At 60.5% G+C, this 115,343-nt stretch carries 91 protein-coding genes (2 of these 91 cut by a window edge); 53 read left to right on the top strand and 38 right to left on the bottom strand.

Going from position 1 to position 115,343, the window contains the following annotated elements; genetic code table 11:
- Both ROSERS_RS08495 and ROSERS_RS08490 read right to left on the bottom strand, forming a co-directional pair.
- Positions 1 to 352: the 5' portion of an ABC transporter permease gene (locus ROSERS_RS08495; protein WP_011956383.1), read on the bottom strand. The gene continues 557 nt to the left of window position 1, outside the view; only the first 352 of its 909 coding nucleotides appear in the window; it begins with the start codon at positions 350 to 352; its stop codon lies beyond the left edge, outside the window.
- Between the two features lie 21 nt (positions 353 to 373).
- A complete protein-coding gene (locus ROSERS_RS08490; protein ID WP_041333350.1) occupies positions 374 to 1,474 on the bottom strand; it encodes an ABC transporter ATP-binding protein in 1,101 nt (366 codons plus the stop codon).
- 486 nt (positions 1,475 to 1,960) lie between these two features.
- Between ROSERS_RS08490 and ROSERS_RS08485 the strand changes: the two genes are divergently transcribed.
- From ROSERS_RS08485 to ROSERS_RS08420, 14 genes are all read left to right on the top strand, one after another.
- A complete protein-coding gene (locus ROSERS_RS08485) occupies positions 1,961 to 4,264 on the top strand; it encodes a choice-of-anchor Q domain-containing protein (RefSeq protein WP_011956381.1) in 2,304 nt (767 codons plus the stop codon).
- Positions 4,265 to 4,284: 20 nt separating this feature from the next.
- Positions 4,285 to 4,872: a carboxypeptidase regulatory-like domain-containing protein gene (locus ROSERS_RS08480; protein ID WP_011956380.1), complete on the top strand. Its 588-nt coding sequence runs from the start codon at positions 4,285 to 4,287 to the stop codon at positions 4,870 to 4,872.
- A 142-nt stretch (positions 4,873 to 5,014) separates the two neighbouring features.
- Complete coding sequence (locus tag ROSERS_RS08475; RefSeq protein WP_011956379.1) at positions 5,015 to 6,562, top strand: adenylate/guanylate cyclase domain-containing protein; 1,548 nt, start codon at positions 5,015 to 5,017, stop codon at positions 6,560 to 6,562.
- Positions 6,563 to 6,678: 116 nt separating this feature from the next.
- On the top strand, positions 6,679 to 7,899 hold the full coding sequence (locus tag ROSERS_RS08470) for a PSP1 domain-containing protein (RefSeq protein WP_011956378.1): 1,221 nt from the start codon (positions 6,679 to 6,681) through the stop codon (positions 7,897 to 7,899).
- 21 nt (positions 7,900 to 7,920) lie between these two features.
- Positions 7,921 to 8,946, top strand: a complete 1,026-nt coding sequence (locus ROSERS_RS08465; protein ID WP_011956377.1) for a Gfo/Idh/MocA family protein — start codon at positions 7,921 to 7,923, stop codon at positions 8,944 to 8,946.
- A 23-nt stretch (positions 8,947 to 8,969) separates the two neighbouring features.
- Positions 8,970 to 9,818, top strand: coding sequence for a polyphosphate kinase 2 family protein (locus ROSERS_RS08460; protein WP_011956376.1), 849 nt, complete (start codon positions 8,970 to 8,972; stop codon positions 9,816 to 9,818).
- Positions 9,815 to 10,537 carry a Maf family protein gene (locus ROSERS_RS08455; RefSeq protein WP_011956375.1) on the top strand — a complete coding sequence of 241 codons (723 nt, stop codon included), beginning with the start codon at positions 9,815 to 9,817 and terminating at the stop codon, positions 10,535 to 10,537. Before ROSERS_RS08460 ends, ROSERS_RS08455 begins: the two co-directional genes overlap by 4 nt.
- Complete coding sequence (locus ROSERS_RS08450) at positions 10,516 to 11,280, top strand: response regulator (protein ID WP_011956374.1); 765 nt, start codon at positions 10,516 to 10,518, stop codon at positions 11,278 to 11,280. Before ROSERS_RS08455 ends, ROSERS_RS08450 begins: the two co-directional genes overlap by 22 nt.
- Entirely contained in the window at positions 11,273 to 12,376 is a 1,104-nt protein-coding gene (locus tag ROSERS_RS08445; RefSeq protein WP_011956373.1) for a diacylglycerol/lipid kinase family protein, read from the top strand. The genes ROSERS_RS08450 and ROSERS_RS08445 overlap by 8 nt, the downstream gene beginning before the upstream one ends.
- Entirely contained in the window at positions 12,283 to 13,422 is a 1,140-nt protein-coding gene (locus tag ROSERS_RS08440) for a hypothetical protein (RefSeq protein WP_232282795.1), read from the top strand. The genes ROSERS_RS08445 and ROSERS_RS08440 overlap by 94 nt, the downstream gene beginning before the upstream one ends.
- Positions 13,422 to 14,678 (top strand): glycosyltransferase family 4 protein, encoded by a 1,257-nt coding sequence (locus tag ROSERS_RS08435; protein ID WP_011956371.1) that lies wholly within the window; start codon positions 13,422 to 13,424, stop codon positions 14,676 to 14,678. The genes ROSERS_RS08440 and ROSERS_RS08435 overlap by 1 nt, the downstream gene beginning before the upstream one ends.
- Positions 14,679 to 15,080: 402 nt before the next feature.
- The gene (locus ROSERS_RS08430; RefSeq protein ID WP_011956370.1) at positions 15,081 to 15,362 is read left to right on the top strand and encodes a DUF4212 domain-containing protein; all 282 of its coding nucleotides are present in this window, start codon (positions 15,081 to 15,083) and stop codon (positions 15,360 to 15,362) included.
- Between the two features lie 20 nt (positions 15,363 to 15,382).
- Entirely contained in the window at positions 15,383 to 17,551 is a 2,169-nt protein-coding gene (locus ROSERS_RS08425; protein ID WP_011956369.1) for a sodium:solute symporter family protein, read from the top strand.
- Between the two features lie 1,217 nt (positions 17,552 to 18,768).
- The gene (locus ROSERS_RS08420) at positions 18,769 to 19,731 is read left to right on the top strand and encodes an IS110-like element ISRfsp2 family transposase (protein WP_011956368.1); all 963 of its coding nucleotides are present in this window, start codon (positions 18,769 to 18,771) and stop codon (positions 19,729 to 19,731) included.
- Between the two features lie 553 nt (positions 19,732 to 20,284).
- Here the strand turns inward: ROSERS_RS08420 and ROSERS_RS08415 are convergent.
- From ROSERS_RS08415 to rarD, 13 genes are all read right to left on the bottom strand, one after another.
- The gene (locus tag ROSERS_RS08415; protein WP_157041013.1) at positions 20,285 to 21,457 is read right to left on the bottom strand and encodes a zinc-dependent metalloprotease; all 1,173 of its coding nucleotides are present in this window, start codon (positions 21,455 to 21,457) and stop codon (positions 20,285 to 20,287) included.
- An 11-nt stretch (positions 21,458 to 21,468) separates the two neighbouring features.
- Positions 21,469 to 21,732: a hypothetical protein gene (locus tag ROSERS_RS08410; protein ID WP_011956366.1), complete on the bottom strand. Its 264-nt coding sequence runs from the start codon at positions 21,730 to 21,732 to the stop codon at positions 21,469 to 21,471.
- Positions 21,729 to 21,992, bottom strand: a complete 264-nt coding sequence (locus ROSERS_RS08405; protein ID WP_011956365.1) for a hypothetical protein — start codon at positions 21,990 to 21,992, stop codon at positions 21,729 to 21,731. Before ROSERS_RS08405 ends, ROSERS_RS08410 begins: the two co-directional genes overlap by 4 nt.
- Positions 21,993 to 22,230: 238 nt before the next feature.
- Positions 22,231 to 24,825 (bottom strand): helicase, encoded by a 2,595-nt coding sequence (locus ROSERS_RS08400; protein WP_011956364.1) that lies wholly within the window; start codon positions 24,823 to 24,825, stop codon positions 22,231 to 22,233.
- A gap of 59 nt (positions 24,826 to 24,884) precedes the next feature.
- Positions 24,885 to 25,856: a hypothetical protein gene (locus ROSERS_RS08395; RefSeq protein WP_011956363.1), complete on the bottom strand. Its 972-nt coding sequence runs from the start codon at positions 25,854 to 25,856 to the stop codon at positions 24,885 to 24,887.
- A gap of 64 nt (positions 25,857 to 25,920) precedes the next feature.
- On the bottom strand, positions 25,921 to 26,613 hold the full coding sequence (locus tag ROSERS_RS08390) for a hypothetical protein (protein ID WP_011956362.1): 693 nt from the start codon (positions 26,611 to 26,613) through the stop codon (positions 25,921 to 25,923).
- A gap of 357 nt (positions 26,614 to 26,970) precedes the next feature.
- Positions 26,971 to 28,377: a DUF7507 domain-containing protein gene (locus tag ROSERS_RS25930; protein ID WP_157041012.1), complete on the bottom strand. Its 1,407-nt coding sequence runs from the start codon at positions 28,375 to 28,377 to the stop codon at positions 26,971 to 26,973.
- Positions 28,325 to 31,024 (bottom strand): ATP-binding protein, encoded by a 2,700-nt coding sequence (locus tag ROSERS_RS08380; protein ID WP_011956360.1) that lies wholly within the window; start codon positions 31,022 to 31,024, stop codon positions 28,325 to 28,327. Before ROSERS_RS08380 ends, ROSERS_RS25930 begins: the two co-directional genes overlap by 53 nt.
- A 146-nt stretch (positions 31,025 to 31,170) precedes the next feature.
- Positions 31,171 to 33,306: a sensor histidine kinase gene (locus ROSERS_RS08375; RefSeq protein WP_011956359.1), complete on the bottom strand. Its 2,136-nt coding sequence runs from the start codon at positions 33,304 to 33,306 to the stop codon at positions 31,171 to 31,173.
- Positions 33,307 to 33,446: 140 nt separating this feature from the next.
- Entirely contained in the window at positions 33,447 to 34,859 is a 1,413-nt protein-coding gene (locus ROSERS_RS08370; RefSeq protein ID WP_011956358.1) for a UDP-glucose dehydrogenase family protein, read from the bottom strand.
- A 27-nt stretch (positions 34,860 to 34,886) separates the two neighbouring features.
- Entirely contained in the window at positions 34,887 to 36,323 is a 1,437-nt protein-coding gene (locus tag ROSERS_RS27155) for a zinc ribbon domain-containing protein (RefSeq protein WP_011956357.1), read from the bottom strand.
- Positions 36,324 to 36,381: 58 nt separating this feature from the next.
- On the bottom strand, positions 36,382 to 38,682 hold the full coding sequence (locus ROSERS_RS08360) for a GAF domain-containing protein (RefSeq protein WP_011956356.1): 2,301 nt from the start codon (positions 38,680 to 38,682) through the stop codon (positions 36,382 to 36,384).
- 483 nt (positions 38,683 to 39,165) lie between these two features.
- Positions 39,166 to 40,083 (bottom strand): EamA family transporter RarD, encoded by a 918-nt coding sequence (rarD, locus tag ROSERS_RS08355; protein WP_041333341.1) that lies wholly within the window; start codon positions 40,081 to 40,083, stop codon positions 39,166 to 39,168.
- A gap of 237 nt (positions 40,084 to 40,320) precedes the next feature.
- Here rarD and ROSERS_RS08350 point away from each other — a divergent pair, with 237 nt between their 5' ends.
- Positions 40,321 to 40,749: an FKBP-type peptidyl-prolyl cis-trans isomerase gene (locus ROSERS_RS08350; RefSeq protein WP_011956354.1), complete on the top strand. Its 429-nt coding sequence runs from the start codon at positions 40,321 to 40,323 to the stop codon at positions 40,747 to 40,749.
- A gap of 257 nt (positions 40,750 to 41,006) precedes the next feature.
- Positions 41,007 to 43,679 (top strand): FAD-binding oxidoreductase, encoded by a 2,673-nt coding sequence (locus ROSERS_RS08345; protein WP_011956353.1) that lies wholly within the window; start codon positions 41,007 to 41,009, stop codon positions 43,677 to 43,679.
- 99 nt (positions 43,680 to 43,778) lie between these two features.
- Here the strand turns inward: ROSERS_RS08345 and rfbB are convergent, their stop codons facing one another.
- Positions 43,779 to 44,831, bottom strand: coding sequence for a dTDP-glucose 4,6-dehydratase (rfbB, locus tag ROSERS_RS08340; RefSeq protein ID WP_011956352.1), 1,053 nt, complete (start codon positions 44,829 to 44,831; stop codon positions 43,779 to 43,781).
- A 166-nt stretch (positions 44,832 to 44,997) separates the two neighbouring features.
- Positions 44,998 to 47,892 carry an N-acetylmuramoyl-L-alanine amidase gene (locus ROSERS_RS08335; RefSeq protein WP_011956351.1) on the bottom strand — a complete coding sequence of 965 codons (2,895 nt, stop codon included), beginning with the start codon at positions 47,890 to 47,892 and terminating at the stop codon, positions 44,998 to 45,000.
- 250 nt (positions 47,893 to 48,142) lie between these two features.
- Here ROSERS_RS08335 and ROSERS_RS08330 point away from each other — a divergent pair, with 250 nt between their 5' ends.
- Entirely contained in the window at positions 48,143 to 49,687 is a 1,545-nt protein-coding gene (locus ROSERS_RS08330; protein WP_157041010.1) for a ComEC/Rec2 family competence protein, read from the top strand.
- On the opposite strand, the gene ROSERS_RS08325 is transcribed toward ROSERS_RS08330, so the two are convergent.
- The 4 genes from ROSERS_RS08325 to ROSERS_RS08310 all read right to left on the bottom strand — a co-directional run bounded on the left by ROSERS_RS08325 (position 49,635) and on the right by ROSERS_RS08310 (position 53,057).
- On the bottom strand, positions 49,635 to 50,468 hold the full coding sequence (locus ROSERS_RS08325) for a PIG-L deacetylase family protein (RefSeq protein WP_011956349.1): 834 nt from the start codon (positions 50,466 to 50,468) through the stop codon (positions 49,635 to 49,637). The two genes, ROSERS_RS08330 and ROSERS_RS08325, sit on opposite strands and share 53 nt — an antisense overlap.
- An 11-nt stretch (positions 50,469 to 50,479) precedes the next feature.
- Positions 50,480 to 52,480, bottom strand: coding sequence for an immune inhibitor A domain-containing protein (locus ROSERS_RS08320; RefSeq protein WP_011956348.1), 2,001 nt, complete (start codon positions 52,478 to 52,480; stop codon positions 50,480 to 50,482).
- 33 nt (positions 52,481 to 52,513) lie between these two features.
- On the bottom strand, positions 52,514 to 52,696 hold the full coding sequence (locus tag ROSERS_RS08315; RefSeq protein WP_041333337.1) for a hypothetical protein: 183 nt from the start codon (positions 52,694 to 52,696) through the stop codon (positions 52,514 to 52,516).
- 103 nt (positions 52,697 to 52,799) lie between these two features.
- Positions 52,800 to 53,057 (bottom strand): hypothetical protein, encoded by a 258-nt coding sequence (locus tag ROSERS_RS08310; protein ID WP_011956347.1) that lies wholly within the window; start codon positions 53,055 to 53,057, stop codon positions 52,800 to 52,802.
- 523 nt (positions 53,058 to 53,580) lie between these two features.
- Here ROSERS_RS08310 and ROSERS_RS08305 point away from each other — a divergent pair.
- From ROSERS_RS08305 to ROSERS_RS08265, 8 genes are all read left to right on the top strand, one after another.
- A complete protein-coding gene (locus ROSERS_RS08305) occupies positions 53,581 to 56,088 on the top strand; it encodes an endopeptidase La (RefSeq protein WP_011956346.1) in 2,508 nt (835 codons plus the stop codon).
- Entirely contained in the window at positions 56,088 to 57,020 is a 933-nt protein-coding gene (locus tag ROSERS_RS08300) for an aminoglycoside phosphotransferase family protein (RefSeq protein ID WP_011956345.1), read from the top strand. The genes ROSERS_RS08305 and ROSERS_RS08300 overlap by 1 nt, the downstream gene beginning before the upstream one ends.
- Before the next feature lie 61 nt (positions 57,021 to 57,081).
- Positions 57,082 to 58,125: a CaiB/BaiF CoA transferase family protein gene (locus tag ROSERS_RS08295; protein WP_011956344.1), complete on the top strand. Its 1,044-nt coding sequence runs from the start codon at positions 57,082 to 57,084 to the stop codon at positions 58,123 to 58,125.
- An 18-nt stretch (positions 58,126 to 58,143) separates the two neighbouring features.
- Positions 58,144 to 59,004: an SEC-C domain-containing protein gene (locus tag ROSERS_RS08290; RefSeq protein ID WP_011956343.1), complete on the top strand. Its 861-nt coding sequence runs from the start codon at positions 58,144 to 58,146 to the stop codon at positions 59,002 to 59,004.
- 38 nt (positions 59,005 to 59,042) lie between these two features.
- Positions 59,043 to 60,956, top strand: a complete 1,914-nt coding sequence (locus ROSERS_RS08285; protein ID WP_083763361.1) for a hypothetical protein — start codon at positions 59,043 to 59,045, stop codon at positions 60,954 to 60,956.
- A 560-nt stretch (positions 60,957 to 61,516) separates the two neighbouring features.
- A complete protein-coding gene (locus ROSERS_RS08280) occupies positions 61,517 to 62,086 on the top strand; it encodes a ribbon-helix-helix protein, CopG family (protein WP_011956341.1) in 570 nt (189 codons plus the stop codon).
- Between the two features lie 346 nt (positions 62,087 to 62,432).
- A complete protein-coding gene (locus ROSERS_RS08275; protein ID WP_011956340.1) occupies positions 62,433 to 63,104 on the top strand; it encodes a histidine phosphatase family protein in 672 nt (223 codons plus the stop codon).
- A 448-nt stretch (positions 63,105 to 63,552) separates the two neighbouring features.
- On the top strand, positions 63,553 to 64,806 hold the full coding sequence (locus ROSERS_RS08265; RefSeq protein WP_011956339.1) for a hypothetical protein: 1,254 nt from the start codon (positions 63,553 to 63,555) through the stop codon (positions 64,804 to 64,806).
- A gap of 720 nt (positions 64,807 to 65,526) precedes the next feature.
- Here the strand turns inward: ROSERS_RS08265 and ROSERS_RS24060 are convergent.
- On the bottom strand, positions 65,527 to 67,335 hold the full coding sequence (locus ROSERS_RS24060) for a CAP domain-containing protein (RefSeq protein WP_011956338.1): 1,809 nt from the start codon (positions 67,333 to 67,335) through the stop codon (positions 65,527 to 65,529).
- 85 nt (positions 67,336 to 67,420) lie between these two features.
- Between ROSERS_RS24060 and ROSERS_RS08255 the strand changes: the two genes are divergently transcribed.
- The 12 genes from ROSERS_RS08255 (at position 67,421) to ROSERS_RS08200 (ending at position 77,906) form a co-directional block, all read left to right on the top strand.
- On the top strand, positions 67,421 to 68,185 hold the full coding sequence (locus ROSERS_RS08255) for an RDD family protein (protein ID WP_157041009.1): 765 nt from the start codon (positions 67,421 to 67,423) through the stop codon (positions 68,183 to 68,185).
- 260 nt (positions 68,186 to 68,445) lie between these two features.
- Positions 68,446 to 69,507: a phosphate/phosphite/phosphonate ABC transporter substrate-binding protein gene (locus ROSERS_RS08250; RefSeq protein WP_011956336.1), complete on the top strand. Its 1,062-nt coding sequence runs from the start codon at positions 68,446 to 68,448 to the stop codon at positions 69,505 to 69,507.
- Positions 69,508 to 69,574: 67 nt separating this feature from the next.
- Entirely contained in the window at positions 69,575 to 70,360 is a 786-nt protein-coding gene (phnC, locus tag ROSERS_RS08245) for a phosphonate ABC transporter ATP-binding protein (RefSeq protein WP_011956335.1), read from the top strand.
- Positions 70,350 to 71,138, top strand: a complete 789-nt coding sequence (phnE, locus tag ROSERS_RS08240) for a phosphonate ABC transporter, permease protein PhnE (RefSeq protein ID WP_011956334.1) — start codon at positions 70,350 to 70,352, stop codon at positions 71,136 to 71,138. The genes phnC and phnE overlap by 11 nt, the downstream gene beginning before the upstream one ends.
- A complete protein-coding gene (locus ROSERS_RS08235) occupies positions 71,138 to 71,968 on the top strand; it encodes a PhnE/PtxC family ABC transporter permease (RefSeq protein ID WP_011956333.1) in 831 nt (276 codons plus the stop codon). Before phnE ends, ROSERS_RS08235 begins: the two co-directional genes overlap by 1 nt.
- A 20-nt stretch (positions 71,969 to 71,988) precedes the next feature.
- A complete protein-coding gene (gene phnG, locus ROSERS_RS08230) occupies positions 71,989 to 72,408 on the top strand; it encodes a phosphonate C-P lyase system protein PhnG (RefSeq protein ID WP_011956332.1) in 420 nt (139 codons plus the stop codon).
- 3 nt (positions 72,409 to 72,411) lie between these two features.
- A complete protein-coding gene (phnH, locus tag ROSERS_RS08225; protein WP_011956331.1) occupies positions 72,412 to 73,044 on the top strand; it encodes a phosphonate C-P lyase system protein PhnH in 633 nt (210 codons plus the stop codon).
- Positions 73,045 to 73,056: 12 nt separating this feature from the next.
- The gene (locus ROSERS_RS08220) at positions 73,057 to 74,226 is read left to right on the top strand and encodes a carbon-phosphorus lyase complex subunit PhnI (RefSeq protein ID WP_011956330.1); all 1,170 of its coding nucleotides are present in this window, start codon (positions 73,057 to 73,059) and stop codon (positions 74,224 to 74,226) included.
- The gene (locus tag ROSERS_RS08215; protein WP_011956329.1) at positions 74,223 to 75,089 is read left to right on the top strand and encodes an alpha-D-ribose 1-methylphosphonate 5-phosphate C-P-lyase PhnJ; all 867 of its coding nucleotides are present in this window, start codon (positions 74,223 to 74,225) and stop codon (positions 75,087 to 75,089) included. The genes ROSERS_RS08220 and ROSERS_RS08215 overlap by 4 nt, the downstream gene beginning before the upstream one ends.
- Complete coding sequence (locus ROSERS_RS08210; protein ID WP_011956328.1) at positions 75,086 to 75,928, top strand: ATP-binding cassette domain-containing protein; 843 nt, start codon at positions 75,086 to 75,088, stop codon at positions 75,926 to 75,928. Before ROSERS_RS08215 ends, ROSERS_RS08210 begins: the two co-directional genes overlap by 4 nt.
- Positions 75,929 to 76,001: 73 nt before the next feature.
- Positions 76,002 to 76,694, top strand: coding sequence for a phosphonate C-P lyase system protein PhnL (locus tag ROSERS_RS08205; protein WP_011956327.1), 693 nt, complete (start codon positions 76,002 to 76,004; stop codon positions 76,692 to 76,694).
- A gap of 3 nt (positions 76,695 to 76,697) precedes the next feature.
- Positions 76,698 to 77,906, top strand: a complete 1,209-nt coding sequence (locus ROSERS_RS08200; protein WP_011956326.1) for an alpha-D-ribose 1-methylphosphonate 5-triphosphate diphosphatase — start codon at positions 76,698 to 76,700, stop codon at positions 77,904 to 77,906.
- A gap of 107 nt (positions 77,907 to 78,013) precedes the next feature.
- Here ROSERS_RS08200 and ROSERS_RS08195 read toward each other — a convergent pair whose 3' ends face one another.
- Genes ROSERS_RS08195 through ROSERS_RS08180 form a run of 4 tightly spaced genes read right to left on the bottom strand, consistent with a single transcriptional unit; the run spans position 78,014 to position 82,438 of the window.
- Positions 78,014 to 78,910, bottom strand: coding sequence for a histone deacetylase family protein (locus ROSERS_RS08195; protein ID WP_011956325.1), 897 nt, complete (start codon positions 78,908 to 78,910; stop codon positions 78,014 to 78,016).
- Positions 78,907 to 80,541, bottom strand: a complete 1,635-nt coding sequence (locus ROSERS_RS08190; RefSeq protein WP_041333326.1) for an ATP-dependent DNA ligase — start codon at positions 80,539 to 80,541, stop codon at positions 78,907 to 78,909. Before ROSERS_RS08190 ends, ROSERS_RS08195 begins: the two co-directional genes overlap by 4 nt.
- Before the next feature lie 42 nt (positions 80,542 to 80,583).
- Positions 80,584 to 81,582 carry a ligase-associated DNA damage response exonuclease gene (locus tag ROSERS_RS08185; protein WP_011956323.1) on the bottom strand — a complete coding sequence of 333 codons (999 nt, stop codon included), beginning with the start codon at positions 81,580 to 81,582 and terminating at the stop codon, positions 80,584 to 80,586.
- A 31-nt stretch (positions 81,583 to 81,613) separates the two neighbouring features.
- Positions 81,614 to 82,438 (bottom strand): class II aldolase/adducin family protein, encoded by an 825-nt coding sequence (locus ROSERS_RS08180; RefSeq protein ID WP_011956322.1) that lies wholly within the window; start codon positions 82,436 to 82,438, stop codon positions 81,614 to 81,616.
- 423 nt (positions 82,439 to 82,861) lie between these two features.
- On the opposite strand from ROSERS_RS08180, the gene ROSERS_RS08175 reads away from it, so the two are divergent.
- A complete protein-coding gene (locus ROSERS_RS08175; protein WP_011956321.1) occupies positions 82,862 to 83,791 on the top strand; it encodes a carbohydrate kinase family protein in 930 nt (309 codons plus the stop codon).
- Between the two features lie 117 nt (positions 83,792 to 83,908).
- On the top strand, positions 83,909 to 85,957 hold the full coding sequence (locus ROSERS_RS08170) for a S9 family peptidase (protein ID WP_011956320.1): 2,049 nt from the start codon (positions 83,909 to 83,911) through the stop codon (positions 85,955 to 85,957).
- Between the two features lie 114 nt (positions 85,958 to 86,071).
- On the opposite strand, the gene ROSERS_RS24055 is transcribed toward ROSERS_RS08170, so the two are convergent.
- A complete protein-coding gene (locus tag ROSERS_RS24055) occupies positions 86,072 to 86,794 on the bottom strand; it encodes a DUF4397 domain-containing protein (RefSeq protein WP_011956319.1) in 723 nt (240 codons plus the stop codon).
- Between the two features lie 182 nt (positions 86,795 to 86,976).
- On the opposite strand from ROSERS_RS24055, the gene ROSERS_RS08160 reads away from it, so the two are divergent.
- A complete protein-coding gene (locus tag ROSERS_RS08160; protein WP_011956318.1) occupies positions 86,977 to 87,387 on the top strand; it encodes a hypothetical protein in 411 nt (136 codons plus the stop codon).
- Positions 87,388 to 87,540: 153 nt separating this feature from the next.
- Positions 87,541 to 90,042 carry a beta-mannosidase gene (locus ROSERS_RS08155; protein ID WP_041333324.1) on the top strand — a complete coding sequence of 834 codons (2,502 nt, stop codon included), beginning with the start codon at positions 87,541 to 87,543 and terminating at the stop codon, positions 90,040 to 90,042.
- Between the two features lie 11 nt (positions 90,043 to 90,053).
- Here ROSERS_RS08155 and malQ read toward each other — a convergent pair whose 3' ends face one another.
- The gene (gene malQ / locus ROSERS_RS08150; protein ID WP_083763275.1) at positions 90,054 to 91,649 is read right to left on the bottom strand and encodes a 4-alpha-glucanotransferase; all 1,596 of its coding nucleotides are present in this window, start codon (positions 91,647 to 91,649) and stop codon (positions 90,054 to 90,056) included.
- Positions 91,650 to 91,951: 302 nt separating this feature from the next.
- Here malQ and ROSERS_RS08145 point away from each other — a divergent pair, with 302 nt between their 5' ends.
- Complete coding sequence (locus ROSERS_RS08145) at positions 91,952 to 93,019, top strand: hypothetical protein (RefSeq protein ID WP_011956315.1); 1,068 nt, start codon at positions 91,952 to 91,954, stop codon at positions 93,017 to 93,019.
- A 23-nt stretch (positions 93,020 to 93,042) separates the two neighbouring features.
- Here ROSERS_RS08145 and ROSERS_RS08140 read toward each other — a convergent pair whose 3' ends face one another.
- On the bottom strand, positions 93,043 to 93,474 hold the full coding sequence (locus tag ROSERS_RS08140) for a hypothetical protein (RefSeq protein WP_011956314.1): 432 nt from the start codon (positions 93,472 to 93,474) through the stop codon (positions 93,043 to 93,045).
- 72 nt (positions 93,475 to 93,546) lie between these two features.
- Complete coding sequence (locus ROSERS_RS08135) at positions 93,547 to 94,794, bottom strand: MFS transporter (RefSeq protein WP_011956313.1); 1,248 nt, start codon at positions 94,792 to 94,794, stop codon at positions 93,547 to 93,549.
- Positions 94,795 to 94,924: 130 nt separating this feature from the next.
- Between ROSERS_RS08135 and ROSERS_RS08130 the strand changes: the two genes are divergently transcribed.
- The 5 genes from ROSERS_RS08130 (at position 94,925) to ROSERS_RS24050 (ending at position 98,797) form a co-directional block, all read left to right on the top strand.
- Positions 94,925 to 95,236, top strand: coding sequence for a hypothetical protein (locus ROSERS_RS08130; protein WP_157041008.1), 312 nt, complete (start codon positions 94,925 to 94,927; stop codon positions 95,234 to 95,236).
- A 229-nt stretch (positions 95,237 to 95,465) separates the two neighbouring features.
- Positions 95,466 to 96,113 (top strand): hypothetical protein, encoded by a 648-nt coding sequence (locus ROSERS_RS08125; RefSeq protein WP_011956311.1) that lies wholly within the window; start codon positions 95,466 to 95,468, stop codon positions 96,111 to 96,113.
- Positions 96,114 to 96,188: 75 nt separating this feature from the next.
- A complete protein-coding gene (locus ROSERS_RS08120; RefSeq protein WP_011956310.1) occupies positions 96,189 to 97,250 on the top strand; it encodes a hypothetical protein in 1,062 nt (353 codons plus the stop codon).
- Complete coding sequence (locus ROSERS_RS08115; protein ID WP_011956309.1) at positions 97,247 to 97,486, top strand: hypothetical protein; 240 nt, start codon at positions 97,247 to 97,249, stop codon at positions 97,484 to 97,486. Before ROSERS_RS08120 ends, ROSERS_RS08115 begins: the two co-directional genes overlap by 4 nt.
- 15 nt (positions 97,487 to 97,501) lie before the next feature.
- Positions 97,502 to 98,797 (top strand): helix-hairpin-helix domain-containing protein, encoded by a 1,296-nt coding sequence (locus tag ROSERS_RS24050; RefSeq protein ID WP_011956308.1) that lies wholly within the window; start codon positions 97,502 to 97,504, stop codon positions 98,795 to 98,797.
- Between the two features lie 123 nt (positions 98,798 to 98,920).
- Here the strand turns inward: ROSERS_RS24050 and ROSERS_RS08105 are convergent, their stop codons facing one another.
- From ROSERS_RS08105 to coaBC, 6 genes are all read right to left on the bottom strand, one after another.
- Complete coding sequence (locus tag ROSERS_RS08105) at positions 98,921 to 102,496, bottom strand: S8 family serine peptidase (RefSeq protein WP_011956307.1); 3,576 nt, start codon at positions 102,494 to 102,496, stop codon at positions 98,921 to 98,923.
- A 119-nt stretch (positions 102,497 to 102,615) separates the two neighbouring features.
- The gene (locus ROSERS_RS08100; protein WP_011956306.1) at positions 102,616 to 103,380 is read right to left on the bottom strand and encodes a prepilin peptidase; all 765 of its coding nucleotides are present in this window, start codon (positions 103,378 to 103,380) and stop codon (positions 102,616 to 102,618) included.
- Between the two features lie 11 nt (positions 103,381 to 103,391).
- Positions 103,392 to 104,243 carry a shikimate dehydrogenase gene (gene aroE, locus ROSERS_RS08095; RefSeq protein ID WP_011956305.1) on the bottom strand — a complete coding sequence of 284 codons (852 nt, stop codon included), beginning with the start codon at positions 104,241 to 104,243 and terminating at the stop codon, positions 103,392 to 103,394.
- Positions 104,228 to 105,337: an endolytic transglycosylase MltG gene (gene mltG / locus ROSERS_RS08090; protein ID WP_011956304.1), complete on the bottom strand. Its 1,110-nt coding sequence runs from the start codon at positions 105,335 to 105,337 to the stop codon at positions 104,228 to 104,230. The genes aroE and mltG overlap by 16 nt, the downstream gene beginning before the upstream one ends.
- Before the next feature lie 21 nt (positions 105,338 to 105,358).
- Positions 105,359 to 106,471 carry a HEAT repeat domain-containing protein gene (locus ROSERS_RS08085; protein WP_011956303.1) on the bottom strand — a complete coding sequence of 371 codons (1,113 nt, stop codon included), beginning with the start codon at positions 106,469 to 106,471 and terminating at the stop codon, positions 105,359 to 105,361.
- 117 nt (positions 106,472 to 106,588) lie between these two features.
- The gene (gene coaBC, locus ROSERS_RS08080) at positions 106,589 to 107,824 is read right to left on the bottom strand and encodes a bifunctional phosphopantothenoylcysteine decarboxylase/phosphopantothenate--cysteine ligase CoaBC (protein WP_011956302.1); all 1,236 of its coding nucleotides are present in this window, start codon (positions 107,822 to 107,824) and stop codon (positions 106,589 to 106,591) included.
- A 98-nt stretch (positions 107,825 to 107,922) separates the two neighbouring features.
- Here coaBC and ROSERS_RS08075 point away from each other — a divergent pair, with 98 nt between their 5' ends.
- From ROSERS_RS08075 to ROSERS_RS08050, 5 genes are all read left to right on the top strand, one after another.
- Positions 107,923 to 109,080 (top strand): pyridoxal phosphate-dependent aminotransferase, encoded by a 1,158-nt coding sequence (locus ROSERS_RS08075; RefSeq protein ID WP_011956301.1) that lies wholly within the window; start codon positions 107,923 to 107,925, stop codon positions 109,078 to 109,080.
- Positions 109,081 to 109,296: 216 nt separating this feature from the next.
- Positions 109,297 to 109,956 (top strand): septum site-determining protein MinC, encoded by a 660-nt coding sequence (gene minC / locus ROSERS_RS08065; protein ID WP_011956300.1) that lies wholly within the window; start codon positions 109,297 to 109,299, stop codon positions 109,954 to 109,956.
- 60 nt (positions 109,957 to 110,016) lie between these two features.
- Positions 110,017 to 110,829: a septum site-determining protein MinD gene (minD, locus tag ROSERS_RS08060; protein ID WP_011956299.1), complete on the top strand. Its 813-nt coding sequence runs from the start codon at positions 110,017 to 110,019 to the stop codon at positions 110,827 to 110,829.
- 64 nt (positions 110,830 to 110,893) lie between these two features.
- Entirely contained in the window at positions 110,894 to 111,157 is a 264-nt protein-coding gene (gene minE, locus ROSERS_RS08055; protein WP_011956298.1) for a cell division topological specificity factor MinE, read from the top strand.
- A gap of 301 nt (positions 111,158 to 111,458) precedes the next feature.
- Positions 111,459 to 112,682 (top strand): AI-2E family transporter, encoded by a 1,224-nt coding sequence (locus ROSERS_RS08050; protein ID WP_011956297.1) that lies wholly within the window; start codon positions 111,459 to 111,461, stop codon positions 112,680 to 112,682.
- Here the strand turns inward: ROSERS_RS08050 and ROSERS_RS08045 are convergent.
- Positions 112,666 to 113,445 (bottom strand): enoyl-ACP reductase FabI, encoded by a 780-nt coding sequence (locus tag ROSERS_RS08045; RefSeq protein WP_011956296.1) that lies wholly within the window; start codon positions 113,443 to 113,445, stop codon positions 112,666 to 112,668. The two genes, ROSERS_RS08050 and ROSERS_RS08045, sit on opposite strands and share 17 nt — an antisense overlap.
- 476 nt (positions 113,446 to 113,921) lie before the next feature.
- On the opposite strand from ROSERS_RS08045, the gene ROSERS_RS08040 reads away from it, so the two are divergent.
- A complete protein-coding gene (locus ROSERS_RS08040; protein ID WP_011956295.1) occupies positions 113,922 to 115,001 on the top strand; it encodes an alpha/beta hydrolase in 1,080 nt (359 codons plus the stop codon).
- A gap of 2 nt (positions 115,002 to 115,003) precedes the next feature.
- Here ROSERS_RS08040 and ROSERS_RS08035 read toward each other — a convergent pair whose 3' ends face one another.
- Positions 115,004 to 115,343, bottom strand: the 3' portion of a protein-coding gene (locus ROSERS_RS08035; RefSeq protein ID WP_011956294.1) for a ClpP family protease. The gene runs 272 nt beyond the window's last position; 340 of the gene's 612 nt are visible here — the last part of the coding sequence; its start codon lies beyond the right edge, outside the window; it ends in the stop codon at positions 115,004 to 115,006.

The following is a 115,343-nucleotide window of genomic DNA, read 5'->3' as shown; positions in this document are numbered from 1 at the left end:
GCGGCGGGCTGCGGACGATGTAGTACGCAAGTGGATAGCCCAGAAGGAGACAGATAAGCGTCGTCCACACCCCCGCCCAGATCGAGCGCCAGTAGGCATTGACGTACAGGCTTTCCGTGAACAGGATGCGGTAATTCTCCAGTGTGAACGTCCACTCGATCCGCCCGCCAGGACCATTGACGGCGAAACTGTAGAACACCACCACAATGAGCGGCAGTGCGAAGAACATGACAAGCCAGAAGAGACCGGGGAACAGCAGCAGACCGAGTTGAAGTCGCTCGTTACGGCGCAGGATGGCGGCAATGCGCCCCTCGCGCGGTTGAGAGTCGGAAGCAAGCGTATCAGCAGCCATCGTCACCTCGCGCGGTCGTGGTCACTCGGTCAGAATAATCGCATTTTCGGCGGGCCACCAGAGATACCCTGTTTCGCCGGGTTGCCAGTAGGCGTCGCGGTCGAGCGTCGAGCGACTGTTCTGTTCCCAGAGATCGAACAATCGCGATCCCAAGCGCACATCGATGCGCGTATCACTCCCGATATACGCCACCCGTTCCACCCGCACCTGATAGCAGTTCGGCGTGCCGGGCGGCGGCGCCTGCACTGAAAGGAACGCCTTCTCTGGACGGATCGAGAGGGTGACGTGCGCTCCCGACGCAACCGGGCGGATGGTCTGCCCTCGCAGCGTCAACCCGTCATCGGAAAGGATGGAGGCGATTCCATCGCGCTCAACCGCTTCGACCTTTCCTTCGATGAAGTTGGTCTCGCCGATGAAATCGGCGACAAAACGGCAGACCGGGCGCTCATAGATTTCGGTCGGCGTGCCGATCTGCAACACCTTCCCGGCGCTCATCACTGCGATCCGGTCGCTCATCGTCAGCGCTTCTTCCTGATCGTGGGTGACATAGATGAAGGTTATGCCGACCCGTTCTTGCAGGCTTTTCAGTTCGAGTTGCATCTCTTTGCGCAGTTTCAGGTCGAGCGCACCGAGCGGCTCATCGAGCAGCAGCACTTCGGGATGGTTGACGAGCGCACGCGCCAGCGCCACTCGCTGCTGTTGACCGCCGGAGAGTTGACGGGGACGGCGGGCGGCAAAATCACCCAGGCGCACCATATCGAGCGCCTCGGTCACCCGCCGCGCAATTTCGGATTGCGGAACCTTCTTCATGCGCAAACCGAAGGCGACATTCTCCGCCACCGTCATATGCGGAAACAGCGCATACGACTGAAAGACGGTATTCACATTGCGCCGGAAGGGTGGCGTGGTTCCGACCGATCTGCCGTGGAGCAGGATATCGCCCGACGTGGGAAACTCGAAACCGGCAATCATCCGCAGGGTAGTGGTTTTGCCGCAACCGGAGGGACCGAGCATCGAGAAGAATTCACCGTCGCGGATCTGCATGGAGACGTGATCGACGGCGCAGACATCTGCGAATCGCTTGACGACATTGCGCAGATCAACTGCTATCCCTTGGTTCATAGCGCGTCCGGCTTGCATCGTTCAACAACAGCGCGTCACAAGACAGGAAAGGACAGCCTGTCATAAAGGTGCGGAACCGCTTCCGCTGCGCTGGCGCGCTCGCCGGTCGGCGTCACTGCGCGCATCTGGCGAAACGAACATTGGAGCGAACCGGCATCGGTGCAGCGGAGATGAAAGCGTCAATCGGATAATGTCATTAAGAATACGTTGCCAGAATTATAGCACAACGCCAGGAGTTTTATACTGGATCGTTGACGCATGCTTGACCCGCACCGCGAACATTGTATATAATGGCGCAGATTTCGCTACAATCCGCATCCAGCGACGCTCCTCAGGCGCATGCAGCGCACCGCTTCCGGTTGACGCATCGGCGCACACGCTCCTGGAGTGATCCAGGATGGACGATCCGAAGCGTCATGTGTCGCCAGTTATTGAGCATGATCCCCCGCCGACCGAACAATCAGACATTGCAGCCAGGAGTGCAACATGCGCCCATCCAGACGTTTTTCTCTCGTGGTGCTGCTCCTTGTGATGACCCTCGCCACCGGCTGGTTCCTCGCCATACCCGTCAGCCGCGCTGCAACGTTCACCATTCCGTGCAGCGACGTTTCGGCGCTCATCACAGCCATTAACACCGCTAACAGCAATAATCAGCCCGACACCATCGAACTTGCCGCCGGATGCACCTACTCGCTGGCGACGGTTGACAATACGTTTGGTGGATCAGCAAACGGATTGCCGGTCATTATTGTTGATAGCTCTTCGACAAACAGCCTGACAATCAACGGGAATGGCGCAACGATTGAGCGCGTGGCTGGAAGCCCGCCGTTTCGATTCCTGTATCTTCGCGATCAAACCTTCGTAAACACCGTTGTGGTGACGATCAATGACCTGACCTTCCGCAACGGCGATACAGACAACGACGAGGGGGGCGCAATTCTGGCGCGCAACGCCCGACTGACCCTCAACCGCGTCGCCTTCGAGAACAACCAGGCGACGTTTGACGGCGGCGCCGTCGTTGCGCGCAACTCTGAACTGACGCTCAACCGCGCCCTGTTCGAGAACAACCGCGCATTGACTGCTGGCAGCGCCGAAGGTGGAGCACTCTACACGGTTAATGCAACCACGACCATTACCGACAGCATCTTTCGCAACAACCGGTCGGAGCGGAGCGGTGGCGCTATCACGTTCCGTACTGATGGCTTCGTCGATCCCGCAACGGTGACCGGCACAACCTTCAGCGGCAACCAGACGACGGGCGAAGGCGGGGCAATCGCGGCATACCACGACGTTACTGTCAGCAACAGCACCTTCAGCGGCAATCAGGCTGGTGACAACGGCGGCGCGCTGTTTTCTGATATGGGAGCTCAACTTGAACATGTGACGATGACCGGGACGCAAACCGGCGGCAACGGCGCGCTGTACGGCACTGCCACGCTGCGCGGTTCTCTGATCGCCGGCAATGCCGACACGTCGCCGGGCGGGGGCGAGAACTATCCCGACATCGCTGGCTCTCTTTCCAGCAACGGATACAATCTCATCGGGAATGTCGGCAACTATGATTTCGCCGCGAACACCACTGGCGATCAGTACGGCGATCCTGTCGGAACCACTACACCGAACACCGGCGCAATTGAGTCGTCAACACCGATCAATCCGTTGCTTGCGCCGCTCGCCAGCAATGGCGGTCCGACGCCAACCCACGCGCTGACGGGAGGTTCGCCAGCTCTGGATCAGATTCCGGCGAGTGCATGCAGCGTGACGACCGATCAGCGCGGCGTTTCTCGACCACAGGGCAGCGCCTGCGATATTGGCGCATTTGAGGCGGTACCTGCGCCTGAAATCGCGGTGTACGACGGTCCTGACGCCAGCAGCCCGGAACTGACGAACAATCAGGCGACGGCGGTCTCCTTCGGAACGACCACCGTCGGCGCACCGGTCGCGCGCGTCTTCACCATCCGCAACGCCGGTACCGCGCCGCTGACCCTCGGCGCACTGACCCTTCCTGCCGGTTTTGTGGTCGTCGGCGCTTTTCCCGGAGGACCAGTCGCTCCCGGCGCGACGGTCACGTTTACGGTGCAACTGACGGCTGCGACTGCCGGAACCTTCAGCGGTACGCTCTCCTTCGTCAACGGCGACGCCGATGAGAGTCCGTTCCGGTTTCCGATCAGCGGCGTTGTTACGGCTGCGACTCCGTCGCTTCAGCAGGCATATCTGCCGTTGATCATGCGACCAGGGCAGCCTGACCTGATCATCGCCAGCATCGAGATCATTCCCAACCAGACAACGTTCGCTGCCGGGCAACTGGTCGAGATTCGGGTGACGGTGAAGAATGTCGGCACTGCGCCTGCCGGACCGTTCTGGGTCGATCTGTACCTCAACCCGGATCGTCCGCCACGGGTGAATGATCTCTGGCACGACCGCTGCGCACTGCAACCCTGTTTCGGCGTTGCATGGGGGGTCACGCAGGCATTGCAACCGGGTGAGCAGATCACCCTCAGCACGAGCGGCGGCTATGATGCGCTCCGCACATACTGGCTCGGCTGGCTGGCAAATGACACAACGACGATCTATGCCCTGGCGGATAGCTGGAACACGGTCGGCGTGAGCGGCGCGGTATTCGAGTCTGACGAAACGAACAATCGCGGCATACGCGACGGTCTGATCGTCAGCGGAACCAATCCGCCAGCGCCGCCATGGACGCCATCGTATCTTGCCGGACCAGCGCACTCGTCGCTCCTGCCGGATCGACCGGCGTATGCACGACCGGGCGGGAAGATTGAACGTTGATACATAAAGGTAAAACACATATGAACGCCAGGCAACTCATAACCGCCATATCGATGATTGCCGGAGGATGGTTGCTCCTGTGGAGCATCGGATCGATCGTCATCGCGTCGCGCCCAATGCAGGCGCAGGAATTGCCGCCCCGCCCGACGCTGACGCCGGTTGTCGCTTCGGAAGAGCCTCGTCGTGAACCGCGTCTGGGGCGGATCGTCGGAACCGTCATCGACCTGACGACCGGCGCACCTGTCGCGGGGATGACCGTGCGCATCAATGACCAGGAACTGCTGACCGACACAAACGGAAATTACGGGCGCGAGAACTTGATGCCGGGAACGTATGTCGTGGAACTGATCGTCCCTCCAGAGCGCGGAACATCCGTCCAGGGGGCGATCCCGATCACCCTGCCGGAAGGCGAGACTGCCCGACAGGACATGGCATTTCGCAGTCCGGCACGAGTGGCCGCGCCAGAACCATCAGGGGATGCTGCGCCTGTGCCGCCGCCTGCGACGCTTCCGGCTACCGGCGCATCGAACGAGGCGCCGTGGATGGCGGTGCTGGGCATGATCTTGCTGGCGGGTGGCGTTCTGATCGCGCGACGTGCGACACCGTAGGGGCGCAGCGGTGCTGCACCCCTACGCCTCATCATAATATAATATTTATTGCCGCACGCCATGGCGTCTGTTATACTAACAGGACAGGCGCGTACAGGGCAATGCTCGTTCCGGCGCTGTTCGGAACGCAGGAGACCGTACCATGGCGCTGATCACTCTCGACATCAACGGCGAGCACAAGACCTACCCGATCGAAGCGCGCGGGTTACGCATCGGGCGTGCGCTGGAGAACGATATTGTGCTCAACCACGCGATTGTGTCGCGCTACCATGCAGAAATCGTCGTGAATGGGCGCGATGTATGGGTGCGTGACACCAACAGTCGCAACGGCGTCTTCGTCAACCGGTTGCGGATCAAAGAAGAGCAACTGCGCGACGGCGACGTGGTTCAGATCGGTCCGTTCGAACTGCGCTTCGAGGAACGCGCAGCACAGAACGTCGTTCTCGATGATAGTCGCTACTTCCCGGTTGCATCTGAGGCAAGCGGCGTCGTCGTACCAGAACTGAACATCGACCTGCGCGAGTTCTTCCGCATCGCCAGGCGCCTCAACCTGATCATCGATATGGGCGAGTTGCTCGACGCAATAGTCGAAGAGGTGCTCCGTCTGATCCCGGCGCAGCGCGCCCTGCTGCTGCTGAAACGCGAGAATGAACTCGTGCCGCGGGTCATCTATCCGCCGTCGCGCCAGGAGGTGGTCATCAGTTCGACTATCGTTCGCAAAGCGCTCGAAGCTGGCGAAGTGGTGCTCACCCGCGACGCACGCCTCGAAATTGGCGGCACCGAAAGCATTATCAGTGCGAACATTCGCTCGGCGCTGTGCGCCCCCCTCCTGGTGGAACAGGGCGCAATCGGGCTGATCTACCTGGACTCCCCCGGACGCGACCGGTTCGGTTCACGTGAGCGCGACCTGCTGGCGGCAATCGCCAACCAGGCGGCGGTCACGATTGAGCGCGCCAGGCTGACGGAAGAACTGCGAAAACAGGAGGCCAGTCGCCAGTTGTTCGAGCGCTTCGTCTCCCCCAGCGTGGCGCGCGATGTTGCCAGTTACTTCTCCGAACACGGTCGCCTGCGTGAACCGCAGGAGTTGATCGTGAGCGTTCTCTTCGCCGATGTCAAGGGATTTTCATCCCTCTCCGAGCGCCTCTCGCCGCGCGAAGTGCAGGACCTGCTCAACGAGTACCTCCACGAAATGACCGAGGTTATCTTCCAGCACAACGGCACGCTCGATAAATATATCGGCGATGGGATTATGGCGATCTTTGGCGCGCCGCAGGTGAACGAATACCAGGATTATCACACCACCGCCATCCAGGCGGTCGATGCTGCGCTTGACATGATCGAAGCGCACCGTCGCCTGATCGAAAAACTCGATCCGTCCAAAGCATTCGACTTTCGCATTGGCATCAACACCGGTCCGGTCTACGCCGGCTTTTTCGGCACCCGTCAGCGCCTGGAGTACACGGTGATCGGTGATACCGTCAACACTGCGGCACGTCTTGAAAGTCGCGCCGATCTCAATTCGGTGCTGATCTCCGAAGCGACGCGCAACGCTATCGGGGATGCGTTCATTCTCCAGGAGATGGGCGATTACCAGTTGAAGGGCAAAGCGCAACTCGTTCACACGTATAAAGTGATCGGTCGCGCACCGGCGCGCCGATCCCGCGCGATCGGTTCGATGAACGCGCCGTGAGACGCGCTGATCCGGGTCGCTGGCAGTGGCGTATAATTGGGGCGGGAAAGAGGGTAAAATCAGCATCTCCAAAGCGCCATTGCACATGAGTTTAGCAGAAAGAACATGAGGTTGTTATGCCCGTTGTGGTCGGTATTCGTTTTAAGGACTCAGGAAAGACCTACTATTTCGATCCCAATGGCATTGAAGCATTATCCCAGGGCGACCACGTGATTGTCGAAACGGTACGCGGCCCGGAACTTGCAAAGGTCGCCTATCCACCGCGACTGGTCGATCCAGAAGAGATCGTCGGTGAACTGAAACCGGTCCTCCGCCGCGCAGAACCGATCGATTTCGAGCGTCTGCGCCAGTTGAACAGTCATCAGGACGAATTGCTCGCCCGCTGCGCCGAAAAAATCCAGGAACACGGACTGCCGATGCGCCTGGTCAAAGCCGAGTATTCGTTCGACGGCTCGCGATTGACCTTCTACTTCACCGCTGAAAAACGCGTCGATTTCCGCGCCCTGGTGCGCGATCTGGCGCGCGCGTTTCGCACCCGCATCGAACTCCGCCAGATCGGTCCGCGCGACGAGGCAAAACTCCTGGGCGGCATCGGTCCATGCGGTCGCCTGCTCTGCTGCGCCACATTCCTTCCCGACTACGCGCGCGTGTCGATTAAAATGGCGAAGGATCAGGACCTCCCGCTGAACCCGACGAAGATCAGCGGAGTGTGTGGACGCCTGCTCTGCTGCCTTTCCTACGAACATGATCAGTACGTGAGCGTCAAGAGCCGGATGCCGCGCAAAGGCACATGGGTGCAGACGCCGGACGGACCGGGTGAGGTAGTGGGGGTCAATGTGCTGCGTGAGACGGTGATCGTTGCGCTTGCCAGCACCGGGATGCAGGAAGAATTTTCACCGACGCAGATTCAGGAAGCTATCCGTCAGGTCGGCGAGATTGCGCGCAGTCGCAATGCCGAGGGGATCACGCCAGCTGCCAGATTGAACCGCTCAGAACGTCGCGCTGAACAGGAACGGCGGGGCGAAAAGCGGCTGTTGCGCGACTCGATCGATAATCCAGACGTGCTCGAGGCGCTGGCCTGGCTCGAAGAAGGCGCCGGTGATCCGCCGCTCGAACTGCTCGAAGAGGAAGACCTCGATATGCTGTCCGACGATCTGCCCATGGTTCCCCAACCATCGAAGCGTTCGGCTGCTCCGCCATCACCAAAGAAATCCGCCGGGCATCATCACGATTCCGGGACGCGCACCGACGAGAGGACGCCATCCGCGCCAGACACTGCATCGCAATCATCCACGTCGCAGCGGCAGCGTCGCCGTCGCCGACCTCGCAATTCTTGAGATCAGGGGAGCACCACAACAATGTATCGGGTTGGTATTATCGGCACCGGTAAACCCTGGCGTTCCGCTGGCGCAACCGGGTTCGGCATGGCGCATATGCACGCGCGAGGGTATCGCGCCGCTCCTGATGCGCACCTGGTAGCCCTGGCGGACCTGAACCTCGATCATGCACGGTCGTTTCAGGAGCAACACGGCGGCGATGCTGTGTATCAGAACTACCGTGAGATGCTGGCAAAGGAACGTCTCGATATTGTCAGCATCTGCACCTGGCCCCACCTCCATGCCGAAATGGTCATTGCCTGCGCAGAAGCTGGCGTGCGCGCCGTTCACTGCGAAAAACCAATGGCGCCATCGTTCGACGAAGCAAAGCGGATGGTCGCGGTATGCGAAGCCAGCGGCACACAGTTGACCTTCAACCACCAGCGACGTTTTGGCGCGCCATTTCGGGCAGCGCGCGATCTGCTGCGCGCCGGTGCGATCGGCACATTGCAGCGTATGGAAGCGACGTGCGACAATCTGTTCGACTGGGGAACGCACTGGTTCGATATGCTGTTCTTCTTCAATGATGAAACTCCGGTCGAATGGGTCATTGGTCAGATCGATACGCGCAAACCGCAAACCATTTTTGGTGTGACCGTCGAGAGTCAGGGGATCAGCCAATTCCGCTTTCGCAACGGGGTCACCGGCATGCTGCTGACAGGCGACAGTGCCATTCCTCCACTCATCATCCGGTTGTACGGCGATGAGGGACTGATCGAGATCGGGCAGAGCAACGATACACCGTTGCGCCTCTGGAATCGCAGCGCATCAGGATGGCAGAACATCGACGTGGGTGAAGGGTTGCACGACGAAGCCTGTCATACGCGCGCGATCCTGGATCTCATCGATGCGCTGAAGAGCGGGCGCGAGCCGGAAGTATCGGCGCGGCGCGCATTGCAGGCAACAGAGTTAATCTTCGCAACGTATGAGTCGAGCCGACGTCGCGGTCGCATCGATCTGCCCCTGACGACTGACGTGCCGCTGACGACGATTACAGCAACGGCGTGAGTAGCACGCAACGGGAGCGTCGTATGCACTATGCCCATACCGTCATTCCAGGCACGCAGGTGCGCCTGCGCGACATCGATCCCGATGCCAGCGGCGGGCTGACGAAGGACGAGGGGCGGGAGCGATTCGCCAGCTTCAACGCCACCCTTGACGCCATGCAGGAAGAACTGTACGCTGCTGGCGTCCACGCGCTGCTCCTCATTCTGCAGGGAATGGATACGGCTGGCAAGGATGGCGCTATTCGGAACGTTATGCACAACCTCAACCCACAGGGGTGTCGGGTCGAGTCGTTCAAGGTTCCTACTGAAGAAGAACTCGCCCACGATTTCCTGTGGCGCGTGCATAAAGTCGTGCCACGCAAAGGGATGGTCGGCGTCTTCAATCGTTCGCACTATGAAGATGTTCTGGTTGTGCGCGTCCATTCGCTCGTTCCCGAGCACGTCTGGCGCGCGCGCTACGATCAGATCAATGCGTTCGAACGCCTGTTGACCGACACCGGCACGATTATCGTCAAATGTTTTTTGCACATCAGCAAAGACGAGCAGGAAAAGCGGTTGCTGGCGCGGGAGCAGGACGTAACAAAAGCCTGGAAACTCTCGGCTGGCGACTGGCGTGAGCGGGAACGCTGGGACGAGTACATGGCGGCGTATGAAGAGGCGCTGACCCGCTGTAGTACGGAGTATGCGCCATGGTATATTATTCCGGCGAACCGGAAATGGTACCGCGACCTGGCGATCAGCGAGGTGCTGGTTGAAACCCTGCGACCTTACCGCGACGACTGGCAACGCGCCCTCGACGCGATGAGTCAGGCGCGACTCGCCGAATTGAAGGCGTTCCGTCACCAACAGACTGCCGGTGCAACCCGCCTATGACCACGACTGACGACACTCCATCATCGCCGCCGCTGGTCCTGGCATCCGCCTCGCCGCGCCGACGTGAGTTGCTCGCGTACCTGGGCGTGCCGTTCAGGATCATCGCCACGGATGCCGAGGAGCACGAACACGACCCGCCAGCGGAGATTGTCGCTGCGCTGCCGCCACTGGCGTTGCCGTTGTTCGACCATCCGACGTTGCGCGCCTGGCGCAAAGCCCATGCCGCTTGCGCATCAGCGCCCGATAGTGTTATCATCGGCGCTGATACGATTGTGGCGCTTGAAGGCACGGTGCTCAATAAACCGGTCGATCCTGATGACGCACGTCGCATGCTGCGCCGCCTTGCGGGAAAAACGCATACGGTCTATACCGGTCTGGCAGTCATTGATGCCCGGCGCGCAGACGCATCGCCGTTGCTCGATCTGGTCGCCAGTCAGGTGAGCATCGCTCCGCTGAGTGATGCCGACATCGATGCGTACGTCGCAACCGGCGAACCGCTCGATAAAGCCGGCGCCTACGGCATCCAGGGTTTGGGCGGTCAACTGGTGCACGCGGTGACCGGCAGTTATACCTGTGTCGTCGGTCTGCCGCTGGTCGAAACCTACCGCATCCTCAGCGCGGCTGGCATTCGCGGTTTGCGTGATCCAGTCGAAGGATATCGGCGCTGGTTGCGTGATCAGGGAAAGGAGACTCCGTCGTGTCCGTCAACCCTCCCGTAAAATTGCTGATCGTCGACGACCACCCGCTCTTCCGCCAGGGAGTGCGTGCGGCGCTCTCCACCTATCAGGACATTCTGGTTGTCGGAGAGGCATCTTCCGGCGAGGAGGCGCTGGCGTGGATGAATGCCGCCCCACCCAACCAGGAACCAAACACGGTGGTTGTTGATCTGAACCTGCCGGGGATGAACGGTCTGGAACTGACCCGTCAGTTGCGGCTCAATTACCCTGGTGTGGGCATCGTGGTCCTGAGCGTGTACGAAAGCGATGAGCAGGCGTTCAATGCCCTCCGCGCCGGTGCGTCGGCGTACCGCTCGAAGGATGTCAACCCCGCCGAACTTGCCCAGGTGCTACGGCGTGTGGCGCGCGGCGAGTATGTCATCAACGATGTGGTGCTCGACGATCCGAAAGTCGCCGGGCGGGTGCTGTCGCAGTTCCGTAATCTCCCGCAAGACCTGACGAATCTGCCGGAGGTTGAGTTTCCGCTCTTTACGCCGCTCAGCGATCGGGAGATCGAGGTGCTCGAACGCATCGCAGCCGGCGGCAGCAATCGCGAGATCGCCGAAGCACTCCACATCAGCACCCAGACGGTCAAGAACCATATTTCGTCGATCCTGCGCAAACTCTCGCTGAACGATCGGACGCAGGCAGTGCTCTACGCGCTGCGCCGCGGCTGGATCGAAGCGCCGGGCACGATCCGTAGCGGACCGCCATCCTCCGATACTGAGGATGATGAGGATGAGTAACCTGGATCGTTTCACTGCCCTGCATCAAGCAGCGCCGACCTCGCTCGACGGCAGCGATGGATTGCCGCGTGATGCGCGGGCGCTGATCGTTCTGAATCCGTATGCCGGACAGGCTTCCTCCCTGCGCCAGAATGTGGAAGAGGCGCGCAACGTCTGGCTGACGCATGGATGGACGGTCGATGTGGAAATGACGCACCAACCCGGCGATGGCATCCGCCTGGCGCGTGAAGCGGCGGAGCAGGGGTACGACGTCGTAGCGGCAGCCGGCGGTGACGGTACGATCAACGAGGTTATCAATGGTCTGGCAGGAACGCGCACCGCACTGGCGGCGTTGCCGATCGGCACAGTCAATGTCTGGGTGCGCGAACTCGGCTTCCCGCTCGAACCACGCGCCGCAGCAGCAGCGCTGCTGCACGCCCGTCGTCATCGCATCGATCTCGGGCGCGCGGGCGACCGATACTTTTTGCTGATGGCAGGCATCGGCTTCGATGCTGCGGTTGTCAACGAAGTGCGCAGCGACGAAAAGCGACGCCTGGGGGCGCTGGCATACGTGGTGCGCGCCTTCGACCTGGCGTTGCGCTATCGGGGGCGGCGCGCGCGCATCGCGCTCGATGGGCGCATCATTCGTGGGCGTGTGCTGCTGGTGGTGATCGGCAACAGTCAGTTGTACGGCGGCGTCTTCAAGATCACAGCGCGCGCCTGCATTGACGATGGACTGCTCGATGTGTGCATCATCAAAGGCGACAGCCTGGCGGAAGCGCCGTTGCGCCTCTTCTCCATCCTGCGTCAGCGGTACAACCTGGATCCGCGGATCGAGTACCACCGCGCGCGCGTCGTTCACATCGACACCCGCGGCGCGCTGCCGGTCCAGGTCGATGGCGATCAGTCCGGCTCGACTCCCATGACCTTCAGTGTCGCACCCGGCGCGTTGTATGCCCTGCTGCCGCAAACGCCGCCAGCCGACGACCTGCTGCGCGCCGCGCCGCCCCGCCGACGCCGCATGTGGCAACGCGTGATTGGCTGGTTCGCCCGCCGTATGGCATTCTCGGACGCTCCAGGGCGGCGCGGCGCGCCGGTCCCGCCGCATCAGGTATGACTATGCGCTTCCCGGTGATCTGTCTGGTGATCATGCTCTTGACTGCATGCGCATCGTCAGCGCCCAACCCCACACCCGCACCGGCGCTCCTGCCTGCCACCGCCCCGCTACCAGAACCCGGCGCACCCCAACCGACGGTTATCGCCGCTGGTGTGCGTCTCCCTGGACGGTTGCTCTTCGTTCGCGACGGTACGATCTGGATGTGGCAGGATCAGACCGGACGCCCGTTGATCGGGGACGATCAGGCGGTTCAGCCGGTCTGGGCGCCGGATGGGAGCGCCATTGCATATATTCAACGCGATCAGAGTTCGAGCGATCTGATGATCGCACCGCTAGATGGCGGCGGACCGCTGCGCCTGACCAACAACGGCTCGCGGCATCCTCCCGGCAGTTTCGAGCGTATCTCCGACAGCGTATGGGCATTCTATCCCTCATTCGCGCCCGACGGTCAAACTATTGCATATGCGTCGCAGTACGCGCCGCCTTCCGGTTCGCCAGCAGCGGAATATCACCTGGCATTGTTTACCATACCGGCGCAACCCGGCGGTGTGCGCCGCCTGATCTATGCCGATGATACCGGTCACGTCGGGCGGGTGACGCATACTCCCGACGGTTCAGCAATCGTGTTTACGCTCGAACCGGCGTATGCTGGCGGTTCATCGCAGATCATGCGCTACGACCGTACCACCGGCACGGTAGCGCCCCAACCCGATGTTCCTTCAGGCAGTTACGATCCGGCGTTTTCGCCCGATGGGCGCTGGCTGGCATTCGCCGGTCGCGATGGCGACCGCACCGACATCTTTGCCGTTCCGGCAGCGGGTGGAACCATTGTGCGTCTGACCGGTCTGGGAACCGCACGCGCACCCGCTTTCTCACCGGATGGAAGGCGGATTGCATTCCTGGCAGTCGCTCCAGGCGAGACCGGGTTCGATCTGTGGGTGGCAGACATCCGTATCATCGGCGACAGCATCCAGGCGTCTTCACCGCGACAGGTGAGCATGGGGCTGCGCGCTGACGCCGACTCCGGGTTGAGTTGGGGAAAGTAGTGCATTTCCTGCATGTCGTCCAGCTCTACCACCCGGTTGCCAGCGGCGCAGGGCGCTATTTTCGCGCGATTGGCGAGCGCCTGGCAGCCGAAGGGCATCGGGTGACCGTTCTTGCCACCGACGCCCACGATCTCGAACACATCTGGATGCCGGGACGCCGGCGGGTTGAAACCGCAACCGAATGGTTCAACGGCGTACAGATCGTGCGTTTGCCCATCGTTCGCCGACCAGGACCACCCCTGATCTACCCGGTGATACGCCGGTTGATGACAGAAATCTCGCGCCTGCCCAACACAACGCCGCTGCTGCAACGTCTTGCAACCTGGACGCCGCGCTGGCCCGGCGTTGAGACGTTCTTCGAGCAGTACGGACCCTTCGACCTGGTGCATGCAACGAACATTACGCTCGATTTCGCCCTTCTGCCGGTATTTGCCTGTGCACAGCGCCAGCGCATCCCGTTCCTCTGCACGCCGTTCATCCACCTGGGAGAGCCGGGGAGTCGCGCCATTGTGCGGTACTACAGCATGCGTCATCAGATCGACCTGCTTCGCAGAAGCGAACGGGTCATCACGATGACCGGACTGGAACGCGATTTTCTGGCGGCGCGCGGTGTGACGCATGAACGACTCCGGGTGGTGGGGGTTGGCGTGGCACCGGAAGACCTTCAGGGAGGCGACGGCGACCGTTTTCGCGCCGAACAGCGTATCGACGGACCGCTTGTGCTCTTCATCGGCGCGCTGGCATACGATAAAGGCGCCATCCACCTGATCAAAGCGATGCAGCGTTTGTGGCGCGCAGGGCATCCGGGAACGCTGGCGCTCATCGGTGCGCCGCTGGCGCACTTCGAAGCATTCTATGCACGCCTTCCCCAATCAGATCGCGCGCGCATCCGCTTCCTGCCCTACGCGCCCGAGGCGGTCAAGCGCGACGCACTGGCGGCGGCAGATGTGTTTGTCCTCCCATCCCGCACCGACTCATTCGGCATCGTCTTTCTCGAAGCGTGGTGTTACGGCGTGCCGGTGATCGGAGCGCGCGCCGGCGGCATTCCCGACGTCATCACCGATGGGGGTGACGGTCTGCTGGTGCGTTTCGGCGATGTCGCCGGGCTGGCGCAGGCGATCCGGGTGCTTCTCGACGACCGCGCGCTTGCCCGGCGGTTGGGCGCCGCCGGGCGCGAAAAGACGCTGCGCAGCCTGACATGGGATCACGTATACGCGCGAGTGCGCGCCGTGTATGCTGAGGTGTGCGGGTTGTAGATCACAACTATCGAACATCACATATTTTACAGAAACTTTACAGAAGATTTATCATACGCTGAAAAAGACTGCGTACTATAGTCGCACCATTCCTGATTACCGCCACTTAACCAAAGTCGAGGAAGCTCTCTCCGCGCAAACAATGTTTGTTTGCTGCAATCGTCTGTTGACCGCCGGGCGCCGCCCCGACTGCGGATGCCTTGTGCTACCTGTGTCATGACGCCTGGTAGTACAGCCCGGCTGTTCAACAGTGCGCTTCCTCACCACGAAAGGAGGTGGAAATCCCAGGGTTTGACTCTGAAGGAGGTGGAACTCCCAGGTTTGTCTCTGGTTGAACGCGAAGGCGACAAGCCATCGACCTCTTGAGCAACGACGCCTGAAACATGAGAGCAAGGAGGCGCTATGTCAGACATTGCCAACATGAGTCGTCAGGAACGGATCAACGCCTACTGGAAAGAGAACAACCGGTTGATTGCGATCCTGCTGATCATCTGGTTCTCGGTCGCCTACATTCCGCCGCTGTTCGTCAATCAGTTAAACCAGATCGTGATCGCTGGCTTCCCGCTTGGCTACTATTTCGGCAGCCAGTTCTCACTGGTCGTGTTCGTGATCTTGATCTTCTACTACGCATACGCCATGAACAAACTGGACGCGAAGTATCACCTGAAAGACCGGGATAAGTAACAGCGGAGGGAGCAACCACTATGGCGGTCAATGAAGCAGTCAAACTGCGCAACAATCGTCTGGCGCAGTACTATGGCATGTTCACCGTTGGTCTGATCGTTTTCGCCCTGATCATGGGTGCGCTGGAACTCGGCGCAGGCATGCCTAAAGCCTGGATCGGGTGGACGTTCCTGATGTTGACGATGGGGATGTACGCCTTTATCGGCATCATGAGCCGCACCAAGATCCTCGATGAGTACTACGTTGCCGGACGGAATGTACCAGCAGTCTTCAACGGCATGGCGACCGGCGCCGACTGGATGAGCGCAGCGTCGTTCATCTCGATGGCCGGTACGCTCTATGCGCTGGGGTATGACGGGCTGGCGTACATTATGGGATGGACGGGCGGCTATGTGCTGCTGGCGCTCCTGTTCGCACCCTACATTCGCAAGTTCGGTCAGTACACCATTCCCGACTTCGTCGGTACGCGCTATGGCGGGCGCTGGCCCCGCCTGGTGGCGGCGATCTGCGCCATCATCGTCAGCCTGACGTATGTAACGGCGCAGGTGGTCGGCGTTGGCATTATTATGTCGCGCTTCATCGGCGTGCCGTATGAATGGGGCGTGGTGATCGGTCTCTCCGGCGTGCTGGTCTGTTCGTTCCTGGGTGGCATGAAGGCGGTGACCTGGACCCAGGTGGCACAGTATATCATCCTGATCATCGCCTATATGATCCCGGTGACCTTCCTTTCGCTCAAACTGACCGGCTTCCCGATCCCGCAGTTGAGCTACGGTCAGGCGCTGCAGAATATCACCCGCCTGGAGAGTGAGCTCAAGATCGCTACGGAGTCGAAGGCGCGCGATGGTACCGGGCGCGTTATTCAGGGCGGATATGTGCCCGCATACAACGAGGGCCTGAGCAACGCAGCCGCTGTGACGGCGATCAATCAGATCAATACCTACTTCGGCGTCAACATTACGCCGCCGAAGGCGCAGTCGATCCCCGATACCAGCAAACCGGCCGAGGAAATCCAGCCCGACTGGCGCGGGACGCCGTGGAACTTCCTGGCGCTCACCTTCTGTCTGATGGTGGGCACTGCCGGTCTGCCGCACATCCTCATCCGTTTCTACACGGTGCCAAGTGTGCGTGAAAGCCGCCTGAGCGTCGGTTGGGCGCTGTTCTTCATCTTCCTGCTCTACTTCACAGCGCCTGCATATGCTGCATTCGCGCGCTGGGAAATCCTGCAAAACGTGGTCGGCAAGGAGATCAGTTCATTGCCGGAGTGGACGCAGAACTGGAGCCGCCTGGGTCTGATCACGCAGCGCGACTACATGACCCTCAACGGGCGCGACATTGATAAGCTGCCAGCCTGGGCTGCACCGCAGGTGAAGAGCGGCGCGCTGGTGATCACCGACGCCAACGGCAACGGCAAGATCGACCTGGCTGGCGCAACCTTTAGCGAGACCGAAGTCGATGGCAAGAAGATCGGCACCTTCGGCGAACTGTCGGGCACGGCGATCACCAAGACCAGCGTTGACGGCATCCTGCAGTTCAGCGAACTGAACATCGATCCGGATACAATCGTGCTGGCGACGCCGGAAATTGCTGGCCTGCCGTACACGGTCGCCGCGCTGATCGCTGCTGGAGGTATGGCGGCGGCGCTCTCCACCGCCGACGGTCTGCTGGTGGTCATTTCGTCCGCCATTGCGCACGACTTCTACTACCGCATCATCAATCCGAAAGCCAGCATGAACACCCGCATCTGGCTCGGCAAGACGATGCTCGTGGTGGCAGCCGTGATTGCGGCACTGCTCGCGCTGCCACGCCTGGCGCTGATCGCGCAGATGGTGGCGTGGGCGTTCTCGATGGCGGCATCGTCGTTCTTCCCGGTGGTGCTGCTTGGCATCTTCTGGAAACGCTGCAACGGTCCTGGCGCGATCGCCGGTATGGTCGGCGGTCTGTCGGTAACGCTCTTCTACATGTACAGCAACTATGTCGATCCGTCGTTCAACGTCCTGGGCATCACGCACCTGGCGGCTGGCATCTTTGGTATGCCGGTCAACTTCCTGCTCTGCTATATCGTGAGTAAACTGACGGCGGCGCCGTCGCAGGAGATCCAGGACCTGGTCGATCACCTGCGCAGCCCGGAACTCGATGATGAATTGATGACCAGCATCGCCAGCGGGAAGCAGGCGGCCGGCGCACGCTAGGCGTCCGATCATTGCGACGGAGCAATCTCCAGGCAGGAAGGTTGCTTCGTCGCAATGATACGAACTACCGTCGGACAGGATCCTGCGCTTTGCACGGAACGGTGAATGCCAGTCCGCCGGGGCTGGCATCGCTCCATGTCGCCTGACCCGGCAGACGTTTCACCGCACCAGAACTTCAGAGTGCAGTTCTAAGAAATGCTGTAAATCCGCTCTTGCCCGCGCGGCGGGCTTCGCCTTGCATAGCCGAGGGCTTATCATAGGCGATAGCCGATAGCCGATAGCCGACAGGGTCGCCGCTGGAGTTCGCGTTATGCGCAGGCGGGCTGTGCCCCGGAAGCGGGAAGAGAACACGGATCGGCACGGATCCGACGGATCAGCACGGATGACATTTTGTCTGGAATAGCCCGCGCAGGCGGGCTTCGCCTTGCATAGCCAGGGGCTTTAGCCCGACGGTACGAAGCGCATGTCGGATTATAGCAGTTCTCAGGTACGTTGAACCCTTGACTGGATTTCTGGAGTGTTCCCTCTTCGCCTCCGGCGGGCTGAAGCCCTGGCTGAGGTCGGGCAAGCCCTGCGGGCTGGATCAACCCCGGTCCCCCCCTCTCAAGTGTAGAGTTTTTGGGAGAGATGAGCGATGTTCTGCGTTCCCGCGCGCCTTTGCCCCTCATCCCCCCTGCCCCCTTCTCCCACAAGGGGAGAAGGGGGAGTTTGGGCGTCCTGATGGCTGAAACGGGAGATGGCACGCAGGGGCTTGCCAAAAAATCTACCCCTGTGAGGGTCCCCCCCCCCGCAATATGGCAAGGATCACCGAAATGCCAGCCCCGCAGGGGCTTCCACGCGCTCAGGGAGGGCTTGAGCCCACATGCGCTGCGGTCGTCCGAGGAGGTTCAACCTCTATGAGAACTGCTATAAATGCTCAATCTCCATCAGCCCCACGGCTCGCGCGGGATAGCGGAAATATAGCAGTTCTCACAAAGATTGGTCTTGTTGGGCAGGGTTGCACCCGCCATCGAAAGCAGACGCCTTGTGTGCCATCCCTTCGCGTGCTAGTATAATCTAACGGGACACGGTATACCGTTCTGCGCCAGGTTCACGAGATCGCCGCGGAGTGTTGGGTAGCCGTGTCCTTCAACGCGACCAAGCCGAACAGTTATCTGGGCCCTCAAACCCGCATATGCTAGCAAGGCTGGCGCCGTTTTCCTCAGGAGGTTCTGTGTATGGCTTCCCGTGAGTCGCTCTTTATCGGCATTGATGTCTCCAAACAGACGCTGGATGTGGCGTTTGGCGCCGACCCGCACGCGCCACGCGAGACGATACCGTCTACCGACGAAGGTGTCCAGCTCCTGGTCACGCGACTCCAGCGCCTGCAGCCGACCCTGATTGTGCTGGAGGCGACCGGCGGGCTGGAGCGCATGGTGTTCGCCCAACTGCTCCAGGCTGGCGTGCCGACGGCGCGGGTGCAGCCACGCCGCGTGCGCGCCCTGGCGCACGCGGAAGGACGCCAGGCGAAGACCGACCGCCTGGATGCCCGGTTGCTCGCCCGCTTTGCCGAACGGGTGCGCCCGCCGCACCACCAAGCGACGGACGAGCAGCGCGCATCCTTGCGCGACCTGCTGGTCCGGCGGGAGCAGGTGATTCAGATGCGGACGGCTGAGATCAATCGGTTGACGGCTGCCGCGCCGAACCTCCGCCCGGGCATCCAGAAGCATATTGATTGGCTGGATCAGGAGATCCGTGCGCTTGAGCAGGAACGCGACAACGAGGCGGAGCGCACCGACGAGGTGCGCCGGAAACGGGAGCTGCGCGAAAGCGTGCCCGGCATCGGCGCGATCACCGCACTGAACCTGCTGCTCCGCCTGCCCGAACTGGGGACCATCAAGCGCACGGAAGCGGCGGCCTTTGTGGGCGTTGCGCCGTATGCCAATCAGAGCGGCGCACAGCACAAACCCCGGCATATCTCCGGCGGCAGGAGGGATGTGCGCAGCGTGTTGTACATGGCGACCCTGGCGGCCACGCGGCGCCGTCTGGTCAGGCGCGCCTTCGATCAGCGCCTGTGTCAAGCTGGCAAGCCGCGCAAGGTCGCCATCGTCGCTGCGATGCGCAAGCTGCTGACTATTCTCGGCGCAATATTGCGTCAGCAAAAGCCCTGGGATCCGGCTGTGCATACGAGCGCCCCTTGACAAGCAACACAGTTACTCCGCGTCTCTGTGTGCATCAGACCGGCTCACGCGGAAGCGCGGAGGCGCGGAGAGCGCGCGCAGGTCTTGCAAGGTCTGTCAGACGGGGCTGCACCCGTCGCTGGAAACGAGCGCTTCACGTGCCACCTCGAGGCGGCGCCGTGGGGGGAACGGCATGCCGTGCCCCCACACCCGTCGCTGGAAGTGGGCGCCTCGCGCAACGCGGCAGACCCGGACGAGGGTCAACGTATTTGAGAACTGCTATAAATTCTCAATCTCCATTAGCCCGACGGCTAACGCGGTATAGCGGATTTATTTCTCAATCTCCATCAGCCCCGCGGCTGGCGCGGGATAGCGGAATATAGTAGTTCTCACAAAGATTGGTCTTGTTGGGCAGGGTTGCACCCGCCATCGAAAGCAGACGCCGTGTACGCCATCCCTCCGCGTGCTCCGCGTCTCTGTGTGCATCAGACCGGCTCACGCGGAGGTGCGGAGATGGGGAGCGAGCAAAAGCAGGCGCCTTGCGCGACACGGCGGATAGAAACAGCCGCCCGCGTCATCCGCCCATGCGCGCGATCCAGCGCTGCGGTGCGCGGATCTCCTCCATTGTCGGCAGATATTCCGGACCTTCCCAGATACGGTTGGCGAAGCGGGCGCCGCGCGCCGCCACGACTGCCTGGATGAACGCCTCGCCCTGCTGATACTGCGCCAGTTTCAGGTCCATACCGGTCAAACGATTGAACGCTTCCTCGATCAGCGGGCGACGCAACTGGCGCTGGCGTACCCGTGCTTCGATCTGCTGATAACTGGGGAGCAACTGCCCGCCGATGACGTTCATAATGTGGTTGGAATACCCTTCCACCACCGACATCAACGCCTGCATGCGGGTAAAGATCGCCTGTTGCTCAGGCGTCAGCATCAACTCGATCCAGTGTCGGTCGATCGGTTGACCCTGCAACAACCGTTCGATCAATCGCACGATACCGACGCTGAGCATCGCGGCCTGGTCGTTCACCCGACCGATAAATTGACGGAGCAGATCCTGAAAATAGTCGCGCACCCAGGGGAATGCTTCGAACTCAAAGACGTGCGTCGTTTCGTGGAGTGCGATCCACATGCGGAAGTCGTCGCCATCAAGACCGAGTTGGGCGCAGATGCGCGTGATGTTCGGCTCGACGAAGTAGAGCGCGCCGCGCAGATCCGGATCGGGCGAGAGCAGACCGAGATCGTACTGACCGAGCACGCGCCGCGCCAGGAACCCGATCAGCGCGCCCATCTGCATCCCCAGCAGTTGACTGTTGAGTTGCCCCATGAGCAACCCGACCACCCCCTGACGCGCGCTGATTTCATCGTACAACTCTTCGAGCGGCGCAAAAAGCGACTGAAAGGCGGAGAGGTTGGCTTCGATCCATTCCGCCCGGTCAAAAACGTAGATGCGTTCGACCGGGCGCGGCAGGCGCACCCCCATATACGCGGCGATCAACGGCTCGCTGCGCTGCACTAACTGACGATACTGATCCTGACGCGCAGCGCGATCGATCATCGGCGCAAGGTATGACTGTGAAACCGCGACGCCGACATTGCGCGCCTGCAACCAGTCGATCATTCGTGGACGCGGCATGCTGCCGGCAGCGCGGATCATCAAGTATCGCGCACCCGCACCGGCGACCACTGCCAGCAGTAATGCAGCGCCAAGGCGTCGTGACGTTCGGATAGTATGTCCAGGCAAGTTCGTTCCTCTCACTGAGTGAATGCTGGCGGCTTTTGACCGCGCCGTTCGGCAGCGGTGCGCACCATTTCTTTCAGATCATCATCGGTAATGAGAAATGTTTCGTAACTGGAAGCGCCGATGCCGCGTTGCTCACGCACGCGACCCTGCAATACCACCCCATCCTCGATCTCGATAATGCGCACATCGGTGTACCCATGCTCGTCAATAAACAGCCCGATGGCGCGCAGAACATCCTGATAGTCGGTTTTCGCCAGACCACGAAACAATTTCATCCCAGCCACCTTCCTTTACGCGGCGGCTCCGGTTTGCGCTGATCCCGCATCTGCTGAATAATGTGGCGAAGTTCTTCATGGGAAAGCACAAAATCCGCCGCCACCCGAATGAACCCCTGCGCTGTATTCTGATAGGTCACGCCGGAAATGATCCATCCCCGATCAAACTCAAGGATAGCGACCTCGTTGAGATGCTGTTGCTGGATAAATTGCCCAAGTGAACGGAGCAGTTCTGGATAATCGATGCGTTCATGCGGCATCGCGATGGTCACTCCTCATAGGCGCCCGCTTCCGAGGCGCACGACATCGCTGGTTGGCGCTGACCTGCAAACGGGCGAAGCTACGATGATGACGGATCATTCGGCTATCGGGCACAGTGCAGGGCGCGTGAGATGTGACTGGATTACGCAAAATTGTAACATGTCAATCCCCTGAGAGCAAGAGTTTACCCATGGAAGAGTGTTACGATGTGGTTAAGAGTTTGTGGGAATGATTTTCTCAGAGACCCTGCGACGTATCGATTTTGCGCACCAGGCTGAGCGCCGGATCGATGGTCAGTTCGCCATAATCCGGGAAACGAACGACCAGCACCTCTCGCCCCGCTTCGATACGGCTTTCCAGCACTTCACCGTCACCGAAGGGCAGGCAGAAAATACGCTCGCCGGTCGTAAAGCGCGGCTCGCTGTCGGTCTCAGGCGCCGGTTGCACGTGCATCTCGCGGTTTTTCGACCGTTCGCGCTGCTCCCGTTGACGGCGGAGCCGTTCGATTAACGCCGCCACATCAGCCGACGCTTCTTCAGAGGGCGTCGCCTGCGCTTGCGCTGGCGTTGCTGGCGTCTCCGGCGCGCTCTGGCGATCCGGCGGTTGCTGTGCCGACGCACGCTTTCCGGCAGACGATTGCGGCTTATCAACCGGCGGCGGAGCGGCAGGGATGCGCGCCTCTCGTCGCTCTCGCCGGGGTTGCGGATCAACCGCTGGCGACCCGGACGCCGCATTCGATTGCCGACGTTCATCAGGCGACGCAACCGGTGGGAGGTGAGTCGCCGGTTCGCTTCGACGCGGCGGTTCAACCGGCACCCGACCGAGCAGAGCGAGCAACCAGTCCTGATCGACCCGGCTCAACGGTTCGAGCAGCGGATCGGAGCGGCATGCCAGCGCAACATCGTAGGCGATGGGCAACACGTCCTCAGCATGCTGATAGAGCCACTGCGCCAGACCGTTTCCGCCGGGTTGTGCATCGACAAAGAACAACCGCCGCCGCTCATGGTCGTACAGCGGTACGAGATCGGTGAAGGACGCCAGAGCGCGCAATGTCACCGCCGCTGTCAGACACCAGCCGATAAACTGCCCCTGCACCTGAAGCGCAAGCGGCAGTTCGAACCAGCACGCTGGCGCAACCCAGCGGCTTTCGAGGGGCGCGTTGAGGGCAACATCGGCAGGCGGTGCGCCAGGGGTCGCCTCACGCCACCCATAGATGGTTTCCTGTGCAACCACTCTTCCCCACGCCACGCGCTGATCGCGCAACAATCCACGCTCATCGTGCACGTCGCGAATGGTCACGTTCCCGCGACGCAATGGATAGGTGCGCCTTCCACTGGTTTCCAGGCGGAGCGAAATGCTCCCCTCTTCTTCATCTCGCAGCACGACGCGCAACCCGCCGACACCGGGCGGCAGCGCCGCACCCGCATATGCCCATCGCTCGAAAAGGGTCGGATCCAGCCGTTCGCGGATGCGCGGTTGCTCAGAACGCGCCGTAATCGCGCCGCCGCTGGCTGCCAGGATGCTGAATTCGGCATAGGGATCGGCGTCACCAGACGGGATCCAGAGTGGTTCATCGTCGGGCAGTTCGACCAGTTGCCCGTTGGCTGACATCCGTTGCACAACCTCGGCGCATCCCCAGGCATCGACATCCGCAGCCGAGAGTGGGAGTTCACTCGCAGCGCATACCACGTGCTGCGCCAGCACATACGCATTCGCCGACGGCACGGGCCACATCGTCGGCGGACCTTCCAGTATCATCGACACCTGACGCACCAGCGCCTGTTCCTGCGGACGTTCGCCGATCACGACGATCACTGCCTGATGTCCGGCTGCCAGCAATCTTCTGCATGCGCTGATCGAACCCGGAAAACCAGCGCAGACCAGCACCTGCGCCGGTTCGATCTCCGGTCCAACCGTTATTTCACCAGCGTCGCCGATGGCAGGCGCCAGCGCTGCCCGCTCCAGCGCATCGCACAGTACGTGAACCCGATACGACTGCCGTCGCAGCACCGTTGCCAGTTCCGCCGTTTCGCGCAGCCACGCACCACCTCCCTGCCAGACCGCGACAACCGTGGCGGTGCGTGGACCGTCATCAGCATCGATCACGCGCCAGGATTTGCCGAGCAGCGCGTTCAGCGCAGGTGCGGGGTCATGCACATTGATCAACGATGCCAGAAAGCCGGGGGCAGCGCCATGCGCGACGGCAACCCGATGGGCGCGCATCAGCAGATCGGCAAGGTGGGCGCCAGCAACTCCTGTGTACCGATGCACATCAGGGATCAGGATCAAACTCAACCCGTTCCAGAGCATACCCCAGGCACGCGCGTGATACCGCAATACCCGACCGTGCAGCGCCTCCGGGGTTGCAATAACGATGCGCGCAAATGGGTCAACCTGCTGCGCACTTGTCGTTGTAACCGACGCCCGCAGGTGGGACGGCAACGATTGATTGGCAGATTCGAACGAAACATAGAGCGCGTGTGCGTGCTCGTCGTCGAACGCCAGCACGATGACAGTAGCGCGCGGCGACTCGGCAAGCGCCGCACGCGCCAGCAACTGGAGCGTCGCCGTGACATGGGGGGACGATGAACGTAACGCCGCCGGTTCACCTCGCCGGAGCGCCGCAAGCGCGTGCGCCTGGTGGGGACGGAACGGCTCACCGCTGTATGCCAGCCATGCCTGCGCCAGTTGCGGATCAACCGGCAGGTGACTGATACGCTCGCCGGACGCTTCGTCCAGCACGCGCAGCATGATCAGCGGCGTGTTCTCACCCCGTGTGCGTTGCCGCGCAATCGCCTGGATGATGTCACGTATGCTCTGCACGATGAACATCCGAAATCTGGAACACGCGATCGTACCATATCATCACATCATTCTAGCACACCACGCGGTCAGGAACCGCGCAACAGGCATTCCACCGCCGGATACGGATTCGAGTCGTACATGATAATCGGCGTTGGCACGGTGTCGCCGGTAATCTGACACCGGAGATCGCCAATCTCCGCCACCCCTGCTGCCATCAGGCGCACATCGCGGTCAGCAGCGACCTCGATGGTCGCCTGCCAGGGCAGGACGACGTCACTTCCAACGACCACTTCAGTATCGTCGATTTCGTAGGAGATTTCCGCCTGCGGTTGTGTTCCCTGGACGAAGAGCGTCAATCTGCGTGTCGTCGGCGTCGACGTTGGGGATGGCGAAGGGGTTGGGGCGTCTGGATCGGGCGTAAGCGTCACAGTCGCCGTTGATCGAGCGGGAGACGCTGTGGCGGTGAGTGTTGCGGTTGGTGAGCTTGCTGTCAGGGTCGGAACGACCGGCGTCGTGCCTGCCGTTGCCGGTACAGATGGGGAGCCTGCCACGGCGGTCGGAACGACCGGCGTCGTGCCTGCCGTTGCCGGTGCGGTTGGAACGGGCGGCGCAGCAGGCATCGTTGACGGCAGCGTGGCAGAGAGCGGGGTCAACGAAGGCGATGGAGATGACATCGGCGCGATCGTCGGCAGAACGATGGCGGGCGATGGCGTCAGCATTGCTGCGGGCGCAACCGTCGGTGACACCGTCACAGACGATGGCAGCGGTGTTGCGGAAGGGAATACTTCAGGAGACACGGTTGCCAGTATGGAGGGCGCTGGCGTCACGGGAGAAACGGTTGGCGCTGGAAACGGGGGTGCAGTCGGCGCTGTAACCGGCGCAGATTCGGTTGCGCGCCCAGCAGGCGCAGCGGTCATCGGCGGCAGCGTGGAGACTTCCACTTTCGGGGCTGGAAGAATTCCGCCGAAGCGCACAACCAGAATGATCACGCCGGTGAGAAATGCCAGTGCCGCCAGGATTAATTGCACACTCGGACGCCGTGGCGGGAGCGGGTCCATATGCTATCTTTCCAGTACTATCGGGCGTGGATTGTACCGCGCATCACGGACTGATGTCAACACGTTACGGCGAACGCACCGGGCGGCCCTGTTCGCAGAGCACGAACGATCCGCGCCTTCCAACGCGATAGTCGTAGTCGCGGTCGCCAATGCGCAACAGCACCCGGTATCCCTCGATCTGCACCTGTGGGTAGGCAACCCCTGGTTGCGGGCAACCGAGCGATCCGTCGTTCCAGATCACCGCCTCAGCGCCGACCAGACTGATCGCTGCTGGATCGCTGCTGCTCCGCAGCGCCAGGTCATCGATCAGGCGCGTCAGCAGATCGTTGGGCAACACCGCCTGTTCGCCAACCATCGCTGGCGGTGGTTGCAGTGCCGGACTGGGCAACGCCAGCGTGGTAACGTTCGGTGGCGGCGGAACCGGCGTGGCTGCAATGGTCGCCTGTGGCGCGGCAGGCGTCGGTTGTGGCGATGCAGCGGTCGTTGGGCTGGCGGCAGAAGGAGGTTCGATCACCGGCGTCGTCTGAGGTTCGGCTTGTGGCGTTTCCGCTTCATCCGTGGGCAACGTAGCGGCAGGCGTCGCCGAAGGTTCAACAACCAGAGGCGTCGCCGCTTCACCCGTGGGCAGTGGTGTGGCGGAAGGCAGCGCCGCAGTCTCACCGGTCGCCGGTGCAGGCGCGCCGTTCCCTGTTGCGGCGGGCGTCCCGCATGCAGCGAGAACAAGGATCAGAGCACTCATCAACAACAGTGCACGCATCAGTCACTCCATAGAGCATCGGAAAGGGGTGGCATCTCTACTCATTCCAACGACAACGCCTCGCTGTTTGTTCCACGTGCGCCCCTTCTCCCCTTGTGGGTTCAAGAGCGGACAGAAAATAGGTGCGATCCAAGCCTCAGACAGCATCACAATGCGGTAGACTTGCTTCAGATTCGCCCCTCTCCCGCAGTGCGGGAAAGGGGTCGGGGGTGAGGGCGGATTGCCCATTGCAACGCCAGAAAACGCATCTTTGCTCAAACGTTCTGTCCGCCCTTAAGGGAGAAAGGGGCAGGGGGGATGAGGGGCAAACGCGCACGGGAATGCGAAAAACTATGCATCCCCGTACCCCTCCATGATCTACGGCGGCAGAACATCCACGCACAACGCTGTCGAGCCAGGAGAGAAGATCGTCCCAATCCCTGTCACGTCCACCTCCCAGCGGATATTACACCGGGCATCGCTGCCTGGCGGTGGTTGAGATGGAAAGACGCCGCTGATCAACAGTTGCATGCTTTGCCCTGGCGCCAGCGTGACAGTGCCAGTCCATGTTGCATCGGTATTAAATCCTCCACGTGTACAACTCCCGCCCTGCGGACTGTTGCATGAACCAATACTAAAGACCGGAGTGCCACTGAATTCAAACGTATCATAAATCCGCGTCACAGTGATAGGCGTTGTCCCGGTATTGAGTACCCCAATCGTCCACGTGATCGTCTGCCCGACCTGAACCGGATTGGGAGCCGCGCTCTTCGTCACCTGCACATTGGGCACAGGCGTCGGGGTGGGCGTCTCCGTCGGCGTCGGGGTCAGCGTTTCTGTCGGCGTCGGGATCGGCGTCTCTGTCGGCGTCGGAATCGGCGTGAACGTCGGCGTCGGCGTCGGAATCGGCGTGAACGTCGGCGTCGGCGTCGGAATCGGCGTGAACGTCGGCGTCGGCGTCGGAATCGGCGTGAACGTTGGGGTGGGCGGTACCGGGGTAGGCGGTACCGGGGTAGGCGGTACGGGAGTGAATGTCGCTGTTGGAACCGGCGTGGACGTATCAGTTGGGACCGGTGTTGGCGCTTCCGATGGCGTTGGTATCGGCGTATCGGTTGGGACCGGTGCAGGCGTGCGTGTCGGCACGGGTGAGAGCCTGACCGTCGGTGACGCTGGCAAGGGCGTATCGGTCGGTTGAGAAATGCCGGTTGCAGTTGGCGGTTGTGCAGGATTCGTTGGTTGTGACTCTGGCGACGTTGTGCTGGTGGCGGTCGGTTGAGCGAGCGGCGGTTGGGTTGGCGTATTCGTGACCGGTTCGATGGTTGCGATGACCGGAGTGTTTGTCGGCAGACTGCCAACCGGTCGTGGGGTCACTGTCGGCGGTTCGACGATCAGCACATCGCCGGGTGTTGGCGTTGGCGCGTCGAGCGCTGGCGGCACCACCGGCACCTGGATGGTTGGAACACTTCCGACGACCGGCACAGTCGGGGTGCCACGGAGCGCCACACTGGTGGCTGTTGCGCGTTCGGCAGCTTCGGCAGCTGCGACTTCCGGCGGAATTGCGGCGAGGCCCGGCGGCAGGAGCCAGGGACGGTAGTCGGCGCGATCTTTCGAGAGCAGGTTCAGTGCAGTCGCCAGATCACGCGGAATCAGGGCGCGCGTTACAATCTCCGCAACGCAGCAGATCGAAAGGAGCGCCAGCAGCAAGGCTGAAGCGATGATCCAGCGCAGCGGCTCAGGCTGTCGCGCCCGTTCCGCCCGGGCTGGTGATGGTGTTTGTGTACTCATGGGCGATAGGGAGTGCTATGCTGAATGTGCTGCCGCGCCCAACTTCGCTGTGCGCCCACACCTTTCCGCCGTGACGTTCGACCAGTTGCCGGGTGATGACCAGTCCCAGACCGCTGCCGCGTTCGGGAGAATTGTTCCCTTCGACACGGAAGAAGCGCGTGAACAATCGGTTCATCGCATCGGCAGGAATGCCCGGTCCTGTATCGGAAACATCGATCTGCACCATGCCATTGTCGCGTTGATGCGCCGTGATTGTCACTTCGCCCTGCTGAGTATAGCGCCGCGCGTTATCAATCACCTGTCCCAGGATAATCAACAGCTGCTCACGGTCGGCGCGCACCGGCGGCAGATCGTCGGGCGTTGTCACGGTCAACGCCAGCCCCTTCTTCTCGAACGACTTCCGCATCGGCGCGACCGCTTCATCGATCATCCGGCGCACATCCTGCGCTGCGAAGTCGGTCTGCAACGTGTTGGCTTCGATACTGGCGACCATGATGACATTCCTGACGATATTGTTCATCAACTCAACGCGGTTGCGCACCGCTTCGAGCAGATCGCGCTGCTCGCCGCTCAACTCGCCGACCATGCCGCGCAGCAGCAGATCGGTGTAGCCGTAGATCACCGTCAGCGGCGAACGCAATTCGTGGGAAATCGTGGCGATAAAATCGGTTTTCGCCTGATCGACGGCGACCTCCGCCGAAATATCGTGCAGCACCACCACTTCGCCGATCTGCGTCCCCTCGTCGGTCGTTACGGGTGCGTGGCTCAACCGCAGGACGCGATCACCCAGGCGGTACAGGTCGCGCTGGGTAGCGCCATTCTCGCTGAACATCTCGTGGCGGACTTCAACGCGCGTCAGCGGTATATCGCTGAACGAACGCTGCACCAGGCGCCAGTCGCTCATGCCCAGCATCTGCTCGGCAGCACGGTTGACGATCAGGATCCGACGCTGGCGATCCAGCACCACAACGCCATCGGCAATCGACTCGAGAATGGCGCGTCGCCGTAGCGCTTCGCGCTGAACCCGGTCAAACAGCACGGCGTTGTACAGCACACTGGTCGTCATGTTGGCAATCGCAACCACCGATGGCAGCACACTGCCGGTAAATGCGGCGGGTTCACGGTGCGCGATGATCAGCACGCCAGCCGGTTCATCCTGAACGACCAGCGGGGAGAGCAGCAGACTCTGATATCCGGCGACCTGCGTGAGACCGAACGCCGTCAGGCGCGGCTCATCCTGCGACGACAGCAGCACCGCCTGTTGCGTTTCACTGATCTCGCGCACCAGCGGATCGCTCACCGGCACCCGAACGTGGCGCAGACTGCGCACGATGGCGGGCAGCCCTTCATCGACATGGTAGCGCAACGCGCCTTCCTCGGCGATCAACGCCAGCACGTCCGCATCGGGCAACAGGGAACGCACGGCGCGTTCCGCCACCTTCAATACCGGCGTCACCTCGATAGCCTGATTGAGGTCGCGACTCGTGCGGTACAATCGCGCCAGATGCTCGGTCATCTGATTGAACGCCAGCGCCAGACGACCGAATTCATCCGGCGACATGACTGTGGTGCGCGCTTCGAGATCGCCGCCCGTCACTGCTTCGGCAGTCGCCACCAGATCCGCCAGCGGGCGGGTGATCCGCCGCGCAATCTGATACCCCAGAATTACCGACCCGGTTGCCAGCACGATGGCAATCGCCGTCACGATATTGCGACTGAGCGACAACTGCTGCACCTGAAAATCGCGCGAGAGACCGACCGAGAAGTAACCGACCTGAACATTCGCTATCACCAGCGGACTGTACGCCAGTTGATACCCGCGCTGGCGCAGTTCGACAGTGAAGATCGACTGCGCCTGCCCGTTGAGCAATGCCTGCAGCACCTGCGGCGGCATATCGAGGGTGCTCAACTCTGCGCGCGGCAACAGGGTGGTGCTGATCGCCCGCCCCGACAGGTCGTAGAAGGTGGTCACTGCTGCCTGACTGCTTCGTTCGAGTGAAGCGAGCAAACGATCACACTTGACCGCAATCAGAACCCCGCCGACGACGTCATTTCCCCGGCGCACCGGCGCAACGGTGTAGAAATAGGGTTGCACATCAGGCGCAAAGTAGATCAGGTTCGCAAATTTATCGTTTCCGTCAATCGTTGTTCCTGAGACAATCGCGCGCACAAAATCCAGCCCCGACAGATCGGTCGTCGTGATCCGGGCAGGCAGGGCGTCAGGGTCTTCTGAAACGCGCAACCAGTCGACGAGAGTCTTGCCGTTGCGATCAAAGGCGATCATGCGGTCAAAATCGAGGTTAACGCTCCCAACGCCAAAACGATAGTACGGTTCGAGTGCGCGCATAACCTGCTCATCGTCACCGCTGGCAAACGCATCGGCGACTGCCGGAATATCCTGGTTGGCCGGCGCGAACACCACCTGCCGCAAGAACTCCAGATTGTTGCGCTCGCGGCGCACCAGGGCATCGGTGGTGTTACGCGCCACCTGCGCAAGCTGGTTCTGCAACCGCTCTTCCCACGAGGCCGCCACCAGACCAACGGCAATCGCCGCCCCCGCCATCATCACCACCAGGGTCAGCGCCAGGTAGGGGAGGATGATTTTGTATCGGATGTGTGAGCGGAAGACCGATACAAGCCCGCGCATGCCCGACCTGCTTTCCGATCTGGTGCAATGGTTTACAAAAGCTCGACTTGACAATGCATTATAGCCTTTGAACAGCTATATATCAAGCGATACATCGCTGACCAGGTTAAGAAGACTGTAAAATATTCGATGAACAGTTTGTCACTCTATCCATTGATGGGCAGTGCAAATGCGAACACGCTCCCGGCGCCTTCTTCGCTCTCAACCCAGATGCGCCCGCCGTGCGCTTCCACTGCCAGGCGGCAGAAGGTCAACCCCAGCCCGGTCCCGCGCACCTTTCGCCCGCGCACCTGACCGAACTTTTCGAAGATGCGCTGAAAATAGGCAGGTGGAATGCCCGGACCGCGGTCCTGCACCCATACGACCAGATAGTCTCGTGAATCGTTGAACGTCACATGCACCGGTACATCATCCGGCGGTGCATGTGTTCCTCCTGCCAGGAACGCGCCGATAGTCACCACGCCCTGCGCCGGAGAGAACTTGATCGCATTATCGAGCAGGTTCTGCAACACGCGCACGATCTTTTCGCCATCGATCTCGACCGGCGGGAGATAGGGCGCCAGGCGTTGTTCAATCGTCACGCCGCGACTGCTGGCCAGATGCTGCAGGCGCTCGATTGCCTGATCGATGACGCTGAAGATCGGCAATGGCTTGAGGTCCAGGTCCATCCGGCCCTGTTCCATCTTTGAGATATCGAGCAGCGTATTGATCAGGTGCAGCATCGTCTGACTGCCCTGATAGGCGATCTTCAGCAACTCCTGCTGCTGTTCGGTCACCGGTCCGACGATGCCGCGCTGAAGCATCATCACGCCGTTCATGATCGATGTAAGCGGTGCGCGCAGGTCGTGCACCAGCATACTGGTGTAATCCTCGCGCAACTGTTCCAGATCGCGTTCCTGCGTAATATCGCGAAGGATCAGCAACTCGCCGCGCGGCTCATTCTGGGCATCGTAGACAGGGAGACGGATCAGGCGCACATACCGGTGCGCTCCGCTCGCAAACGCCAGATCGCTGATCTGCGCCGGTACCGCAACCTCCTGGCTCCACGATGGGGTCGTGATGTCGTGGGCGCGCGCATACAATTCCGCCACGACATCGTCGATCCGCCGGCCGATCAACGACTCTTCTGGACATCCGCAAATCTCAACCGCCAGCGGATTGGCGATCTGTATCTCGCCGCGCATATCGGCCATCAGAATGCCATCGGCAGTTGAGCGAAGCACGGATGCCATGCGATCACGCCCCGCAGTCACCTGTTGGAACAGGCGGGCATTCTCGATGGCAACCGCAATGAACGCAGCCATGCGCATCAACCGCAGCGCATCCTCTTCGTCGAAATCCCCGCCGATCTTGTTCAGCAGTTCGATGGCGCCGATGACCCGCCCCTTGGCAATCATCGGCACACACAGGATCGAGCGCGTCGAAAAACCGGTCGCCTCGCTAATCTGGCGATAGAAGCGCGGATCGCGGCTGACATCGTGCACGATCTCCCATCGACCGGTGCGCACCACATGCCCGACAACACCCTGTCCAGCCGGAACGCGAAAACCGGCAAGCTTTTCTTCGCCGCCTTCGATGGTCATCACAAACTCGAGGTCGCCGGTCGCTTCATCAACGAGCAGTAACGAACCGGCTTCGACGTGAAAATAATCGCTGAGTTGCTGGACGACCAGGCGGTACACTTCACGGGTATCGAGCGTCGATGTGACAACTGACGCAATATCGTTGAGGGTTTTGAGTTCTTGCGTGCGTCGCTCGACCGATTCGCAACTGCGGTGCGACATGATTACCAGCGCGATCTGCCCGCTCAGCGCCCTGATGAGCGCCACATCCTTGCTATCGAATGTCCGCGTGGCATGAGCGCTACAGATAGCCAGAGCGCCAAGCGTTTCGTCACGGGCGATCAGCGGCGCGACCAGCAGCACCCGAACGTCGCGCGCCAGCAATGCCTGTTCTTGGGGATGCACAATTATCGGGCGCCGCAGTCGCATTGCGTCCGCAGCGCCCGATATAGCGTCCAGCGTCAACTCAGGGGCATCGCCGGATTGAGGATATTCACAGACCCATACTGCCCGCCCCTGAACGTCCTTCAGTAGCGCAATCGCACGATCCGCGCGGCAGAGACGGGTCAACTCGATCAGTGAGAGGTGCAGCAGTTGGTCGAGAGTCGTGGCGCGCTCAACCGATTGTGCGATCCGTCCCAGACTCTCCAGAAGCGGATCATCGCTGGAGGTCCATTCGACGATGTCATACATCTGATTTGTCGGAACCTGAGCTTCCATGCGTGAACTGCTCTCAGGCAGGCAAAGCGGGATGGGTCCCGGTTTTACCGTATTTTAAACACACTGCCTCCACCGAATTATATCGTATTCGATAGCGCAATACCAGATCAGACTACGACCGGATGATGACAGATTGATGATCAGAGACGACTCCTGCCACGACCTGGCAGCGTATCGCCAGGCGGCATATAGGGCGATCCGACGGCGAGATACCCATAGCCGGCGGCAACCAGTTCCGTATAGTCAGGGATCATCCGCCGCCCATCGATCACCAGGTAGGGAGGAGATACCGTCTCCTCGATGGTGCGCGACAGACCGCGAAACTCTTCCCAGTCGGTGGAGATAAAGAGCATGTCGGTGCCAGCGAGCGCCTCGCGCACCGAGGTATGGTACGAAATGCGCTCGAACAGATGGTTCTTTTCCGGGTCGAAAAACTTGCGTGCTTCACGCAACGCCATCGGATCATAGGCGCGGATGGAGCGCACCCCCCTGCCCAGCAGCGCTTCGACCACCTTGAGCGCCGATGAGTCGCGCATGTCATTGGTGCGCTGCTTGAACGCAAGCCCCAGGAGCGCCACGGTCTTGTTGTTGAAACTGACCCCCGCCTCACGGATCGCACGGTCGATCAGGTAGGTCTTCTGGTATTCGTTGATGCCGTAGACCGACTGCAAAATATCGACCGACTGACCGGCGGTTTTCAGCTGGTAGATGAGCGACTGAATATCCTTGCCGAAACAGGATCCGCCAGCGCCGTTCGAGACATACGATCCCCACGTGCTGATGCGCGCATCGGCAGTCACGCCGCGCTTCAAATCCTCCATGATAATGTTAGGGAATGTTTCGGCAAGACGCGCCCCAACCCCGTTCCAGAAGGAGATGTAGGTCAGCAAAAGCGTATTTGCGACGTACTTGATCGCTTCCGCCGTTTCCGGCGTGGTTTCGATATACCGGATGCGCACGTGGTTGACGAACTGCGAGTAGATCCGGCGAATGATGCGGAAATCCTCCTCATTGTCGGCGCCGACCACGACGCGATCCGGACGGCGCGATTTCTCGACCGCGTCGCCTTCAGGAAGAAACTCCGGGTTCGAAGCGACCCCCGCGTTGGGAACGTTATACTCGCGCAACACGCGCTCAAGTTGACGCGCCGTGCCGATCGGCACCGTGCTCTTGTTGATCACCACCACGCGACGCTGATCACGCCGCCGCGCCAGCAGTTCCGCCAGATAGCGCGCTGCCGCGAAGTAGTAACTCAGGTCCGACGAGCCGTCCGGTTTGGGTGGCGTGGGCAGGCATAAGAAGAGCGCATCGGCGCCCTCGATGACCGACTCGACATCATCGACGAAGAACAGATACCGCCCATGATTTTCGAGAATAATGCTCGTCAGTCCTGGTTCGTGCACGTAGTGCTCGATCGCCTCTGGGCGGCATGACCGATATGCCTCGATACGCTGGTGATCAATATCATATGCGTACACTTCGTGACCATACTCCGAGCATACCGCTGCATGAGTCAGGCCCACGAATCCGGTGCCGACAACAATGATTTTCATACGACGCAGACTCCTTGATCACTGGCTCTACCGACCACGCACCACCAGGTTAGTGAAACGAACCACTCCCTGTCCTTCATCGAATGTTTCCGTGCCGAATGCAAGATTGCCGCTACGGAAGGCGCTATCGCGTAGACTGGTGAGACGCTGTCCATTGCAGAAGAAGGTCAGCGCATCGCCAGCCATGTCGATCCGCAACCGGTTGGACGAACCGGCGGCATTGATCGCCGGAGAAGTCTTCCAGTCGCTCAGAACCGAGAATTCATCGTTCACATAGCGCGCAACGCGGTAGCGTCCGCGGCCATCAATGTTGAGGATGTAGAAATTCTGATTGTCCTGATAGCGGAAGAGCAGCGCAATGGCTGCACTGCGCGGCTTATCGACCGTCGCCTCGATCTCGAACGACGCATCATCAACCACCTCGTCGATGGTCTGCCAGACGATCTGATCGGTGTCGAGCGATTCGATCACAAAGGCGCCATTCTCAAAACGGTAATCGCCGCTCTCCGTTTGTCCAGCAGTAAACTGACTGGTCGCTTCGCTGGCGAGCGAATCGCGCAGCAGCACGTTGGGGAAATCGGTCGATGCCGATGGTTCGCCAATGCTGACCGCGGTGACAGCAACGGCTGTGCCCAATGATTGAGCCGCCTGCTGACCGATCCAGTACAAGCTGCCGAGGATGAGGACGCACGCCAGCACCAGGACGCCAAGAATGATACCGATGATCAGCAGCCAGTTCGGTCCCTTCTTTGCAGTTGTCGTGGCAGCAGGAGCGCCCGATGCGCCCCTAACCGCCGATGGCGGGACTGGGGGAAGCCTCCCCGCTCCACCGCCCGCAGGGGGCGGCGGTGATGGCGGCACACCGAATCCGCCGCCTGCTGAAGGGGTGGTCGGTGGGGCTGCCGGAGGCAAGCCGAATCCGCCCCCGGCAGGGGGCGGCGGTGATGGCGGCAGACCGAATCCGCCACCTGCTGAAGGGGTGGTCGGCGGGGCGGCGGGAGGCAATCCGAAGCTGCCACCCGCAGGAGACGGCGATTGCCTGCGGGCTGGATCTTCGAGGATCGTCTGCAATCCTGCACTGCTCGATGGTGCACCTGACGAAGTCGGTTGCGGCGGCGTGACCATGGTTTTACCAGCGTCGCCTTCCGGCGGCAGCAGCACCGTGCGCCCGACGTCGCCCGGCGGTTGCGGCGGCGCGACCATGGTTTTACCAGCGTCGCCTTCCGGCGGCAGCAGCACCGTGCGCCCGACGTCGCCCGGCGGTTGCGGCGGCGCGACCATGGTTTTACCAGCGTCGCCTTCCGGCGGCAGCAGCACCGTGCGCCCGACGTCGCCCGGCGGCTCTGGCGGTGTGACCGTGGTTTTGCCAGCATCGCCTGTTGGTTCCGTCAAACGCGCACCGCACTGCGGGCAGAAGCGTTTTCCTTCCTCAAGTTCAGCCTGACACTGCGGGCAGCGAATCATCACCTATCTCCTTGTTCACAGGTCCTGCTTTCAATAGAACGTAGCGGGAACGTACAAGTTACGTTGCTGCATCAGGACTTTTGTCCTGATGCGGACCCCCTATCGGAAGTGCGACATAAAAGGTGCTGCCGCGTCCTTCGATGCTTTCCGCCCAGATTGTGCCGCCATGACGCACGGTCATTTCGTAACTGAGATACAACCCCAGCCCAAGACCTTCGCCGCTGCGATGACGACCACGCGCATACCGCTGAAACAGGCGTTGCATCGTCTCTTCCGACATGCCAATGCCATGATCGCGCACCGTGATCAACGCCAGCGGTCTGGGATGACGTTGCATCTCACCGACCAGGGCGCGCAACGTTGCTGGCGGTTGATGGGCATACCTTGCCGCCAGCACGTCTGATCGAATAACGACTTCCGCAATTTCGACGGGAGAGCCGGGCCCGCTGTATCGCACCGCATTGACCAGCAGATTCGTCAGCACCTGACGGATACGCAGCGGATCACAGATGACCAGCAGATCGGGAGCGTCGCAGGTCAGGGTCACGTCGCGTTCGCCGATGACCGGGCGCAACTGCTCGATCACCTGGTGCGTCAATGCCACCAGGTTGACCTGCTGAAGTTGCAGACTGAAGAGACCCGCATCCAGGCGCGACATATCGAGCAGGTTATCAACCAGGCGCAGCATATGGCTGACCTGTTGCGAAAGGATGGTCAGACCGCGCAACTCGGTCGTATCTTCCTTATCACGCCGCTGCTCGCGTCGGATGAGCAGATCGGCGTAACTGCGCACCGCAGCCAGCGGACTGCGCAGTTCGTGAGCTGCGACTGCCAGGAAGTCGTCTTTTGCGCGCTCCAGTTTCTGGTGCTCGGTAATATCCCGAAAGATGACAACCGCGCCTTCGATGGTGTTCATATCGCCATACACGGGGGCGCCGCTGAAACTCATCACCGTATCTTCGCCACTGGCGCCGCGCAGCAACACCCGGTAATCGTGAAATACCTCTCCGGCAAGCGCACGCGCCAGCGGCAGACGTTCAACCGGCAGCATGCGTCCCTCCAGATCGCGGATGGCATAGAAATCCACCATCGAACTGATCGGTTGCTGGTAGGGGAATGACGTGAACGAGTCGGACGAGAGCAGTTCCATTGCAGTACGATTGGCGAGCACCAGGCGACCGAGGCGATCACACAACACCACCCCTTCGACAATGCTGTTGATCACCGCAGTCAGTTTCCGGCGCTCGATGTGGCTTTCCTGATACAGACGCACGTTGGCGATGGCGAACCCGATCAGGTTGCTCATCATCATCACTGTCTGCACATCGATGCGTTCTGGCAGGGAGGCGTCGCCATAGATCCCGATCACTCCCACCACCGTGCCGCCTGCCAGCAGCGGCACATAGGCGCATCCCGCAAGACCGGCTTCCAGCAACAGTTCTTCGCCGGTCCCGACGATGAGCGGACGACGGATCGGTTGACCGTAGCGCACCGCCTCTTCGCACGCTGCGCCAGCGACCTGGATTTCACGGTTCTGTTCGACGAACTGCGGCGGAACGTGACGCCAGGCGCCGGGTTGCAACACGCCACGACCGGGATCGAGGAGGAACAGTACGCCAACCGACGCTTCCACAACGCCAAGCACGACATCAAGCACATTGCGCATGAGTTCGTCAAGATCCGCCGCCGTGCTGATCACCGTGCCAATCGCGCCGAACGCTTCCAGTCGTCGCTGGTGCGCCTGCATTTGGGCGTGGAGTTGCGCATTCTTAATTGCGCCGGCTGCCAGGTTGCTGAACGTTTGCAGCACTTGCAGATCGGTGCGGCGCAGTTGTGGACGGTTGCCGAGATTCATCAATTCCAGCACGCCAATCACTTCCGCACCGATGCGCAGCGGCAGAATCACAGCCGTCAACTCGCGCGGCAGACGTTCGAGGAAGGCGCATATGTCCGGTTCACTGCGCGGGCTGACCCGTCGCGCCAGATCACGGTATGATGAGCGCGTTTCGATGAGGAGCGGCTCGCCGCGCCGCAACGCTTCACCTGCCAGCCCTTCGCCCGGGCGCAATCGCAGACGGCAGATCGCTTCGGTGGCAGGACCGAGATCAAGCCCGTAGTACGACTCCAGCCGCAGCGCCATCTGCTGTCGGTCGTAGATCCAGAGCAACCCGGCCTGGACAGCGGGCACCACTTCGACGACGCGCCGCACCAATCCCGCAAACAGTTCGGTCGGGTCGAGAACGGAAACCAGGTAGGTCGAAACATCGAGCAGGTTGCTCAGAACCTCGCTCCGCTGTTCCGCTTCGTTGACTGGTTGATCGTAGATTTCACCCACAAGCGACGGCTGCGTAACGGTCATCTCACGCCTCCAACGCAGCATGTTTCAAACACTGGATTATAGCACGAGAGCCGTCGTATGGTTGCGTGCGAAGCGCCAGGCGCAAGAGCGAATTGAGCGCATGCGTGCGCTTGCTTATGGAGATTGAGAAATAAATCCGGTATGCGCCTTTTGCCGTGGGGCTGAAGCCCTCGGCTAGGCGAGGCGAAGCCCGCCTGCGCGGGCTGTAGCGGATTATTTATTCAAAGACCATCAGCACAACACGGGTCGATGGAGGCGCTCCCCACACACAGAAGACGCAGCAAGCCCCTCTCAAGGGGAGAGTTTTTGGGAGAGATGAGCGATGTTCTGCATTCCCGTGCGCCTTTGGCCCTCATCCCCCCAACCCTCTTCTCCCACAAGGGGAGAAGGGGGAGTTTGGGCGTCCTGATGGCTGAAACGGGAAATGGCACGCAGGGGCTTGCCAAAACATCTACCCCTGTGAGGCAGCAAGCCCAGGGGCGATCAGTCGCACGAGGCATCAATGCGCATGGACGGAGACGGCATGGCGGCAGCGGTTGATCGACGATGGACAAGGCTGTCGAAGGTATAGATCGCCAGCGCCGTCCAGATCAGCACAAACCCGATCAGGCGCGCCGGTGTGAGCGGTTCGCCGTACACTACGACGCCGATGAGAAACTGGAGCGTCGGTGCAATGTACTGGAGGACACCCAGCGTCACGAGCGAGACGCGCCGCGCGCCAGCGGCAAACAAGAGCAGCGGCGCTGCGGTGATCGGACCCGCAGCGATCAGCAGAGTCCAGGTCAGTGGATCGCCATGGGCGAACGCAGTCTGCACGGTCAGTTCACGATAGATCAGGAATATGATCATCATCGGCGTCAGAAGCGCCGTTTCGAGCGTGAACCCATCGAGCGAGTCGAGTGGCGCCGTTTTGCGCAACAGACCATAGAGCGCAAACGTGCATGCCAGGATGAGGGCAATCCAGGGAAACGATCCATACTGAAACGTCAGATAGAGCACCCCCGCCAGCGCCACACTCATCGCCACGCCCTGACCGATGCGCAGACGCTCCTTCAGCACCAGGGCGCCAAGCAGCACATTGATCAGCGGGTTGATGAAATAACCCAGACTGGTTTCCACAATATGATCGGCATTCACTGCCCAGACATACACGAACCAGTTGGCAGTCAGCAGCATCCCGGTCGCCAGGAACGTCGCCAGGACGCGGCGATCCCGCCAGGTGACGCCGATCCGCGACCAGCGTCGCCCAAGGGTCAACAGAACAAACGCAAACGCCAGCGACCAGATGATCCGGTGGGCGACAATTTCCAGTGCATCGACATGCTGCAACGATTTCCAGAAGACCGGCAGCAAGCCCCAGCAGGCATATGCGCCGGCTGCATAGAGCACGCCTCTGTTCATCGATGGTGCGCTTTCCGTTTCGGAAGATGTGAGCAACCCTGCTATCCTACCATAACCTGGCACAGGGTCAACAGCAGCATGAAATCGCATGACTCCCGCTTTGCACCCTTGCCCTTCGCATGGTATGCTGTACCCATGCAAAAACAGATGTGGCTGTGCGCCGTCTCCTGGCTCTGATGTGCATGCGCATCATATGCCCGGCGATATCGTAGAGCCGCTACCAAACAGGAGTACACAATGGCAACGGCACAAACTGGCGACACCGTGACAGTGCACTACACCGGCACGCTGGAAGATGGGACTGTCTTCGACAGTTCGCACGGTCGCGAACCGCTGGTGTTTACACTGGGCAGCGGGCAGGTCATCCAGGGGTTCGAGGAGGCGGTGATCGGGATGCAGGAGGGGGAGAAGCGCCGCGCGGTGTTGACGCCAGATCAGGCATACGGTGAGTACCACGATGAACTGATCTTTTCGCTGAACCGCGATGAGCTGCCGCCCCAGATCGACCCGGCGATCGGTGAGCAGTATCAGATGCGTCGCCCGGACGGGCAGACATTCATCGTCACGGTGCGCGATGTGTCGCCGTCCGAAGTGACGTTCGACGCCAACCATCCGCTGGCTGGCGCGACGCTGACCTTCGATATCGAACTGGTGGCGATCGAGTAGTGAACGACTCTCGTGTCGTCTCAGGCATCTGGCGTTTACGCACCGTGAACTGCCGGATGCCCTTTTTTGATTCGCACCACGTCCTTTGCTGACGCAGAGCTCCCTTGCTTGCGGGCGAAGGCGCGGTCTTTGCCCGCTTTTCCCGCCGGAGTGCGCCGGTCGAACTCTGCCATCCTCAGATGTTCGCATGTCCGCATATTTTTGATATACTGCCACTACACGCAACGATAGGATAGAGATTCCAAAGCGAGGAGGCTATGACCACTGCCGACACCCAGGCGTTGCTTGCCGATCTGTCTACGCGGCTCGGACCTGATCGCGTGATTGTGGATCCGGCTCAACTCATCACCTACGAAGTCGATGGCAGTTTTGACCGTGGTCATCCCGATGGCGTTGTCTTCCCCCGTTCGGTCGACGAGGTGGTGCAACTGGTGCGTTGGGCTGCCCGGCATCAGATACCGCTCATCGCGCGCGGATCGGGAACCGGTCTGGCAGGCGGCGCCGTCCCCGAACACGGCGGCGTGGTGGTGCAACTCGGGCTGATGAACCACGTGCTGGATATCGATCTGACCGGTCGCAGCGCAGTGGTCGAAGCCGGCGTGGTCAACCTGATCTTCGATACCCGGGTGCGTCAGCATGGTCTGTTCTTTCCCCCCGATCCCTCCAGCCAGCGCACGGCGACCATCGGCGGGAATATCGGTACGAATGCGGGCGGACCGCACTGTTTCAAATATGGTGTCACCAGCAACTATGTGACCGGTGTGGAAGTGGTGCTGAGCGACGGGCGGATCATTCATACCGGTGGGCGGGCGCTCGATATACCGGCTTACGACCTGACGGCGCTCTTCGTCGGCAGTGAAGGCACGCTGGGCATCATAACACGCGCCGATCTGCGCCTGCTCCGCGATCCGCCAGCGGTGCGCACGCTCCTGGCTGCCTTCGACAGCGTCGAGCAGGCGGGAAAAGCGGTATCTGCAATTATTGCACGCGGTCTGGTGCCAGCGACGATGGAGATGATGGATTCGAGTATTGTACGCATTGTTGAGGAGTATGCACATCCTGGATTACCGCTCGATGCTGGCGCCGTGTTGATCATTGAAGTTGACGGCTATCCTGAAAGCGTTGGACCGCAGATCGCCGAGATTGAAGCAACCCTGCGCGACTGCGACGTGCGTGAGGTGCGGGTGGCGCAAAGCGCCGCAGAGCGTGATCGGATCTGGTTCGCGCGCAAGAGCGCCGCTGGCGCTATGGCGCGTCTGGCGCCAGCATACTATCTGGTCGATGGCACCGTGCCACGCAGCAAACTGGCGGAAACCCTGGCAGCGGTGAACCGGATCATCGAAGCTGACGGCTTCCGCACCGGTCATGTCTTTCATGCCGGTGACGGCAATCTGCATCCGCTCATCCTGATTGAAAATCCCTCGGATCGAGCGTTGATCGCGCGGGTGCTCGAAACCGGTCGCAAAATCCTGGAAGTCTGCGTTGCGGCTGGTGGCAGCATCACCGGCGAACATGGCGTCGGCATCGAGAAGCGCGCATTCATGCCGCTGATGTACGGCGCTACTGAACTGTCACTGATGTGGGATGTGAAGGATATTTTCGACCCGACCGGCATGATGAACCCCGGCAAGGTGTTGCCGCCGCGTGACGAGGTGATGGCAGGGTTGCACAATGCGCAGGAACCGCAACCGGGGCGTATGTCACCGGCAGCGACCGGGTCGCTGAGCGAATCTGCACCCACTGCGCCTGTGCTCATCGCACCGGAAAGCGCGGAGGAAGCAGCGGAGAGATTACGCGACCTGACCAGTGCGGGGCAAAGCGTGCGCATTCGGGGGGGCGGAACGAAATCAGCCCTGCTTCCGCCAGCCGATGCGGTGGTATCCACTGCACATCTGTCAGGCATTCGCGTGCTTGCGCCTGATGATCTGTACATTACTGTCGGCGCAGGTACATGTCTGGAGGAACTCCAGAAGGCGGTGCACCCCTATGGGATGTGGGCGCCGATAGCATCTCCCTGGTCTACCGCGACGATTGGCGGTACGATTGCCGCCAACCTGAATGCGCCACTGCGCATGCGTTACGGCAGTCTCCGCGATCTGATACTGGCGGCGACGGTTGCGCTCCCCAACGGTCGCGTCGCCCGCATTGGACGACCGGTTGTCAAGAATGTCGCCGGATACGACCTGCCGAAAGTGCACGTCGGAGCACATGGCACACTGGGGTTGCTCTGTGATATAACCATCAAACTGACGCCATTGCCGCGGATGCGGGCAACACTGATCGCTGCACCGCGCCGGATCGCGCAGGCGCTCGAAACCGGTGCGAAACTGGCGCAACACTCCCTGATCGCCTCTGCGGTGCTGCTGCTGGAGGTCGCCGATGATGGACGTTGGGCGGCGTCGCTCCCGGTCAGCCTGGATCGCCGCCCAATGACGCTTCTGGTCTACACTGCCGAAGGTCTGGCGGAAGACGTGGCGGCAGAACTCGCCGCCGTGCGCACCGTCCTGCGCAACGCTGGCATACCGGCGCTGCAGATTGAGGATCCGTCGGGCAGCGACCTGTGGGGCGCCTTCCTCAGCGCAGCGCAACCGGACGATCTGATGGTGCGGATTGGCGTCGCCCCCAGGGATATTGGGGCGCTGCTGCAACGCGCCGGTTTTGGCGGGCAAGAGTCGTATGTAGCGGATGTGGCGGCTGGACAGGTGTATGTGCGCGCGCCGGCGCCGCACCCGGATGACGCCGGACGTATTCTGGAGCGTCTGCGCACGGCGGCGCGAACCCTCGGCGGCTATGCAGTGGCGCTGGCGGCGCCGGCGCGCGCGCGCATCGACCGGTGGGGTTTCACTCCCGATGCACTCGATAAAATGCAGGCGCTCCGACGGCGATGGGGAGCGGATGGGTTGCTCAATCCGGGTGCGTTCCTGGTCTGAACCTGACCGGTTGTGAGAAAAGTCACAGATACTCACTGATTGTGCAAGGCGTCGGAAGTGGCGAAGCCATCTCTCCTGAATTGGGGAGATGGCTTCGTTTCACATCTGTGATGGTGCGTTCTGAGACCGATACGATACGGTCTGGCGCTCCAGGTATTGCTGGCGATAGTATTCCTTGAACTCACCCGACTTGATTGGACGCCACCAGTCCTGATGTTCGACATACCAGCGCACAGTTTTCTCGATTGCCTGAGCGAACGTGTGACGCGACTGCCATCCCAGCGCCTTGATTTTGTCCGTGCGCACGGAGTAGCGTCGGTCGTGCCCCGGTCGATCGGCGACCGGCTGGATCAACGAGTAGGGCTTGCCCAGCAGATCGAGGATCGCCTTCGCCATCACGATATTTTCCGTCTCCACGCCTGAGCCGATGTTGTACGCTTCGCCGATAACGCCACGGTGCAGCACAACATCGATCCCCTCGCAGTGATCCATCACGTATTGATAGTCGCGCATCTGTCGCCCGTCGCCGTACAGCGGCAGAGGAATATCGTCGATGGCATTGGTAATGAAGAGTGGCACGGCTTTTTCCGGATACTGGTACGGACCGATATTGTTCGTGCCACGGGTGATCAGCACCGGCAACCCATAGGTGATATAGTACGCATACGCCAGATGCTCGCCGCCTGCCTTCGATGCAGCGTAGGGCGAACGTGGCTTGAGCGGATCGTCCTCCGAAGATGAATGACCCGGTTCGATGTGTCCGTAGACTTCATCGGTGCTGACAAACAGGGCGCGCTCGAGTTTCATTTCTTTCACCGCCTCGAGCAACACGTATGTCCCATACACATCGGTGCGAATAAAAGCGTCGGGATCCATGATTGAACGATCCACATGCGTCTCAGCAGCAAAGTTGACCAGCGTATCAACACCGTGCGCACGAATGACTTCCCGCACCCCTGCCGGATCGCAGATATCGCCCCGCACAAACGTGAAACGCGGATCACCGTGAAACCGCGCCAGATTTTCCAATCGCCCGGCATACGTCAACTTATCGTAGACGACGATCCGATAGTCCGGGTATTTCGTCAGCATCAGTTCAACAAAGTTGCTGCCAATGAATCCGGCGCCGCCGGTGACCAGAATAGTGCGCATATTGTACTCCTGAAGCACGTGCTTTGTCTGCTGAAGTCTACCATAGCGGCGGCATGTGTCAAAAGGATGACGTTCAACCTTCAACCTTCAACCTTCAACCTTCAACCTTCAACCTTCAACCTTCAACCTTCAACCCTCAACCTTCAACCTTCAACGTTGGCTATAGTTACCGCATCACCAAAGGCAATGTCACCCGATGGATCGTCATGTTCGAGTCGACGCGCGCCCTCAGTTCGCGCACAGGACCTTCGTTGCCAGCTGCATCAATCGCCCGATAGCGTACATGGAAGAGTCCATCGGATGGCAGGTTGATGCGCACAATCGATCCGACGGCAGTCTGCCACGTCGATCCATTCAGGCTCCAGCGGATCGCAGTGACGCCGCTGCCGCCCCGGTCATCGGCGGCAAGCGTCAATGCTGCCGGAGATAGAAATGTTCCGCCCAAACGCGGCGTATCACTCAATCCGTCGGGTATCTGCTGGAATGTGCCAGAACCGGGCAACCGCACATCGTACCCTGACACCGCCATGCCGCGCAGTTCAAAGAAGACAACTGAGAGCGCATGGAAGCCTGCGTCCAGGTAGATGGTTCCCGTTGCTTCGGTGCGATCATGCAGACCGCTATTCGTAACAACTGTTTGTCCGTTCACCAGCAACCATGAGCCGTCATCGCTGATGGTACGGAAGGTGTATTCGCCGCTGATCGGCGCATAAAAAATGCGCGTTTGCGCAATGACGAAGCGATCATGCAGCCCAAGCGGTCCGCCATCGCCCCAATCGAGCAGTTCACCGTGCCAGACAAAACTGCCGACTTCCACCCCGGACAGCAGCGCCTGCGCTTCGCCAGCACGCGCCAGAAGGCTGTCGGGTACGGCGTCGAGCCGGTACACCCACGCGGTGGGACGCAACCATTCGTCGAAGGTCGCCGCATCGGGCGGAGTACGCTCATCAGTGACCGTGATCGTCGTTGCGGCGACATCCTGCGCCAGGTAGCGCACATATTCGTGTACCATACCCACCCGCAGCGGGTATGCTCCTGGCGTATGGAAGCGGACATATCCCGTGATCGTTTGCTCTTCGCCCGGTGCCAGGTCGCCATTCAAGCCCCAGCGCCACGGGTAATCCGAGGTTGGACCGGCGCATCCGCCGCCATACAGTGCGCTCCAACCCGGCATGCCAAGCGCAATGCGAATCCTGCCCGCTTCTTTCGGAAATGTCGGAAATGCGCCGGTCGGACTGCCAGCAAAACATTCGTGTTGTTCATAGACATATGCGTTTGCCGGATCGTTCATGCCGCCGCCGGCAGTCAGATCAACACGCGGCTCCTGCCCGGAGAGGATGGTCGATCCAGTATTGCGCACCGTCACATCAACGCGGAGCAATTCACCAGCGGCAAGCGTCTCCCGCGCGAACCGCACCGCCACAATTTGCGCCGAAGCCTGGGAATGTTCAGGAACCCATTTCACCGCATCGAACATGACGATTCGCCTGGCAGACAGCGGTTCGCCGGTCAGATCGTCGAGTTCGACCGCGCCGTTGCTGCCGGCGTCGAAGGTGTAGACGCCAAGATCAACCCACCCTTCGACACTTTCCTGGCTGATTGGAACCGTAACACTGCCGCTGGCGCTGTGTATCACATACCTGGCGCGACCGGTCAGCGGTCCGAGTCCACAATCGCGCGGGATATGCGCAAGAACGCGATACGTGCCGCGGTAGGGCAGGTTGGGGCGCCAGACGCCGCGGTTAGCGCTTTCCGCCGGGTTATTCGTCGCAAAGGTGTACAGTGCATGACCACCCGCACCGCAGGCTGCGCTGTACCAGTTAGCGGCGCTCCGGCTGAAACCGCTCTCCCGCTCATCGATGACCAGATCGCCGTTGTCATATGTTCCATCACTGCCGCGCATCAGTGCCAGCGCGCGGTTCCGCAGGTCGGGAAGGATTGCCATGGTTGCATCGCCTGGACATGTGGTATGACCCGGCGTGACCTGACGGTGACCGGCGATGTTGGGAACAATAGCCCCTGGATTGAACGGCAGACACTTGCTCGACCGGGAGCATCCGTAGTAGTACGAACGACCGAGCGGGTCGATATCCTTCTGCGCTGCTTTCCAGGCGATCAGGCGCACCAGCGACTCCTGCGCGGCAGGGGTTGGCGCAACACCGGAGTATGTCCCGATCAACGCGATGCCCATCGACCCGTAGTTGGCGGTATCGTGAAATCCGACAGCGTCGTCGCCGCCAGAGCGTCCTTCGTAGATAACGCCGTTGGGATCGATCAAATAGTTGTATCCAATATCCCCCCACTGGCGCGTGATCGCGTGGAACGACCAGATGGCGCGCACACGCGCCGCCCAGTTCGGCTGCCCTGGCGAAAGTGTGTTTCCGTCCGCAGTGTGGTGGACAATGATGTGGCTAACCGGATAATATGCCGGGCGCGCGCGACTCCCCTGACCATCTGGCGAACCCCATGCCGTGCGGGATACGACCGGCGGCTTGCCTGGACCTGTGCTCTGGGGCAGTACAAATTCTGTCGCCGGAGGCGTAGCCGGACCTGTCAGTGCATCGACAGTGTGCGCCTCAATCACGCCGGGGATCGGCAGGGCGCCATCCGGTGCAGGCGACATGAGCACACGTACCTGCCAGAAGCGCATCAACGATCCGACATCAATAATGTCGCTCCATACCACATCCGGACTATCTTCAGGACGGCGCAGATCATCGCTGCTGACCAGTTCCGCCCATTCGGTCCAGCCAACCCCATCATCCGACGTGCGCACGAAGAGGGTCAGCGTTGCACCGGGTGGAACCTGCGCGTCGTACCGGATCACAAGGTGACTGAACGGGCGCGTCGTTTGAACCGGCGCCATCAGGTACGATCCCGCCTCGTCGATCATCGCCAGCGCAGCATCGCCACCCGGTACAGCGACGGTTCGTTCAGGCAGCAGATCTCCTGTCTTCTCCTGAGCGTCTGATGAGTGAAACGGCAGCACCAGAGAAAGCACGATGAGCAGCATCATGGCGATGGTTACGAGACGTAGTGGTGCAATAATCAGGACGCGCATACGAATCGCTCCTTCTCTAGCAGTATTCTCCGCAGTTCTATCGTAGACCATAGGGCTATGACACTACTGATGTGCGTCTGATACACGTCTGACAACCATCTGGACGGGTTGCGGACAAAGAGCAGTTTATGGCTTCCTGATGCGGTAAAAAGATATGCCGGTCTGTAATCGAACTGTAAAGCGGCTCATCCGGCAGACGGGCAGTAACTTTTTCTTTACCGATACGGTAGCACTGGCAGGGTGGCTGACCATGACTCTGATTATTCTCGCAATTGCCTGGATGATTGGCGTGTTTCTCGCCGATGCGTTGCACCTGCCGCTCTGGCATCTCGTCGCTGGCAGCGTGGGATGTGGCGTTGCGGCAATCGTTCTGCGGCGGCGCGCGCTGATCCGTATGGTGTTCCTTGTGCTGTGTGTGGCGACTGCGGGCGGCGCCCGCCTGGCAGCGGCGGAGATTCCAATCCTTCCCCACAGCATTCGCCTGCTGAACGACGGCGCTGAGGTTCAGATCCGCGGGCGTATTATCGAAGACCCGCGTCGTCTTGCCGATGGGCAACGGGTCATATTCGCCGCCGAGAGCGTTCGCAGCGGCGGTACGTGGAAGCCAGCCGAAGGTCTGGCGCTGGTGACCCTGCCGCGTTACCCGGAGCGCTTTTATGGGGACAGGCTGGAGTTGACCGGAGTGCTCACAACCCCGCGTGCGGCGGCGCGTCCAGGCGACTTCGATTATCGGGTCTATCTGGCGCGACGCGGCATTTTTTCACTTATGAAGCCGGAACGGTCGCGCCTGATTGCAGTGAATCAGGGGAATCCGGTGATGGCGACGTTGCTCGGATTCCGCGACCGGGCGCGTCAGACGCTTCTGCGTGAACTTCCTGAACCACAGGCGGCGCTGGCGGTTGGCATTCTGCTGGGGCTGCAATCGTCGATCCCTGATGATGTGCTGGATCATTTCAGCGCTACGGGCACATCGCACATTCTGGTGATCTCCGGCTGGAACATCACGATTATCAGTGCGGCGCTGTACAGCCTTGCGGATGGGATGAAACTGGCGCGGCGCAAGGCGTTCTGGACGGTTCTGATCACGATCTGGGTGTATACTCTGTTCGTCGGCGCCACGCCGACTGTCATTCGTGCGGCGGTGATGGGCAGCATTGTCGTGCTGGGACAGCGCCTGGAACGCCCGGCGCATGCGTGGACGACCCTTTTTGCTGCGTGTTGGGCGATGACCTTGTGGAATCCGCAGACGCTATGGGATATGGGGTTTCAACTGAGCGCACTGGCAACCGCATCGCTGTTTGCGTATGGCAAAGGGACTGAGGCGTTGCTTATGCGGACGCCGTTGCGCGCCGGATGGCTCGATTGGGCGCGGGAGGCGTTGACGGCAACGCTGGCAGCGCAGATTCTGGCGTTGCCGCTTATTCTCTATGCCTTTGGCAATCTTTCGCTGATCGCCCCTATTGCAAATGTGGTCATGCTGCCGATGGTACCGTCGGCGATGCTCTTCGGGGCGCTGGCGCTGGTCGGCGGGATGATCTGGCTGCCGCTGGGACAATTGCTGGCGCTGCCTGCCTATCTGTTTCTCGCCTGGCTGACGGAGGGCGCTCGTCTGTTCGGGCAGTTGCCCTGGGCTGCGGTGCAACTGCCACCCTTCCCGCTCTGGTTGCTGCTGGCGTACTATACGATTGTCATCGGAGCGTGGTTGTGGAATGCCACGGTGGAAGATGGGAGCCGTCCGCCACTTACCGCTCTGCCGGAAAGAACGGAAAGAGGCGGTGCAGGTTCTCCGGCGTGAGCCGCCCGCCATACTCGCACCCCTCGAACGCCTCGGCATAGACCACAGTGCGTCCGCGTCCGGCGCCGTACAGTTCGATCAACAGATCACGGAAGCGATCCGCGTCCTGGCGCATACGCCCATCGAGGCGACGACGCAGCCACGCAAGGCGTTCAGCATCGCCTTCGGGAACCTCGTGCAGGATGCCCTGATTGTAGGGCAGCCATTCGTACATCTGCGACGTATGCGCATGCAGCATGGCAAACTTCAGGTCGATCACCTCGTCGATGGCAACGACCACATCGGCAGTGAAGGGATACGGTTTCTGGAACGTGTCGCTCACATAGACGATCACCGGGTTTGATTCAAGGTGCGGCGTATCGGCGCAGACGTTCGGAACCGTCACCATGTAGGCGGCGTCCTGGATCAACTGCGCCGTATAGCGATGATCAGGATGGTAGTCATTAGGACGTGGCGACATCATCAGATCCGGCTTGAATTGACGGATCAGGCGAATGATCTGACGGCGATTCTCCAGGGTCGGCAACAGTTCGCCATCGTGGTTGTCGAGCGTAATATAGCGCGCGCCGATGACCTTTCCGGCAGCCTCGGCTTCCGCGCGACGGCGACGCGCAAGGTACGCTCCGGCTTCGGTCTGATGCCCGGCATCGCCGTTGGTGACCGACACACAGAGCACCTCGTGCCCCTGACGCGCATAGAGCGCCGCCGTGCCTCCGGCAGTGAAATCCACATCGTCGGGATGCGCGCCGAAGATCAGGATTCTCAATCGTTCGTCCGCCATTGTGAAACTCCTTATGGTATCGACACGTCGATGCTGTATGAGGCTGGTTCAGTTGTACCAGGAGTGACGCCGCTGACGATCAGGATCGCGCGCTGACCTTCGGTTATCTGCATCTCAGCGCGCCCCTGACTATCGACAGCGGGGGCAACGACCTGCACATGGTCGCCATCAAACACGATCAGGCGCAGAGTCCAGCGCTGCGGCAGGATTCCAGAGGTGCGCACGAACCCTTCCGCCTGCCACCCGCCATCATCGGTTTCTGCGCCATCGGCAAAACCAATCTCCGGAATCTGGATATCGTCGATTAACAGACCGGGACCGTTGATCGCCGCGTCTGAGATGACCCAGAAGCGCACCAGCACCTCCTGCCCGGCAAACAGCGTCAGATCCATGCGCTCCTCGATCCAGCGCCCGCGCACGCTGCCGAGCGCGACTTCCGGCGCCCCGCTGATACCGGTGAAACCGTGCCCCAGATTATGCCCCTGAGGATCATCGGTGCTGGTTGTGATACCGGGAAGCGTCTGCCAGCGCACGCCGCCATCGGTTGAAACCGTCACGAAAGCGTAGTCGTAGTGACGCTCTAATTCGTGCCAGAGACGAAAGCGCAGCGTCGCCTGCGCTACGCGGCGCAGGTCGAAACGCCGCGTCAGGGTCGAAACACTCTCGTCGCCGCGGTTGCTCCACCACGCGAAGCGTCCTTCAACCGGCAGTGCGCCGACGAGCGATACCGTATCCGCGCCATCGAAACGGATCGTCAGCGGACCTTCGAGCGGACCAAAGTAATCCACGCCGAACTGACGCACATCGGCGGCGGTTGTTCCTGCCGACAGCGGCGCAGTCGCGGCGCGCACAGGCAAACCGCGGTACGCATAGCGCCCATCGCCGACCGATGGATCGTTCAACACATTTGCCACTGCCCAATCGGCAAACAGATGCTCGAAACGCACCACATCCGGACGACGACGGGCAGCGAGATCGGCGAGCGCCTGCGGGTTGTTACCCGCGTCGGCGTCAATCCAGTCGGCAGGGCGACTTTCGCCAGCATACTGTTCGTACACGTAGCGCATGAAGAGTTGCGCTGCGCCGTAGTGCCGCGACACGCCACTCCCCGAGAACCAGGTTGTCAACTGTGTATCGGGATTGCGCAAATACGCAAGTGTAGCGCCGTTGTCACCCAGACCGTTGAGGTCTTCGGCGAGTGTTGAGAGACCTTCATTGAACCAGGCAGGGCTGCGCGGCTGACGATGCCAGTGGATCATATGCTGAAATTCGTGCGCCAGTGTTGCGTTGTACGTCTCGCTGCCGGGTGGAAATGCAACTGCATCGATCACGAACATATCGCGCTCGTTGCTGAAGCGATTCACCGCGCGCGAAACGCCGTCGGCGGAGGAAAAATAGCCGCCAGCGCCGCGAATGCGCGTATTCAAAACGGTCAGGCGCACATCGCCATCAATACCGGGGACTCGTTCCGCGCCGAAGAGGAAACGATTACGCGGGTAGATCCGCTCCTCGAAGACCTTTGCCGACCGTTCGATGTCGTACTGCGGAATATCGAGCGTTGTATCGACATACATCAACACCACCGGACCGGCATAGCGCAACTGTGCGGTAACGGTGTAGTTGACACCGTTCGAGACATCCGCCACCCAGAATGTCTCCACTGCGCCGGGCTGCACGTCGAGCGGCTCTCTCCACCCCGCGTCTGGCGCATCGATGCCGTTGAATGCAACCGCCAGCGCGTGCTGGTCGCGCGGAGCGGGTTGATGTGCAGCAATTGCGGCAATCTCGTCGATGGGCGCAGCAACCGCAACCGGCGAAGGAATGGGGGTGGCAGAAAGAAGCGCAGGGGTCGCAGATGGCGCTACCGTCGGCAGCGTGCTGAGCGGTGTTGGTGAGGGTGCAATCGGCGGCTTCTCTGAGGGAGCTGTGCATGCTGACAGGATCGCAACGATGGCGCATGTTGCGAGAACGGAGAGTAACGTTGATCGCTGGCGCGCACGGGGTGAATGCATGGTCCGAGATTCCTGCCCATCGGTTCGGGGCTATTATACTGCTGAATGCGTCTGCCGGATCACCGGGTTCGGCAAACGAAAGATCGCGTTGTCGTGTGGGCAGAGACCGCTGATCGATGCAGCAAGGAGTGAGGCGCAGTCGAGGAGGGTTACGATGAAGGTATACACAAAACGTGGGCGCGGCGCATTGTTATCACCGAGCGCCGGTCGCGCCATTGCGATCTGCTCGTATGCACAACACGCCGCGCTTCTGCCAGACTCCAGACGGTGACCTTACAGTATTGCGTGCGGCATTCGGCGCCGCGAGGTGGAACGCTGACTATACGAGCAGCCCGAGCGCCAGCAAGAAGAGCATCAGGGTCATCTGCGTGCAGCGCATCCCATCGACCTGAACAGCACGCCAGAACTCTTCACGACCCAACCACCACCAGACGCGCGACAGATTCTGGCGCAACTCACGACCCCGAAGGGAGACCGGCGCTTCGATGCGCGCCAGACGCAGCAATCGGCGCGTATGGATGGCAATCATTGCGCCCCAGAGAGTGATGACGACAATCTGTACAATCAGCTCCACCATACTGTTCCTCCGAATGTGATAAGTTCTCTGCTGACTGGACGGGATCTCATGTGTCGCCTGACGTGGTTATGCTGCTTCGGGCAGCAGATTCATGCATAGCGTCGAGTGCGAGGTGCGTTTGTCCGGGTGGCGTCGCTGGCGAAGCCCGGTCGATGAAGATTCTTTGTGAAACCGGGAGCACCTGCGCTGCTGCAGAGTGTATTATACCGACTCGTTCGCTCCCTGTGAAGCCCTTTTTGTGCGTGATTTGTGCGAGGTGCGGTAGAATGTCTATCCGGTGTATCCGAAGCCTTCCGCTTGCCCCGCTTCAAGTATAGCAGGCATCATCGATTGCGATCGTTTCGATTTTGTGGCGAGATGTGTGCGATTTTGTCGCAGCAGTGTTCGCTGATCATACGAGACTGTCCAGAGAGCGCCTGCCACATGATTCTGCCCGTTCTGCCTTTCCACATCGACCCTTTCTGCGTCATGCTATAATCCATTGCATACCGTTGGCTTTCGGTCCGCCATATATGAGGGCGCCATGCCAGAAGAATCACCAATTCTCTTCGATTTCCCGCTCAACCCGGAGTCGGTGCTGATCGATGGACAGGGACAGGAACGGGTCTTGCCGGTTGTACCGTTGATCAATACCGTCCTGTTCCCGCATATGCTGACACCGCTGTTTGTCGGGCGCGAACGTTCGGTTGCCGCCATCGAGGAAGCGATGAGCAGCGACCGCATGATCCTGGCAGTTGCGCAGCGTGAGCCGGATATTGAGGATGTCGGACCCGCCGACCTGTACACTATCGGCGTGGAAGCGGTGATTCAGCGCATTCTGAAGATGCCCGACGGATCGATCTCAATCGTCGTTCAGGGTCAGCGGCGGATGCGTGTGGTCGAATATATCCAGGATCGCCAGGCGCTGCATGCGCACAGCGTCGCTATTTACGAGAACACCGAGAAAACCATTGCGGTCGAAGCGATGATGCGCGCGGTGCTGTCGCTTTTCGAGAAGGTCGTCAAACTGTCGCGCACCCTGCCCGATGATGCCTACATCATGGCGATGAACGTGAGCGAACCGGGCTGGCTGGCGGATCTGATCGCTTCCACGCTGCCGCTCGACGTGCCGCGTCGCCAGGAAATCCTGGAGACGCTCGATGTCGAGGAACGGTTGCGTCGCCTCTCGATCATGCTCTCCCAGGAACTCGATGTGCTCGAACTTGAGAGCCGCATCCACACCCAGGTTCAGAAGGAAGTCGACCGGTCGCAGCGCGAGTTCTTTCTGCGTGAGCAGATGAAAGCCATCCAGCGCGAACTCGGACAGACCGACCCGATCCAGCGCGAGATGGATGAACTGCGTGAGCGGATTCTGGCGGCAGCAATGCCGGAACGCGCCCAGGCGAAAGCGCTCGAAGAGTTGGAGCGCATGGAAATGATGCCGCCAGCATCGCCTGAGTATAGTGTGCTGCGGACCTACCTCGACTGGTTGATCCACGTACCCTGGAGCCAGCAAACGGAAGATGACACCGACTTAGTGCGCGCAGCGGCGACGCTCGAACGGAACCATTACGGGTTGCCGCGTGTGAAGGAGCGTATTCTGGAGTTTATGGCAGCCCGGATGCTTGCCGGTCCGCGCCTTAAGTCGCCGATCATTTGCTTCGTCGGTCCGCCGGGTGTTGGCAAGACATCGCTGGGACGCTCTATCGCCGAAGCGTTGGGACGGCGCTTTGTGCGCATTTCGCTCGGCGGCGTCCACGACGAGGCGGAGATTCGGGGGCACCGTCGCACCTATATCGGTGCGTTGCCGGGGCGGATTATCAAGGCGATGAAAGATGCTGGCACGATCAACCCGGTGTTCATGCTCGATGAGATCGATAAACTGGGCAGTGATTTTCGCGGCGACCCGGCATCAGCGCTGCTCGAAGTCCTCGATCCGGAGCAGAATGTTGCGTTTACCGACCATTACCTCGACCTGCCCTACGACCTGTCGCGGGTGCTGTTCATCACTACCGCAAATCTGCTCGATCCGATACCGCCAGCGTTGCGCGACCGGATGGAGGTCATTCATCTGCCGGGGTATACCGAAGAGGAAAAACTGGAAATCGCGCGGCGTTTTCTCGTACCGCGGCAACTGGAGGCGAATGGTCTCGCCAGCCCGGAGTATGCCGCCCAGAGCGCGGTTGCAGCCGTGCATAACCGGGATGCATCCCTGGAGAACCTTCCCGGCGCGGCGCTCCGTTTCAGCGATAGCGCCCTGCGACAGATCATTCGCGGGTATACCTATGAAGCGGGGGTGCGGAATCTCGAACGCGAAATCGGCGCTATCTGCCGGAAAGTGGCGCGACGTGTCGCAGAAGGACGCAGTTATGCGCACATTGTTCATCCTTCTGCGCTGATGCGTTATCTTGGTCCGCCACGATACCTTTACGGGCTTGCCGAGCAGCAGGACGAGATCGGCGTCGCAACGGGGATGAGCTGGACAGCCAACGGCGGCGATGTGATGGCAGTTGAGGTCTCGTTAATGAAAGGGCGCGGCGTATTGTCGCTTACCGGGCAACTTGGCGAGGTCATGCGCGAGTCGGCGCAGGCAGCGCTCTCATTTGCGCGATCAAATGCGGAGACGCTGGGCATCAAACCCAAGCGCTTCGAGACGACCGACATTCACATCCACGTGCCGGTCGGCGCCGTCCCGAAGGACGGTCCATCAGCCGGGATCACCATGGCGACGGCGCTGATCTCGGCGTTTACCGGACGACCGGTGCGCCGGGATGTGGCGATGACGGGTGAGATCACGCTGCGTGGGCGGGTGCTGCCCGTCGGCGGCGTCAAAGAAAAGGTGCTGGGCGCGCATCGCGCCGGTATTCATACCATTATTCTACCGCGACGCAATGCGGTCGATCTCGAAGAAGTGCCGGCGCATGTGAAGCGTCGGCTGAACTTTGTGTATGTCGATCATATGATGGATGTCATCAGGTGCGCGCTGTGCGAACGCAGCAGCGACAAACGCCTGGCTGCGGAAGAAACGACGGTCAACGGAGCGCAACCCTGATGGTGTGGGTCAACATGCACGCTTCACACCTCGAAGCCTTCAGCCGCACGATCATCGAACGCTACGGTGCGTCGGGCAACATCTGGCTGGAGCGACTGCCCTCACTCCTTGACGCCCTCGCAGAGTCCTGGTCGTTGACCATTCTGCCGCCATTTCCCAACCTGACGTACAATTACGTCGCACCAGCGATTCGAGACAATGGCGAGCCGCTGGTTCTGAAGGTCGGCGTACCTGACCCTGATCTGACAACCGAAGTTGCCGCCTTGCGCTTCTTTGACGGGCGCGGCTGCGTCCGGTTGCTTGCAGCCGATGAAGCGCGCGGCGCACTGCTGGTTGAGCGCCTGCTGCCCGGAACGTCGTTGCGTCGTCTGGAGCCGGATGATCGGACTGTTCTTATCGCCGCTGAAACGATGCAGCAGATCTGGCGCCAGGCACCCGACCAGCATCCTTTTCCGACGACCGCAACCTGGGGCGAAGGGTTTGCACGGATGCGACGCTCCTTCGACGATGGCAGCGGTCCGTTTCCATCGGCGCTGACAGACGCGGCGGAGCGGTTGTACGCCGAACTTGATGCTTCGAGCGTAGCGCCGGTAGTGTTGCACGGCGATCTCCATCAGGAAAATGTGCTGACGGCGCAACGCACGCCCTGGCTGGCGATCGACCCGAAAGGCGTGGTTGGCGAGCCAATGTACGAGGTGGGGGCGCTGCTGCGCAACCCGCCACCCTGGCGCGTGCAGAGCGAGCTTGTGCGTATCATGACGCGACGGGTCGATCTGCTTGCAGAAGCGCTTGGCTTTGAGCGCGAACGCATCGCCGGATGGGGACTGGCGCAGGCTGTTCTGTCTGCCTGGTGGTCGTATGAGGATCACGGGCATGGCTGGGAAGAAGCGCTTGCGTGCGCCGAAGCGTTATACGGGGTGGTTCTGCGGTAGGGGCGCCCTCAAAGGACATCGTACATCTGGTCATCTTCTGGCTAAGATTCTGGAGTCCTCTATGAACCATTCGCCGCTCGCCAGTACGACCGTGCTCGATCTCTCGCGATTGATCCCCGGTCCGTATGCAACCCTTCTGCTGGCGCACCTCGGCGCGCAGGTCATCAAAGTCGAGCCGCCGGGTATGGGGGACTACCTGCGCATGCTGCCGCCCTACGGTCCTGACGGTATGAATCCTGTTTTTACCGCCCTGAACCGTGGCAAACGCAGCATAATCATCGATCTCAACCTTGCCGAGGGGCGGCGTATCCTGCGCGAGCTGGCAAAGCGCGCCGATGTGCTGGTGGAAAGTTTCCGTCCAGGCGTTCTGGATCGTTTTGGGGTCGGATTGGACATACTGCGTCGCGACAATCCACGCCTGATCACCTGTTCGCTGGCGGGGTATGCCGCCGACACCCCACTGGCAACCGCAGCAGGTCACGACATCACCTATCAGGCGGTGGCGGGTGCGCTCTGTCTGACAGCGGGATCGCCGACGCACCCTACGTTGCCGCTCGCCGATCTCGTCGGCGGTCTCTTCGCTGCGCTTGGCATTGTCACAGCACTGGCAGCACGTCAGACGAGCGGTGAAGGGCGACACGTGCCGGTCACGCTCGAAGAAAGCATTGGCGCCCTGTTGCTCACCGAGCGCGCCGAAATGGGGATGCCGCTCCGCTTTGGCGATCTACTGCGCGGCGGACGCGCCGGTTATCGCCTGTACCGTTGCAGTGACGGGCGTTATCTGGCGCTTGCTGCACTTGAAGAGAAGTTCTGGAACGCATTCTGTGACGCCGTTGGTCGAGCCGAATGGCGGGCACGCTTCGCCGAACTGAATCAGGAATCGCTCACTGCGGAAATCGCTGCACTGCTGGCGGAGCGTCCGGCGCATGAATGGGAAGTGTTGCTCCGCACCGCCGACGTTCCATGCGCCGTAGCCGCAACGCTGGAAGAAGCGCGCTCCTATGCGCCGCTGCCATTCGCCGCAGGAGGGGTTCCGGCAGAGGCGCCTGCGCCGCGCCACGGCGAGCATACCGCAGCAATTCTGCGCGAATGGGACATACCATAACACGTTCAGGAGACGCATATGCCAGCAGTTGGACGGAACGATCCCTGCCCATGCGGCAGCGGCAAGAAATACAAACAGTGCTGTCTGCCGCGCGAAGAAGCCGCACGCGCCGAACAGTTACGGCTCCGTCGGTCTGTCGACACATTGCTGCCGAAGATTATCGATGCCGCACGCGCCATTCCGGAGGTTGTCCCCAATGCGTTGCAACGCTACTGGAACGGCAAGTATGCACCGGAGCAACTCGCCGAACTCGACGACCTGGAAGATCGCGGCGCCGACCGATTTCTCACCTGGCTCGCGTTCGATTACCGCCTCGACGACGGGCAAACCCTGGTCGAGCGACTGGCGGCGGACGACTCAGCGCTTGACCTGAGTGAGCCGGAGCGGCAACTGCTGCCCCAATGGGCGGGGGTTGGGCTGCGCGCCTGGGTTGTTGATACCATTCGCAAGGGGCAGGAGATCGAGGTGCACGACCTGTTAAGCGAACAGTCGTATGTCATAGCCGACAGCGCAGCATCGCGCCGGCTTGCGACTGGGGATGTGGTTGTCGGGCATCTGCTGCCAGCAGGAGCGAAGCGGGTCATCGGCGGCGCTGCGGCGCATTTGACTCCCGACACCGCCGGAAAGTTGCGCGAGTTTGCCGGACTGCACCTTGAAGCCTTCCGCCGCGACTGCGCCGATGCCGGTTTCGACGACCTGCTGCGTGCGAAATCCGAGATTTTGAACCATTTTGTGATGGCGCTCCCTGTTGAAGCGCCAGACCCCTCGCTGCTGGAGCAGATCATCCTGCAAACCAGGGTTGCCCTGCATCTTGCCGGAGAATCGATCGGGTTGGTAGGGCGGAAGGGGGATGATAATGACGAGAAGGTGGAAGGTTGAAGGTGGAAGGCGGAACTCAACATTCGGCATTCTGGCTGATGATCATATGGCTCCTGACGCTGCCAGCGTTGTGGTACAGTCTTAATGCTGCGACCGAACTGCGCGTAGACGTTGGTCAATGGGGTGATCACACCGTGTTGCGTGGCGTGCATGGCAGAGAAGAAAATGCGTTTGAAAACTACCGCTGGACCCAGGCGATCACCACAATCACGATCCCTAACATCCACACTCGTTACCGGATACTACAAATCCGTGCTCACGGATGGCGACCGGAGGGCATTCCAAATCCGAATGTGCGTATGATGATCGCAGACCGGATGTGGGGCGCGTTCCGCACCACGCCCAACCTGCGAACGTATGCGGTTATGCTACCATCCGAAATGGCAGGGTTGACCCTCAACATCACCCTGCACAGCGATACCCATACGCCGTCTGAAGATAGTCGTCGCCTGGGAATCGCAATCGATTGGATTGCATTGCGTGCACTCAGCAGTGGAGAAGGGCTGGCGTGGGAGCAATTCACCGGTCAGGCGCTCCTGCTCGGGCTGACACTCGCACTGATCGCCCGCCTCATGCTGCCAGAGCGTGTTGCGCTGACGTGCGGCATTCTCTCGTCGGTTGCGCTGGCGGGTCTGAATACGACTGAACCACTCTGGGTCAGCCTGGGATTGATCTCCTGGCTGGTCGTCGTTGCTGCCCTCCTGATTGCGACATGGATCGTCGCACCCCGCATGACGCGCCTGCTGGAGCGGATCGCGGATGCTGGCAGCTCAGGTCGGGAGTTGTCGAGACCCTGGCTCAACCGCATCCAGGCGCGCATCGCGTGGGCGCTGCTCGCAGCTGCTCTGCTCGTAAGATTGTTGGGGGCGGTCCATCCGCTCTTTGATGCCCGCGATATCCACGTCCACACGCGCTGGTTGCGCACCGTTGCAAGCGGCTCTCTCTACCTGTACTCAACCCCTGCCGAATTCCAGAACCGGCAAACGTTCAATCCGCCTGCCGCCTATATCGTTCTGCTGCCGCTGCATCTGGCGCTCGGAGATATGCGTCTGACGGTGCAGTTCGGCGTTGCGCTGCTGGATGCGCTGATCGCCCTGCTGCTGCTACTGATAGCGCGCGAATTCGGATTGACGGCGCGTGCCGGACTGCTGGCGATGGCGCTGTACGTCGCGCTGCCGATTTCAATGACCATGATGTGGTGGGGCTTTGCCGCCAATGCGATCGCCCAGGTGTGGTGGGTGTTGCTCCTCTGGCTCCTGCTTCGTCTGACCCGTGATCCCACCAGGTCGCATCTGGCGCTGTTGACGCTCGTCACTGTGTTGTGCCTGACAACCCACATAGGCGCACTGGTAACGCTGGCAGCGCTGCTGGGATTGGTCGTCCTGTTCGGAAGGCGAGCGCTCCCTCATCGTGAATGGAACGCCATGGTCAGCGGACTGGTCCTTACAGTCGTTTTCACTGTGCCGGTCTATTTTACTGCGGCTGCCGCGCCGCTGGCTGATGCTCCTCGCAGTCCGACAACACTCGACCCGCTCGCGTCTTTCAGCGAGGGACTGGTGTTATGGCCAGAGCGGATCGAACTGGTGGCACGCGCTTTCATCCTCGGTTTTCTGTCCCCGGTTCTGGCGCTTGCAGTTGCAGGGTTGCCGCTGCTGCTCGTCTCGCAGCAACGACATCCCCTGCAACGTACTGTTGTGATTTCAATGTTGCTTGTATGTGTCGTCTTCTTCTTCTCGTATGTCTTTCTCCAGTTATTGACGCGCTACATCTACTTTGCCACACCGCTCATCTGTCTGGCGGCTGGCGCGACGCTGGCGCGGCTGACAATGCGTGCTGGCGGGCGCTGGGTGACCGGCAGTCTCTTGCTGTTCGTCGCCTGGAGCGGGGTCGTGCTCTGGTTCTGTGGCGTGCTCATGCGGGTCAAGCCGTCGCTGGTTCCGCTAACCCAGTAACAGGTCTGTCGGATCAAGCGGTCGCTGGCGCTACTGACCTCGTATGCGGATCAAGCCGTCGCTGGCGCCACTGACCCCGTAGCAGGTCAGCAAATGACACCTGGTGTCTTTGCTCAAGCCGACGGTCGCCCTTTTTCACCAGGCGCCAGACGGTCTGGAAGCATATACGCGCTTGGGGAGGGTAGTATCGTTGCTTCCTCGCAGCACGCAGACCAGCAGTTCTGATCTGAGGAGGAATGGCGAAGATAAAGGACAGGGAGGTCATTTCCGTTTCAACGTATGCCAGTATGCCACAACGGGGAACGGGAGGTCACTGCCATTTTGAGATATACTAGCATGCTAGCATCCTATTTACACATCGACTGTTCCCCTTCCCCTTTTCATTGCGGGAGGTCACTGCCATTTTGAGATATACTAGCATGCTAGCATTCTATGCACACGTCACTGTTCCCCTTCCCCTTTTCATTGCGGGAGGTCACTGCCATTTTGAGATATACTAGCATGCTAGCATTCTATGCACACGTCACTGTTCCCCTTCCCCTTTTCATTTTGGAGCGACAATGATGAACGACGAGAAGAAGCAACAGTTCAATATCTACCTGCCGCCATCGCTGGTTCGTGCCATCAAGCATGCTGCGATTGAGCGAGGTGTGTCACTTTCCAGTCTGGTTGAAACGGCGTTGCGCCGGGCGTTGGAAGAAGGATCTGCTATTCCGCGAGATCAGCGTCCACCATCTTCGCTGCCGATCACTCCCATGCCGATCATTGTCACGCGCGATTTCGATGCTGCGCTCGGTTTTTACCGGCGACTCGGCTTTCAGGTGGCAGTGGAGGATCGTGAGCACAAGTGGGCTGAACTGCGTATGGGCGATATGCTGCTGGGCATTCACGAACCTTCTGATAGCGACATCGGCAGCGTTTTTCAGGGAACAAAAGCCGTTCCTCCACCAATCACCCTCTCCTTCAATTGTCGTGGAACACTGGAGGATGTGCTCCTCTACCTGGTTGAGCGGAATATTCCCCTGCTGGGTGCACCGATCGTCGATAAAGCGTATGGTCGGACTTTCAGTCTGCGCGATCCCGATGGACGCGAGATTGAAATCGTCGAGCGCGATCAGTTGCAGGAATGAGAACATGTCTTGATTATGCCCGTACGCCTTTGCCCCTCATCCCCCCGACCCCCTTCTCCCACAAGGGGAGAAGGGGGAGTCTGGGCGTCCTGATGCCTGAAACGGAAGATGGCACGCAGGGGCTTGCCAGAACATCCACCCCTGTGAGCATCTCCCCTGCCCCCTTCTCCTACAAAGGGAGAAGGGGGAGTCTGGGCGTCCTGATGCCCTTTTTCCCTCACCGGAAGATCGGCGGTTCTTGAAACACGAAGAGCAGTGCCTCGTTCGTGTATAATTCCTGGTGAAAACGATAGAAGGGACGCTGCCAACAGCGTCCTTTCGTATTCAAACAGGAAAGATAGACACAATGACGACCTTCTACATCATCCGTCACGGTCAGACCGATTGGAATCTCCAGGGGCGCTGGCAGGGAAAAGCAGATATTCCGCTGAACGATGCGGGTCGCTTGCAGGCGCAACGCCTTGCGCGACGTCTCTTTGCTCGACGCATTCGCTTCGATGCGCTGTATAGCAGCGACCTGAAGCGTGCGTGGGAGACGGCAGCGCTGCTGTCTGAACGTTTGGGAGTCATCCCCGAACCATTGCCTGCGCTGCGCGAAATCGATGTGGGGGCGTGGAGCGGTCTGACCCGCAGTGAGGTCAGATTGCGATTTCCGGATCTGTTGGAGCGTTTTGAGTCGGGTGAAGATGTCCCACGTGGCGGGGATGGTGAAACCTTTGGGCAACTCTATGATCGTGTGGTCGGTGTGGTAGAGCGCCTGATCATCGAGCGACCGGGGCAAACTATCGCTCTGGTGACGCACGGCGGTCCGGCGCGCGCGCTGTTGCTCCATGCTGCGCGTGATAAAATCGGTGTATTGCCGCGTCCGCTCCACGTTGGCAACACCTCGCTCTCAATCATTGCGTGTGAGGCACACGACTGGCGAATCCTGAGCGTGAACGATATGTCGCACCTCGATGGCATTGTCGAAGCGCCGGACATGATGGAGACGCAGGTGGACGACGCAGAGCGGGCGTGATTGAGATGAGGACTGGGAATCAGGAACTGAGAACCGAGGGCTGAGAACTGAGAATCGAGAACTGAGAACTGAGAACCAAGAACCGAGAACTGAGAACCGAGGGCTGAGAACCGAGAACTGAGAACTGAGAATCGAGAACTGAGAACTGAGAACTGAGAATCGAGAACTGAGGAGTGATATCAAATCGGGCAGAACACGATGCGCGGTTCACCAGTGTTCGTTCCCATTCTGCGATGTCTGCCCTCAAGGGTAGCGTTCCTGGGAGCGATGCGCGGTTTTCTACATTCCCGTGCGCCTTTGCCCCTCATCCCCCCAACCCCCTTCTCCCACAAGGGGTTGAAAGGGGGGGACTCGCAGGCAGATTGTCAACCGTTTCCGTTCCACCGAACGCACGGGCCGATCCGTCGGTAGCATGATCATGGAAGGATCGCGAGACACGGAGGATGGTATGTCCCGCACGTCCACAGAACGGTTGCTGCAGCAGCAGATCCAGACCCTCTTCCCGCGCTTGTCGCGTCACCGGCGCCGCGCCCTGGCCCGCTGGGTCTTGGGCGCCCTCTTGGCGGGGAGCGCCAATCGTCCCGCGCTGGCGCCAGCGCTCGCCACTGCCGGGATCGCCCGCGCCGCCACCCTGGCGGACGCCTGGGACGCCTGGATCGCCGCCCCGGCCCATCGCATTGACACCGCCGACCCACCCGCAGCGGGTGCGCCACCGGTGGTCCGTCCGCTGGCGTGCGGCGCCGACCTGCTCCGCTGGATTCGCGCGCACTGGACCGGCGGACCGCTGGTGCTCGGGCTGGATGCCTCCCATCGGCGCGATGACGTCGTTCTGCTGCGCATGAGCGTCCTCTATCGGGGCGCCGCCCTGCCGGTCGCCTGGGTGATCGTCCCGGCGAACCAACCGGGTGCGTGGGAACCGCACTGGGAGCGGATGCTGCGCTGGGCCCGCAGCGCGCTGCCGCTCGACCAGGAGGTCCTCACGCTGGCGGATCAGGGGGTGTGGAGCCCCCGGCTGTGGCACGCCATCCGGTCGCAGCAGTTCCATCCCATCATGCGGGTGCGTACCACGTCGACCTTCGCGCCGACCGGTCAGGTGCGCCAGTCGGTGCTGCGCCTGGCGCCCGGACCGGGGCATGGATGGGTGGGCGTGGGGGTCGCCTTCACGCACGCACCCAAGCGGATTGCGGGCACGCTGGCAGTGGCGTGGGGTGCAGGCCATGCGGAACCGTGGGCGCCGCTCGGCGAGCGTCCAGCCGCGCAGGTGGATGCCGCGTGGTATGCCCTGCGCAGTTGGGACGAGGCGGGCTTCCGCCAAAGTACATCGATGGGCTGGGACTGGCAACGCGGTCAGGTGACGGACCCGGATGCCGTCGCCTGGCAGTATCTGGTGGTGGCGACGGTCACGCTGTGGACGGTGGCCGTCGGCACGCGGATCGACGATGCAGAACCGCAGGGGGTTCCGCCCGGTCGCTTGCGCCGGGCGCCACCGACGACGGGCGCGCCGCCGCGCCGTCGCTGGAGCGGCACGGCGCAGCGGGTGATCAGCCTGCTCCGGCGGGGGGCAGGTCGGCGCCTGCGCTGGTTGCTGGCGCAAGGGCGCTGCTGGGTCCGCTTGTGGTTGCGCCCGGAGCCCTTGCCCAAAATAGGTGACAGCGTAACCATGCATATCTATGACCCGTCCCAATGCCTGAAATCGCCCTAAATCCCCCCCCTTTCAACCCACACGGGGAGAAGGGGGAGTTTGGGCGTCCTGATGGCTGAAACGGGAGATGGTACGCAGGGGCTTGCCAAAAAACCTGCCTTTGTATGGAGATTGAGAAATAAATCCGCTCTACCGTATGAGCCGTCGGGCTCATGGAGATTGAGAAATAAATCCGCTCTACCGCGCTAGCCGTCGGGCTGAAGCCCTCGGCTATGGAATGCGAAGCCCGCCTGCGCGGGCTATAGCGGAATAATTACTCAACGACCATACGCCCTCGGCTATGGAATGCGAAGCCCGCCTGCGCGGGCTATAGCGGAGTAATTGTTCAACGACCATACGCCCTCGGCTATACAAGGCGAAGCCCGCCTGTGCGGGCTACATCGGATTATTTCTTCAAAGTTCATAAGCCCTTGGCTATACAAGGCGAAGCCCACCTGCGCGGGCTATACCGGATTATTTCTTCAAACACTATATAAGGCTGCATGCGGTCAGGATGACCGCGCTCCCAGGCGGTGCGGCAACGCTGGCGCTTGTGGGCGAGACGCCCGCTCACCCAGGCAGTGCGGCGACGCTCACCGTTCCAGAGAGCAAGGCATATTCCAGAACGACTATGCGTTGCCCTGGCAGGAATGTATCCTATCGATCAGGATCTGGTATCGGCGGAAGAGTGACCGGCAACCACCGGTAGCTCCCGGCTATCGGCGGAAGAGTGACCCGAAGTCACCAGTAGCCCCTGGCTGTCAGCGGAAGATAGACCGGGAACAAACGATCCACGACGATCAATCTGACGGGAACGGAAACTGACGCTGTACTGGCGCCCCCGGTTGCCCGTACCGTGACATTGCCTGAATAGATGCCGTTGCTCAGTCCAGCCGGGTTCACGCTGATTCTGGCGCCGCTCCCTGTTTTCTCTGCATTCAACCAGGGCGCATCATGGCTGATCTCCCAGGTAAACGCCGCACATACCGGCGCCACCCGCAAAAATGCAGCAGGCGGAGGGGTTCCATCCCTGGCTGCCAGGAATGTCAGTTCTGTCGGGGATACGAAGAGTTGCATTGGTGTTGTCGCAGCTTCGACCATCCCCGAAAAGCGCACACCGTCCGTGTAGCGCACCCAAACGCCCTGACCGCGATAATTACCGCCCGGCACGTTCCACGTCAATGGACTGGTTATCGGTTGGGGTCTGCTGAAGATGGTCACTGCGTCTACGTAAATATCGGTAGTGCCGCTACGCCAGAACTGGAAGATGAGAAATGGCTCGTTCGGGTTCGAATGAAACGTAAAATCGATTGCGAACTCCTGATACTGGTTGGGCGCGGCAAAATCGACGCCGCGCAGTCGGCGCGGACCATACTCGACACCGCCGCCCTTGACCGTCACCTGCGCTATTTCTTGATTCGAGACGTTACTGCCCGTCTTCAACCGTATGTATGCTGTCATCGGCGTGTCCTTGATGAATGTGGTGTCCCACACCCATGCCGATGTCTCGCCGCTACCCGGCAAGAGTCGATACGCTGTGCCGCCCCAGGCGTCGGGATCACTGATACGTTCACCGGCTCCCCACAACCTGCCAAATGTCGGATAGGTATCATCGGCGATCCACCCCGGACTGAACTGCACCATTGGCAGGCCGCCGCCATCGAGATGGTACAGGGTCACATATGGCTGCGTCGTGCTGAGATGCGCGTCGCTGAGTTCCTGCACTGGCAGCGGTTCTCCCAGGTAAATCGTATCGCTCACCGTTGCGGTGCGATTGAGTGCATCGCGCGTTTTGACATACACGGTGCGCCAGCCCTGACCGCCTTCCAGCGTCCACGTCTTGTGGCTGGCAAACGGCTCCCACGCACGGTCGCTAAAACAGGCATCGTTGCTGACCATCATCTGCGTTGCCGGACCCATGCTCGCAAAACCGCTCTGCTCCGTCCGGTTGTAGATATACAGGTTGACGCTGGGGTTGGAAGTGAAAGGCGCTTCGTTTTCGATAATGACGGGTGCATAGGCGGAATCGACGCCAAATTTTTGCGCGATATAACCGCGCCCATCACCGGAACGTTGGTAGTATCCAAGTCCCACTTCGCGCGAGGCGGGGTCGAGCAAATTGGCGCGATGCCCGGGACTGTTCATCCACCCTTCAATGGCGCCTTCGGGGGGAACGTACCCACAGAACGCATTCTCTGCGCCTGCGAATCCCAGGTACCCGAAGGCGCGCGCCCGGTAGACGGGCCAGTTTCCGTTCGTGTCCTGGTGGCCACAATACCCGATGGGACGATTCTCGGTCGAGTCCCACGCGAACCAGCGCGCTGCAGCGGTCAACTGGCGGTTCCAGCGCAACGGCGGAATGCCATTGGCGCGTCTGGCGAGATTTCCCAGGTGGACTGTACGCGCTTCATTGTAGAGCAGATCGGCGGTCTGATATGCGGGTTCGGCGTGCGCCAGTGCACGAGATGGCGACGGATGTGAATACGGCACGTAATGCGCCAGAGCGATCAGAAGACCAGCCAGAAGGAACAGGTGCAGTAATCGTCGCATCGCCACACCTCGAAGGCGCTATATAATACCCCTGGCATCAAAAACGCCGCGTTCTGAGTATATATCTACACGGATGTCCGCATCAATGCAGATTAATGACTACATCGTTGAGACCCCAGAACAGATCGAACTGGCATACGATATTGCCGGGATCGGCTCGCGGTTTCTGGCGGCGATCATCGACAGCGCGCTGATCATCCTGGCAGAAGTGGCATTGTTTCTTGCAGTCGCTCAGGTCGCTGGCATGCTCCAATTTGCGGAGAGTGTGTGGCTTGCCATCGGAGCAACACTGGGGTTCGTCATCCTCTGGGGATACTATATCGCGTTCGAGTTGACATGGAACGGGCAAAGTCCCGGTAAGCGCCTGATCGGGCTGCGGGTTGTAACCGAAGGGGGGCGCCCGATGACCGTCCTTGGGTCGGTCATTCGGAATCTGATCCGCATTATCGACTTCCTGCCGTTGTTTTACGGCATTGGCGTGATTGCGATGTTTATCGACGGGCGCGCACGGCGGTTGGGCGATCTGGCAGCCGGTACGCTGGTGGTGCGTGAACGCGCCGACGTGACGCTGGAAAGTCTCGTTGCCAACGTAGCGCCGGAGACGCCGCTTCCGCCAGATGATAATGATCTTGCCATCGATGCAGGTCTGTTGACGCCCGACGATTATGCGCTGTTGTGCGACTTTCTCGATCAGCGCCGCGATCTGGCGCCACCCGTGCGTCGGCAACTGGCGATGCAGTTGGGCGAAGGGTTGCAGGTGCGACTCGGTCTTCCGCCTGACGATCCGGAACGGTTGATCGAGCGCGTCGTCCATGCCTGCCGGCTGCGGCGCCTCGAAGAACGGCAGTAATCCGCTGTGAGCAGGGTGAGATTATTCACCTGTACCTGCTGAGCGGCGCAAACGAATGCCGTGCCCGCGCTTCCTGCCAGGATCAATGATGCAACGGTGATCGCCTCCTGATTGCGCTGAATTTGCAAAGGTTTTGCGAAACTTTTAGCAGAACTTAATCGTAGCATCATTCTTTCATTACCTGCATACAATCTTGATCGCATAGACTGCTCCAGGTGGTGTGCCAACGTCAGTAATGCCTGCAAGGAGGAGTGCCCCTTATGCGGTCTATGCGGCTCTTATGTATCGTTCTGGCTGTGATGATCGTCCTCGCAGCCTGCGGATCCGAAGGCGGAAACACGACCGGTACGACCTCGAATGCAAATTCGCCCGTTATTATCGCGTGGTTGCCGAATGAGTCGGGTGCTGAGCTTAATGATGCTCGCGATGCTATCGGCAAAGCAGTAAGTGAAGCTCTTGGTCGTCCAGTCGAGCATCGCACAACCACCGATTACCTGATCGCGGTTGAGGCGCTGGCGAACAACACAGCGCATCTTGGTTTCTTCGGCGCAGAAGCCTATGTACAGGCGCATGCAAAGAACGCTAATGTGATTCCGCTTGTCATCCCGAGTGGCTCTGATGGTCGAGTCGAGACAGCCGTTTACTACAGCTGGCTTGCGGTAGCGCGCGGTCAGGAAGGGGCGTATCAGAAGGATGGCGCCTTTTCGATTGACAATATCCAGGGAAAGCGCTTCTCATTCGTCTCAAGCAGCTCGACCTCCGGCTTTCGCGTACCGGCAGCGGGCATTGTCCGCTACTTCAGTCAGCAGGATCAGTGGAAGAATCTCTCGACTGACGAATTGATCGAAGGTGGTGCGAATAAGTTCTTCGGCGAGGTGTTGTTTGGCGGTTCCCACCAGGGTTCGGCGGTCAACCTTCTGTCGGGCAAGGCGGATGTCGCTTCCTTCTGTGATGTCTGTGTCGGCAATTATGTCGAACTGGTCGAGGGGCAAGAGAATCGTCCTGGCGCTGTGTATCGCGTGCTTGCCAATGCTTCCGAACCGTTTGACAAGTTCCCCGGCGCGGAGTTTGTCATCATCTCATCAACTCCGGTGCTTAATGCACCTTTCGTCGCCAACCGCAGCATGCTGAGCGATGATGAGATCAAGCGGTTGCAGGACGTTCTGACCTCGGACGCCATTGCCAACAATCCGCGTATCTTCGCCACGAAGGCGGAAATTGACGCTGGTTTCAAGCCGCTCTTCCGCAAGACCGATAAAGAGCGGTTCCTTGTGGTTGACGACTCCTTCTTCAATCCGATCCGCGAGCTTGCCGCCCGTTGATACCTTCAGTTCAATGGCGACGCCGGTTCCTCCCCTGTCAGGAACCGGTGTCGCTTAAGGAGGCTCTATGGCTCTGCTCGAAATCGATACGCTCACCAAGCGCTACGGTGGAGAGACGCTCGCGCTTGATTCGGTCAGTTTCTCTGTGCATGACGGAGAATTTGTGGCGATTATCGGTCCTTCCGGCGCCGGGAAGTCGACCTTGCTGCGCTGCATCAACCGATTGATCGATATCAGCGGCGGCGATATTCGCTTTGATGGCATGAGCGTACCACAGTTGCGCGGCGTTGCCCTGCGTCGTCACCGCACCCGGATCGGCATGATCTTTCAACACTACAACCTGGTCAATCGCCTGAGCGTGATTGAAAATGTGCTGCACGGTCGGCTTGGCTACAAAAACACGCTGCAAGGCATTCTTGGTTTGTACAGCGAAGCGGAGAAGCGCGAAGCGGTACGCATCCTCGAGAACCTGGGGCTGAGTGAGCAGATGTACAAACGTTGCGATCAGCTCAGCGGCGGTCAGAAGCAGCGCGTTGGCATTGCTCGTGCGCTGGTGCAACAGCCGAAGATGCTCCTGTGCGACGAGCCGATTGCTTCACTCGATCCGGGTTCGGCGAAGGTGATTATGGATACGCTTCGTGACATCAACGCTACCATGGGCATCACGGTGCTGGTCAATCTCCACCAGGTCGATGTCGCGCTCCGCTATGCCCGGCGGATTATCGGCATCAATCGGGGACAGGTGGTCTACGATGGATCGCCGGATACATTGACCAATGCGCAGATATACCAGATCTACGGCTCAGAAGCCGGTGAACTGATTCTCGATTTGAAGGAACGCTATGCCGCCTGATGTCTTCTTCCGCCGCCGACGGTTGCAATCGCTCCTCTTTTTTGCGGTTCTCGGCGCACTCACCTACGGCAGTATTGCGATCACGCAGTTTGATGTCGTCCAGGGAATTGTGGCGGTTCCACGCGCGTTTGTCTGGGCGGTGGCAAACTTTATCCCCGATGAGCGGGCATGGTCGCGTTTGCCTCGCATTCTGGAAAAGTTGCAGGAGACGGTGCTGGTATCGATTGCTGCATCGACGATTGCGGCGCTGTTTGGGTTAGGGCTTGCGCTGCTTGGCGCCAATACAACGCGCCCCCATCCGTGGTTGAGCCTGCCGGCGCGAGGATTGGCCAGCATCTTTCGCAATATCGATGTCTCGGTCTGGGCGCTCATCCTGCTCTTTTCGTTCGGGCAGAGCGGGTTTACCGGTTTTTTCGCTTTGTTCTTTGTGACTTTCGGCTTCATCACCCGTGTGATGATTGAGACCATTGACGAGATCGGCGCCGACTCGGTGGAGGCGCTGCGGGCGACAGGCGCTGGTTATGGCGCTATCATCAGTCAAAGTGTCATTCCAGCCTGTTTGCCGCAACTGATCAGCTGGCTCCTGTACATGATCGAGACGAATATTCGCAGCGCGACGCTGGTTGGCATCCTTACCGGCACCGGCATCGGCTTTTTGTTTGACCTCTATTTCAAGAACTTCAGTTATGGTTCGGCGAGCCTGGTGGTCCTTGTCACGGTTGTCACTGTGATACTGATCGAGATGCTCTCGAACTCCATCCGCAGGACGATACTGTAATGGAAACAACAGTTCCCGCCCGTCGCATCAGAGTGCGACCGCGCAATGCCGCCAATATTGCTATTCAAGCGACCCTGATAGTATTGGCGATTCTGACCGTGTATGGTCTGGTCACCATTGACACCCGCAATATCGATGTCTTCACTGCGCTGAGCGATATGTTCAACAACTTCCGGGTTGTCCTGATCGAAGCGCGGCTGAAAAACCTGAGTTGGTTGGATGTGTTTCGCGAATTGATGGTTACGGTGGGCCTGGGCTTGCTCACCACCGTATTGGGCGCGGCGATTGCGTTCTTTCTCGCCCTGATTGCAGCACAGAATCTGGCGCCACGGCGGGTTACCGGTGTGGTCAAGGGGGTGATGGCTTTTATTCGAGCTGTACCGACAGTGCTCTGGGTGTTGTTCTTCGCGGTCACGGCAGGTTTGGGGAGTATCGCAGCAGTAATCGGGATGACGTTTCACACGATTGGCTATCTGGTCAAGGCGTATGCTGAGACATTCGAAGAGTTGGACGCGGGAGTGCTCGAAGCGCTGCGGGCGAGTGGAGCAAACTGGTGGCAGATGGTCTTTCAAGCAGTGACGCCGTCGTCGGCGTCAGCCCTGCTCTCCTGGACGTTCGTGCGCTTTGAGATCAATTTCTCTGTGGCGATCGCCATGGGCGCTGTTGCCGGCGCTGGCGGTATTGGTTTCGATATGTTCATGGCCAGTTCCTTCTATCTCGACCTGCGTGAATTGGGTGTCTTTACCTACGCTGTGCTGATATTCGCTATTCTCCTGGAACTGGTTGCTACCCGGCTGAAAGGGTTCGTCGGGTTTCAGCGTCCATACTGATAAACGAAGGATACCTGGTCGTGCTTACCGAATCGCATATCCTCAGTTGCAGTCCGCCGCACCTTGTTTGCGAACTGGCTGAAGCCATCCTGGCGCGGTATGACCGCAGCGCAGTAGTGTTTCTCAGCGGACCGCGCTCCGTGCTGGTGCAGTTGCGGATGGTTGAGGGTGTTGCCGAAACAGTCTTCAACGCTGGCGAGATTCTCGCAACCGAGACACGCCTGGAACTAAACGGGCAGTTTGGATTCGGAATGGTGATCGGTCGCAACCCCGATCATGCGACAGCGCTGGCGATCCTCGACGCCGCGCTTCGGATGCCGGGCGATCCGCACGCCGATCTTCGCCCTCGGATTGCTGAATTGGGACGCGCGCTCGGCGCTGTGTACGAACAACGTTTTGCCGCCGCCGCTGCGACGCGGGTTGCATTTGAGACGTTCTGAACTATGAGAATCGTCGTTCCTTCTCCGGGTCCGCTGGAACGCTTCAACGGTCGCGTGTTCCGTGTTCTGCTCGACTGTCTGGCTCGTCCCGGACGTGTCGGCACATTACCCGATCCGCCGTTGACCGATCCGCCGTCGCTCGACGATGGCGACATCCCCAACCCGGTAGCGGTCGCTGCCTGTATGAGCCTGCTCGATCAAACGGTGAGTTTCGCTCAGGCGGCAGGCACGATCTGGCTGTCTGCAGATCATCCATTGACACGCTGGATCACGCTGCGCAGCAACGCTCAGCCGGTTCCAGCCCCGATAGCGGACTTTGCCCTTTTGCACACACCGGCAAGTGTGGCGCTGTTGGAAGAACTCAAACAAGGGACGCTCATCTGCCCCGAACATAGTTGCACCGTGTTTCTGTGCGTACCGGAGATCATCGCCGGCGGCGCGACTCTGCGCCTGAGCGGACCGGGTATTGCCGGTCAGACAATGATTGGTCTACCAGGAATGACACGGACTGAGATCGCTGCCCTGGCAGACCGGCCCGGACGATTTCCACTGGGGATCGATATCTTTCTCATTGACCGCCATCAGCACTGTGCGGGTTTGCCGCGCACCGTGCAGATTGCGTGTTGGGACGTATAGGAGCCGCGAACGATGGGTTACGTTGCTGTGCGCGGCGGCGCCGACGCTGTTGCCCGCGCCGAGGAATTGGTCGAGTGTTTGCGATTGATCGGCGGCAGCACCCCGTTGCACCTGCCGCAGATCCGCGACCAACTCCGCCACGCGGTCAGTCGGGCAATGCACGAGGGGGCGCTCTATGCACCACTCCTCGCAGCACTGGCGGTAAAGCAGGCCGAGGGTGATAGCATCGAAGCCGCTTTCCTCCTCCGCGCTTACCGCACGACGCTCCCACGGGTGATGGCGTCGTTACCGTCTTCGGGACGCGACATGATGTGCCTGCGTCGCATTTCGGCGTCGTTCAAGGACATTCCCGGCGGTCAGGTGCTCGGACCTGCGACCGATTATCTGATCCGGCTTTTGCGTCCCGAACTTGTCGATGAAGATATGACTGCGGTTGTTCGTGCCGGTGAACGCTATGCTGCACTCGCGGAAATCGGCGGTCATCGTGCAGGTGAATGGGGGCGATTTCCGAAAGTCGCCGATTATATGCGTCAGGAACGAATGATTGTTGATGTGCCGTCTGAGCCGGTGCAGGCTGAGCCATATGACATCACCCGCGAACCGCTCGTGTTTCCCTGCCCGCGCAGCGCTCGCCTTCAGGCGCTGATGCAAGCCGACACCGGCAGTGTCATGAGCCTTGCGTACAGCAGTGTCCGTGGCTACGGCGATGCCCACCCGACGCTGATCGAACTGCGCTACGGCTTCCTTGCCGTACAGGTGGCGCATCCCCTCACCGGCGAACCGATCACAATTGGCGAGATTGAGGCTACCGAGGCTGAGATTGCTTCAAAAGCGCACAGCGTCACCAACCATGCTCAACCACCGCGCTTCAATGCTGGCTACGGCTTTGCCTTCGGGCAAAGCGAACTCAAAGTCATGAGCACGGCGATCCTCGATAGCGTCTTGACCCAGGCTCGCGCCGGCAGCCTCAGCGGTGAGACGGGTCCTGCGGCTGACGAAGAGTTTGTGTTGCTCCACAGCGATGGTATCGAAGCCAGCGGGTTTGTGTCTCATTTCAAATTACCGCACTATGTCACGTTTGCAGCCGACCTGAGCGTGCTCGAACGCGCCCGCGATCACGCCGCCCGGCGTCGTTCGCGTCTCGGTGAGCTGGTTGATCAGGCGTTGGAGGAACAGCCGTGAGCACATCTCTTGACCGGTTATACAATTTTGCCCTGCTCGATGAAGACGCGAAGCGCGAGATCCGGCGCAGCCTGCTGAAAGCCGTGGCGCTGCCCGGTCACCTGGTTCCGTTCGCCAGTCGCGACCTGCCGATTGCCCGCGGTTGGGGCACCGGCGGGCTTCAGATCACCATGTCGATCATTACCCCGGACGATACGCCGAAAGTGATCGATCAGGGTGACGACGATAGTGTGAATGCGGTCAATCTGCGCCGCCTGATCACGCGCACAACCGGCGTTAACACAACGGTCGATACTGCCGAAGCCACGATCATTCAGACTCGCCACCGCATTCCAGAAGAGTCGCTGCGCGCCGACCAGATTCTGGTCTTGCAGGTGCCGATGGCCGATCCGCTGCGCTGGGTCGAGCCGAATCTGGAGCGGGCGACGGTTATGCACAGTGAGGCCAATTACGGCAAGATGTGGGTCTATATGTACGAAAGTGTCGTGCGGGCCGGCGACCTGCGGATTGCCAGTCAGTATCCGGTGCTGGTGAACCGCCGTTATCTCATGGATAGTACGCCGATTCCGCGCTGGGATGTGCCCAAACTCCATATGGCCGAGACGTTGTATCTGTTTGGCGCAGGTCGTGAAAAGCGCATCTATGCCGTTCCTCCGTACACAATCGTGGAACCGCTCCAGTTCGACGACTACCCTTTTCGCACCGAATACCAACCCGGTCAGCGCTGCGCCCGTTGCGGCGCGGAGCACACGTTTCTCACGCATCATTTTGTCGCCGACGCCGGCGGCGGGCGTTGGGAAGCAACCTGTTCGGATACGGCATATTGCGCCAGGCGGCGCGCACAGGCGGAGGCGCTGCTATGACAATGGAGAACTGGCTCTTACGTCTCGAGCGCCTGCACAAGCATTTCGGTCCAACCTGCCCCGACTGTCGCCGTTTGACAGGACCGGATGTCGGTCGGTCGCGCTGCCCGCGCTGCGGTACGGTATGGGCGTGCGTTGATATCAACCTGCACCTGTACGCTGGCGAAGTGTTGGGGATCGTTGGTGAAAGCGGCAGCGGCAAGAGCACCCTGCTCCAGATGGTCTACCTGGCGCTACGCCCCGACAGTGGTCACATCTGGTTCCGCGAAGCAGATGGAACGGTGTGCGATCTCGTTACTCTCGACCGGTATGAAACCCGTCTCTTTCGCAATACCCGGCTCGGTATTGTCTGCCAGCGTCCGGAGCTGGGACTCAATATGCGCTTTTCGGTGGGCGGCAATGTGGCCGAAAAGTTGCTCCTGGCTGAATGGCGCCACTTTGATCGCATCCGGGTGCGGACGCTCGAATTGATGACCAGGACTGAGTTGCCGCCTGAGCGCATCGACGATGAGCCGGCGACCTTCAGTGGTGGAATGCTCCAACGGGTTCAGATTGCAAAAGCGCTGGCCATCCATCCGACGCTGCTCCTGCTCGACGAGATAACCAGTGGGCTTGATGTTTCGGTCCAGGCGCGCGTCCTCGACCTTTTACGCCGCATCCAGTGGGAAGATCGGATGACGATGCTGCTGGTTTCGCACGATCTGGGTGTGGTGCGTCAGCTTGCCCGCCGCACCATCGTGATGAAAAACGGCGCAATCATTGAGGCCGGTCTGACCGATCAGATCCTGGAAGATCCGCAGCACCCGTATACGCAACTCCTCGTCTCGTCGGCATTATGAGGGAGAACGGCGTGAGAACGCATGGTCACAGCATGCTAACCGCGTGTCAACTCGGAGAGGCGTCTCCTGTCGCATGAACCATTTGCTTGAAGTGCACAACCTGTATAAATCGTTTACCCTGCACCTGATCGACGGCCGTACTATCACACCGGTACGCGACGTCAGCTTTACGGTAGCCGCCGGGGAACATCTGCTCATCCACGGTCGCAGCGGCTTGGGGAAAACGAGCATCCTGAAGTGTATCTATCGAACGTACCTGCCGACATCCGGCGCAATCTGGTTCGAGTCGCAGCATGTTGGTCGGATCGATCTCAGTCGCGCCGAAGAAAGCGTGATCTTGCATCTCCGTGAGCACGAGATCGGCTTCTGCTCGCAGTTTCTGCGCGTCCTGCCCCGCGTTTCGGCGCTTGATACCATCTGCGAACCGTTGTACCGGCAGCAGATGGATCGCGGGGAAGCACACGCCATCGGGGAGGAATGGCTGCATCGGTTAGGGATCGCGCCTGAACTGTGGCAGGCCAGCCCCATAACGTTCAGCGGCGGTGAGCAGCAGCGCATCAATCTGGGACGCGCGTTTATTGCGCGACCACGACTGTTGTTGCTCGACGAGCCGACTGCCAGCCTCGATGAGGCAACCAGGCAGGTGGTGATCGACATGATCCGGGCCGCGCAGGCTGAAGGAACGGCCATTATCAGCGTCTCCCATGATCTGTCTGGTTTGGGTCCGTGCGCCGACCGGCAATGGACATTTCAACCAGGGAGGTAAGGTGTGCGATTTCTGTTAGCCAACGCAACCATTGTGCTTCCTGATCGCGTGGTGGAAGAAGGTTGGGTCGTTATCGATCGGGATCGGATCGGTTCAATCGGCTGCGGCGCTTACCCGCAGACTCCCACGATGCCACACTTCGATCTTGACGGCGCATATCTCTTCCCTGGACTTGTCGATCTCCACTGCGACGCGATTGAAAAACTGGTGCAACCGCGCCCCGGTGTTGAGATCGAAGCAGGCATTGCGCTCCATGCCGCCGACCGTCTTTTACTTGGCTGTGGCGTGACCTGCCAGTTGCACGCGCTCTCACTCGATGATGCCGAATTTGGGGTGCGCAGTGATCGCTTCATGCACGATTTTCTCCATCGTCTGAGTATGGATCGGCACTGCGGCGCCCGGCATATGGTCCATGCCCGCGTTGAGGTCAGCAGTCAGCGTGGTCTGGAAGCGCTGAAGACGATGCTCGGTCACCCGTTTTTGCGCCTTATCTCGATTATGGATCACAGTCCGGGACAGGGCCAGTATGCGAATGAGCAGATGTTCCGGGCATATGTCGCCCAAACCAGCGGTCGGAGTGATGCCGAAATCGACGAGATTCTGGTTCGCAAACGCGCTTCACAGGCTGATATTCCTCGTCGGATCAGGCAGGTGGTTGAACTGGCAGCGCGCCACAATTTGCCTGTCGCCAGTCACGATGATGATACACCGGCAAAAGTGGCGCAATGGGTCGAATACGGTCTGCGCATTGCCGAATTCCCCACGACGATGGAAGCTGCACAGGCTGCACACGCTGCCGGTATGGCCGTCGGTATGGGGGCGCCGAACGTCCTGCGAGGAAAGTCCAGCGGCGGAAACCTGAGCGCAATCACTGCTATCGAAGCTGGTGCGGTCGATTGGCTTTGCGCCGATTACTATCCGGCTTCTCTTTTGCCGGTCATCTTTCGGCTCGTTGACCGCGGTACGCTCGATCTTCCCGCTGCTGTCGCTTTGATCAGCCGCAACCCGGCGCGTGCCGCCGGACTCGATCATCTCATTGGCAGCATCCGTCCTGGTCTGCTTGCCGATCTGATCGTCGTGCAGCGGGTGCCCGATCCGGTGGTGCAGCACGTCTTTGTCGGCGGTCGCCTGGTGTACACATGGACGGAACAGAGTGGGACGCTTCCCTTTATCCATCAGCAGGCAGCGGGCGAATCTCTGCCACTGCGGTGAGCAGCGCAATGCCTGTCGTCAACTCTTTCGGGACGACTGTGAACAGCAGTGTCAGGGAATGCCGCTCACCCTCCGGCTGGAAATGTGCAGACAGGTACACGCTCCTCTTACCCTCCGCCGATGGCTTTTGCCAGGCGTAGTGTCCTGGCGTGGATGTCCACCGTGTCGGCAATGTTGCGGGCATAGCCGCCCGCCATGGTGATCGCTACCGGAATGCCCGCACTGCGACAGGCTTCCAGAACCATCCGGTCACGCTCCAGCAGCCCCATTTTTGTTACCTTCAGGCGTCCAAGCCGATCATCCTCGTAGGGGTCAGCGCCTGCCAGATAAATTGCAAGATCGGCGCAACTCTGCTCGATCGCCTGGTACAGCCCCTGCTCCAGCGCTGCCAGGTACACCGCGTCACCGGTTCCGTCCTCCAGCGCAATGTCGAGATTGCTGCGCTCTTTGCGAAAGGGATAGTTCTTCGCGCCGTGGATGGAAAAGGAGAAGATCGTCTCGTCACCGGCAAGGATGGCGGCGATCCCATTCCCCTGATGCACATCGCAGTCGATGATAACGACGCGTCGGACGCGCCCTTCCGCCTGCATGACGCGGGCTGCGATCACGCTGTCGTTGAAGACGCAATACCCCTCGCCGTGGTCGGCGAAGGCGTGGTGGGTGCCGCCTGCCAGGCTTGCCGCGATCCCATCGCCGCTCAATGCAGTGCGACAGGCGGCAATCGTTGCGCCGACCGAACGGCGTGAGCGTTCAACCAGGTGCGGCGACCAGGGAAATCCGATCTGCCGCATCTCGCGGTCGCTCATCGCGCCGATCTGGATGCGGTGCAGGTAATCGGCAGTGTGCGCCCGCAGAATGTCGCGGTCGTCGGCGGCTGCGGGAACGATCAACTCACCCAGACCTTCGGCAGACGCCCGTTCGCGCAGCATGGCGTATTTTGTTATCGGGAAGCGATGTCCTTCCGGTAAGGGCAGGACAAAGGTGTCGGAGTAGAAAAGTTTCATGATTCCTCTGGCAACATGGCGCGCACCTGTTCCAGCGTGTCGGCATCAGCCGGACGCTTGTCGCGCCGCCAGCGCAGGATGCGCGGGAAGCGCACCGCAATTCCCGATTTGTGACGATTCGAGCGCTGAATACCCTCGAATGCCAGTTCAAAGACCAGCTCCGGAGTGACGGTGCGCACCGGTCCAAACTTTTCCAGTGTATTGCGTCTTACGAATGCGTCAACCTGCCGGATCTCCTCGTCGGTCAGCCCGGAATACGCTTTGGCGAACGGCGTCAACCGGTCGCCGTCCCACACGGCGAAGGTGTAGTCGGTGTAGAGACTGGCGCGCTTGCCGCTGCCGCGCTGCGCATAGATCAGCACCGCATCGATGGTGTAGGGCGCGACTTTCCACTTCCACCAGTCGCCGCGCACCCGCCCGACACGGTACGGTGAACTGCGACGCTTGAGCATCAGACCTTCGACATTGCGTTCGCGCGATGTGGCCCACTGCGCCGCAAGATCGTCCCAATCTGCCGCGACGACCACCGGCGAAATCAGGAGCGCCTGATTGCCCGGCACACAGGTTGCGATCAGGCGTTCGAGTTCCGCCCGACGCCGCTCCAGCGGCTGATTGCGCACATCGACGCCGTTGAGTTCGAGCAGATCATACGCCAGCAACGCAACCGGCGCTTCGTCCAGGATAGCCTTCGTCAGGTTCCTGCGTCCGATCCGACGCTGCAACTGCGCGAAGGGGAGCACGACGCCATCCTTCCAAGGCAATACCTCGCCGTCGATGACGATGCCATCGGGGAGCAGCGCGCCAATCGCTGCAATTTCGGGGAAACGGTCGGTGATCAGTTCCTCGCCGCGCGACCAGAGAAATGTCCGCCCGGCGCGGCGGATCAACTGACTCCGGATGCCGTCCCATTTCCACTCCGCCTGCCATTCATCGATTGGTCCGAGGGTTTCGGGATCGGCATCGAGCGGGTGCGCCAGACAGAAGGGGTAGGGCCGACTCACATCGGCGTCGGTTGTGTCACGCGCCAGGAGCGTCCGGTAGAATGTCTCCGACGGGGTCCATTCACCCATCAGACGATGCGCAATCGTGGACGAATCGACGCCACTGACACGGGCAAGCGCGCGCACCACCAGTTGCTGTGAGACGCCAACCCGAAATGCACCGGTGATCAATTTGTTCCATACAAAGCGTTCTGTTCCGCCAAGCGTCGCCCACACCGCCTGCACAATCGCGCGTTGCATCGTTTCGTCCTGGTCGCGCAGGGGGAGCAGCACCTCCTCAACCCAGCGGTGGAGTGGTTGTGGACCTTCAAACGGCAGAACGGAACGGTCGACGTCCACCGTCCACTCGTCCGGCTCCAGCAGAAGCAGCGTGACCGTCTCGGCAAAGTCGCCGACGGCATCGTAACACTCGCCGAAGAGCCAGTCGGGAATGCCAGCCGCTTCGACTGCCCAGGCGCGCAGTGTTGGCAAAGGCACAGCCTGCCGCACTCGCCGACCGATAAGGAAAAAGATCGCCCACGCAGCGTCAGCCGGTTCTGAGCGCTCAAAGTAGCGCGTCAGCGCCTCGATTTTCACGCTGGTTCGGGTGGTTTCATCGAGTGTGGCGTAGAGTTGTGCAAATGTGTGCATAAATACAGGTATGTGCGTCTCCATCACGCTCCGGCGGCACTGCTATTCCCCAACCTCACCCTCAAAGCGTGTCTGGAGAACGGCTGCATCACGCCCCTGTTCCTGAAGCCAGCGCACCAGCACTGCGGCGTAGCCGTGCGTGACCCATACCCTTTCCGCCCCGGTGGCGTCAATTGCCGCCAGCAAACCGGGCCAGTCGGCATGGTCGGAGAGCACAAAGCCACGGTCGATGGCACGCCGACGGCGTGTTCCGCGGATGCGCATCCACCCGGATGCGAAACCGGTGGAGAAAGGACCGAACCGGCGTAACCATGGGGTGCCATGGGCTGAAGGCGGCGCCAGAATCAGCGCCTGCGACCAGTCGAACCCGCGCGGTGCATCACCGACGTATTGCACCGGCGGCAACGCAACGCCGCTGGCGCGGTAGTCTTCCGTGATACGGACGAGCGCCCCATGGACGAAGATCGGTCCGATGGTCGGATCGAGACCGGCGATCAGGCGCTGCGCCTTGCCGAGCGCATAGGCATACAGGATGCTGGCTCGTCCCGCTTCCTGGTTGCGTCGCCACCAATCGTTGATCTGCGCCAGAACGCTGGCTTGCGGGGGCCAGCGATAGATCGGCAACCCAAATGTCGACTCGGTCATGAAGGTATGACAGCGCACCGGCTCGAATGGCGCACACGTCACATCAGGGTCGGTCTTGTAATCTCCGCTGACGACCCATACCTGGCCGCGATACGCCACGCGCACCTGCGCCGATCCCAATATGTGACCGGCTGGATGGAATGAGACATCGACACCGTTGATCGAGACGATCTCTCCATAGGCGAGGGTTTCGATATGTGCATCCGCGCCGAGACGGGTACGCAGCACCCGCTCACTATCGCGCGTCGCCAGGTAGGCTGCGCTGCCGGGGCGGGCGTGATCGCTGTGTGCGTGCGTAATGACGGCGCGTGCAACCGGTTGCCACGGGTCGATGTAGAAATCACCGGTCGGACAGTACAGACCGGCATCGGTGAGTGCAAGCAGCGTGCTGGACATACCTGCATGATACCATGTTCCCTCCCGAACGTCAGAACAGGGTCTGATTCACACCGATGGCACGGGCAATGGCGCGTATTTCATCCGGTTGCAGTCCATCGGCAGGTTCACCGGCGCTCAGGTTGAGCACTTCATAGCGGGCGCTGGTTTCCAGATATTCAATCAGGTCAGCAGCGCGCTTTACCGAAACTTCGGATCGCGCCATGACCCCATGTTTGCTCCAGAGGACCAGGCGATGGTTCCGCAGCGCCGTCACCGTCGCCATCATCAGTTCCGTCGATCCGGGAATAATGAATGGCAACACTGCGACTCCCTGCGGGAATGCCATGATCATCTCCGGTTGCCAGCGGAATAAGCGGCGGTTCAGTTCGACGGGATCGCGGTAACGCGGGATGTGGCTGAGATAGGTCAGGTGCAGCGGTTGCGCATGCACCAGCGCACTGTAGTTTGTGCCGGTGGCAGCGACCTGATCGTTGTGCACGGCAAGGTGCGAGTTGAGTTCGCTGGTAAGACGGGTGAACAGGCGCGTGGGAGCGGTGTACAGTCTGGCGCGCGTTCCATCAGGGGTTATCTGCACCACGCCGAGATTATCGGTCGGGTGGTCGTACACTTCGCGCAACCGTCTCCCCGATCCGGTGACCAGGACTACCCCGCCAGCCAGCGCTGGCGCGGCAACCGGCAGGTCGATCTCCTCGACGAGTGGAAAGACTGGTTGGAACTCGAGTGGCCAGCCGATATACACCGATATATTGCCAGCAGCGCCTTCACTGGCGCCGATGTCTGCCATCCGTCGTCCTGCTTCGCCGATCCGTAGCATCACGTCGTCCAGCGCAGGAAAAGGGGGATCGAGTGACATAGAAGCGTTTCTCCTTCCTTCTCCGATAAGCGCCCGCAATGATAGGCGAGTCCCCGTATGGCGTCAACAGAACCGCGTCACCGAATGAAACAACGTCGAGATCTTTGCACGATATGACTCTCCTGCAAAAACGCACCACCGAGACACTTGGTGTGCAGAGGTTTCCATCCGTCGCTTGCTGCGTCCGCTGCGTCTCCGTGGTGACATGACCTTTTGCAGGAGCAGGTATGATATGATTCGGTCGAATGAGTGAACACCCGCTATGCGGCAGGCAATCAAGGGGTTTCTGATGGTCTTTGAATAAATAATTCGGTATAGCCCGCGCAGGCGGGCTTCGCCTTGCATAGCCGAGGGCTTTAGCCCCACGGCAAGAGGCGCATACCGGATTAAATTCTCAATCTCCATAAGAGAAGCGATACGACAATGATCATCGCAATCGGCGATCTGGTATGGGATGTTCTGGTAAAGCCGGACGGACTGCTGCTTCCTGGCGGTGACACCACCGGCAGCATCAAACTTGCGCCGGGGGGATCGGCGGCAAACGTGGCTGCATGGGTTGCGCGCTGCGGCGCGCCTGCCGGGTTCATCGGCGCGCTGGGCGCGGATGTGTTCGGCGATCTCATCGCTGCCGACCTGCAACGCGAGGGGGTCGAGACGCATATTGTTCGCCTGCGCCACAGTGAAACCGGCGTGGTTCTGGCGCTGATTGATCGCGCCGGGCAGCGAAGTATGGTAACCAACCGTGGCGCCGATCATCAACTTATGCCGGATATGACGCCGGAAGGCGTGTTGCGTTCGTGCAGCCATCTCCATGTTACCGGATGGTCGCTCTTCAGCGACCCGCCGCGCGCCGCCGCCCTGCATGCTGCACGCATCGCCAGCGCATTCGGCGCCACCATTTCGTTCGACCCGGCATCGTACCAGATCATCCGCGAGATCGGGCACGATCAGTTCGACCGGATCACCGCCGATCTGCCGGTGGACATGCTGTTCCCCAACCGCGACGAGGGGGAAGCGCTGACCGGTGAACGCGAGCCGCAGGCAATTGCGGCAGCGCTGCGCGAACGTTTCCCCGGCGCGCTGGTGGCGCTCAAACTGGATCGGGATGGATGCTTTATCATGACGCACACGCTGATAGCGCATATTCCCGGACAGGTCATCGGCACGCCGGTTGACACGACCGGTGCGGGCGATGCCTTCAACGGCGCATTTCTGGCGCGTTACCTGACCACCGGCGACGCCGCTGGCGCTGCGCGTTTTGCCAACCAGATCGGGGCGTGGGTGGCGCAGCGGAGCGGCGCGCGCCCGCCGATCGACGACGAACTCCGCCAGATTCTTAGCGATAGCCGATAGCTGATAGCTGATAGCTGATAGCCGATAGCCGATAGCCGATAGCTGATAGCCGATAGCCGATAGCCAATAGCTGATAATCGATAATCTTTGCACTATCATACGTGACAAGGAAGGGCTATGCCAACACCCCCTGTTCCGCCAAAGCAACCGCACGTGGTCTCCATCCACGGCAATCAGGTGATCGACAACTACTTCTGGATGCGCGAACGCGATAACCCGGAGGTCATCGCCCATCTTGAAGCCGAAAACCGCTACACGGAAGAGATGACGGCGCACATTGCCGGGCTGCGTGAGCGCCTGTACAGCGAGATGCGCAGCAGATTGCGCGAGGAGGATGAAAGCGTTCCTGATCGCTACGGACCGTTCGTGTACTTCACGCGCACTCAGGCAGGACGACAATACCCGATTGTGTACCGTCGCCCCGTTCACAATGCACAAGAAGAGATCCTCCTCGACATCAACACCCTGGCGGAAGGACACGCCTTCACCCGTATCGGGGTCTTTCGACCGACGCACGATGGACGCCTGCTCGCCTGGTCGGTCGATGTGAATGGATCGGAAACGTACACGCTTTTCATCAAAGATCTGACAACCGGCGCGCTGCTGGATCGTCCGATTTCCAACACCTACTATGGCGTCGCCTGGAGCAACGATGGACAGTACCTGTTCTACACCACCCTCGATGATGCCAGACGCCCCTATCGCGTCTACCGCCACGCCATCGGAAGCGATCCAGAAGCGGACACACTGGTGTACGAAGAGACGGATCATCTCTTCCACGTCGACGTTTCCCTGACCCGAAGCCGGGCATACATCCTGGTGACATCGCACAGCAACACAACCTCAGAAGTGTATGCGATTCCGGCTGATGAACCGACGACGGCGCCGCGCCTTCTTCTGCCGCGCCGCCATCGGGTTGAGTATACAGCGCATCACTGCGGTGACCATTTTTACTTTCTGACGAATGACAACGCGCTGAATTTCCGCGTCCTGCGCACGCCGGTCGATGATGCGCGCCTGGAACGGATGGAAGAAATCATCCCGCACCGCAACGACGTGATGATCGATGACATAGCGCTCTTCGCCGATCATCTGGTGGCATACGAACGCGCCGATGCACGGGAGCGCGTCGAGATTATCGATCTGCGCACCGGCGAAGCGCACCTGCTGACATTCCCAGAGCAGGTCTACACCCTGCAACCGTGGGACAGAGACGCGCTGTGGGAACCAAACCTGGAGTTTGACACTGCCGTTTTGCGGCTCCACGTCATGTCGCTCACTCAGCCGCGCACTATCTATGACTACGATATGACCTCGCGTGTCCTGCAGTTGGTGAAGCGCGACGACATCCCCGGCTACGATCCATCGCGCTACCGCAGCGAACGCCTGTGGGCGACGGCAGGCGACGGCGTCCGCATACCGATCTCCATTGTCTATCGCGCCGATGTGACACGTCCGGCGCCACTGCTGCTCTACGGCTACGGTTCGTATGGCGCCACCGCCGATCCGCGTTTCTCGCTCGAACGGATCAGCCTGCTGGATCGCGGCGTTATCTTTGCAATCGCCCACGTTCGCGGCGGTGGAGAGTTGGGACGCGCGTGGTACGAAGCGGGCAAGATGTTGAACAAGCGCAACACCTTCACCGATTTCATTGCCTGCGCTGAACACCTGATTGCCGGGGGATACACCACGCCAGAGCGACTCGCAATCATGGGACGCAGCGCCGGTGGCTTGCTGGTAGGTGCAGTCACAACGATGCGACCAGATCTGATGCGGTGCGTGATCGCCGATGTTCCGTTCGTCGATGTGATCAACACTATGCTCGATCCGTCGATCCCGCTGACGGCAATCGAGTTCGAAGAATGGGGAAATCCGGCGATTGCAGAACAGTACGCATATATGAAGTCCTATTCTCCCTACGACAACACCACGCCGCGTGCATATCCGGCAATCCTGGCGACCGCCGGCTTGCACGATCCGCGTGTGCAGTACTGGGAACCCGCCAAATGGGTGGCAAAACTGCGCGAGGTCAAAACGAACGACACACCAGTGTTGCTGAAGACCGAAATGACCGCCGGGCATGCCGGTCCTTCCGGGCGCTATGATCGCTTGCGCGACACAGCCTTCGAGTATGCGTTTCTCCTCGATCACCTGAGGGCATCATAAGCGTCCTGAGCGCGGGAGGGCGGGAGCGGCGTGCGCATCGAAGAAGGACTCTCCTGGAGCGGAAAAGAAGAGAAGAGGCGCTGCGTCGCAGCGCCTCGCCCAACTTCGTCGGTTTTACTGCCGAACGCGCAGCTCGATCAGCGTGAATGTGTTCTTGCGGATCGACCCCACGGCGTGGTAGATCACCGTCTCACCCGGACGCGCCTTCACACTGCTCACGCGGACCGGATCAGTCGTGCCTGCCAGGGCAAACTGCACCCGGAAGCGGGTGTTGACCGGCAGTTCCGCTGCTACCTGATCACCGTTGGCGACATTCGGGATCACCGCCAGCGCCGCAGGTGACGAAAATGTTTTGACGATCAGGTCAACGGGAGGCAGCGGCGCCGTATGGCGCGCCACAATCCGACCACTGCCAGAGCTTGCAGGCGTTACGTCGTTCATGAACTTCGATGCCGTTGGAGCGCCACTTGCAGTCAGATGAGCGACAATAGTCGCATTTTCACCGGCAGCAAAGGGAACTGTTGCGGCGACAGCGACTGGACCGCTGCACGGGGGTGTGGACAGCGACGGTGAAAGATGGATCTTAATGCTGTATGAGCCAGCAGGCAGCTCAATCGGACCAACGGTATCGGTGTACTTGAAGCGCGTCAATGCGCACGCTCCATCAACCGATACATCAACCGGCAGGCTTGGCTGAAGCCCAAGATCACGACCGGGAATGCCATGGACGACATACACCTTCGCGTTGCCTGCTGCCTGCGCGGGGGCGAGTGAGATGAGCGATGCAAGCGCAACTGCGACGAGTGCAACAAGCATGGTGAGCGATCGGCGAATCACGTTGGGTATCCTCCCTTTCTTTCTTCCTTCTTCACTTCGATTGCCAGGAGACGCAAGCGCTTGCATCTGACTCTACGTATGCACATCCAAAATGGATGTCTCCAAACACCATTACATTTTATTTATGCTATACTTTTGTGCTATACTCTAGCCTGCGATGGAGCCTGCTGAAAGGAAGGATCATGACACAACGACGCGGCGGCATCAAACGCAGTTCGCAACTGACATTCCGACGACGCCTGTTTATTGCGCGCCTGTTGCTGCGCGGTCCGGCATCGACTGAGGCACTGATTGAAGCCGTGCAGCAGGAACTCGGCGCCGAAGGATACCCGTCGGCGGCAGTGGCGGCTCTTAAGCACGACCTCGATGCACTCAAGTCGTCCTATGGCTGTCGGATCAGTTTCAACCGTGAGTCTGGCGGCTACGTGCTGGAAGATCTTGGAGCACTGGCGTTGCTGAAAGGATCAGAGCCGGTTCGTGAAGCGATCCACGCGATTGAGGCGCACTTTCCTGCCGGGTCTTCAGACGCGAGCGTCGACCATGTGCATAAGACCCTGGATTATCTTCGCCTGCTGGCAGCCCTTGAAGCATAAGGTCTTCCAGACCGAAGCGCCGAACTGAATGCATTCCGGTTGCGGAAAAAGCATCGGTGATCGACCCAGACGAGTTATGTCGCGCGACTGTACAAGACCATACCGACAGTCCGCTCGCCTCGTCTGGGTCGACGTATGTACCGGAGGACATTGATGCGGCAGATCATGCTTTCCAGTGGCTGGCAACTCAAGCAGCGCGATCCATCACGCGACCTCGCCACGCAGATCGATGAAGATGACGGATGGATACCGGCGACTGTCCCTGGCGTCGTGCATCACGATCTGATCGCTGCCGGTTTGCTGCCCGATCCCTTCGAGGGGCTGAATGAACGTGCGGCGCAGTGGGTCGGCGAGGTTGACTGGTTGTACCGCTGCGATGTTGAGATCGCCAATGATCTCGCACCCGATGAAACGGCGACGCTCTGCTTCGATGGTCTCGATACCTTCGCAAAGGTCTGGTTCGACGATGTGATGGTGTTGTCCAGCGATAATATGTTCATACCACGCCGCATCGAGGTGACGCGCCTGATCCAGACGGGTCACAATCGGTTGATCGTGTTGTTCGAGTCGGCATTGCGGCGCGGGCGGGCGCGTGAAGCGGAAGGCGGCGCACTGCCGCTCTGGAATGGCGATAGCAGCCGCCTCTATGTGCGCAAGGCGCAGTACCACTATGGTTGGGATTGGGGTCCGACGCTGCTGACCGCCGGTCCCTGGCGTCCGGTTCGCCTGGAAGTGTTCACTGCCCGGATTGCCGACCTGCACTGCCCGATCGAGGTGACGCCTGATCTTCGGATTGCGACAATCCCGGTGAAGATTGTTGTCGAAGCAGGGAGCGCGATTGCGCGCAATGCGCAGGAACTGGCGCTCTTTTTCGCCAGTCTGATAGTGCAGGTCGATCTCTTCGATCCTGATGGCGCGCCGGTCGCCTCGGTCACCCTGCCGGTCGTCGATGGCAGGGGCAGCACTGATCTGATCGTCTTTGCGCCGCGCCTCTGGTGGCCCAACGGTTATGGCGACCAACCGCTGTATCGCCTGGTTGTCACCCTCCAGCGCAACAACGACATCCTCGACCGGCGTGAATTGCGCCTCGGTCTGCGACGGTTGCGCCTGGTGCAGGATTCACTCGAAGGGGAACCCGGCACGACCTTCCTGTTTGAGGTCAACAATGTGCCGATCTTCTGTGGCGGAGCGAACTGGATCCCTGCCGACAGTTTCGTGACGCGCATCACGCCGGAGCGCTATCGTGCCTGGTGCGAGCAGGCAGCCGCGGCGAACATGGTCATGCTGCGCGTCTGGGGCGGCGGCATCTATGAGCACGATGCGTTCTACGATGCCTGTGACGAGTTGGGGTTGCTGGTGTGGCAGGATTTCATGTTCGCCTGTGGCATCTATCCCGCTCCTGGCTGGTTCCGCGATAGTGTGCGCGCCGAAGCCGAAGCGCAGGTGCGTCGCCTGCGGCATCATCCGTGTCTGGCGCTCTGGTGCGGGAATAACGAAGATTATCAGATCGGCGCCGCTACCGGTCGCTATGATCCCAACCTCACCCCTGAAGAGAATGCTGACCGCTTCCCGGCGCGGGTGCTCTACGAGCGACTGCTGCCCGCTATCTGCGCCGATCTCGATCCAACCCGCCCCTACTGGCCCGGAAGTCCGTATGGCGGCGCGGATGGCAGCGATCAAACCTTTGGCGACCGGCATACCTGGGAGATCTGGCACGGACCGGTTGCGCCGTATCAGGCATATGCAGCCTACCACGGGCGTTTTGTCAGCGAATTCGGGATGCAGGCGTTTCCTGATCGCGCCACCATCGAAGCATTTGCGCCGCCAGCAGAACGCTACCCGCAGAGCCGCACGCTCGATCATCACAATAAAGCCGCCGATGGTCCACGGCGCCTGGCGGTGTACCTGAACGATAATGTCCGCATCCCGCCCGACCTGGACGGGTATATCTATGCGACGCAACTGGTGCAGGCGGAGGCGCTGACAACGGCAATCCGCGCCTGGCGACGGCGGTGGGGCGGACCGGGACGCTACGCCACGGCGGGTGCGCTGGTCTGGCAACTCAACGATTGCTGGCCCGTCATCAGCTGGTCGATGATCGATTACTACCTGCGCCCCAAACCAGCGCTCTACGCTGTGCGGCGGGCGCTCGCGCCGATCGCTCCCGGTCTGTCGCGCACTGCCGATAGCGTTGAACTGTGGGTGGTGAATGGAACCGTAGCAGCAGCGGAAGTCGAGGTTGAACTGCGTACCTGGACCCTCGGCGGTGATCTGGTGGCGCTCGAAAAATTGAGCGTCTCACTTCCACCCAATCGCACAACCGAATTGGGGCAGTTCGGCTTCGATCCCGGATCAGCGCTCATTTTCGATGCACGCCTGATCGTGAATGACAGGATCGTGGCGCGCGCTTCGCTCTGGCCCGAACCGTTCAAGTATCTGACCCTCCCCGATCCGGTGATCGTGCTCGACCTGGCGCCCGGCGATTATCTGCACATACGCGCCGCGCGTCCTGCGAAAGGGGTCGTGCTCTCTGCTGGCGATGGCGTCGCCTGGAGCGATAACTATCTCGATCTGATGCCCGGCGATGAACAGGTCATCCACGCAGAGGGTCTCGGCGAACGACCGGTCAGCGTGCGCTGGCTGGGGATGATGTGATGGCGCCCCCTTCAATGTTCGACAACATCCTCCTCGCTTTTTTGCTTCGGTTCCGGCTCGACGTACCGCCCGTAGAGGATGGTGAGTTCACGCAGACGCGAGATGACCGCCGGTGTCAACTGGTGCAATCCGAAGCGCCACGTCCAGTTTCCGCCCGGTCGTCCGGGTGTGTTCATCCGCGCCTCGCTTCCCAGCGACAGGACATCCTGCAGGGGGATAATGGCGGTGTCTGCCACCGACGACAGCGCAGCGCGGATGAAATCCCACGCAATATCTTCGCCGCTGCGCCCCAGGTAGAGCTGAACATGGCGGCGCTCCTGATCCGAAGCAGTGCGCCACCAACCAAGCGTCGTGTCATTATCGTGTGTGCCGGTGTAGACCACGCAGCGTTGAATGTGGTTGTGCGGCAGGTAGGGTTGATCGGCTTTGCCGCCAAAGGCAAACTGTAACACGCGCATGCCGGGAAAGCCGAACTGATCGCGCAGCGCTTCGACGTCAGGCGTAATGACTCCCAGGTCTTCCGCCACAATCGGCAACGTGCCAAGCGCCCGTTTGACCGCCTCGAAGAAGTCGGCGCCGGGTCCTGGCGCCCAGCGACCATTGACTGCCGTCTCCTCATCGGCAGGCACTTCCCAGTAGGCAGCAAAGCCACGGAAATGATCGAGACGCACAATATCGACCATCGTGAGCGTGGTGCGGAACCGTTCGATCCACCAGTCGTAGCCGCGTTCTTTCAGTACGTCCCAGCGATACAACGGATTCCCCCACAACTGCCCGGTTGCGCTGAAGTAATCCGGCGGTACGCCGGCTACAACCGTCGGTCGCCCCTCATCGTCGAGGAAGAACAACTCAGGATGCGCCCAGACATCGGCGCTGTCGTAGGCGACGAAGATCGGAATGTCTCCCATGATCTGGATCCCCAGATCGTTGACATACTTCTTCAGCGCAAGCCACTGGTCGAAAAAGAGGTACTGGATGAAACGCTGATAGGCGATTTCGTCGGCATACGCACGACGCGCGGCAGCGAGCGCCGCCGGGTCGCGTCTGCGCAGGTCTGGTTCCCAGTCGGACCACGGACCGCCGCCGTTGGCGCTCTTCAATGCGGCAAAGAGGGCGTAGTCGTCGAGCCAGGATGCCTGGGCTTCACAGAACGCCTCGAAATCGGCGCGCAGATGGTCGGCGTATCCTTCGCGGAAGCGCGCGAATGCGCGGCGCAGAATCTGGTTCTTGAACGGAATGACTGCGCCATAATTCACCGATGTATCCGGCAGAATCGGCGCGTCAGCCAGGTCCGACGGCGTGAGCAACATCTCTTCGAGCAGGATGTCGAAGTTGATCAGCAGGGGATTGCCGGCAAACGCAGAGAAACTCTGGTACGGCGAGTCGCCGTAGCCGGTCGGACCCAGCGGCATCACCTGCCAGATACGTTGACCTGCGGCGGCAAGCAGATCGGCAAAGTCGTATGCTCCATCACCCAGGTCGCCGATACCCCACCGCGACGGAAGCGACGTTGGATGGAGCAGAATACCGCTGGCTCGTTGGCGGTTCATAGGCATCCTCATACACAGCACGGCTTTCTTCCCTAGTATACCCGAAACCCTGTACATGACAGTTCTAATCCTGACAGGAGCTTACAGGGGCAGGTTTTTTGGGAAGCCCTTGCGTTTCTTCTCTCGTTTTGGGCTTCAGGACACCCAAACTCTTCCTTCTTCCCTTGTGGGGGAAGGGGTTTGGGGGGATGAGGGGCAAAAGCGCACGGGAATGCAGAAAACCGCTCATTCAACCTCATTTGTGGAATAATCCTGGAACAATCGCAGGACGGCGGACGTCTTACCCATGGAAAGATATGTTCATTCGTGGGATCGTCGATGGGGGGGAAACGGTCACATGGTGAAAGGAGAACAATCAAATGTGTGGATTCTTGCGTCCTTTATGGTCGGCGGCGCTGATCGTCGCGCTGATGGCGGCTCTGCTGCCCTTCACCGCGCCGCGTGCAGTGCAATCCGCCGATGATCCAACACCGGTCGCCACACCGGGCGATATGCCCGTATTTCTTCAAGAAGACCTCGGACCGGCAACCCGCGATATTGGTGACGACATTGATGCGATCATCCAGGCAGCACTCGTCGCGTATCTCCAGCGCACCGGCGATCTTCCGGCGCCTGCTGCACCGGATGCGCTGGCAGTGAGTGCGATCCCGTCTCCAGTACCGCCGGTTTATCTGCCGTTGATTGTGAGTCCGCCGATGCAGGCGGTTCTTCCGCCGCAACCAACGCCTGTTCCGCCGCCGCCAGGCGCGGATGTGACCGCAGTCACCTGGCCCGAGCCGAGTATTCGTGTGGGGCGCGGCATGACGTTGACCTACGAAATCCGCGTTTACAACGATGGTGAAGGCGACGCCAGCAGCACAACCGTCGTTTTCCCGTACAACCGCAACCACATCCTGCCAATTGCCAGCCGGTTCGACCGTAGCGCAGGCGACTGGGTAAGCGAATTGACGCCGACCCAACTGACCATAACCTTTGGTCGTCTTGGCGGCGGCAAGATGCGCAGTGGCTTCATCGATTTCAGGGTCAACGACCGGCTGACGGACAAAACCGTCATCGATGTGCGTTCCACGTTCCGCTGGTCTGATGAGAATCGTGGTGGAAATGGACGTGGCAACTGGGCGCCGGTGCTGGTCGGCGGCGGCAACGACACCGCCCCCTTCGTCTGGTTGATCGTCGAGCCGGTGCAGGGAACGGCAAACGAGACGCGCACCTTTTTCAGCGACCGCTTCGTACCGGGTGAGAATGTCGTGACGTGGCTCAACACACCCCGCGGCGTCAAACCGCTCGATGTGGCATCAGCCGCCGATCCTTCAGGGCGAGTATGGCTGTCGTATCGCCCTTCCGATCTGACGCCGGGGACCTATCAGATCGTGGCGCACGGCACACGCAGTCGTCTGACCGGTGTAACATCATTTGTCGTCAGGTAGATGGGAGGAGGAGGGGGAGCGGTTCAGGAGGAGAGCCGCTCCTCGAGCGGATCGAGCGCGGCATTCCAGAGCTTCATACGCTCGGCGTCACCGCCGGCGTCGGGGTGATGGAGCCGCGCCATCGCCTTGCGGATGGCGCTGATCTCGGCTGCGGTGAGCGAAAAGGGAAAGGTGCCAATCCTGCATTCCGCCTGCTCGCGCATCGCACTCTCGGCGCGCGCCTTCCACATATCGCGTTCGCGCTCCAACACTGCGTTCTCGCGCGTGATCTCGACCAGGTTGGCAACCGTTTTATTGTACGCACGCGCGATCTCGGCATGGCGGTCCTGTTCCTTGCTGAGCTGGCGCAACAGGGCGCGGATCGTCAGATGCGCCTGCTTCAACTCATTCAACAGCCACGCCGGATCGATCGACGCAGGATCAATATCTCGCCATTGGTTATCGTGGTGAGTCACTCCGGTTTCCTTATGCTGGAACAGACCTGTACGTGTGTAGTATAGCGACATGATCCGCCGCTCGTCAAACGCTCACGAACCGTCATACTGGCGCAACTCACGAACCTTGAGCGCCGTCCCGATCACTATGACGATACACGCCGCACCATCGATCGCCACTGCTGCAGGCGCGCCGATGAGACTGGCGATAAACCCGGCATTGGTTTCACCCAGTTGCGGACCGCCAGCAAAAAAGATCATCGTGACCGCCACCATTCTTCCGCGCAACTCATCGGGGGTCAGCAACTGACGGATCGTGCCGCGGATCACCATGCTGACCGTATCCGCCGCGCCCATGCCTGCCAGCGCCAGCAGTGTCAACGGCAGCCAGCGCGACACGCCGATGATCACGACGCATACGCCAAAGAGCAGCACTGCCGCCAGGAGCGTCATCCCCTGACGCGGGATGCGCACGCCGCTCAGCAGCGTGGCGGCGATCACCGCGCCGACCGATGGCGCTGCATACATCCAGCCCAGTTCGGTTGGACCAACCCGCAGCACCTGATCGGCGAAGACCGGCAGCAACACACCGGTAGCGCCAAAGAACGTGGCAAAGAAATCAAGCAGCATCGTTGCTGCAATCAGGCGATGCGAAAAGACGAAGCGCAACCCTGCCAGCGCCGCCTGCAACGAGACCGGTTCAGCGCGCGCGGGGAGATTGCGCGTGCGCATAAGTAGCGCTGCAACAACCACTGCGAGAAAACTGGCAGCATCGATCCAGTACACCGGTGCAACCCCAACCGCCGCGATCAGGATGCCGGACAACGCCGGACCGATCACGGTCGCAAGTTGCCAGGCGACGATATTCAGGCTCAGGGCATTGGGCAGATGCTGCGGCGCCACGAGATTGGGAATAATCGCCTGACGCGCTGGCAACTCGAACGCGCCTGCCACCGATGCCAGCGCCACCATCGCGTAGATCAGCGCCAGCGGCGGGCGCTCCGTTTCGGCGGCGAACGCGAGTACAACTGAGCACCCAAGCGCTGCCAGCGAAGTCAGGATCAGCATGCTGCGTCGTTCGACGCGATCTGCGACCATACCGCTCACGAGCGCCGTGACAACCAGTGGGACGACGCGCGCCAGACCGATCAGACCGAGTGCGAGTTCAGGCTGAATGCTGCTGTCAACACGCGCCAGTTGATAGATCTGCCAGGCGATAGCCACGTTGCGCATCTGCGTGCCGGTGATCGACACAAACTGACCAAGCCAGAGGAGCCGGAAGTCGCGATAGCGCAGCGCCACGAAACGGGAGGGGTTCATCGAAGACGTGGATGGATTCATAGATGCACAACCTGTTATCAACTTTGTTGTTCAGGTTGCACATCATACCACCAGTTCGCGTATGATACAGTTTTGTGTATAATGTGGGTTAAGAGAAACATTAATGATCTGTCACGAAAGGAACAGGAACATGTCGGATCAACCCCTGCACACATTGCAGCTCCGTCACAGGCACGCGTCAGGGGCGGAAGAATGGTCGTGTCCGCACTGTGGTCGTCGCCTGCTGATCAATCTGTCGCCGGTGCGTCGCCGGACGATTCTGGCGGAGGGCGACCCGACTGCGCTGCACGTTGGCGGCGGCGGTCTACGGCAGACGATGCCCGCTCCACTCCGCATGAACGCCACCCCCAGGTTGCCAGTCGTCCACGATGAGCCAGGACCCATCCCGGTCACCGACGCTTTGTTGCCCTGGATCCGCTGGATGGAACAGGCTGGCTTATAACATCCTCATCGATATGGACCCCCAGACGTGAGTTCTTCGTGAGTTCGGTTGCCGCTCACGACAGTCCCCTGTCGCCTTTTTTCCAGCCCCTTCCGGAACCTGAGCAAAATCTGTGCATTGTCCCACTTTTTTCTGAGCCGGCGCCAAGCGAGCCGTGAGCAGCGCCGGCTACACTTGGCTTGCGCGTGAACAATGCACGTAGTCTAAAGAAAGGAAAGGGGTACAACCTATGGCAGTCGCAACTGCAAAGCGGGAACTGGTGGCGGCAAAGGGCGCGGAGGTTGAGAAGGCTGAACTGGCGGTTGAAGAATTGCAGGCAGCGCTCCTGGAGCGACTCGAAGCAGCGTATGAGGAGGCAAAAGCCAGCTGGCGCCCCGAAATCGCCGCGCCAACCAACTGGTGGGACATCATGGCGATCGGTCCGTTCTCGGCGCCGTTTGATCTTGGCTTCCCCAAGCCCAATCCGATTGTGCGGGTCGGTCAGTCAGTGGTGATCTTCACCGTGCTGTTCCTCAACCCGTTTGGTCCGCCGATGCCTTCGCCGATGCAGATCATCGGCGGCGCGTTGTTGCCCTACCGGATCATGTACGACACCACGAACGTCACCACGGTGAGTCACGATGCAGCGCTGAGTGGAACAGTGAATGGCAACCTGGCGCCTGTGCCCTTCATCCTTAACGCCATCACGCTGACGCCGAACGCGCCGGGATTGTATGAGGTCAACCTGCGCGCGCAGATCCTGACCGCGATGAGCACCACCATGGTTCCATTCGCCGGGTATGCGTCGCGGATCGACTCGATCCACGCATCGATCTTCGGTCCGAGCGGTCTTGCCGTTCGCTTTGAGCAACCGGTGCGCTTCGATGCGTATGTGTAAGGCGCAGGCGTAACGACGGTATCGTAGAGACGTTGCGTTGCAACGTCTCTACCTTCCCGATTGAAGGGGGCTTTTATGGACGACGAACGCCTGCGCGCTGCGCGAGCGCGACTCATGGTGCGCCGACTGGCGCCAGCGTTTCTTTACAACCCTGCCTATCGTGTCAATATGGTCGATTTCGGCATTCCGATCCGCGCCGAAGCCGCCGATGAACGCCCGACGATCCGCTTTCACGTCCCGCGAAAACTGTCCCGCGCTCAACTCGAACGCGCCGGCATCGAAGCAGTGCCGCGACAGATCGGCGAATTTGTCACCGATGTGATTGAAGGCGCCTATGTGCCGCACGTCTGGTCCTGGTGGCGCCCCTGGCAGCCGCCTGTCGGCAGTCCGCGATCACGCTTTGCCACAATGCGCGGCGGGATCAGCGTTTCAGTCGCGCGCGACTTCAGCGCTGGCACGCTCGGCGGTCTGGTGCGGGATCGTACAACCGGCGATCTGATGATCTTGAGTAACTGGCACGTGCTGGCTGCCGAACGCTGGGTCGCCGCCGGGTTGCCAATCTGCCAGCCGGGACGACTCGATGGCGGTATGCCGTATGACGTTGTCGCTACCACCACACGACACGCTATGCGGCAGAATATCGACGCTGCGGTTGCGACCCTGACCGGTGATCGCCCATTGATCAACGACCAGTTGAACATCGGACCGATCACCGGCGTGGCGTTGCCGCGCCTCGGCATGCGTGTCACCAAATCTGGACGAACCACCGGCGTAACCGAAGGGATCATTACCGGAGTTGAAGGACAGGCGCGGCTATGGTATGGTTCTATGCAGCGCACCATTCAGCACGTCATGACCATCGTTCCTGTCCCCGGAAAGCGCGAAGTCAGCGCGGGGGGCGATTCGGGGTCGTGGTGGCTCGATGCCGAAACGCACGCAGCAGTCGGGTTGCACTTTGCCGGCAGCGATGATCCGGAACAGGCGCTGGCGATTGAGATGGTCGTAGTTCTCGACGCGCTTGATGTTGAACTTGTGACTGAGCGACCGCCGATGGTCGATCGTCGGCGTCCTGAAGCGGTGGTGCGCGAAGCGTGGCGCACCGTTGAGCGCGAAATGGCGGAGACTCTGGCGCGATGAGTTCGCAATCGGCAGCCTGGTGGCGAAAGGCGCGGCGAGCGCGTGATCAACTGATCGCGCGCCTCGGTACGCATCCGGCTGTCACCAACATCGATATCGGTCTGCTCGATCCGCCGCAAGCCGGGGTGATCGGCGTGCGTGTCCACGTCCGTGGCACACCGACCGATCTGGTCGTTCCGAAGGAGGTTGAGGGCATTCCGGTAGGCGTCGTGCGTGGCGATTATCATCTGCAATGAACGAGGGCACGTTCTATGGCAGCGCATGAGAGACTGTCGTTCGACCGCGATCCGCCCGATGGAGAAAGCGAGGTCCGCAGCGTCGATGCCGGGTGGGAGGAGCGGGCAGCGTTTCGCATCGCCATTGAGTCGCGTCTGGTGGAAGAGGGGCGGCTCATCTGGCGCACCCGCGCCTACCACGAAGAGCACGACCAGGAAAGGGTCTGGACGGGGCTGCCAGACGAGGCGATCATCGAGTGGTTCCTCGAACGGTTACGTCAATCGCTGGGCAGTCCTGTTTCTGCGGACACCGCTCTGGCGCTGCCCGAATCCAGCGCTGTTGCTGCTGCCGTTGCGCACCCGTCCGCTGCACCCTCACCCGAAACCCCTCTCCCGCCCGTTGCGCCCCCGTCCGAGGCGGCGCTCCCGCCCGCTGCGCCCTCGCTCGAAACCACTGTTCCGTCCGCTGCGGAACCGTCCGTGTCGGCTATCCTGCCTGCTGCGCCCTCGCTCGAAACCGCTGTTCCGCCCGCTGCGGAACCGGTGGAACCCGCTGCCGAACGATTTCACCAGGATGATCTCCAGCAGATCCCCGGCATTGGTCCTGCGATTGCGCGCCGCCTGCATGCCGCTGGCATCTCCACGTTCGCGGCAGTGGCAGCGTGCACACCGGCAGAGCTTGCACGGCATACCGGACGATCGGCAGAGCAGATCGTGCGGATGGGCTGGATTGAACGTGCACGCGACCTGGCGCTGTCCAGCCGCGCAGAATCGCAACCAGCACCCGAAACAAAGGAGCGTGAAGACATGGTGTCCGAAGAACCATCGATCCTCTTTGCCGCCATCCTGCTCGACGAGGAAGGTGAGGTGCGGGATGCACACCTCACCACTGCTGGCGAGATCCCGCCGGAGTGGAACGACCAGCGCGTTGCGCGTTTCTTCATGGAGGCTGTCGCACCAGCAGACACGACGTCATCAAACATTGCCCTGCACATCGACAACCCGCTGATCGAACTCATTCGGGCGCAACCCGGCAAGCGCAACGCATACCGATTGAGCGCCAATGCCACAGTGCGCATCGAGGGAGTGGATACCGTCACAGCGGGAGTCTCCGCTCATCTGTTCCTGCTGGCATACAATCTCGACAGCCACGAAACCCACATTCTGAACACTGCCGGTGTATCACTTGCAGCAGGTGCAACCGAGGCGCCATTCACCCTGGATTCTGACCTGCCGGAGGTGGGGCATTATCAACTTGTTCTTGCAGCGCTCATCCCTGAGATGCGCATCCTGACCGCCGTATCAGGACCTCCGCTGCGCGTCACGCCCTAAGGGGGTTGAAAGCTGAGATAACCCGGTAGCCAGGAAAGGGAGAGGCGTTCCTTGTTGTTGGAAGACAACCTCTCCCCTCCCGTTGCGCGGAACAGTACGCCCTTCTGTCACCGACGCCTGCTGCTACGGTGTTGTGATGATCGGCAGATAGACCCGATACCCGCCTGGAGGTGTTGTCGTAGGTGCTGATCGACTGCTCTGCAACGTGACCACTTCCGCCTGCGCGCTGATGGCATTGTGGTGGTGGAGCAGGAGCACATCCTGTGTGCGCCGTACTGCCAGCACGTCCTGATTGACCGTTCCAGCGATCTGCGCGCCGTCAATGCCAAAGAAGAAGGGGGTTGGCAAGCCGGATCGGACGACGCCGGTTGCGGGTGAGGTGTTGAGCGGCGCTACGGCAGCTGAGCGAAGATCGTAGGTGATGACGCCGCTGGGCGGCACGCGATCGACCCGTTCGGTGAACCCGCCCGCATCGCGCGCATACGTTTCGACATAGTAGGAGAAGACCGGCGCAGCGGGTGACAGGCCCAGGAATCCCGCCGTGGTCACCAGCGCCAGCACCGAGGTCTCGAACGGGGCGCTGTCGAGGAACGGCGATGCCGTAGGTGGCGGAACGAAGTTCCAATCGGCAATCCGCAATAGTTGCAGCGTCCCATCCGGTTGAATCCGGTATAGGATCGACCGGAACGTATCATCCGGGCGCGTCGCGCCCCCGCCGCCGGGGATGGGTAGAATGGCGCCGATACTGGTGTTGACCAGCATAAACTCAGGAATGTCGTCAGGCGAACCTGAACCGCCGGGACCGGTGGTGCTGATATAGACGCGGTACTGCACTTCGTTGGGTGTCGCCCATGCCGCATACCCGGCCATGCCGAAGAAGATGACCGTATTGTTGCCCTCCCAACCGCGTTCGGGATAACTGCTGGTAACGCCGACATACCGGATATCGGCAGGACGCAGGGCAGGGTTCAACCCGGCAATCTCCGGGCTGCGCCCTTCGGGAGCGAGTTCGTAGGCGCTGACCAGCGGCGTTTGTGCGCCGCGCGGCGACGTGAGTTGATTGCGCGCGCCACTGTTGCGCAGTGTGATCGTGAATGATGGCACAGCGTCCGGCACAATCTGTTCTGTCGCCGTCGCTGCGCTCTCCGCAGCGGATTTCGGGACAATCTGAAAGGGGACGCGCGTCGTCTGCTCATTGATCAACCGCCCGCGACCCGTGAAACCGCGAAGCGACCAGGAGCTATTTCCGCCACCGACGACCAGAATGACCTCACCGGAACCGGCGACGAACTCTTTGCTGGCAGCCGACGAGGAGGTGGCGGGTGAACTTCCAGCGCGGAAGAAGCGCACCTTGTGTGCACCAGGCGTGGTTACGCTGAACGCACTGGCGGCGCCGACCGGCAGATTTGCCGCCAGCAACACATTATCGAGATACACATCGACCGCCGAGCCGTCACGCAACGGATCGCCATTGAACACATGGATCATGATCTGATCACGCGGCAGCGAAGGTTCAGGAATCTCATCGACCAGGGCAAGTTGCGGGCGACTCCACGAACCATACACAACAATGGTATAGTCGCGGCCATCAACCACATCGAACTCGGCTGCAACCAGCGGCGGAGTGGTTGGCGGCGCACCTGGCGGCAAAACGCGCACCTGCTGGCGACCGGGGCGGAATGGAATGTATCTGCCGACCCTTGCCGGTCTGATCGACTCTTCGAGCAGTTGATCGCCGACATAGACCGTCACCCGATCAAAATCGCCGGCATGTGCTGCGCGTATGCGCGCCCCCAGAGTGCTACGCACCTCGATGACACCGCTATGCTCCGCCATATAGTAGCGCGCGAAGGTCGGCGGAACACCTGCCTGAAGGAGCGGCGTGGTCGCATCGGGAGTGAAATCGAGCGTTTCTGGTTGTACGCTCACATTCACCGGCAGATCGAGCGTTTGTCCTGCGCCCAACTCGTATGGACCCGGCGACACTTCAACCTGAACGCCCGGTTCATCAGCAGCGAGCACCGGCGCGAGTCGCAACGTGCGCGTGAAGTGACCAGCATTCGTGATGCGCAACGTTTTCTGAAACGACCGGGAGCGACTGATCCAGGGCGCACCAAAGGACAGACTGACCGCTGCGGGGTCTTCGGCATCGAACGCCAGCAGGTCCCAGGCAAACAGTCTGGAAGCGTCCAGTCTGCCGGCGCCTGCCAGCGACGGCGGGTAGAGATTTCCGGCAGCGTCGCGGGTTGGCACAGCGGCATTCATAAGCGCCACCTTGATCTGCGCCGGTGACCACGACGGACGAAGTTGACGCAGCAACGCAGCCGCACCTGCAACCTGCGGCGTGGCGATCGAGGTTCCGCTGAGCGCCAGCGCGCCGATGCCCGAACCGGCTGCGGCAGAGCGAAGCGCCACACCAGGCGCGACCAGATCGGGCTTCAACTGCCTGGAGCGCTGCGGTCCGCGCGAGGTCAGCAGATCGAGCGAATCGGGCGACAACGACGGGTCGCGTCCCGCATCGACCGATGCACCGACTGCAATCGCTTTACCGGCGGACGACGGAGAATTGATGGCGTAGAACGTGCCACCCGTATCACCGGCAGCGACAACCACAACCACGCCAGCATCCACTGCTCGATTGATCGCCACCACATCCGGGTCATTCTCACCGCCAAACGGCGAACCCAGCGAGATATTCAGCACATCGACCAGACGATCATCGGTGTTGCCATCGCCGTTCGGATCAATCGCATAATCGATAGCGCGCGTCAGAAACGTTGTCGTGCCGCGACAGCCAAAGACCTTCAGCGCCACCAGCGAAGCGCCAGGCGCAACACCGGGGGCAACCAGGAAATCCGCATACGAGACGCTTCCCGAATAGAGACCGCGGTACGTGCGCCCGGCGGCATCGACGCCATAACCGGCAGCAATGCTGGCAACGTGGGTGCCATGCCCGCCACTGATGCGTCGCACAGCATCGGCGCCATCGCCAGCGCAATCGAGCGGATCGGGGTCGGGATTGGGAATCGGCGAGCCGATTCGTCCTGATGCATCATAGGCGTCGCCGACAAAATCGTAGCCGGCGATAATCTTTTCGGTTGGGAATGTTCCGGCTTCAATGATCGTCGGATCGTTGCTGCGGAACGCATCCGGCGTGCCGGGTCCGCCAAAGGTGGCGTGGGTATAATCGATGCCGCTATCGATAATGCCGATCCGCACGCCATTGCCGGTCAAATGCCCGGTGGCGCTCCAGAACTGCGGCGCGCCGATGAATGAAACAGCGCGAGTGCTCGAACGCGCCTTCGGCGCGACAACGTGGATATCGACCACGCCAGGGATGGCGCGCAGCAGACGGAGTTGATCCGGCGTGGCGATCACAGCGATGCCATTATAGGCAGTGTGCGTCTGAAACAGGACGGGAATATTCGCTGCTTCAAGCAGGCGTCGTATTTCGACGGGATCAAGGGGGGCGCTTTGCGGCGCCATCATCTCTGCTGGCAACGCCGCCCCACTGTCCCCCAACTCGAGCATAACCGTCAGCGGTTGGCGCAGATCGGCATAGCCCGGCGGCGGTAGCATACTGCCCGAAGGATCAGTGCGAAAAGGTTCTGTTTCATCAGCATACACAGTCCACCAGGGAAGCATCGCAGACAGGACGATGCCCCACATGGCAATGAACGCCGTAAGCCGTCGTTGCATGGCGTATGGTTTTCTCTAATTTCGCAGGATAACGCTTCGCTTATATTACCATACGACTCACCTACGTAGAATGACGATTTATTCACAGAAATGAGCTTTGAGACTTAGCAACAATTTCTTTACGAGAACGGGCGCGGACCGGCAAGCCCCCAGATCAGCAGGTAGATCAAGGCGCCAATGCACAGAAATGTGCCATAGGAAATGTACTGTGGCGTATCACGTTTTCCAGCACGGCGCAACACCACCAGGATCGCCGAAAAGACGCCTGCCAGCAGCATGCCGTAGAGCAGCGCGCCGGGCAGGTTGGTCAGTCCGAGCGCTGCACCGATGAACATGCCGAGATAGACGTCCCCCAATCCAAACGGCGCCCGATGCGATGGAAACAGGATCTTCGCCAGGACGTAGAAGATGACAAATAAGACACCTGCAACGAACAACCCTGCCAGTGCGTTCAGCAGGCTGTGAGAAGGAACAGCAAAAGACGCAACGACTGACGCCAGCGTGGCGCCGAGGGTTGGCAACGTGTAGATCAGGCGATGCTGCCAGTCGATGGCGCCAGTGATGATCAGAACCGCAGCGACAACGGCGGCGTAGACGAGACTGATACTCACGTGATACCGGAGGTAGAGCAGAAGCAGGGTCGCAGTCGTGATCAGATCGACAATTGGATACACCCCATCGAGGCGACGACCGCAGCACCTGGCGCGCCCGCCCTGGATGACCCAACCGAGCAGCGGCAGCGCCTGCCACCACGCCAGGCGTTGACCACAGCGGGTGCAGCGTGGCCATCCACCGAATCCCTGCTCACGCGGCAGGCGGATGATGATCAGGTTCAGGCCTGCGCCAAGCAGCAGCCCGGTCAGCGCCACAAGAACGATATCCACACCGATAGCACCTATGCAGAACGAGCGCCTGCCCGGTCGAATGCAGCGAACATCACATCGAGCGGTGCGGAGACGCCGGTCCAGCGCTCGAACGACAGCGCCGCCTGCCGCACCAGCATCCCGCGTCCATCGAGGGTTGCCGCGCCTGCCTGCGCCGCTTCGCGGAGCAGACGGGTCGGGCGATAGACCATATCGAACACCAGCGCCGTTGCGGGAATCAGATGCCCCGGCAGCGGGGTTTCGTCGGCATGCCAGCCGAGCGATGTTGCGTTGATGATCAGATCGGCAGACGCAATCGCTTCGGGCACATCAGGATCATCGGGCGTAAGTGCGCGCAGATAGGGATCAGCATCACTGTTGGCAAGCACATCTGCCAGCAATTCCTCAGCGCGTTCCAGGGTGCGGTTGATGACCGTCAACGCCGTCGCCTGCGCTGCAATGAGCGCACATGCTGCGGCGCGCGCGGCGCCACTTGCGCCAAGCAGAACGATGCGTTTTCCCGTCGGGTCGAAACCGGCATCCTCGCGCAGAGTCGCAATAGTGGCGGGGGCATCGGTGTTGCACCCTTCGAGTTGCCCGTCCGGGAGGCGCACGATGGTATTGACGGCGCCGATCTGTTCCGCCTGCGGATCGAGCCGGTCGAGCAGCGGAATGACGGCTATTTTGTGCGGCAGCGTAACATTTGCGCCCAGAATATGTGGCGCCCGCAGCGATGCGATCCGCTGCGGCAGTTCGGCGCTGCTGGTGCGCCACCGTTCATAGCGCGCGACGATCCCGAGATGCTCAAATGCGGCATTATGCAGGAAGGGTGACAGACTGTGATCGACCGGATCACCGATGACCCCGGCTAACGCGACGGACATGTCAGGTACTCCCGCTCGAAGCGCTGAAACTCCTCAAACGTAACGGCAAAATTGTGTGCGCCGGGCGTGGTGCAGGAAGCGACAAAGTAGAGGTATGGCGCCGATGTGTCGGGTCTGGCAGCAGCGCGTAGCGCCGCAAGCCCCGGACTGGCGATCGGTCCGGGCGGCAACCCTGGATTGACACGTGTGTTGTACGGGCTGGCAATACCGTTGATTTCATCGATACTGAGCGAATCGAGACGGGGCCACCAGTTGCCGCGCTGCCCCAGAATGTACTGCACGGTTGGGTCGGCGCCCAGTTTGCCGCCCCCCGTTTCGGCAAGATGTTCCGGCTTGAGGCGATTCCAGAACACAGCGGCGATTTTGGGCATCTCATCTTCACGCGCCGCCTCACGCTGCACAATCGACGCCATGGTCACAATATCGTGAACCGTAGCGCCCTTCACCGTCACCTCGCGTTCGAATGTTGCGTACTGCTCATCAAAGCGGTCGAGCATGATTTCGATCACCTCGGTGACCGTGGCAGTCACCGCGAAGCGATAGGTATCGGGAAACAGATACCCTTCCAGGCTTGCGCCGGGCGGGAGGCTGTTGAGGTAGAAGTGCTGCGGTTGAAACGCTGCACCGTTGCGCGCCGTGCGCAGAAATGCCTGCTCGGTCACATTGACCAGCCCGGCTGCGGCGATCTGCTCGGCGATTTCTTCGAGCCGCGAGCCTTCGATGATCGTCACCTGCACTTCTTCAACCCGACTGTTTTGCAAGGCTGCGATGATTTCGCTCATGGTCATGTTGGCACGCAGCAGATAGCGACCGGCCTGTAATTCGCTGTCGAGACCTTGCATACGCACCAGAAGGGTAAACAGCAGCGGTTGGCGAATCAGGTTTGCCGTTCCAAGGCGGGTAGCGATGACACTGGCGCTATCACCCGGTTCAACAATGAATTCGACCGGCGTTGCATCATTCCCTGCCGGGCGACGGATTTCGCTGAGGAGAAGGTAGCCAGCGCAGGCAACGCTGAGCGCCAGCAGCGCGACGCCGAGAAAGATCGCACGCAGCGTTTTGGCGAATGAGGTTCGCTGAATGGTATCAGACATGGTTCACAATACGATGTTGTACTATGGCGTCGGCGTGGGAACGGGAGGCGGCGTTTCGACCGGCACGCGCTCCGGCGCTTCAACGAGGGACGCACTCACCCATCCGCTCCCATCGACGCTGCGGATCTGTGACGATGCCGCCGCCGGTGAACCGAGCCGCACACGGTACCACGCTCCGTCCGGAGTCACCCCCAGAAAAATGAGCGCATCACCTGCCATCACACTACCGATGACATTATCCGGCAGGCGCGCTGGGGTTGCGCGCACATTTCCTGATGTCACAACAACACCGGTCAGCGGCGGCGCCTCGACAGGTGTCGGCGCCACGGGTTGCACGGTCGGCGGCGAGGTTGGCGATTGTGGCAGCGTGACGATTGCCTGCGGCACGGTCGTGGGCATTGGCGGCGCAACAATCACCGGCGCCGGTTCGACCCGCCCAATCCGGGTGAGTTCATCACGTAGCTCGGTCAGCACACTCCAGGCAAAGATCAGCGCGACGAGCATCAACACACAGGCGATCGCCGTCTTGATCAGTTCGGCGACGCGCGCCAGCAGCGTGCGGCTCTGCATCTGATCCAGCACAACGCGCGCCGTATCGCCGACCGATTCGCCCCAACTGGTCTTGCTGCGATCCGTGCGGGCCACCCGGCGAAGTTCGATCAATGCACGCGCATCCCCCACGGTTGCCAGTGCGCGCACCGCACCCCAGCGCACATTGCTGTTTGGGTGACGCAGCGCATCCACGAGCGGACCAGCAGCGCGACCATCACCAATCTGACTCAGCGCTTCAGTGGCACGATAGGCGATCAGCCACGGCTCATGCGTGCGCAACGCCTCGATCAGCGCCGGCACCGCCGGTTCACCCAGCGTTACCAGATCCTCGACGGCACGCGCGTGGAGCGGATGACGCGGATCGCCGAGCGCGCTGACAAGGGTCATGATACGCTGCTGAAGCGCCGCACCGGCTACATTGGCGCTCACACGCCGGTCGGGAGTCGCCAGAGCGCGTGGCGCCTGCACCAGACTGCGCGTGCCCGTCTGCGCACCATTTGCTGTCTCACCGTCGCGTTCCGCCGATGGCGCGCCATTGACGTCATCGGGTGTCTGGTTATTGTCGGAAGGAGTCGTATTCATCACTGACTCCACTGCAAAAACGCACCGCCGAGACACCGGGCGCACAGAGGTTTCCATCCATCGCTCGTTGCACCCGCTGCGCCGCCGTGGTGACATGACCTTTTTGCAGGAGCATCATCATTCTTCCGTCGTCATCGATCCGATCTCAGGAGCACGCAACCGCGCCGCGAAACGCTCGATGATCGCATCAAGCAACCGTTCCGCTGCAACAGGTTTGGGCAACTGCGGCAACCGTTCCACACCCTGCGCATCGATCAGGATCATCTGAATATCCTCGGCGCCAATACTGGCGACTGCCTCGTTCGCAACGATCATGTCAAGACCTTTGCGTTCGAGTTTCTCATGTGCATACGTCAGCAGATCGTGGGTTTCCGCCGCAAATCCGATCTTGACCAGATCGCGGCGATGCGCGATACTTGCAAGAATATCAGGGTTGCGCACCAGGCGAATCGTCAACTCTTCATCATCGCCCTTTTTGATCTTGTGTTCGGATGCAGTTGCCGGGCGAAAATCAGCGACGGCTGCGTTCATGATCAACAGATCGGCACTGGCGATGGCAGACACGACTTCACGTTGCATATCGAGCGCCGTCTCAACACGTATCAGCGTGACGGCAGCCGGAGGTTGCGCTGTTGCCGGACCGCTGATCAGGGTGACGGAAGCGCCCCGGTCGCGGGCTGCTGCAGCGATGGCATATCCCATTCTGCCCGACGCGCGATTGCCAATGAAGCGGACCGGGTCGATCGGTTCGTGGGTGCCGCCAGCGGTCACCACCACCCTGCGCCCACGCAGAGGACCGCAGGTGCGTCCGAGGAGTGCGCGGATCTCGGCTTCGATGATTGCAGGTTCCGGCAGGCGCCCCCGCCCGATTACCGGCTCAGCCATGCGCCCATACGCCGGTTCGAGGATGGTAACGCCGCGCTGCCGCAACAGCGCAATATTTGCCTGGGTCGCCGGATGTTCGTACATATGCGGGTTCATTGCTGGAGCAATCAGGATCGGTGCAGAAGTCGCAAGTGCAGTTGTTGTGAGCAAATCGTCACACAACCCGGCAGCCAGGCGTGCAATGGTATTGGCGGTGGCCGGAGCGATCACCAGCAGGTCGGCGTGCTGACCGAGCGACACGTGCCCGACGACACCATCTTCCGGCAATGCCCACATATCATCGAGCACCGGTCTCCCGGTCAATGCCTGAAACGTCGCCGCGCCGACAAAGCGTTGCGCGGCGGCGGTCATGATAACGTCAACAATCGCGCCATCGAGCGTCAGATTACGTGCTAATTCGGCGACCTTGTAGGCAGCGATGCTGCCGGTAACGCCGAGAATGATATGTTTGCCTTTAACAATGCTCATCTACCAGGCTCGCGGTCTGACACTATGCTGCGTGTTGCAGACGCGGGCGCATTGTAGCATCAGCGACAGGCGGCGTCAATGAATGGGAGCAGTGGGATATGGCTGGTTTTCTGGATGGCGAGGATCTCTCGCCCAATGCCATCGAGCGCGCCCGGCAGGCAGCGGCTGGCAGGTACATCGACCTGACGAGCAGCAATCCGACGCATCAGGGGCTTCTCTTTCCCGACGACATTTTGCGCGATGCATCCGCCGCCTACTGGTCGAACCGACGGTACAACCCGGAACCACGCGGTCTACAAGCGGCGCGGAAGGCGATTGTGCAGTACTATGCCGAACGAACGCCAGCGCTGGCGCTGGATGCCGACCAGATCGTGGTGACGGCAAGCACCAGCGAGGCGTACAGCCTGCTCTTCGCGCTCCTGACGAATCCAGGGGATAATGTGCTGGCGCCGGTGATCACCTATCCGTTGTTCGAATATCTGGCGATAGTGCATCATATCGAACTGCGCCCGTATGCGCTGGATGAGCGGCGTGGCTGGCGAATCGATCCGACCAGTCTACGGCTTCAGGCGGATGAGCGCACCCGTGCGGTGCTCGTCGTGTCGCCGCACAACCCGACGGGAGCAGTGCAGACGGCGCGGCTTCCTGCGCTCCGTGCCCTTGACCTGCCGATCATCTGTGATGAGGTCTTTGCGGCATTTCCGTACCGCGCGGCGACTGTTCCCCCATTGGGCGCGCTCTACCCTGATCTGCCAGTCTTTCATTTGAACGGCATCTCCAAAATGTTTGCGCTGCCCGATTTGAAACTTGGCTGGATTGCGTTGAACGATGCCGCCCACGACCGGTTCGGCGCACGCCTCGAGGTGTTGAACGACACCTTTCTCAGCGCCAACACCCTGACACAAACCATGCTGCCATCCATCTTCGAGCGTGGACGTGCGTTTACCGCTGCCATGCACCAACGTATCCGCGAGTCGCTGGATATGGCGCTCACCATGCTCAGCGGTTGTGATGTCGTGCGTGTACGCCCGCCGGATGGCGGCTACTATCTATTTCCTGAAATTATCGGCTGGAACGACGAAGAGGCGCTGACGCTCTATCTGTTGAAGCATGGGGTGCTGGTGCATCCCGGCTATTTCTACGGCTACGAACAGGGGGCGCACATCGTCATCTCCTGCCTGATCGAACCGACGCAGTTGCGCGCAGGAATTGAGCGTCTGATCGTGGCGCTTTCTGGAGTCACCCGCCACGCCTGATGCGATGGAAGTCGATGCAGCCGGGCGTCGGGTTGCTGTCAAGGCTGCACCTGCACATCACTACGATGGCTGGTCGTCATGTGGCAAGGGAACGCGGCGCTTCAGAGCAGTCCACCGATTGGATACCACGCAAACGCTTGACAGTATATGGTATGATAGTGAAGAATATGCCGCAACATTTGTTTCGAGCAGCCTCTTTCTGCGTCTGTACGGTGCATGACGACACTGGTTGCGATCAAAGGGGGAAAAGAAGGGCTACGGCTGCACCTTGATGAGTCAGCCGTCTGGTCTGAAGTACTGGGCGCGCTCCGCAGCCAGCTCGACCAGGGGGCGCAATTCTTCAACGGCGCGCGGGTTGTTGTCGATATCGGCAATCGTGCGCTTACCGAAGAGCAATTCGCGGAATTGATGGCGCTGATGCGTGAGCATCACCTGGAGGCATCGGCGCTGGCATCGACATCGCGCGAGAGCCGGTCGGCGGCGCGCGCTGCTGGCGTGGTGGCGCGCCCGATAGCACGAAGCGTCGCTGCATCCGACGAACCCGGCGAAGCGTTGTTCGTCTGCCGCACCATTCGTTCAGGTCAGGTTGTTCGTCACCAGGGGCATATCACGATTGTTGGCGATGTGAACGCGGGCGCCGAGGTCATTGCGGGCGGCAGTGTGGTTGTCTGGGGGCGCTTGCGCGGCACCGTGCATGCCGGGGCGCTTGGTGATCGCTCAGCGATGATCTGTGCCATCGAACTACGCCCGACGCAGTTGCGGATAGCGGATCTCATCGCACGCGCTCCGGATGGCGCAGCCAGCGGACGCCCGGAAGTGGCGTACATCGATGGCGATCAGATCGCGGTAGAGTCGTGGGAACGATACCGAAGGTAGAATAGCGACGACCCGTGACACCAGGGGTCGGGGCCATTCACCCTTCAGGAGAGAAAGAACATGTCGCGGGTCATTACGATTACTTCCGGCAAAGGCGGCGTCGGGAAAACGACGTCGACGGCAAACCTGGGCGCTGCGCTGGCGATGCAGGGCCTGAAGGTAGCCGTTGTCGATGCCGACATTGGCTTGCGGAACCTGGATGTCGTCCTGGGTCTGGAGAACCGGATCGTCTATGACCTGGTCGATGTGGTGGAAGGACGCTGTCGTTTGCGACAGGCGCTGATCAAGGATAAGCATTTCCCCGATCTCTGTCTGCTCCCGGCAGCCCAAACGCGCGATAAAGATGCAGTCACGGCGGACGATATGATTGCGCTGGCTAATCAACTGCGCGCCGAATTCGATTATGTGTTGATCGATAGTCCGGCAGGGATCGAAGCCGGTTTTCGCAACGCGATTGCTGGCGCCGATGAGGTGCTGATCGTGACGACGCCGGAGGTCGCGGCGGTACGCGATGCAGACCGAATCATCGGTCTGGTTGAGGCGTTCGACAAGGGGCATCCGCGCCTGATCATCAATCGCCTGAAACCGCGTATGGTCAGTCGCGGCGAGATGATGAGCATCGATGATGTGCTGCAGATTCTGGCGATTGACCTGATCGGCGTGGTACCCGACGATGAACAGATTGTGACGAGCACGAACCGGGGCGAAGTTGCCGTTCTGGATCGCAGTTCTCGCGCCGGGCGGGCATTCAGTGAGATTGCACGACGCCTTGCCGGTGAAGATGTGCCGATAACGGTGTTTGATGAGAATCCAGGCATCCTGAACAAGATTTTTGGTGCATTTGGCATTCGAGCCAGGGGAAGCGAGCGATAGAACGTGCATGTCGCGCGGGGTATGTCAGACGCCCCGCAACTGCTGAGAGCGGATGGGGAACGTTATGAGTTTTCTGGATACACTGTTTGGCAAACGTGAGCGCAGCTCCGATATTGCACGCGACCGGCTGTTGACGGTGCTGGTTCACGACCGGGTCAAACTGACACCGGATATGATGGAGCAGCTCAAAGCCGATCTATCGGCGGTTATCGCGCGATATGTGCCTTCGGTGGACGCGGGCGCCATCGAGGTGACCCTGCTGCGCGGCGAATCTGTCGATCACCTCAAGGCAGACATTCCGTTGCGACGGACGACGCAGAAATACTGAACGATCACCCCGGCGTGCAGGGAAGCATATCGAGGGCATGTTGCGTTGTTGACGTTTGCGCCACATGATATGCATCCGCTCAGGATGTTGCTCCGCCGCCTTTCATCTGTGTCGACTCTACCCGGTATCTCATAAACCCACCAGTCTGCCAGGAGCGCAACATTCAACGTTGAACGTTCAACGTTAAGCGCTCAACGTTCAACGTCCAACGTCCTTCAAACCTTCACGTTTCACAATCCCCAGCCGTGCGGTACAATAGGCGTACAGGATATCTCCGCATTTTTACACATCGGAGGTACGTATGAGCGTAGAAGCTCGTCCGATCCGTTTTTCGCCCACGATCAAACTGATCACGGTTGCGCTGCTGGGCGCCCTTTTTTTCTGGTTGATCCGCGGGTTGGGGAATGTGTTGGTCCCATTCGTCGCCGCAGCGATCACAGCCTATTTGTTCAACCCATTGATCACCTGGTTGAACCGTCGCACACGTATTGGACGGGCGATCTGGATTGGTGTGCTCTACATCGTCATCGGCATTATCATCTACGGTCTCTGGCGCACCCTTGGACCGGCGATCGAACGGGAGTACAGCGGTTTACAGGCACAAATTCCGCATACTCTGAACCTTGTCCAGCAAGAACTCCTGCTGCTCAAGCACGTGTCGATTGCAGGCATCGATATTGAGGTCGCACCAGTCAACGAGGCGCTCCGTGAGGCGCTCGCCGATTTCGGTCGGCGGCTGCCGGAGCACGTACCGCACCTGGTGGCGATTGCATTTGAGACACTGTTGCTGTTTGTCACCTATCTGATCGTCACATTCTACCTGTTGCTGGAAGCGCCACGCATCGTAGAGTGGACATATGGGCTTGTTCCTGCGCCATACCGCGCTGAAATCCGTGCACTGGGATCACAGATCGACCGCATTCTGGCAGGGTATGTGCGCGGGACGCTGATGCTGATCCCGATTATGGCGACACTGACCACGATTGCGCTCATGATCCTGGGGGTACGTTACGCGCTGGTGTTGGGGATTGTCACCGGCATTCTGGAAACCATTCCGCTGATCGGTCCGTGGTCAGCCGCAGGCATTGCGATCATTGTGGCATTGTTTCAGGCGCCGGCGCCGTGGGGCTGGCCCGCCTGGCTGATAGCCGGTGCGATAGGGTTAACCTACTTTGTGTTGCGCATGTTCGAGGACAATTTCATCATTCCGCATGTCGTCGGACCCGCCGTGCATCTGCATCCAATGCTGGTGATCTTTGCCATTCTGGCAGGCGGCGCGCTTGGCGGGCCGTTTGGGTTGTTCGTTTCGATTCCGGTTGCCGCCATTGCGCGCCTGCTGCTGCGCTATCTGTACTACAAATTGATCGACGCGCCTGATCCGTCGATCCACGCGCCTTCATCGCATCACTACCCGGTATCGACGCAGGTGGAAGGCACATCGATCGATCAACCTCCGGCGCTGTCAGATGGACGGGTTACCCGAACGGTCGATCAGGCGGATCAGGCTGCTACTCCGGCAAACTGATCGAAATGGTATGGAATCCGGCATCAACATAAACAATCTCGCCGGTAACTGCCGATGACCAATCGCTACACAGCCAGACTGCTGCGTTTCCAACATCTTCGATAGTTACGTTGCGGCGGAGCGGCGCAACCTCGGCAAACTGTTTGTGGAGCGTGCGAAACCCGGCAATGCCACTGGCTGCCAGGGTGCGAATCGGACCGGCGCTGATCGCGTTGACCCGGATGCCACGTGGTCCGAGATCGTTTGCCAGATAGCGCACACTCGCTTCTAACGCCGCCTTGGCGACCCCCATAACATTGTAGTTTTGCGCCACCTGCTGCGAACCGTGGTATGTCAGGGTCACGATCGATGCTCCCGGAACAAGCAGGTCTTGTGCAGCTTTGACCACTCCTGTCAGTGAGTAGGCGCTTACGTCGAGCGCCAGGCGGAACCCCTCACGGGTGGTTTTCAGGTACGGTCCGTTGAGTTCGTCACGCAGCGCGAACGCGATGGCATGGATAATAATGTCGAGTGAACCGTACACATCGCGCACGCGCGCCATCAGCGCATCGATGTCTTCGTCGCGTTGCACATCGCACGGCTCGATCAGGCGTGCGCCAAGACTTTCGGCGAGCGGTCGCACGCGCCGCTCGAGCGCTTCGCCGACGTAGGTGAAACCGAGATCGGCGCCCTGCGTATGGAGCGCCTTTGCAATTCCCCAGGCAATCGAGTGATCGTTGGCGACCCCCATTACCAGGCCCTTTTTGCCCTGAAGCAGGCCCATCGTTTCCTCCTCAAAAAAAGAGCAGTCACCTTGTGTGCGGGTATGATACTATGAGTTGCAGGTAGCAGGTTTGGGGTTGCAGGTTGCAGGTTGCAGGTTTGGGGTTGCAGGTTGCAGGTTTGGGGTTGCAGGTTGCAGGTTTGGGGTTGCAGGTTGCAGGTTTGGGGTTGCAGGTTGCAGGTTGCAGGTTTGGGGTTGCAGGTTGTAAGGTTGCAGGTTGAACGGTTCTTGGTTCTCGGTTCGCAGTTCTCGGTTCTTGGTTCTCAGTTCTCAGTTCTCAGTTCTCAGTTCTCAGTTCCTGGTTCTCAGTTCTCGGCTCTCAGTTCTCAGTTCTCAGTTCCTGGTTCCTGGTTCTCGGTTCTTGGTTCTTAGTTCCTGGTTCTCAGTTCTTGGTTCTTAGTTCCTGGTTCTCAGTTCTTGGTTCTTAGTTCCTGGTTCTCAGTTCTTGGTTCTTAGTTCCTGGTTCAGAGGAGCCTATGTCGTCACTCTTTCTACGCGCGCTGTTGCTGGCGCTGGTCATCTACGAGTTTCTCTCCGATCTGCGCGGATGGCGCGGCTTGAGTTGGGGGCACCCGGCACTGCGTCCTGTACTTGCCGTCGCAGCGCTGGCGCTCCACCCACGCAACACGTCGTGGCGGCAGCGGTTGCCGGCGCTGGCGCTGGCAGCGTTCCCGGCGTTCATTGTGCACACCATCATTGCCGGTGTACGGCGGCGGGCGCTCGACCCGATGGCGACGCTTCAACCAGGCGTCCATCGTGATCGCACGGTTGCGCGCGTCAGTATCCCGATGTCGGAAGCATTCATGCCGGCGCTGTACATTGTGCCGCGATCCGGCGCGCATGCGGCAGTGGCAGTGTTGCACGGCTCCGGGTGTGACAAAACCTATTTCACGTGGAGGTTGACCAACGCACTGCTGCGGCAGGGCATGGCAGCGCTGCTGGTCGATCTCGACGGGCATGGCGAGAATCCACGGTTGCAGCGCTACCCGCAGATGCTGGAATGTGCGACTGAGGCAGCGCGCTGGCTACGCGCCCGTCATGCACGTGTGGGTATGCTGGGTATCAGTCTTGGCGGTTGCATCGCCGCGCGTGCTGCGGCAGACGGGATGAGCATCGATGCACTGGCGATTATGGAAGCGCCGCCGCGCCTTACCTTCGACAATCGTGATCGTCTGGCGGAGGCGCGCGCACTCGCTCAACCGTATGTCATCGACCTGCTCGGCGAGGCATCGATTCTGCATCTGGGACGCGCCGTTTATCGGTTAGCGCGCGCACAGCGCACACCGGGCATTCGCGCGGCGATCAGCACCTGGGACCTGATTGCAGCATGCGATCTCTGCGGAAGCCTGGCGCGATTGACAACACCGTTGCTGCTGGTATACGGTGAGCGTGACGCGATTGTCAAGCCCGCACAGGCGGAGGAAGCATGGCGCGCTGCGCCGTCTGGCGCTACCATGCTGCTTGTACCGGATGCAAGTCATCTGACCCTGATACTGCACCCAGAGGCGTTACAGCGTATGGCGGCATGGATGGCGGATCGTCTGAATGCACTATAGCATCACGCTGTCTTCAGCGCTGCGACTTTCTTCGATTCGAGGATGGCGTCGATGAACCCGTATTCACGCGCCTCTTCAGCCGTCATAAAGCGATCACGGCTGAAATCACGGGTGATCTCCTCAACCGTTTTTCCGGTATCTCTGGCGAGCAGACTGTTCCCCAGTTCCTGGATGCGCAGCAATTCTTTGACGATGCGTTCCATATCGGGGGCATACCCCTCAGCGCCGCCGCCTGCCGGGTGGAAGTGGATCGTCGCGTGCGGCAGGGCGTAACGTTTGCCGCGTGCGCCGCCAGCCAGCAGAATCGTTGCCATGCTGCCAGCTCGACCGACGCATACGGTA

Source organism: Roseiflexus sp. RS-1 (genome assembly GCF_000016665.1).
GTDB lineage: Bacteria > Chloroflexota > Chloroflexia > Chloroflexales > Roseiflexaceae > Roseiflexus.
The sequence above is the reverse complement of the archived record's forward strand: the minus strand, read 5'-3'. Positions and strand labels throughout refer to the sequence as shown.

Bases quoted from the DNA above. Each gene is read 5' to 3' on its own strand.
- ROSERS_RS08490 (WP_041333350.1), bottom strand. From the start codon at position 1,474: ATGAACCAAGGGATAGCAGTTGATCTGCGCAATGTCGTCAAGCGATTC.
- ROSERS_RS08485 (WP_011956381.1), top strand. From the start codon at position 1,961: ATGCGCCCATCCAGACGTTTTTCTCTCGTGGTGCTGCTCCTTGTGATG.
- ROSERS_RS08480 (WP_011956380.1), top strand. From the start codon at position 4,285: ATGAACGCCAGGCAACTCATAACCGCCATATCGATGATTGCCGGAGGA.
- ROSERS_RS08475 (WP_011956379.1), top strand. From the start codon at position 5,015: ATGGCGCTGATCACTCTCGACATCAACGGCGAGCACAAGACCTACCCG.
- ROSERS_RS08470 (WP_011956378.1), top strand. From the start codon at position 6,679: ATGCCCGTTGTGGTCGGTATTCGTTTTAAGGACTCAGGAAAGACCTAC.
- ROSERS_RS08465 (WP_011956377.1), top strand. From the start codon at position 7,921: ATGTATCGGGTTGGTATTATCGGCACCGGTAAACCCTGGCGTTCCGCT.
- ROSERS_RS08460 (WP_011956376.1), top strand. From the start codon at position 8,970: ATGCACTATGCCCATACCGTCATTCCAGGCACGCAGGTGCGCCTGCGC.
- ROSERS_RS08455 (WP_011956375.1), top strand. From the start codon at position 9,815: ATGACCACGACTGACGACACTCCATCATCGCCGCCGCTGGTCCTGGCA.
- ROSERS_RS08445 (WP_011956373.1), top strand. From the start codon at position 11,273: ATGAGTAACCTGGATCGTTTCACTGCCCTGCATCAAGCAGCGCCGACC.
- ROSERS_RS08430 (WP_011956370.1), top strand. From the start codon at position 15,081: ATGTCAGACATTGCCAACATGAGTCGTCAGGAACGGATCAACGCCTAC.
- ROSERS_RS08425 (WP_011956369.1), top strand. From the start codon at position 15,383: ATGGCGGTCAATGAAGCAGTCAAACTGCGCAACAATCGTCTGGCGCAG.
- ROSERS_RS08420 (WP_011956368.1), top strand. From the start codon at position 18,769: ATGGCTTCCCGTGAGTCGCTCTTTATCGGCATTGATGTCTCCAAACAG.
- ROSERS_RS08410 (WP_011956366.1), bottom strand. From the start codon at position 21,732: ATGAAATTGTTTCGTGGTCTGGCGAAAACCGACTATCAGGATGTTCTG.
- ROSERS_RS08405 (WP_011956365.1), bottom strand. From the start codon at position 21,992: ATGCCGCATGAACGCATCGATTATCCAGAACTGCTCCGTTCACTTGGG.
- ROSERS_RS08400 (WP_011956364.1), bottom strand. From the start codon at position 24,825: ATGTTCATCGTGCAGAGCATACGTGACATCATCCAGGCGATTGCGCGG.
- ROSERS_RS08395 (WP_011956363.1), bottom strand. From the start codon at position 25,856: ATGGACCCGCTCCCGCCACGGCGTCCGAGTGTGCAATTAATCCTGGCG.
- ROSERS_RS08390 (WP_011956362.1), bottom strand. From the start codon at position 26,613: ATGCGTGCACTGTTGTTGATGAGTGCTCTGATCCTTGTTCTCGCTGCA.
- ROSERS_RS25930 (WP_157041012.1), bottom strand. From the start codon at position 28,377: ATGAGTACACAAACACCATCACCAGCCCGGGCGGAACGGGCGCGACAG.
- ROSERS_RS08380 (WP_011956360.1), bottom strand. From the start codon at position 31,024: ATGCGCGGGCTTGTATCGGTCTTCCGCTCACACATCCGATACAAAATC.
- ROSERS_RS08375 (WP_011956359.1), bottom strand. From the start codon at position 33,306: ATGGAAGCTCAGGTTCCGACAAATCAGATGTATGACATCGTCGAATGG.
- ROSERS_RS08370 (WP_011956358.1), bottom strand. From the start codon at position 34,859: ATGAAAATCATTGTTGTCGGCACCGGATTCGTGGGCCTGACTCATGCA.
- ROSERS_RS27155 (WP_011956357.1), bottom strand. From the start codon at position 36,323: ATGATTCGCTGCCCGCAGTGTCAGGCTGAACTTGAGGAAGGAAAACGC.
- ROSERS_RS08360 (WP_011956356.1), bottom strand. From the start codon at position 38,682: ATGACCGTTACGCAGCCGTCGCTTGTGGGTGAAATCTACGATCAACCA.
- rarD (WP_041333341.1), bottom strand. From the start codon at position 40,083: ATGAACAGAGGCGTGCTCTATGCAGCCGGCGCATATGCCTGCTGGGGC.
- ROSERS_RS08350 (WP_011956354.1), top strand. From the start codon at position 40,321: ATGGCAACGGCACAAACTGGCGACACCGTGACAGTGCACTACACCGGC.
- ROSERS_RS08345 (WP_011956353.1), top strand. From the start codon at position 41,007: ATGACCACTGCCGACACCCAGGCGTTGCTTGCCGATCTGTCTACGCGG.
- rfbB (WP_011956352.1), bottom strand. From the start codon at position 44,831: ATGCGCACTATTCTGGTCACCGGCGGCGCCGGATTCATTGGCAGCAAC.
- ROSERS_RS08335 (WP_011956351.1), bottom strand. From the start codon at position 47,892: ATGCGCGTCCTGATTATTGCACCACTACGTCTCGTAACCATCGCCATG.
- ROSERS_RS08330 (WP_157041010.1), top strand. From the start codon at position 48,143: ATGACTCTGATTATTCTCGCAATTGCCTGGATGATTGGCGTGTTTCTC.
- ROSERS_RS08325 (WP_011956349.1), bottom strand. From the start codon at position 50,468: ATGGCGGACGAACGATTGAGAATCCTGATCTTCGGCGCGCATCCCGAC.
- ROSERS_RS08320 (WP_011956348.1), bottom strand. From the start codon at position 52,480: ATGCATTCACCCCGTGCGCGCCAGCGATCAACGTTACTCTCCGTTCTC.
- ROSERS_RS08315 (WP_041333337.1), bottom strand. From the start codon at position 52,696: ATGGCGCGACCGGCGCTCGGTGATAACAATGCGCCGCGCCCACGTTTT.
- ROSERS_RS08310 (WP_011956347.1), bottom strand. From the start codon at position 53,057: ATGGTGGAGCTGATTGTACAGATTGTCGTCATCACTCTCTGGGGCGCA.
- ROSERS_RS08305 (WP_011956346.1), top strand. From the start codon at position 53,581: ATGCCAGAAGAATCACCAATTCTCTTCGATTTCCCGCTCAACCCGGAG.
- ROSERS_RS08300 (WP_011956345.1), top strand. From the start codon at position 56,088: ATGGTGTGGGTCAACATGCACGCTTCACACCTCGAAGCCTTCAGCCGC.
- ROSERS_RS08295 (WP_011956344.1), top strand. From the start codon at position 57,082: ATGAACCATTCGCCGCTCGCCAGTACGACCGTGCTCGATCTCTCGCGA.
- ROSERS_RS08290 (WP_011956343.1), top strand. From the start codon at position 58,144: ATGCCAGCAGTTGGACGGAACGATCCCTGCCCATGCGGCAGCGGCAAG.
- ROSERS_RS08285 (WP_083763361.1), top strand. From the start codon at position 59,043: ATGATCATATGGCTCCTGACGCTGCCAGCGTTGTGGTACAGTCTTAAT.
- ROSERS_RS08280 (WP_011956341.1), top strand. From the start codon at position 61,517: ATGATGAACGACGAGAAGAAGCAACAGTTCAATATCTACCTGCCGCCA.
- ROSERS_RS08275 (WP_011956340.1), top strand. From the start codon at position 62,433: ATGACGACCTTCTACATCATCCGTCACGGTCAGACCGATTGGAATCTC.
- ROSERS_RS08265 (WP_011956339.1), top strand. From the start codon at position 63,553: ATGTCCCGCACGTCCACAGAACGGTTGCTGCAGCAGCAGATCCAGACC.
- ROSERS_RS24060 (WP_011956338.1), bottom strand. From the start codon at position 67,335: ATGCGACGATTACTGCACCTGTTCCTTCTGGCTGGTCTTCTGATCGCT.
- ROSERS_RS08255 (WP_157041009.1), top strand. From the start codon at position 67,421: ATGCAGATTAATGACTACATCGTTGAGACCCCAGAACAGATCGAACTG.
- ROSERS_RS08250 (WP_011956336.1), top strand. From the start codon at position 68,446: ATGCGGTCTATGCGGCTCTTATGTATCGTTCTGGCTGTGATGATCGTC.
- phnC (WP_011956335.1), top strand. From the start codon at position 69,575: ATGGCTCTGCTCGAAATCGATACGCTCACCAAGCGCTACGGTGGAGAG.
- phnE (WP_011956334.1), top strand. From the start codon at position 70,350: ATGCCGCCTGATGTCTTCTTCCGCCGCCGACGGTTGCAATCGCTCCTC.
- ROSERS_RS08235 (WP_011956333.1), top strand. From the start codon at position 71,138: ATGGAAACAACAGTTCCCGCCCGTCGCATCAGAGTGCGACCGCGCAAT.
- phnH (WP_011956331.1), top strand. From the start codon at position 72,412: ATGAGAATCGTCGTTCCTTCTCCGGGTCCGCTGGAACGCTTCAACGGT.
- ROSERS_RS08220 (WP_011956330.1), top strand. From the start codon at position 73,057: ATGGGTTACGTTGCTGTGCGCGGCGGCGCCGACGCTGTTGCCCGCGCC.
- ROSERS_RS08210 (WP_011956328.1), top strand. From the start codon at position 75,086: ATGACAATGGAGAACTGGCTCTTACGTCTCGAGCGCCTGCACAAGCAT.
- ROSERS_RS08205 (WP_011956327.1), top strand. From the start codon at position 76,002: ATGAACCATTTGCTTGAAGTGCACAACCTGTATAAATCGTTTACCCTG.
- ROSERS_RS08195 (WP_011956325.1), bottom strand. From the start codon at position 78,910: ATGAAACTTTTCTACTCCGACACCTTTGTCCTGCCCTTACCGGAAGGA.
- ROSERS_RS08190 (WP_041333326.1), bottom strand. From the start codon at position 80,541: ATGCACACATTTGCACAACTCTACGCCACACTCGATGAAACCACCCGA.
- ROSERS_RS08185 (WP_011956323.1), bottom strand. From the start codon at position 81,582: ATGTCCAGCACGCTGCTTGCACTCACCGATGCCGGTCTGTACTGTCCG.
- ROSERS_RS08180 (WP_011956322.1), bottom strand. From the start codon at position 82,438: ATGTCACTCGATCCCCCTTTTCCTGCGCTGGACGACGTGATGCTACGG.
- ROSERS_RS08175 (WP_011956321.1), top strand. From the start codon at position 82,862: ATGATCATCGCAATCGGCGATCTGGTATGGGATGTTCTGGTAAAGCCG.
- ROSERS_RS08170 (WP_011956320.1), top strand. From the start codon at position 83,909: ATGCCAACACCCCCTGTTCCGCCAAAGCAACCGCACGTGGTCTCCATC.
- ROSERS_RS08160 (WP_011956318.1), top strand. From the start codon at position 86,977: ATGACACAACGACGCGGCGGCATCAAACGCAGTTCGCAACTGACATTC.
- ROSERS_RS08155 (WP_041333324.1), top strand. From the start codon at position 87,541: ATGCGGCAGATCATGCTTTCCAGTGGCTGGCAACTCAAGCAGCGCGAT.
- malQ (WP_083763275.1), bottom strand. From the start codon at position 91,649: ATGTACAGGGTTTCGGGTATACTAGGGAAGAAAGCCGTGCTGTGTATG.
- ROSERS_RS08145 (WP_011956315.1), top strand. From the start codon at position 91,952: ATGTGTGGATTCTTGCGTCCTTTATGGTCGGCGGCGCTGATCGTCGCG.
- ROSERS_RS08135 (WP_011956313.1), bottom strand. From the start codon at position 94,794: ATGAATCCATCCACGTCTTCGATGAACCCCTCCCGTTTCGTGGCGCTG.
- ROSERS_RS08130 (WP_157041008.1), top strand. From the start codon at position 94,925: ATGTCGGATCAACCCCTGCACACATTGCAGCTCCGTCACAGGCACGCG.
- ROSERS_RS08125 (WP_011956311.1), top strand. From the start codon at position 95,466: ATGGCAGTCGCAACTGCAAAGCGGGAACTGGTGGCGGCAAAGGGCGCG.
- ROSERS_RS08120 (WP_011956310.1), top strand. From the start codon at position 96,189: ATGGACGACGAACGCCTGCGCGCTGCGCGAGCGCGACTCATGGTGCGC.
- ROSERS_RS08115 (WP_011956309.1), top strand. From the start codon at position 97,247: ATGAGTTCGCAATCGGCAGCCTGGTGGCGAAAGGCGCGGCGAGCGCGT.
- ROSERS_RS24050 (WP_011956308.1), top strand. From the start codon at position 97,502: ATGGCAGCGCATGAGAGACTGTCGTTCGACCGCGATCCGCCCGATGGA.
- ROSERS_RS08105 (WP_011956307.1), bottom strand. From the start codon at position 102,496: ATGCAACGACGGCTTACGGCGTTCATTGCCATGTGGGGCATCGTCCTG.
- aroE (WP_011956305.1), bottom strand. From the start codon at position 104,243: ATGTCCGTCGCGTTAGCCGGGGTCATCGGTGATCCGGTCGATCACAGT.
- mltG (WP_011956304.1), bottom strand. From the start codon at position 105,337: ATGTCTGATACCATTCAGCGAACCTCATTCGCCAAAACGCTGCGTGCG.
- ROSERS_RS08085 (WP_011956303.1), bottom strand. From the start codon at position 106,471: ATGAATACGACTCCTTCCGACAATAACCAGACACCCGATGACGTCAAT.
- coaBC (WP_011956302.1), bottom strand. From the start codon at position 107,824: ATGAGCATTGTTAAAGGCAAACATATCATTCTCGGCGTTACCGGCAGC.
- ROSERS_RS08075 (WP_011956301.1), top strand. From the start codon at position 107,923: ATGGCTGGTTTTCTGGATGGCGAGGATCTCTCGCCCAATGCCATCGAG.
- minC (WP_011956300.1), top strand. From the start codon at position 109,297: ATGACGACACTGGTTGCGATCAAAGGGGGAAAAGAAGGGCTACGGCTG.
- minD (WP_011956299.1), top strand. From the start codon at position 110,017: ATGTCGCGGGTCATTACGATTACTTCCGGCAAAGGCGGCGTCGGGAAA.
- minE (WP_011956298.1), top strand. From the start codon at position 110,894: ATGAGTTTTCTGGATACACTGTTTGGCAAACGTGAGCGCAGCTCCGAT.
- ROSERS_RS08050 (WP_011956297.1), top strand. From the start codon at position 111,459: ATGAGCGTAGAAGCTCGTCCGATCCGTTTTTCGCCCACGATCAAACTG.
- ROSERS_RS08045 (WP_011956296.1), bottom strand. From the start codon at position 113,445: ATGGGCCTGCTTCAGGGCAAAAAGGGCCTGGTAATGGGGGTCGCCAAC.
- ROSERS_RS08040 (WP_011956295.1), top strand. From the start codon at position 113,922: ATGTCGTCACTCTTTCTACGCGCGCTGTTGCTGGCGCTGGTCATCTAC.